Below are 115,343 nucleotides of genomic sequence, written 5' to 3'. Positions count from 1 at the left end.
TGTGGATGCCGGCCGCGCCGGCGTGTTCGGGTCCTGCATAGGAATACGCCCGCGCGGCGGCGGGCGGTTTGACATTGGTCAAGCGCGTAGCGCGAAGGCCTGCGACCGGGTGTCGCAGGGTGAGTCTCTTAAAGACCAATCCAGCTCGGCTCAGGCGGCACGTGGGATTGCCAACAGCCGGGCGTGGGCTCGGCCCCATCGCAGGAGACACGGGCAGGAGGCGGGCGCATGTCATGTGTACTGAGCTCATGACGTGTTGTCACAAAGAAATCGCCATGGCTTCACGGTTGATTGATCGCATGCAGGGCTATTGTCGTCCTGAGCCTCTCGCTGACGTCCCCCACGTCCTGCGTCGACTTCCTTCCCACCATCAGCGCCCGTCCGGGCGCCGCTGGCGTCCGTCTGCCTGAAATACCCGAGAGACCCTCCCATGGCCCGCGCTGTCCAGTCCGCTTCATCTGTTGTGACCTCTCCCGGTTCGCTCGTGCCGATCGGCACCCGGCGTGGCCACTCGCAGCCACTGCAGCTGCCGGAGCTGGTACAGCGTGTGTTGTTCGTCGCGACCGAGATGGCCGACTTCATCAAGGCCGGGGGCCTGGGCGACGTGGCCGCAGCCCTGCCGCGTGCGGTACGCGGCGCCTGTGATTCGCGCGTGCTGCTGCCCGGCTACCCGGAGGTACTGCAGCGCCTGCCACAGCTGCAGCGGGTGGGACAGGTCAGCGCGAGGGCGGGCCTGCCTGCGTGCGGGATCGGCATGGCAGTGCAGGCAGACGGCCTTCCGATCTACGTGCTGCTCTCGCCAGAGCTGTACGAGCGCGAAGGTTCGCCATACGTCGATGGGCAGGGCCAGGAGTGGAAGGACAACGCGGTTCGCTTCGCCACGCTCTCACACGCGGCGGCGGAGATTGCGGCCGGGCGTGCCGGGCTGGACTGGTCGCCGCAGCTGCTGCACCTGAATGATTGGCCTGTGGCCATGGCGGCAGCCTACGTGCGTTGGGACCGGACCACCGTGCCGACCCTGCTGACCATCCACAACCTGGCTTACCAGGGGCTGTTTCCGTATGCGCTTGCACCTGTGCTGGGCGTGCCGGTCGAACACCTGGATGAACTGCACTTCCACGGGCAGATGTCGTTCCTGCAGGGTGGCATCACCAATGCCACGCGGCTGAACACGGTCAGCCTGCGCTACGCGCAGCAGATCACCGCCCCGGATGACGGCTGCGGGCTGCATGACCTGTTGGCGCGCCGGGCGGCCGGCGGACACCTGAGTGGCATCGTCAACGGCATCGACGCCAGTTGGGATCCACGCCGCGACATCCACCTCAAGGCCCATTTCGGCATCGGCGAATGGACCGGGCGCGCCACCAATGCGCACGCGGTGCGCAGTGCATTCGGCCTGGCGCCCTCGGCCGGCCCGCTGTTCGCGGTGGTCTCCCGCCTGGTGCACCAGAAAGGCCTGGACATCACATGCGACGTGGCGCCGCAGATCGTGGCGGCCGGCGGCCAGCTGGTCATCATCGGTGGCGGCGAGCCGCAGGTGGAAGCGCAGGTGCAGGCGCTGGCCCGGCGCTACCCCGGACGGGTGGGCGCATTCATCGGCTTCGAAGAGGCGCTGGCCCGCCAGATGTTTGCCGGCGCCGACTTCCTGCTGATGCCTTCGCGTTTCGAACCCTGTGGGTTGAGCCAGATGTACGCGCAGCGCTTCGGCTGCCTGCCCATCGCACACGCGACCGGCGGGCTGGTCGATACCGTCGAGGATGGCGTGACCGGATTCCTGTTCCACGGCGCCAATGCCGATGGCCTGCGCCGCTGCGTGGAACGGGCGATGCGCACCTTCCGCCTGCCCGGCCTGCTGCAGGCCATGCGCCGCGCCGCCATGCTGCGGCCGGGTGGCTGGGACGCGGCCGGACGCGCGTATCTGGCCCTGTACCAGCAGACCTGCCAGGTGGCCGCATGAGCCACGACAGCCTGCAGCCGGTCGCCCTCGAGGACGACTCCATGGCAACTGCCGGACGGGAGGAGGGCGTGGTGGCTCCGGTCCTGGACGACCTGGTTCATGCACGGCCGGCCGATGCGTTTGCCTGGCTCGGGCCGCACCAACAGCCCGATGGCCAGCGCCAGCTGCGCGTTCTGGTGCCCCACGCGCGTCGCGTGGAGGTGATTGCGGGCCCGGAGCGGCGCTGGGATCTGCAACCGGGCCCCTTGCCCGGCCTGTTCGAAGGTGCAGCAGGTGAAGCGCCCGTGCCGCTGCTCGCCCTGCATTTCGAGCAGGGTGTGGAGCAGGTGCACGATGCCTATTCCTTTGGTCCGTTGCTGGATGAGGCACTGCTGCAGCATTTCCATGCCGGTGATGCTGATGCAGCGCGGCAGTTGGGCGCAGTAGCGATGCAGGTACAGGGTATCGACGGGGTGCGCTTCGCGGTGTGGGCCCCCAACGCACGAAGGGTTGCCGTGGTCGGCGATTTCAACGGGTGGGATGGCCGGCGCCATCCGATGCGGCTGCGCCACACCGCTGGCGTGTGGGAGCTGTTCCTGCCTGGCGTGCAGGCCGGTGCCCGTTACAAGTTCCGCATTGTCGGCGCCGACGGCCGGGTGATGCCCGACAAGTTCGATCCGATGGCGCGCTGGGCCGAGCTGCCACCGGCCACCGCCTCGCGGGTGCCTTCGGCCGCGCCGATGCAGTGGCACGATGATGCATGGTTGGCGGCGCGGCGGCAGGCCGGAACCTGCACGCCGCTGTCCATCTATGAAGTGCATGCGGGCTCCTGGCAGCGCAGCGACGATGGTTCGCCGCTGGACTGGGATGTCTTGGCCGACCGGTTGATTCCGTACGTGGCAGGGCTTGGTTTCACCCACATCGAGCTGCTGCCGGTCAGCGAGCATCCCTTTGGCGGTTCCTGGGGCTATCAGCCACTGGGGATCTACGCGCCGACGGCGCGCCATGGCACGCCACAGGCCTTCGCACGCTTCGTGGACCGCTGTCATCAGGCCGGCATCGGGGTGATCGTGGACTGGGTGAGCGCGCACTTCCCCAACGATGCGCATGGCCTGGCCGGGTTCGATGGCACCGCGCTGTACGAGCATGCCGACCCGCGCGAAGGGGTGCACGCCGACTGGGACACGCTGATCTACAACTATGGCCGCAACGAAGTGGCCGCCTACCTGATCGGCAGTGCATTGGAGTGGGTGGAGCGGTTCCACATCGACGGTCTGCGCGTGGATGCCGTGGCGTCGATGCTGTACCGGGATTACAGCCGTGCCGAGGGCCAGTGGATACCCAACGAGCAGGGCGGGCGCGAGAACCTGCAGGCGGTCGCTTTTCTACGGCGGATGAACCAGACGCTGAGGGAGCGCTTCCCGGACGTGCTGGTGATCGCCGAGGAATCCACCGCATGGCCAGGGGTGACCGCGCCGGTGGAGCAGGGCGGGCTTGGTTTCACCCACAAATGGAACATGGGCTGGATGCACGACACCCTGCAGTACCTCGGGCGCGATCCGGTTCATCGCCAGCATCACCATAGCGAGATCAGCTTCGGCCTGGTCTACGCCTTCTCCGAACGGTTCGTGCTTCCGCTTTCGCATGACGAGGTGGTGCACGGCAAGGGAGCGCTGCTGGCCAAGATGGCGGGCGAGCCGGCGCAGCGGCTGGCCCAGCTCCGCGCGTACTACGGTTTCATGTGGGCGCACCCGGGCAGCAAACTGCTGTTCATGGGCGGCGAGTTCGGTCAGGGACAGGAGTGGTCGCACGATGCGGCACTGGACTGGGCACGGGCGGCCAGCAACGAGGGCCAGGGCCTGTCGCGCCTGGTGGGCGACCTCAATGCCGTGCTGCGCTCCGAACCTGCGCTGCACCGCGACGAACGCGACGAACGCGGTTTCGACTGGAGCGTGGCCGATGACAACCGCAACAGCGTCTACGCCTTCATCCGCCGGGATCCGGCCGGTAGCGGCCGCACCCTTCTGGTGGTGAGCAACTTCACTCCGGTACGTCGCGACGGCTACCGGGTCGGCGTGCCGCAACCGGGGTGTTGGACCGAACGGCTCAACACCGACAGCGGTTACTACGGTGGCGGCAACGCGGGAAACCTCGGCGCAGTGCATACCGAGCCGAGGCCGATGCATGGTCACGCGCAGTCGCTGCGGCTCACACTGCCGCCGCTGTCCACGCTGTACCTGCAGGTTGATGCATGACCGCAGTGGCGCCGCGCCTGGGCGCATGGCCGGTGGCCGGTGAAGGTGTCGAGTTCCGCGTGTGGGCACCTGACGCAGGCACCGTGGCGCTGTGCCTGCAGGGCGTGCTGCGGCCGATGCACCGCGACCCGGACGGCTGCCACTGGCTGCGGACACAGGCGTCGCATGGTGACCGCTACCGGTTCCGCCTGCCGTCCGGCCAGGACGTGCCAGACCCCGCCTCGCGCTGGCAACCGGACGGCGTCGATGGTGACAGCGCGGTGGTGCTTGGCACGGATGGAGCACAGCCCACGTGGCAGGGGCATGCCTGGCAGGACCTGGTGATCTATGAAGTGCACATCGAGGCCAGCGGCGGGTTCGCGGCGTTGACCGCGCAGCTGCCGATGCTGGCGGCCCTGGGCATCACCGCCATTGAACTGATGCCGGTCGCGCAGTTTCCCGGTGGCCGCAACTGGGGCTACGACGGCGTGTTCCCGTATGCGCCGGCCCATGCCTACGGCGGGCCGGCAGCGCTGAGGACCTTCATCGAGGCGGCGCACGATGCAGGGCTGTCGGTGCTGCTGGATGTGGTCTACAACCACTTCGGACCGCAGGGCAACCACCTGCGCGACTACGCGCGCGGGTTCTTCCGTGACGATCGCAGCACGCCGTGGGGCGAGGCCATCGACTTCCGCCAGCCCTGGGTGCGGCGCTTCTTCATCGACAATGCGCTGATGTGGCTGCGCGACTATGGCGTCGACGGACTGCGCCTGGATGCTGTGCACGCCATTGACGATGACCGGTTCCTGCAGCAGCTGGCCGATGAGGTACGCGCTGCGGTGCCGCAGGCGCACCTGGTGCTGGAGAACGAACGCAACCAGGCGCGTTGGCTGCGCGGCGCCTATCAGGGGCAGTGGAACGACGACTTCCACAACGCGCTGCATGTGATGCTGACCGGCGAGCAGGAAGGCTATTACGCGGCCTATGCCGGGCGCGCCGAAGCACTCCTGGCGCGCTGCCTGGCCGAGGGATTCGCCTGGCAGGGCGAACCGGACCTGCGCGGCGATCCCCGCGGCGAACCCAGCGCCGACCTGTCGCCCGCGCGTTTTGTGGTATTCGCGCAGAACCATGACCAGGTGGGCAACCGCGCTTTCGGCGAGCGCCTGTCGATGCTGACCGATCCTGCGCCGCTGCGCGCGGCGCTGGCCCTGACCCTGCTGACGCCGATGATCCCGCTGCTGTTCATGGGCGAACCGTGGCAGGCGCAATCGCCCTTCCTGTTCTTCACCGACTATGCGCCGCCGCTGGACGAGGCGGTGCGTGAAGGGCGTCGCCGTGAGTTCTCCGGTTTCAGTGCCTTTGCCGACGCCGCCGCGCGCGCGCGTATTCCGGACCCGAACGATGCGGCGACCCTGCAGGCGTCGTACACGCCGCCGCCCGGCGATGATCCCTGGTCGCAGCACTGGCTGCGCTGCACGGGTGAGTTCCTCGGCCTGCGCAGGCGCTATCTGCAGCCTGGCCTGCTGCAGGCGCGGTCGCTGGGCGCGCGCGTGCTGGGCCAGGGCGCGGTGCAGGCGGGCTGGCAGTTGCCATCGGGCCAGTGGTGGATCGCGATCAACGTGGGTCCGTCGCCGGTGGCCCACGCGATGCCGGCCGGCGAGTGCGTCGTGGGGCCGGATGCGGCCGCGATGCTGCCGGCAGGCGGCGGTGCGCTTGCGCGCTGGATCGCCGCATGAATACGGATGCGGCGGTGCGGGAGGCGGCTCGCCGTGCGGGCCTGCTGGTCCGCTGGACCGACGTGGCCGGAGCAGAGCGCGAGGTTGCGCCCGACGTGCTGCGCGCCGTGCTGTCGGAGTTCGCGTGCGACGGTGTGCCGGTGGTCCACCCGTTGCTCACCGCCTGCTGTGGTCAGCTCCTGGCCATGCCTGAGGCAACGGGCGCGGCGTGCTGGGTGGACGAGCAGGGCACAGCGTTGCCTGCACGTGCGGATGCGCAAGGGCGCTGGCGGGTTCCGGATCAGCCAGGCTATTGGCAGTGGCGCCAGGGCGGGCAGCAACAGGCGGTTGCGGTGGCACCGCAGCGTGCCTGGTGGCCGCAGGGCCTGCTGCGCGGTTGGGGTCTGTCGGCGCAGGTCTACAGCCTGCGCGCGCCCGATGATGCCGGCATCGGTGACAGCGCCGGCTGTGCGCGGTGGCGCGAGCTGCTGCACCGTCACGGCGGCGATGCACTGGCGTTGAGTCCGCTGCACGCCGGCCTGGCACCGGGCACGGGCTACAGTCCTTACTCGCCCAGCGACCGGCGCTGGCTCGATCCGCTGCAGGTGTCGCTGCCGCAGGTTTTGCCGGAGGCCGCCGGCAGCGTGTTGCGCGAGGACGAAGCACTGGCGATGGCCGTTGAAGCGGCTACCGCAGCACGCCGCATCGACTGGCCGCACTCGGCGACAGTGAAGTGGCGCTGGCTGCGCCAAGTGCGCCAATGGCTGCGGCAGCAGGCGCCGGCACAGTACGAACAGATGCAGACGTGGTGCGATGCGCAGGGCGAACCCCTGCTGCGGTATTGCCAGCACGCCGCCGACCGATTCACTGGAAGCGCCGACGACCATGCGTTTGCGCAGTGGTTGGCGCGGCAAGGCTGGGCGCAGGTGCAGGCGGGACTGCGCAACGACGGCGCGTCGATCGGACTGATCGCGGATCTGGCAGTGGGTTGTGCACCGCAGGGCGTCGAGGCCCGGACCGGCGGCGACCGCCTGCTGCAGGGCCTCGAGCTGGGCGCGCCGCCGGATGCGTTCAATCCGCTGGGCCAGGCCTGGGGTATCACCAGCTGGTCACCCTCTGCGTTGCAGCGCGAGGGGTTTGAACCGTTCATCCGCGTGTTGCGCGCCGTGATGGCGGGTCGCGGTGGATTGCGCATCGACCACATCCTGGGCCTGCAGCGGCTGTGGGTGCTGCCTCGTGGCGCGGGCGCCGGGCAGGGGGTGTATCTGCGCTATCCGTTCGATGATCTGATCAACCTGCTGGTGCTGGAATCGTGGCGCCATCGCTGCGTGCTGATTGGCGAAGACCTGGGCGTGGTTCCTCCGGGTATCCGCCAGCGACTGGCAGCCCGTGGCGTGCTGGGGCTGGAGGTGCTGCCGTTCGCCCGCAACGGTGAGCGCTTCCTGCCGGCGCCACGGTGGCGCCGCGATGCGGTGGCCATGCCCTCCACCCATGATCTGCCGCCGCTGGCCGGCTGGCTGCGTGGGCGCGACCTGCGCTGGCGTGCACGCCTGGGTGAGCTGACCGAGCTTGCCGCGGCGCTGCACGCGCGTGCCAGCGAGGTACAGGCGCTGTCCGCAGTCGCCCGGGGCGAGGGCGCGACGCTGGAAGCGCGTGCGCTGTCACTGGTGGCGCACGCACCTTCACGGCTGGCGCTGCTCCCGCTGGAAGATGCGCTGGGCAGCCGCGCGCAGGTGAACCTGCCGGGTACCGTCAGTGGTCACCCGAACTGGCGCCGACGCTTGCCGCTTGCGTGGGATCCGGACGCGGCCGATGCGCGCATTGCCCGGTTCAGCGCCACGCGACGCAAGGCGGGACGATGACCCGGTTGCGTGCCACCGCACGCCTGCAGCTGCATGCAGGCTTCAACTTCGAGGCCGCTGCGGCGCAGCTGCCGTACTACGCCGCGCTGGGCCTCAGCCACCTTTACCTGTCGCCGATCAGCGCTGCGATGCCAGGGTCCATGCATGGCTACGATGGCCTCGACCCGGCCCGCATCAATCCGGAACTGGGCGGCGAAGAAGCCTTCCAGCGGCTGGCGACAGCGGCGCGTGCGCATGGCATGGGCCTGATCCTGGACATCGTACCCAACCATCTTGCGGCATCCCCGCAGACGCCCTGGTGGAACGATGTGCTGCTGCACGGGTGCAGAAGTCCCCATGCAGGATGGTTCGACATTGACTGGGAGGCGCCGGGCTGCGAGGGCCGGCTCTGGCTGCCAGTGCTGGACCGGCCACTGCACGACGCCGTGCGCGATGGCGTGTTGCGCGTAGCAGTGGACGATGAGCGGCCGACGCTGCGTCATCACGGGCTGGCATTGCCGTTGTCTCCGCGCAGCCATCCGCTGGCACCCGCGCAGTGGCCGGCATGGGCGGAACGCTGCAACCGCAGCGTCGAACGGTTGCACACGCTGCTGCAGCGGCAGCACTACCGGCTGGCTTGGTGGCGCACGGCGGGCGATCAGGTGAACTACCGGCGCTTCTTCGACATCAACGAACTGGCCGCACTGCGGGTGGAGCGCGACGATGTGTTCGCGGCGGTGCATGCGCTGCCGTTGCGGCTGGTGCGTGAGGGGTGGGTTGACGGCCTGCGCATTGACCATGTGGATGGCCTGTCGTCACCCGGGCCGTACCTGCAACACCTGCGTGCGTCGCTCGACGCGGCCTGCGCGGCAGGCGGTCGCGACCCACAGGCAGTGAGCGTGCATGTGGAGAAGATACTGGCGGAGGACGAACAGCTGCCCGATGGCTGGGCCTGCGACGGCACGACGGGCTATGACTTCATGGACCAGGTTGGCGCCTGGCTGCATGATCCGGCTGCTGCACCCGCGCTCTCCCGCACCTGGCAAGCAGCGAGTGGCGACGCGCGCAGCTTTGACGACTTGCAGCAGGATGCCCGCAGCATGCTGCTGCGCACGTCGCTTCACACCGACTTCCAGCGACTGCTGCGCAGCGCGCAGCGGGTCCTGCAGCCCCGGCTGGCCGAAGCCGATATCGGAGCCGCTGCGCTTGCCCGTGCATTGGCCACGCTGCTGCGGCACTACCGTACCTACCGCCCCTATTCGCTGCAGGATGCGGGTGAACGGAAGGCCCTGGTGGACGCTGCCGTGGCAGCACGCGAGGCACTGGACGGTACGGCACACGCGGCACTGGATCTGCTGCTGCGGGCACTTCCCGGCGAGGCGGACGTCGAGCGCGCGCTGCGGGTGAGATTCGGGCAATTGGCCGCGCCGTTGAATGCCAAGTCGGTGGAGGACACAGCCTTCTATCGTTACTTCAGGCTGCTGTCGCGCAACGAAGTCGGAAGTGATCCGCAGCGGCTGGGCATGGAGGGACGCGAGCTGCTGGAACACGCAATGGGACGCCTGCAGCGCCATCCGCGGGCATTGCTTGCGCTGGCGACCCACGATCACAAGCGCGGGGCCGACAGCCGGGCGCGGCTGGCGGTTCTCAGCACCTGCACGGTCGAGTGGCGGGAGGCTGTGCGGCGCTGGAGCCGGATGTCGACCCGCGCGGGCGCGCCGATGCCGTTGCCGGGTGCCGAGGCCTATGCGCTGTGGCAGGCGCTCGTGGCCGCGTGGCCGATGCACGGTAACCCGGGCGCCGACTTCGCATCGAGGATGGTGCAATGGCTGACCAAGGCGTTGCGCGAGGGCAAACGGGTCAGCAGCTGGTCCGATCCCAACGTGGCGGTGGAGGAGGCCGCCGCGCAGTGGCTGCACGCGCTGCTGCATGGAGCGCCATTGCAGCCGGTGCGGGAGGCGCTGGCGACGTTCGTGGCGCGCATTGCGCCGGCCGGCGCCTGCAACGGCCTGGCGCAGCTGTGCCTGCAGCACTGCCTGCCCGGCGTGCCCGACCTCTACCAGGGCGGAGAAGGCTGGGACCTGAGCCTGGTGGACCCGGACAACCGGCGTGCCGTGGACTATCCAGTGCGGCAGGCGTGGCTGCGCGATACGCGCGGTTGGCCCGCCCTGCTGGAGGACTGGCGGGACGGTGGCATCAAGGCATTTCTGCTCAGGCGCTTGCTGGAGTGCCGCCGCAGGCACCCGCAGCTGTTCCTGCACGGCCAACTGCAGGCGCTGTCCGCACCGGCGCGTTCGCCCTGGCTGGCATTCGCGCGCAGGCATCAGGCGCAGGTGCTGCTGGTGATCGTGCGGCGTGGTTCGCCCACCGCCGTGCCCGGGCCCAGCCTGCACGCAGCACACGACGTCGGCACTGGCGTGATGCTGCACGGGCTGCCGACAGGCCGCATGCGCAACCTGCTGGACGGGCGCATCGAACATTTCAAGGCAACCGAGGACGCGGCACGGCTTCTGGCTGGCAGCCCGTTGGCGGTATGGATCAACGAGGAGACGGACAGGAATGGACAGCAGGGAACGACGGCAGCGGATTGAGGCATTGGCCCATCAGATATGGGAAGCGGAAGGGCGGCCGGACGACCAGCAGCAGCGGCATTGGCACATGGCCGAGCGCCTGGTGGAAGCCGAGATTGCCGCTGCGCGCGACGAGGAGGGAACCGATGGCCAGCCGTAAGTGGACGCAGACCTCGCGCGTGCGCGAAGGCCGGCCGTTCCCGCTGGGGGCGACCTGGGACGGCTTGGGTGTGAACTTCGCGCTGTACTCGCGGCACGCCACCCGGGTGGAACTCTGCCTGTTCGACGCGCGCAACCGTGAAGTCGAGCGTATCGCGCTGCCCGAGTACACCAACGAGATCTGGCACGGCTACCTGCCGGACGTGCGGCCCGGGCAGCGTTACGGCTACCGGGTGCACGGCCCGTATGCCCCGGAAGAGGGCCATCGCTTCAATCCCAACAAGCTGCTGCTGGACCCCTACGCCAAGCAGATCGTCGGCGAGCTGAAGTGGGCCCCACACCTGTTCGGCTACACCCTGGGTCACCGCGATGGCGATCTCAGTTTCGACCGCCGCGACAGCGCCGGTTACATGCCACGCTGTGCCGTGATCGATCCGGCTTTCAGCTGGGGCGCAGAGCGTGCACCTGCCACGCCCTGGGACCGGACCGTGATCTACGAAGCCCACGTGCGCGGACTGACCATGCAGCATCCCGACGTCCCGCAGGCCGAGCGCGGTACCTTCTCCGCGTTGCGGCACGATGCGGTGGTCGACCACCTCAGCCATCTGGGGGTGACCGCCATCGAGCTGCTGCCGGTGCATGCCTACGTGGATGACCAGCAGCTGCTCGAGCGCGGGCTGCGCAACTACTGGGGATACAACACCATCGGCTTCTTCGCGCCGCAGGCACGCTATCTGTCGCTGGGCACCGTGGCCGAGTTCAAGCAGATGGTCGCGCGCCTGCACAACGCGGGCATCGAGGTCATCCTGGACGTTGTGTACAACCACACGGCCGAAGGCAACGAGCTGGGCCCTACGCTGTCGTTCAAGGGCATCGACAACGCCAGCTACTACCGTTTGGCCGATGATCGCCGCTATTACATCAACGATACGGGTACCGGCAATACCTTCGACCTGACCAACGCCGGTGCGCTGCGCATGGTCATGGACTCCCTGCGCTACTGGGTGACCGAGATGCGGGTGGATGGGTTCCGCTTCGACCTGGCAACCATCCTCGGCCGCGAACGGCATGGCTTCGACGCCTCGGGCAGCTTCCTCGATGCGGTACGCCAGGACCCGATCCTGAGCCAGGTGAAACTGATTGCCGAGCCATGGGACATCGGCCCGGGCGGCTACCAGCTGGGCCAGTTTCCGCCGGGCTGGGCCGAGTGGAACGACCGCTTCCGCGACACGGTGCGCGCGCTGTGGCGTGGCGATGGCGGGCAGCTGGCGGAGTTTGCCACGCGCTTCACCGGCTCGGCCGACCTGTTCGAACACCACGGCAGGCGACCGTCGGCCAGCATCAATCTGGTGACGGCGCATGATGGATTCACCCTGCACGATCTGGTCAGCTACAACGATCGCCACAACGAGGCCAACGGCGAGGACAACCGTGACGGCCACTCACACAACCTTTCCAGCAACCACGGCGTGGAGGGAGACACCGATGATGCGGCGATCCTTTCGTTGCGTGCGCGGCAGATGCGCAACCTGCTGGCCACGCTGCTGCTGGCGCAGGGGACGCCGATGCTGCTGGCAGGCGATGAGTTCGGCCATTCGCAGCAGGGCAACAACAACGCCTACTGCCAGGACAATCCACTGAGCTGGATCGACTGGGAGCGCGCAGCATTGCCGGCTGCACAGGCGCAGGTGGCGTTCGTGCGGCGGGCGCTGTCGCTGCGCCGGCGCTATGGCCTGCTGCGCCGGAACCGGTTCCTGCGCGGCGAGTACGATGAGGCACTGGGCCTGCGCGATATCGACTGGCGGCATCCCGATGGTCGCGGCATGGAGGAAGCGGACTGGCATGACGCAGGGCTGCGTGCGCTGCTGATCGTGCTGGACGGTCGCAGCCCGGACAGTGGCCTGCGCGAGCCCGGGCGGCATGTCAGCCTGGCCCTGCTGTTGAACGCCGGGGAGCAGCCGCAGCGGTTCTGTGTGTCAGACGACGCCCTGTCGTTCCGGCGCGTACTCCTGCAGACCGACGAAACGCCGTTGGAGCCGGATGAGGAAGGCGCCTGGACGCTGCCGCCGCGCAGCCTGTGCCTGCTGGCGGCAAGCAGCAGCGCGTGATTGCTCTGCTGCGCCACTACGGTGCGCCGGGCATTGCCCGGCGGACCGGTAGCTACCCCATCAGATAGCGCAACACACCCGCCGAGACCACGCCGATCAGCACGGTCGGCAGCATCGACAGCCGCGTGGCGGCCAGCAGGGTGATGGCCAGTGCGGCCAGGTCGGCTGGCTTGTCGGCCACGAAGTCCGGGGCGATCACCGAGATCAGCACGCAGCCCGGCGCGGCTTCCATCACCGTCACTGCGCGTTTGCTCAGTGTGCGGTTGCGCAGCGCGAGGAAGCCGACGATGCGGGTCAGGTAGGTGGCGGCGGCCATCAGCACGATGGCCAGTACCGAGGTCCAGTGGATCAGGCCATCGAAGATCATGCTGCGTCCTCCGCCAGCAGCCAGGCCGCGGCCAGGCCGGCCAGTGCGCCGCTGGCCACGTACCACGCACCTGGCACCAGCAGGTAGGTAGCAGCGGCTACAGCCAGGCTGACCAGCCACGGCCGCGCGGCCTTCATGCCCTGCCACATGCCACGCAGCAGCACCAGGAACACGGCGGCGAAGGCCATGTCGAAACCATAGGCGTGGATGTCGCCCAGCATCGGGCCAACGATCGCGCCCAGCGCGGTGCAGGCCACCCAGACCGTGTACAGGCCTGCCGATACGCCCAGGTAGTAGGCCAGGCTGAAGCCAAGCGCGCGTCGGCGCGCATCGGCCACGCCCATCGCCCAGCTTTCGTCGCACATGAAGAACAGCGCCGGCAGCACCCAGCGGCGCGGCAGGTGCTGCAGCAGCGGGGCCAAGCTGGCGCCCATCAGCAGGTGACGGCTGTTGACCAGCGCGGTGATGGCCACGATCAGTGCAATGTGCGGTGGCGAGGTCCACAGTTCGACGGCGGCGAACTCCGAGCCGCCAGCGAAGTTGAGGCCGGTCATCAGCGGCACTTCCAGTGCGCTCAGGCCTTTCTGGGCTGCCTGCGCGCCGAGCACCAAGGCGAAGGGAATGAAGCCGATCATCACCGGCACGGCGGCGCGCAGGCCGCGCAGGAATTCGGCACGCGGTGCGGTATCGCAGGTGTCAGGCAGGGGGAGGGTGGTACGGGCGTCCATCGAACGGCACAACAAGGTGGGGGTGGCCCATGCTAGCGGTCCAATCGCGAAATCGGGTTGCGTTGATACCACTTGATTCTGGATGATTGATATTTCATGCGGTCAAAAGTGGAAGAGGTGAAATTCCATGCAGTACCAGCTGGACAACCTCGATCGGCGCATCCTCGACGCCCTGCAGCGCGACGGCCGCCTGCAGAACCTGGAGCTGGCACGCCTGGTCGGGCTGTCGCCGTCGGCCTGCCTGCGCCGGGTGCGTCTGCTGGAGGAGGGCGGCTACATCGACCGCTATGTGGCCTTGTTGAACGAGGCCAAGGTGGGCCGTGGCTTCACGGTGTTCGTGCGGGTGTGGCTGCGCGGGCAGGACGAGGACACCACCAATCATTTCATCAACAGCATCAAGTCGTTCCCGGAAGTGCTTGAATGCCATCTGATGGCCGGTGACTGCGATTTCCTGTTGCGGGTGGCGGTGGCCGACCTGGATGCCTACCGGCAGTTCCAGATGCAGCACCTGAACCGGATTGCCGGGGTGCAGAACACCAAGACCGAGATTCCGATGCAGCGGATCAAGCAGACGACCCAGCTGCCGCTTTGAGGGATGGGGTTTGCGGCCGGGTTGCACCCGGCACCCGCGGGTAGTGCCGGCCGCTGGCCGGCAACCTCAGAAGCAACAGCAACAGCAACAGCAACAGCAACAGCAACAGCAACAGCGGGCCTGCTGAGGGATGGCGGGGTGGGTCCGGTTGCGGGGGACGCTGCAAGTACGTCCATGTAGCTCGGTCGCGGCTTGCTCGTGTGCGCTGTCCTGCGCACACGGCAAGACCGGGGTTGGGCGTCCTGCCCAACCCGCCCGAGGCATGCCTCGGGCCCATGCGGCTCACGCCCCCGCAACCGGACCCACCCCGCCTTCGACAGATTTCCACGATCTGCCGGAACGGCATGAGCTGCTCCTGGTGGGTGTCGACCTTGGTCGACACGTTTGGGTCGGTACCGGGTCGGATCCCGTTGCTGCGCAACGGGCTCTGACCCTGTGAGCAAATGAACAGGTCTGTTCGATTCATTGATTCCTGATGCGTGACTGGCTTTACGGAGCCTGGCTCGATGCCAGGCCGTGGGCGGCGGTCATCGCAATGACATGTGGCGCCGGTACGGTTTGAGCCCGCTTGCGGGTCGCGCGCGGGCCGGGGTTCCGGTGGTGGCGCGCGTCCATTGCAGCTGCTGTCGCTGCCGAGGGTCATGTGTTCTACGTCAGGGGGCTGAATGGACACCATGCGGTCAGAATCTGGAAGGTGGCCATCGCCGCATGGCTGCTGCTGTCCTTTGCCGCTGCCGCGCAGGACGCTGTTCATGCCTACGACATCCCTGCGCAGCCGCTGGAACAGGCGGTCGAGCGCTTCAGCGTCATCAGTGGGTGGTCAGTGATGTACCCGGGTGACCTGGCCGCCGGCCGCAGCAGCCATGCGCTGCGCGGCAGCCTGGCGCCGCTGCCTGCCTTGCAGGTGCTGTTGCAGGACTCCGGTATCGAGGCCGAGGTGATCGGCGAGCAGCGCGTGGTGCTGCGCCGGGGCGCGCCCTCGGCCGCTGAATCGGGTGTTGGCGCCGAACTTCCCGAGGCCGAGCGTCGGCGTCGCTACGGTGGCCTGCAGCAGCGGTTGCGTGCGGCGTTCTGTGACGACCCGGAGATCGCGCCCGGCCGCTATGCCGCGACGCTGCGCTTCCGCATCGACGGCGCGGGCCAGGTGAGCGAGCCCGAGCTGCTGTCAGGCAGTGGCAGCGCCCGCCGCGATGCGCGCCTGCTGCAGGCACTGCAGGGCTTGGTGCTGGCGCCCGATGCCGCTGCGCTGCCGCAGCCGGTGACGCTGCAGATCCGTCCTTCCGGCACCGACCACGACTGTGGCCGGCGCGCGCCCCTTCCATGACTTCAAGGATTCGAACATGAGCAACGGTACGGCTGGGGCAATTGACCTGATGGACCACCTTCTGGGTGCCTACGATGAGCTGAAGCGCCGGCTGGTGCGCAAGCTGGGCTCGGAGGAGCTGGCCGGCGACGCGCTGCAGGACACGTGGATGCGCCTGAGCGCGCGGCGTGACCGCCTGGATGCCGTGCAGAACCCCGCGGCCTACCTGCTGCGCATGGCAATGAATACCGTGATCGACCGCCAGCGTGCAGACCACCGCCTGCTGAGCCTGGAGGAGGTGGATACGCTGATGGACATGGCCGACCCTGCACCCGGCCCGGCGCAGGCGGCCGAACTGGACTTCGCGCTGGAAGACATGGTCGGCCTGCTGCAGCGCATGCCCGAGCGCCGTCGCCGCATCCTGCTGGCGATCCGCGTCGATGGCCTGCAGCAGCGCGACGTGGCCGATCGCCTCGGTGTGTCGCTGCGGCTGGTGCAGCGTGAGCTGAAGGCGGCCCAGGACTACCTGGCCGAGCGCAGCGGGCAGGGGCGCCAGGTGCGGTTCTGAACGGCGGCATCCGTCTACACTTTGACGCCGAGCAGAACCCCGCAGCGTGCGGGTCCGGCATGAGCCCCCATGGATCCTGACGATCGCCCGCAACGCCCGCTGGATGCCGTCGAGCGTCAGGCGCACGCGTGGGTGGTGCGGCTGACCTCGGGCGAGGCAACCGCCGCCGACGGGCGCAGGTTCCGTGCGTGGTGCGAGTCGGATCCGCGTCATCGTGAGGCGTTCGGCCGTGCGCGCCGGCAATGGGAGCAGGTACGCCTGGCCGGCGAGCAGCTGCCCGCCGCCGCGCGCCAACCGGTGGCGCCGACGCCGGCCCAGCGCTGGAGCCGGCGCGCCTTCCTGGGCGCGGCGATTGCCGCCCCGGCCAGCCTGGTGGTGGTGGCGGCAATCCGCCCGCCGCTGGGGCTGTGGCCTTCGGTGACGGCGATGACGGCTGATTTCCACACCGGCACCGGTGAACGTCTGCAGATCGCACCCTTGCCACAGCTGAAGATCGAACTGGATACGCAGAGCAGCCTGCGCCGCCGCGCCGACGCGCAGGGCGAAGGCTTCGAGCTGGTGCAGGGCCAGGCCGCGATCGAGACCCTGGCCGGCCTGCGCCTGGCGTTGTTCGCGGGCCCGGGTTGCGTGATTGCCGATGAAGGCGCAGTGCGCCTGGATGTGCGCAACACCCACGGCCAGGTACGGGTGACCTGCCTGCAGGGCAGCGCCCGCATCGAGCATCCGCAGGGCCGGCTGCAGCTGCAGGCGGGTCAGCAGACCCAGTACGACGAGCGCCTCAGTGGCGTGGTGGCCGAAGCCGTGGCTTCTGAAGTGAGCGCCTGGACCGAAGGCATGCTGGTGTTCCGCCGCGCACCGCTGCGCGAGGTGGTGGACGAGATCAACCGTTATCGTCGTGGCAAGGTTCTGTTGGGTGAATCGGCGTTGGCGCGCGCGCCGGTCAGCGGTCGCTTCCGTATTGATGATCCAGACGCGGCACTGGAGCAGCTGCGACTGACGATGTCGCTGGATCTGCGTCGCTTTCCGGGTGGCATTGCCGTCCTTGGATAGATGAAGACGCTGGCCCTGCGCGCCGCGCAGGGCTGTTGCAAGCGAGGAGAGGCCAAGGATGCGCAACGAGACCATCGGTGTGCTGGATCTGCGTCGCAATCTGTCGGCGCTGCTGGAAACCACGCAGCGACGGCCATTGATGGTGCATCGCTATGGCTCACCTTGGGTGTGCGTGGTGTCCGATGCGCAGTGGCAGCAACAGGCGGTGCTGCTGGACTTTGATCCGCAGTCGCACCCGCTGGCGATGCTGCTGCGCCTGCAGCAGCAGTCGCTTCCGCTGTCTGAAGCTGGTGCGTTGCCGCCCGCGGCGGTTGCACGCGCACTGCTGTTGATGGACGTGCATCGCATTGAGGATCTCGCACAGCTGCACGACCAGGTGCTTCACCATCGCCTCTGGCATTGGTTCGTAGCAGGCACCCATGGTGTGATGGACGGCTGGCAGCTGCCGGCGCTGCGCGTTGCGATGGCGTCATGGTTCGATGACGTGGACATGTCCAATGCGCTGGCAACATTCGCCGCGCGCAGCGACGTGGCGATACTGGCACGGCGTTGTGGAGGCGAAGCGCCGCGGCTGGAACGCGAAGCCTGCAGGCAGATGACGCTGCGATGACGTTGTCGATGAAGCGCCACGCAGTGCACAGAGCTGCATGCGCGCTGTCGCTTCACCTGCCTTGCTGACGTCTTCTCCAGAGTACGACGCACCACGCGTCGTGGAGCACGGGCGGCGCCGATGGCAGACAGTCGCAGGATCAGCATGCTGGAGCTGGATCGTCACCTGAGCCAGTCACTGGAGCAGGCACGGCATGCACCATTGAACGTGCAGCGCTATGGGCGCTCGTGGGTCTGGGTGCTGTCCAGCGACGCCTGGGCGGATGCGGCGCGCTGGGCGGCACTGGATGGTAGTGCGCACCCACTGGCGGCGCTGCGAAAAGCCCTCGACCTGCAGCTGCGGCCCTGGCCCGAGGCGGCGATGAGCCCGCTACCGCTTGATGCAGGCGATGCGCGGCTGCTGCAGCGCGCGGCTCTGCTGGTGGTCGTGCGCGGTCTGAACAGTGCCCAGCGCGTGTACGACGACCTGCGCTATCACCAGGCCTATCGGATGTTCATCGGCCTCGATCATGGAACGGCATGGTCGCCGATGCAGTGCGTGCGCCTGCTGCAGGCCTGCGCGCACCCGTTGCTGCGCGGCTGCATCGACGATGCGCTGGCCAGCGTGCCGCAGCACCTGTTCGAGTCTGCATGTGCCCCGGCTGCACGTATTGCGCCTGCACAGGGACACGCGCAGCGGATTTCCAGCGGATGTTTATCGTACTGACACATGCACCGCTGACCATGGCGCAGCGGTCTCTTCCAGGATGACGAGGGCGGAACAATGGCAAGGCAGGTTCGTGGTCGCAGGGCTCGGCAGCAGGGTTTCAGCCTGATCGAAATCATGGTGGTAGTGGTGATCATCGGCATCCTCGCCGCACTGATCGTGCCGCGGTTGATGGACCGTCCCGACCAGGCGCGCGTGGTGGCAGCGCGCCAGGACATCGCTGCATTGATGCAGGCGTTGAAACTGTTCAAGCTGGACAACGGTCGCTATCCCAGTGCCGAGCAGGGCCTGCAGGCGCTGGTGAAGCCACCGCAGGGTGGTGGCGCGATGCCGGTCACGCCCTATCTGGATCGCCTGCCCAATGATCCATGGGGCCATCCGTACCAGTACCAGATTCCCGGAACCCATGGCGACATCGATGTGTTCTCGCTGGGCGCGGACAGCAAGCCCGGTGGCGACGCCGGGAATGCGGACATCGGTTCCTGGCAGCTGTGAGGCAGGCCGATGTCAGCCCGGATGCGTTCTGTTTCGAGTGTCCGCCAATGTGGCATGGCGGTGATCGTCGCCCTGCTGGTGGTGGCACTGGTGGCGGTGATTGCCACCGCACTGCTGACCCGGCAGTCGGCCCAGCTGCGTGCGCTGCGTGGCGACCAGCTGCGCGTACAGGTACGCATGGCGGTGGACGCAACGCTGGAGCGTGCGGCACAGCAGCTGCGTGAGGATGTAAAGGAACAGCTGACCACGGTGCGCAGCGGGCGCTGGGCGCGCCCATTGGAGCTGCAGGCGCCGTTGCCGGTGCAGCTGCAGCTGGTCGATGCGCAGTCGATGTTCAACCTGCGCAACCTTCTTGCGCATGGCAGGCCGGACCCCGAGGCGCGGCGCGCGTTCATCGCGTTGTGTGCCGGGCAGGGGCTGGGCCAGGGCGCCTGCGCATCCGCCGCCGACCACATCCAGGCGCGCCTGCGCGATGGCGACATGCAGGCGCAGGCGCCGCTGCCGCGCGAATCACTGATCGAACAAGCGCTACCTGGTGCCGATCCGGTGGCGTTGCAGGCGCTGGCGCGGCGCACCGTGGTGTTGCCGGCGCAGACCCTGGTCAACGCCAACACCAGCGACCTGCGCGTTCTGCAGGCGGTGACGCCCGTGGTCGAGCCGGCACGGCTGCAGGCGCTGCTCGGTGAGCGCGATGCTGGCCATTGGCTGCTCAATCGCGGCGACATCGCCAACCGACTCCAACTGAGCAACGAACAGATGGCCGTGCTTCCCCTGGGTATCCATAGCGAATGGTTCCTGGCCGTCGGCCAGGTGCAGGCTGACGGCAGTGCGGTCGATTTTCGCGCGCTGTTGTGGCGCGAATACCGCGACGATGGGGTGCGTGTGCAACGGGTGTGGACGAGGATCGGCGCATGAATGTGCAGCTTCGCGTGCGCCTGCCGGCGCTGGAGCACCTGCGCGCCGACAGCGCGGTGGACTGGGCGCAGCTGCACAAGGGCGAGGTGTTGGCGCATGGCCGCGAAACACTGGCGACGCTGGGCCTGCGGCATCCGCAGGCTGCGGTGCGTGCCTGCCTCGATCCGAACGACCTGATCCTGCTGGAACTGCAGTTGCCGCCGTTGTCCGGGCGCCGCCTGCAGTCGGCGCTGCAGGGTGAGGTGGAGGCGATGCTGCTGGATGACCTGCAGGAGGTGGCGCTGGCCCACGGCGCGCAGGCGGCAGACGGCACGGTTCCGGTGGCCTGGCTCGGCCAGCAGGCCATCGCGGAGGCGCAGCAGCTGCTGGGCTCGTGTGGGCTGCAGCTGCAGGCGCTGTATCCGACGCCACTGCTGCTGCCCTGGCAGGACGGCCAGGCCACGCTGCAGGTCAGCGGCGAGCATCTGCTGGTACGCAGCGGGCGCGATCGGGGTTTCGTTCAATGGTATGGCGGACGTGATGCCTGTGTGGTGATGCAGGCGCTGGCCGTGCGCCTGCAACAGGCGGGCGTGCTGGCCGTGCAGTGGATCGATAGTGTGCCGCCGACGTGGCCGGACAGCCTGCCGGCCACCGCCGTCACGCATGAACGGCAGACCTCTGGCCCCTTGCCAGGCTGGTCATTGCCGCTGCCCGGCGCAGGCCGGAAAGCACCGCGACTGGCGATCGGCCTGGCACTGGCAGCAGTGCTGCTGGCTGCACTCGGCCTGCAGCTGCAGGTCTCGCGTTCGCGGATCGAGGGCGAGGCCCTGCAACGGGACATGGCGCGCCAGTTCAGCGCGCGCTTCCCGGAGATCACCGATGTGGTGGACCCGGTGTTGCAGGCAAGGCGAGCACTTGCGGTGCCGCTGCCGGCGCCGCCGTTGCCGGCGCTGCAGCGTCAGGTTGCCAGCACGCTGCAGGCTGTTCCGGAGCTGGCCGGGCAAGTGCGCAGCCTGCATTACCAACCCGGGCAGCTGGACATGGAGCTGGATGCCGATGCCCAGGCATTGGCCGACGATCCGCAGCGGCTTGAGCACTGGCAGCAAGCAGTTCAGGCACAGGGCCTGCAGCTGGCGCGCGAAGCCGGTGGACACCTGCGAGTGAGCGGAGCTGGGCAGTGACGACCCGCACCCTATGGCTGGGCGAGGGGCTGGTGGGCCTGCAGCACCGCTGGCAACGCCTGCCACCGCGCGACCGGCTGATGCTGTGGGTGATGGTGGTGGCGCTGCTGGTGGCGGGCCTGTGGTCGTTGTGGCTGGAGCCACTGCTGAAGCAGCGCACGTATTGGCAGGCCGAGCTGCCGCGGCTGCAGGCGCAGTCCCGCGCACTGGCACCGCTGCTACGCGCCCGTGAGCGCCAGCAGCTGGCGCAGAGCCAGCACGCGACACTGGCCGGGCTGCGCGATGGCATCAAGACCGCCGGCCTTGCCGCCGGCCTGCATATCGAAGCGCGCGACGGGCGTTGGCACCTGCAGGTGCAGGCAGTGCCCGCCGACGCGCTGTGGAACTGGCTGCTGCCCGTGCTGGCCGATCCGGCCATCGAACTGCAGCAGCTGCAACTGACACGCACAGGGGATGCGAACATGCCGGCGGCACGGATTTCCGGAAACATCGTGATGGTGGCCACCGCGGGTGCCCATCCATGAGGGCGCGTTGCCTTGCCTGCAGTACCGCACTGGCCCTGATCGTGTGCATGGCCCACGCACCGGCGCTGGTACTGGCGCAGGACGCCCGTGATGAGCCGGTGCAGTTGAACCTGGTCGACACCGATATCGGTGGCGTACTGCGCATGGCAGCGCGCTTCACCGGGCGCCAGTTCCTGGTCGATCCACGGGTGACCGGCAAGATGACAGTGGTTTCCGATGGTCCGGTCAGCCGTACCCAGGCCTACCAGTTGCTGCTGGGCGCACTGCGCATGCGCGGCTTCGCCGTGGTCGAGAACGGCGGCGTCAGCCGGGTGGTGCCGCAGGCCGATGCCAAGCTGCTCGGTGGCCGCGTTGGCAGCGGCGGTGCGGGGGGTGAGATCGCCACGCGCACCTTCGCGCTGCGCTACGAGAACGCGGCCGCGCTGGTGGCGGTGCTGCGGCCGATGATCAGCCCGGACAATCCGATCACTGCCAATCCGGGCAACAACACGCTGGTGATCACCGACTATGCCGACAACCTGGAGCGCATCGCGCGTGTGATCGCCAGCGTGGATACACCGGCCGGCATGGACACCGATGTGGTGAAGCTGCAGCAGGGCATTGCCGTTGACGTCGCGGCGATGGTCGCGCCGCTGCTGGATGCGCAGGGCGCCGAGCCCACCCAGAAGGTGGTGGTGATGGCCGACCCGCGCAGCAACAGCGTGCTGCTGCGGTCGAGCAGTCCCGGGCGCACCCGCCTGGCTAGGCAGCTGGTGGAGAAGCTGGACCGTGCCCAGGATGAATCCGGCAACCTGCATGTGGTCTACCTGCGCAATGCCCAGGCCAACCAGCTCGCGGGTGTGCTGCGTGGCGTGGTGGCCGGGCAGAGCGATGCACCGGCGATGGGCAGCAACGAAGGCATCACACCACTGCCCGGCGACGCCAGCCGCTCCACCCCCGCGCAGCCGTCGCAGCCGCAGCAGGCCAAGCCCGGAGGCAATGCGCTGGAATCGCAGCGCCTGGACCCGAGCCGCCGTGACCCGATCGATGCAGGAAGCACCGGCTTCAGCCAGAACGGCATCTCGGTACAGGCGGACGTGGCCACCAACACGCTGCTGATCTCCGCCCCCGAGCCGGTGTACCGCAACCTGCGCCGGGTGATCGACCAGCTCGACCAGCGCCGTGCACAGGTGCTGGTGGAAAGCCTGATCGTGGAGGTCAACCAGACCGACGCGGCCGAACTGGGCGTGCAGTGGATGCTGGGCAATGGCCGCACCTTCGGCGGCACCCACTTCGGTGGCACCACCGGTGGCAGCGGGCTGAACACCACCGCACGCACCACCCTGGACGTGCTGCCCAAGGATGGCCTGAAGATCGGTGTGATCGACGGCACCATCAACCTGCCCGGCGTCGGCCAGATCCTCAACATGAAGGCGTTGGCCAACGCGCTGCAGAGCAAGGGCGGTGCCAACATCCTGTCCACGCCGAACCTGATGACGCTGGACAACGAAGCGGCCAGCATCATGGTCGGCCAGACCGTGCCGTTCGTCAGTGGCCGCTACGTGACCGACGGCGGCGGCGGCAGCAACAACCCGTTCCAGACCATCGTGCGCGAGGACGTCGGCCTGAAGCTGCGGGTGCGCCCGCAGATCTCCGAGGGCGGCACGGTGAAGCTGGACATCTACCAGGAAGTCAGCAGCATCGACGCGCAGAGCGCGAACAGCACGGCCGGCATCATCACCAACAAGCGCGCCCTGGATACCAGCGTGCTGCTGGACGATGGCCAGATCATGGTGCTGGGTGGCCTGCTGGAAGACAGCGTCAGCCATGGCCGTGATGCGGTGCCGGGGCTGGGAAAGATCCCGGTCCTGGGCGCCTTGTTCCGCAGCGACACGCGCAAGCGCGCCAAGACCAACCTGATGGTGTTCCTGCGCCCGCACGTGGTGCGTGAGCCGGCCGCCGGCCAGCGCCTGACCCGCGACCGCTACGACTACATGCGCAACGCGCAGGCGGGCGCGCAGCCGGCACAGAGCTGGGCCTTGCCGGCGCTGTCGGCACCGCAGCTGCCACCGCAGGACCTGTCTGTCCTCGGCCAGGGCAATGCACGCGATGACCAGGGCCAGCCGCTGCAGAACAGCAGCCTGGCGGCGCTGTACCCGTCCGGTGACGGCGATGCGCAGCTGGTGCAGTTCGCGCAGGGGCTGGACCCGGCGCGTGCCAGCCAGGGCGTGGCGCAGGTGCGTGCACTGGGCCTGCAGGCCTATGCCGAAGCGACGCCCGGCGAGAGCGGGCAACGCCTGCGCGTGCGATTGCCGCGCGATCCGGCGACGCTGGACCCTGCGCTGCAGCAGCTGCGCGGGCTGGGCTACACGCCGGAACTGGTGATCGGGCCGTGAGCGCTTCCGCGCCGCTGCCGTACGCCTGGGTGCGCAGCCATGGCGTGATGCTGTCCGAAGTTGGCGGCGAGCCCGTGTTGCTGGGCACCGCCGACACCGCAGCGTGGGCTGTGGCCGAGCTGCGCCGCCGGCATGGCCCGCTGCCGTTCCAGGCGCTGGACGCTGCGACGTGGCAACAGCGGTTGGGTGAGCAGTACCGTGACGGCGGCGATGCCGCTGCCGTGGTGGGTGCCGCCGAAAGCGAAGTCGATCTGGACCGGCTGATGCAGGACATGCCGGAGGTCACCGATCTGCTGGATGCACAGGACGATGCGCCGGTGATCCGCATGATCAACGCGCTGCTGGCACAGGCCGCACGCGATGGCGCCAGCGATCTGCACATCGAACCGTTCGAGACCCATTCGGTTGTGCGCTACCGCGTGGACGGCACCCTGCGCGACATGGTGCAGCCACGGCGCGCACTGCATGCGGCGCTGGTATCACGCATCAAGATCATGGCGCACCTGGACATTGCCGAGAAGCGCCTGCCGCAGGACGGGCGCATCGCCATCCGCGTGGGCGGGCGGCCGCTGGATATCCGTGTCTCCACGGTGCCGACCGCTCATGGCGAGCGTGCTGTGCTGCGCCTGCTGGAAAAGGATGCCGGTCGCCTGCAGCTGCAGCGCCTCGGCATGGCCGATGACACGCTGGCCACGTTCACCGGGTTGATCCGTCAGCCGCACGGCATCGTGCTGGTCACCGGGCCGACCGGCAGCGGCAAGACCACGTCGCTGTACGCCGCACTGGGCCAGCTCGACAGCAGCACCAGCAACATCCTCACTGTGGAAGACCCGGTGGAGTACGACTTCGCCGGCATCGGCCAGATCCAGGTCAACGCGCGCATCGGCATGAGCTTTGGCACCGCGCTGCGTGCGATCCTGCGCCAGGATCCGGACACCATCATGATCGGTGAGATCCGCGACCTGGAGACCGCGCAGATTGCGGTGCAGTCGTCGCTGACCGGGCATGGCGTGCTGGCCTCGCTGCACACCAACGATGCGATCTCGGCGGTGACCCGCCTGGCTGACATGGGCGTGGAGCCCTTCCTGCTGGCCTCGTCGCTGCGCGGCGTGCTGGCGCAGCGGTTGGTGCGGCGGCTGTGCACGCAGTGCCGTCGTGCCGAGGTGGACGGCGAGGGTCGCACCGTATGGCGCGCGGTGGGCTGCGCGGCCTGCGCCAACAGCGGCTATCGGGGGCGAACCGGCATCCATGAACTATTCGTGGTCGACGACCGCGTGCGCGCATTGATCCATGAAGGGCAGGGCGAGCCTGCGCTGCGCGAGGCGGCCCGGCGGGCCGGCATGCGGACCCTGCGGCAGGATGGCCAGCGCTGGGTCGACAGCGGGGTAACCACGCTGGAAGAGATCCTGCGCGTCACCGGCGACGATTGAGGCCTGCATGGCACTGTTCGACTACCAGGCTGCCAACGCGCAGGGCCGCATCGAAAAGGGCCAGTTGGATGCCGACAGCCCGCGCGGTGCTCGCCAGCTGCTGCGCGGGCGCGGGCTGACCCCTGTGCAGGTGAGTGCGGCGCGCAGTGCCGGCAGTGGCTGGGGCGCTCGCCGGTTGTCCGCCAGCGAGTTGGCCTGGGCTACGCGCCAGCTGGCCAGCCTGTTGGCGGCCAGCCTGCCGCTGGAAGGCGCATTGAGTGCGGTGATCGAGCAGGCCGAACGCCCGCACGTGGCCCAGGCGCTTACCGCCGTGCGCGCCGACGTGCGTGCCGGCCAGCGCCTGACCGTTGCGCTGGCCGCGCGGCCGCGCGATTTCCCGCCGATCTATCGGGCGCTGGTGGGCGCAGGTGAAGACTCCGGTGACCTGGCGCGGGTGATGGAGCGCCTTGCCGACTACATCGAAGAACGCAACGCGCTGCAGGCCAAGGTACTGACCGCCTTCATCTACCCAGCAGCGATCAGCCTGGTATCGGTGGCGATCGTGATCTTCCTGCTCAGCTACGTGGTGCCGCAGGTGGTGACCGCGTTCGTGCAGGCGCGGCAGACACTACCGATGCTCACGCAGATGATGCTGGGCGCCAGCGCGTTCGTGCGCAGCTGGGGCGTGTGGGTAGGGCTCGGCATCGCTGCGCTGGTGGTGGCCTGGCGGTTGGCCCTGCGCAGGCCCGAGCTGCGCCTGCGCTGGGACGCGATGCTCATGCGGGTGCCGATGGTCGGGCGATTCGTGCTGGGTGTGAACAGTGCGCGCTTCGCCTCGACGCTGGCGATCCTGCTGGATGCCGGCGTGCCGCTGCTGCGTGCACTGGAGGCGGCGCGGCAGACCCTGGGCAATGCGCTGCTGGCGCGCTGTGCCGACGATGTGTCCGCGCGCGTGCGCGAAGGTGCTGCGCTTGGTGCTGCGTTGAAGGTACAGAAGGTGTATCCGCCGATCCTGGTGCATCTGGTGGCAAGTGGCGAGAAGACCGGTTCGCTGGCGCCGCTGCTGGATCGCGCTGCGCAGACCATCTCGCGCGAGATCGAACGTCGCGCGATGGCACTGACTGCTTTGCTGGAGCCGGCCATGATCCTGGTGATGGGCGGCGTGGTGCTGACGATCGTGCTGGCGGTACTGATGCCGATCATGGAAATGAACCAGTTGGTGCAGTGATGCGCAACGCGCATCACAGGTAGAGTCGACTGTTAGTCGACCAGCGCGGAGATCGAGTGCATTCAGATCGTTTCCGCGTGCGAAAAGCAGTCGACTAACAGTCGACTCTACCCAGCCGATCCCATCGGGTCGATCCCATCGGGTCGATCCCATCGGGTCGATCCCATCAGGTCGATCCCATCAGGTCGATTCAATTCAGTCGATTCAATTCAGTCGATTCAATTCAGTCGATTCAATTCAGTCGATTCAATTCAGTCGATCGGGCGGCGTCGCTGGAATGTGGCATGGGCCGATTCTCCACACAATCCTCCACACCTTTTTTCGATCTTCCACAGGTTTCTTAAGCGGCCTGTCATCGGCGCGGACCAGCATGGACACGTCGCCGCAGAGTGGGCTGGGAGGCCCTCGGCGGCAGCAGGCGTGTAGTGACCGTTCCTCCCTTGGCGTTTCCCTTCGCAGTAAACCCTTCAGGAGAAGATCATGATCAAGTACAAGACCCTGGCCGCGCTGGTTGCCACCGCGCTGCTCGCTACCGTTGGCGCCGCCTCCGCGCAGACCGTTACCGGCGGCGGCGCTTCGCTGCCGGCCGACCTCTACAAGGGTTCGTCCGACAGCATCCTGCCAGCGAACTTCACCTACGCCGTGACCGGTTCGGGCACCGGCAAGAAGGCCTTCCTGGAAAACAACTCGCTGCTGTTCTCGACCACCGGCACCGTGCACTTCGCCGGCAGCGATTCGGTGCTGAGCAGCACCGAGCTGAGCACCTACACCACCAACTTCAACCAGCCGACCAACGCCAACCGCTACGGCGCGCTGATCCAGGTGCCGTCGGTGGCCACGTCGGTCACCATTCCGTTCAACAAGGCCGGTTCGGCGGTGGACCTGAGCGTGGCGCAGATCTGCGGCGTGTTCTCGGGTGCGATCAGCGACTGGTCGACCATCGATGCCAACCGCAGCGGCCCGATCCAGGTGGTGTACCGCCCGGAAAGCAGCGGCACCAGCGAAATGTTCAGCCGCTTCCTGACTGCGGCCTGTACGGCTGAGAACGCTGGTACCTCGAACCTGGTGGGTGGCAAGTTCGCCATCAAGTCGACCTTCGCCGACCTGTACAAGCGCGATGCCAACGGCAACCTGCCGGCGTTCCTGGTGGCCGCGCCGGCCACCGGTGGCACCTCGCTGTACAACGCTGTCTACGCTGCTGAAGGCCGTATCGGTTACGTTGGCCCGGACGTGATCCCGAGCGTGACCGACGCGACCAAGGTCGCCAAGGTCAAGGGCTTCTCGCCGGATCAGGTGAGTGTGCAGGCGACCCTGGACACCGTCGCTCCGCCGACCGGTACCGCTGCCGAGGACCCCGCCAACTGGGTGCCGGTGTTCGGCAACCCGTCGGCCGGCTATCCGATCGCCGGCTACACCAACCTGGTGATCGGCCAGTGCTACAAGGATTCGAGCGTCGCCACCAGCCTGCGCGGCTTCCTGGCCCGCCACTATCCGGCGACCTACACCGTCGCGTATGAGAAGTCGATCACCGACCACGGCTTCATCCCGCTGACCAAGGCCTGGCGCGATGCGATCCGCAACCGTTTCGTGCTGGCCAGCAGCACTGCCGGCCTGAACAATCCCAGCACCTGCGCCGGCATCGGTCGTCCGCTGTAATCCGCAGCACGGGTTGAATCCTGCTTGACCCGACGCCGGCCCCTGGGCCGGCGTCGCCATTTCCGCGACGGTGCGGCCGCCGCAGTGTTTCGCTGTCGGCTTCGTGTCACGTGAACCGTCTATCAGTGGCAGGGCATGCGTTGCGCGTGCCTCCCCGATCGTCGCCGCAGCCGCGGCCCACCAGGTTGATGAGGTTCCGATGTCGCACCCGCTCCCGTCCGCTGTTCATCCGGCCGCGCCGATGCGCCGCAATCATCCGATGGCGTGGGCCATCGCGGTCGCCTTGGGCAGCATGGTGGCCCCGGTCAGCCAGGCGCAGCAGGCGTTCAGCCCGGGCTGGTTCGCCGAGCGGGGCGCGGCCCAGGGCAGCGCGGCACAGAGCGGCCGGATGCCCAACGGGGTGCCGATCCAGTTCCAGTTGCCGGCCCAGCAGCAGGATGCAGCACGGCAGAAGCTGCAGCAGTCGATCGACAACCTCGGTACGGCTGCGCAGGCGATTGCCCTGCAGCAGCGCCTGCAGGAACAGGCGCGGCAGGCGCGCCGCGAGGCTGGCTTCATCGTTGCTGATGGCCTGGGTAAGGATGGCCTGAGCGTCGACCAGAACCCGCTGACCCGCGGCTGGCTCAATGCGCGCGACGCGATCCAGTCGCAGGGCAGCGACGGGCGGGTGCAGGTTACGGTCGAGCAGACCGCGGACAAGGCGATCCTGAACTGGGAGACGTTCAATATCGGCGGCAACACCACGCTGAACTTCCTGCAGAACCCTGACTGGGCAGTCCTGAACCGCGTCAATGATCCGCAGGCGCGGCCCAGCCATATCCTGGGCCAGCTGAAGGCCAATGGCACGGTGTTCGTGGCCAACCGCAACGGGGTGGTGTTCGGCAACAACAGCCAGGTCAATGTACGCAATCTGCTGGCGGCTGCAGCACGGATCAGCGATGCGCAGTTCCGTGACAACGGCCTGTACAGCCCCGACGCCAGCAGCAGCGCGCTCAGCGATGCATTTGGCAAGGTGATGGTGGAGCAGGGTGCCCGCATCGCGACCCATGAGCCGACCAGCGCGACGCGCGGCGGTGGCTACGTGCTGCTGGCCGGGCACAGCGTGGAGAATGCTGGCCATATCGAGGCGCGCAAGGGCCAGGTGCAACTCGCTGCCGGTGACAGTTTCGTGATCCGGCGCGGCGTGGGTACGGCGACCAATACCAGCTCCACCACCCGCGGCAATGAAATCGCGCCGCGCTTCGTCGCTGGCAGCACGGCGGGCAGCGTACGCAACACCGGTCTGCTACGCGCCCGCGAGGGTGACGTGACCCTGGCCGGGCGCAACGTCGAGCAGGCCGGTGTGGCCGTGGCCAGCACCACGCTGGCGCAGCGCGGCACCGTGCATCTTCTGGCTTCGACCAGTGATGCCGGCAGCAGCGTCACGCTTGCCGATGGAGCCACCACGGCGGTGCTGGTCGAGGACGATGGCAAGGCCACGGTGCTGGATACGCAGCGCAACAGCCTCATCAAGGAGTCGGCAGAGCAGGACGCGATCCGCGCCGGCGCGCGCTCGGCAACCTTCGACAATCTGTCCCAGCACAATGATCGCCGGGACCAGTCGCGGGTGGAGATCGTCTCTGGTGGCAACATCCATTTCAGTGCGGATTCGCTGACGGTTGCCACGGGCGGCCAGATCATCGCCGACGCGGCAGCCCGCAGCTACGTAGACGACGCGGCACGCGTGGATGTTTCCGGCGCAGTGGGCGTACAGGTGTCGATGGAAAGCAACAATGTCCAGGTCAAGGTGCAGGGCAACGAACTGCGCGATGCCCTGGACAACCGCGACAGCGGCAAGCTGACCAGCAGCGAGGTCTGGGTCGACCGCCGCAGGCTGGTCCACGTTCCGGCCGGTACCGGGGGCTACGCGGGTGAGCGCTGGTACGCGGCGGGTGGCCTGCTGGAAGTGGGCGGCTACCTTGACAATCAGGGGCACTCGATCGGCGAATGGGCCGCGCAGGGAGGCACCGTCCTGCTGGGCGGCAGGGAAGTGATCACGCATGGCGGCTCACGCATCAACCTTGCCGGTGGCAGCCTGGATGTGCAGAGCGGCGTGATCCGGCAGAGCTGGGTGCGCGGCGTCGATGGCCAGGTCTACCGCCTTGATGACGCGCCGGCGGAGATGCTCTTCGATGGCCTGTACAGCGGCCATGAAGTAAAGCAGGAGCGCTGGGGCATCACCGAGACCTTCCGTGATCCGATTGTATTCGCGGCGCAGCGTGTCGATAACGGATACACGGTCGGCCGCGATGCAGGACGCCTGATCATCTCCGCACCGACCGCGGTGCTGGATGGAAAGGTTGAGACGGCTACCTTCCAGGGCGCGCAGCAGAACCGCAGGCCGGATACCGCGCTGGAGGGTTATGCGCAGGCGCAGACGGCGGTCGCGCGCAATGCGCAGCTGTACCTGGGGCGCTACGACGGCCAGGGCCGCAGCGGTGTGTTCGGCTCGGATGTGCGCCTGGATGACAAGGCTCGGACGAAGGCCGCGTGGTCGCTGCTGGCCCCGGTCAACGAAGTGCGGCGTGGCACCGTGTGGCTGGATATCGCAGAGCTGAGTGCCCAGCAGTGGGGACGGATCGACCTGGCGACCGCTGATCGCATCCGCATCGACGGCAGCCTTCGGCTTCAGGCAGGCGGACAGCTCAACCTGACCGGCAGCGAGGTGGAACTGGCAGGCGACATCGGCATCGCCGGCGGCCAGCTGTCGGCGGGCAACCTGCTGGATGTGCAGGGCCGGCCGACGGCGCTGCTGCATGATGGCCGCGCGCGCACCGCCATCGCCGACGGCACGCGGATCGATCTCTCCGGTGAATGGAGCAATGCGTCACTGGCGACGCCGCGCGACGCGAGCGGTGCCTGGACGGATGGCGGCCGCCTGAGCCTGGGCAATAGTCATGACGTGGCTGTGGGCGCCGACTCAACGGTTGACGTCGAGGCCGGTGCTGCGCTGGACCTGCGCGGCAAGGCCCATATCGGCAAAGGCGGCAGCGTCAGCCTGCAGGCGAACAGCAGTACGGTGACGACCGACGGCAGTGGCCGGGTGCAACTGGGCGACGGAAGCCGGTTCAGTGGTCGAGGACAGGGGGGTGGTTCCTTCTCGCTGGGGACCGGTGGCCAGGTGCGGCTGGGCGATGCGGACCTGGCGGGCACATCGCTGCGACTGGACCCCGGCCTGTTCGGCAGTGGCTTCGCGCAGTACGACATCAATGGCCACCAGGGTGTGGAGGTGGCCGATGGCGCGCGGCTGGTCGCTGCCCTGCCAGGCCTGCGCCTGACCCAGGACGCGCGGATGGCGACCGACCGGGCGTCCGCACTGGCAGCGTGGGACGCGCCACTGTACAGCGCTGATCCGTCGAGCGGGCGCGTCAGCCAGCGCGCGGGTGCGAGCATCAGCCTGCGTTCGGAGCGCAACAGCGTGGGCGGTGACCTTCGGGTTGGCAAGGATGCACTGGTGGCGGTCGATCCAGGGCAGACGATCTCGCTGCTCGGTGCAGGCAACATCGATGTTGAAGGCACGCTGCGCGCGAAGGGCGGCCGCATCCTGATCGACGATGTGCGCCCGGAGAACGCGCTGTACGCCGGGCAGCGCACCGAACGCACCTGGCGTTTCGCCGAAGGCGCGCTGCTGGATGCCGATGCAGACGCGATGTCGCTGCCCGATTCCAGCGGCCGCCTGCGCGGGCAGGTGCGCGCAGGTGGGCGCATCGAGATTGGCGGGGCGCTGGACTGGGAGACCACCGCATTCGTCGACAACCGACCACCGGAAGCCTTCGTGGTGGTCGAACGCGGTGCGCGCCTGCAGGCGCGGGGCGCGTCGGCCGAACTGGACATCGATGGCCAGGGCCGCGTGCGCGTGGACAGCGACGGCGGGCAGATCGTGCTGCGTTCGGCCAACGCGCTGTACCTGGACGGCGGGATGGACGCGGCCGCCGGTGGTGCCGGCGCACGCGGGGGCACGCTTGGCCTGGCCTTTGGCGGGAGCATCCATGCACGTGGCGCCAGCGACGAGGTACTGCGAGCGCGTGCGATCAGCCTCAGCCAGCACAGCGCACCGGCGCAGCCACTGCCGGCCACATTGGAATATGGCCACGCCGCGTTGTCGGTCGAGCAGCTGCAGGCCGGCGGTTTCGACAACCTGTCCGTGTTCGGTGACATCCGCGCGGTCGGCGACGTCGACCTGCGCCTGGCCCAGAGCCTGCGCATCCACGGCCAGGGCACTTCGAGCCAGGGCATGGCCGTGGATGCCGGGCTATCGTCTGGGCTGCGACTGAGTGCGCCCTACGTTCGCCTGGCGCAGGCACGCTGGCGCCAGATGCCGGGCGAGAACCTGCAGGGCACCGCCGCGGTCGCTTCGTCCGGGCCGGAAGATCACGCGCTGGCGGTGCAGGCCGAGCTGATCGACATCCGCGACGTCACCTGGCTGCCGGGTTTCAAGCATGTGGCGCTGGAAAGCCGCAGTGACGTGCGCCTGACCAACGGCATTGCCAGCAGTGGCAACACCAGCGCGTTGATGACGGCTGGTTCGATGGACGTGACCGCTGCGCGCCTGTACCCCACCACAGGCGCGATCGGCACGCTGGTGGCCGGCGCGTCGGCGCAGACCGTGCAGACCGCTGATTACTGGACCGATCCGGATGCCGTGCTGCGCATCCACGGCACCGGTGCGGACACGAAGCCGGCGCCGGAATCGGCGCTGGGTACGCTTCGCCTGGTGGCCGCCACGGTGCAGCAGGGCGGCAACGTACAGGCGCCGATGGGCACGCTGCAGCTGGGTGGCCTTATCCAGAACGGAACCGTCGGCAGCCGGGTGGAACTGCTGCCAGGCAGCGTCACCTCGACCAGTGGCGCCGGCTTGTCGCTGCCCTATGGTGGCACCGTCGATGGTGTCGACTGGCGGGTCGGTACGCGCAGCCTGGGTTCGCTGACGCCGGCCGGCATCTCCTCGATGGGGGTGACCCTGAAGGCGAATGAGATCGAGGTGGCGCCGGGGGCCCTGCTGGACATGTCCGGCGGTGGTGAGTTGACCGGTGCCGCCTTTGTGTCAGGACGCGGTGGCTCTGTCGACGTGCTGCGAACGGCGTTGGCCGACGCCAATCCGCGCTATGGATTCAGTGCGTCGGGCAACCCGGTGTATGCGATCGTGCCGGGACGCGCCGGGACATTTGCCCCCAGCGGCGAGGAAGGATTCGCCGCACCGGCCGTGGGCCAGCAGATCACCGTGCCGGCGGGCGTGCCCGGCCTGGCAGCAGGCACCTACACGCTGATGCCGGCAAGCTATGCGCTGCAGCCCGGTGCATTCCGGGTTGAGCTGGGCGCCACCGGCACCTCGGGCATCGCGCAACCCATCGCGACCGGTACCGGCACCTGGCGTGTGTCCGGGCAGCAGCGCACGGCGCTGGGCACGGCAATCTCGCCGTTGCTCACCGACATCCTGCTGACCCCCGCCGCAGTAGTACGCCGGCACTCGGGCTACAACGAAACCTCCTACAACAGCTTCGCGCAATCGGTGGCCGACCGCCGCGGCGAGTCGCGTGGCTGGCAGACCATCGATGCGCTCGGGTTGACCCTTGCGTTGGGCGAAGGCGCAGGTCGTGCAGACACGCCTGCCATCCGCTTCGCCGGCACCGCGCGGTTCGGCGCCGCCACCGACAACGGGCGAGGCGGCACGCTGACAGCCACGTTGGCCAGCCCGGCGGTCGGTTCACTGGAGATCGTCGACGGCGGTGCGCAATCGCAGGCGCGTGATCGCGGTGCCACCTTCAGCGACGACGCGCTCAATGCCTTCCTGCCGGCGCGGATGATGATCGGCGGGCAGTTCAACCAGGAGGCCTCGCAGGTGGCGGTGACCGGCCAGGCGCGCAGCGTGGCGATCCGTTCCGGCGTCACCTTGAACGCACCGGAAGTGCTGGTGGCAGCGGCCTCCGGTGGCAGCGGCGTGCTGGTCGAGGCCGGTGCGACCCTCGATACACTGTCGTTCGCATCCGCCAACGCGAATGCCAGCGCGACCGTGCCTTACCAGGTCTCCGGCGGCCTGCTGGCGGTGTCCAACCAGCGCCTGAACCTGATCACCGGCACCACCGGGGTGGAGGCCGGTCCAGTGGCGATCGACATCGGGGGGTGCCAGACGGCGTGCGACGGCCAGACCCGGCTGGTTTCCGATGGCAGCATCGCGGTAGCGACCGATGGCGCGCTGCAGATGCGCGACTCGGCCAGCTATGGCACCCGTCAGCTCGGCCTGAGCATGGCGGCGCTGAACCTCGGCAGTGCCGAAGCGATCGCCCTGGCCGCTGCGGCAGGGGCGCTGCCCAGTGGCATGACCATGAACCAGTCCGTGCTGCAGCAACGGCTGCGCGGCAATGATGCCACCGGCGCGCCGGCGCTGGACACGCTCAGCCTGGTCGCGCGGGACTCTGTCAACGTGTTCGGCAGCGTCGACCTGGACGCGCGCGACAGTGCCACCGGCCGCAGTGGCCTGCAGACGCTCGTGCTTGGTGCGCAGGCCATCCGCGGCTACGGTGCTGCGACTGACCGGGCGCGCATCCTGGTGGACACGCTGGTCTGGGACGGCTCATTGGCGGCGAGCCAAGCGCCGGGCAGTGACGCGTCGGTGCCGCCGGCCGATCCGATGGTGGACCGGCTCGGCGCCGGGCAGCTGGACATCTTTACCCGCCAGCTGCAGCTGGGGCGGGCGCCATTAAGCCGTCCCAGTTCTGAAGTACCTGCGAACCGGCAGGTGCTCGGATTCAGTGCGCTGAACCTGAGTGCTTCGGAGCAGCTGTCGTTCTCCGCGCAGGGCACGCTGGACGTGTTCCAGCAGCGCGGCGACTATCTGGCCGACAAGGGCTGGCAGTACAGCGGTGGCAGCCTGGGTATCGATACACCGCTGTTGACGGCCGATCCCGCCGCGCGGCTGCGCGTGCGCACCGGCGGCGACTTCCGCCTGCAGGGGGGCACCGGCAAGGCGGGTGGCGATGCACTGGGCAGTGAGCTGAGCATCGACGCCAACCGGATCACGCTGGACAGCACGATCGCGCTGGCGTCCGGACGGCTGTCGGCGAACGCACGCCAGGGCATCACGCTTGGCAGCCGGGCCGCGTTGGATCTGGCCGGACGCAAGGCCTCGCTGTACGACGTGGACAAGTTCAGCTGGGGCGGCGATGTCCTGCTGTCCAGCGACACGGGTGACATCCGCGCCGATGCGGCCTCCCGCATCGATGTTTCCGCCCGCAACAACCGCGGCGGACGCCTGACGGTCACCGCAATGGCCGGCCGAGCCGATCTGGCCGGTGTTCTGCAGGGTGCCGCCACTGGTCGCTACGATGCCGGTGGCACGCTGGTGCCCTACGACGGTGGCGAACTGGTGGTGCGGGCACGCCAGCTGCAGGACTTCGCCGGCCTCAACCAGCGATTGACCGCCGGCGGCGTCGTCGGCGGTCGCAGCTTCCAGATCGGTGAGGGCGATCTGCGGATCGGCGACGAAGTGAAGGCGCGCCGGGTCGATATCAGCGTCGATGCGGGCAGCCTGACCGTGGCCGGCCGCATCGATGCCAGCGGCGAGCAGGTCGGCAGCATCCGCCTGTACGCCCGCGATCAGTTGCAGGTGGACGGCACGCTGGACGCGCACGGTACCGGCCTGCGCGTGGACAGCCATGGCAAGATCATCGACAGTCCAAACCGGGCCACCATCACGCTGGGCAGCGCCGAAGGTGCCGTCGGCCTGGGCAGCGCGGCGCAGCTGGACCTGCGTGCGGGCAGCGATGTTACCGTCGGTGGACGTCCTGGCCAGAACGATGGCACCCCGCGCGGCACGCTGAAGATCGATGTGCCGCGGCTGGGCAGCAACGACGCGGCGATTGCCGCGGCCACCGGCCTGCGCATCGATGGCGCGGCCGACATCCAGCTCAATGGTGTTCGCCGCTACGACGATGCGCCCCTGGCAGCCACCGCTGACGTGCGCGGCAACCGCGCGCAGCTGGTCACCCAGCAGTGGCTGGACCAGGTGGTCGATCCGCACAGCGTGGCCTGGATCGATGCTGCGCTGGACAACGCGGATCTGCAGCAGCGCACGCGGGCGCTGGGCGATGTCCGCCTTCGTCCCGGCGTGCAGGTGCTGGCGCGGCGCAGCGACGCCAACCCGGACGGCGACCTGACCATTGCCGGCGACATCGATCTGTCCGGCTACCGCTACGGGCCCGAAGCCAACCGCGCCGATCCATCGCGGCGTGGCTTCGGCGAATCGGCCTCGCTGGTGCTGCGGGCCGAAGGCAACATCAACGTCTACGGCAGCATCAACGATGGGTTCGCACCGCCGCCGTCCACGCCGGATGAGGGTGGCTGGCAGCTGTATGAGGGTCGCAATGGCAGCGCGGGGCAAACCCCCTTTGGCGGCGGCCTGGTGGTGCCGGTGGACGGAGTGAAGCTGCTGCCCGGCACCGAGTTCCAGGCCGGCACCCGCCTGAACTATGACGTGCCGGTCGAATCGGTAACGCTTCCGGTCGGTACCGTGCTGCCCGCGCCGATGGTGATCTCGCAGAACCTGCGCCTGCCAGCGGGCACGGTGCTGGGTGCGGCGGTGACCACCGACTCCGGGCAGACGCTGGCGGCGGGCACCGTGCTGCAGCAGCCGCTGGTGCTGGCGGCCGGTGCGCGCCTGGGGGCCGGCTTCCGCCTGCGCAGTGCCGTACAGATGGCGGCACAGGAATGGCCCGCCGGCGCGACGCTGCCGGTTGCGTTGCGCTTGGCACGGGAAGTCGAGCTCAAGGTGGGCGCGTACATCCCATCGTTGACCAAGGTGGAGTTGCCCGGCAACGGGCCGGTGAATCTGCGGCCGGCCGATGCCGGCGGCAACCAGGGGCACAACTGGGCGCTGGCGCCGATGCTGGCCGAGGGCACCACCTCCTGGGACCTGACCGTTGTTGCCGGTGCCGATACCGGGGCAGCCGACCCACGCAGCCGGCGCTGGGGCAGTGAAGGCAGCGTGGTGCTGGCCGACACCCACCAGGGCTCGATCGGTACGGTCAAGACCGAAATCATCTGGGTGGGTGATCGTGCGTTGACTGAGCGGGCATCGCTGGACTGGATCGGCGACACCTCCTATGCAGGCCGTCCGATTGCGGAGTTGGCCGACATGTTCGGCTTCACCGAAGACGAGTTCTGCGCGATGTCGGCCGACTACTGCGGCCCGGCCCCCCGCCAGGTGGCCGCGCAGGGCTCGCTGGATTACTGGGGCGACGAGTCCTACGTAGGCACCCCTGCGAAGGACTTCGCCGCGATGTTTGGCATGACCGAAGACGAGTTCTGCAGCACGGCGCCCACCTACTGCGCCGGCGGCGGCACGCAGACCGAAGTGACCACTTACGGCAAGCGCGCAGGCACGCCGGCGTGGAGCGTGCTGCGCACCGGCAAGGGGGACCTCGAACTGCTCGCTGCCGGTGATGTCGTGATGAAGTCCGGCTTCGGTGTGTACACGGCGGGCGCTCCCACCACGCTGGGCGAGGGCCGCGACGCTGCCTTCAATTCGCCCCGTGCAGCAGCCCCCAGGAACACCGCACTGCTGGGTCCGAACCTGGTGCCGGGCAGCTATGATGCCGCGTTGGCCGGCTACCAGGCCTGGTATCCCGATCATGGCGGCAACCTGCGCGTCGAAGCCGGGCGAGATATCGTCGGTGACGTCTGGACCGGGCGCGCAGAGTCGGGCACCAGCGAGCGCGACTGGGCGCTGTACTCCAGTGCCGCGGTCGGCAATTGGCTGTGGCGGCAGGGAACCGGCAGCACCACCGGTGTGGAGCCGGTGCCGACCAGCTGGTGGGTGAACTTTGGCGCCTACACCAACGTGTCCGCTGCTGCTGGCGCCTCTCCGCGGATGGTCGGCTTCACCGGCTTCGGTACATTGGGCGGCGGCAACTTGACGCTGGAGGCCGGGCGTGACGCCGGCGTGCGCGATGCGATAGGTGACGCGCTGGACTCGACGATCGCACCGCGCTCGGGTGCGATCATCGCGGCGGTGGGATCGACCGGCCGGGTCAGCGATGGCCAGCTGCACCTGACCGGCGGCGGCGACCTGCAACTGCGTATCGGTGGCGCACTGAATCCGAATCTGCGGGCGACGTTCTCCAGCCTCAATGCCTCCAGGGCGGGACAGAATCTCGATCTCAACGGTACCTTCAGCAATCTGCGTGGCAGCCTGCAGCTGGATGCGGGACGCATCGGTGCAATGGGCGTCACCCTGGAAAGCTACGCGACGCTGGGCCAGCTGCGTGCGGCCGATCTGTTCGCCGCCGACGCCGCTCGCCCGATGGGCGGGCCGGTGCTGGTGCTGGGCGATGCGGTCGCGCAGCTGCAGGCGCGGGGCGATGTGGTGCTCGGCGGCGTCGCCGATGCCGGCCGGGTTCCGCTGGCCAACTACAGCGCGGTGCTGCTGGATGATGGCGCGCGCGCTGCAGGCAGTACGTGGTTCTCCCTGTGGACCGCCAACACGGCCGTGGATCTGTTCAGTGCCGGTGGTGACCTCGCGCCAGGCCTCGCCGGGCCGGAAAACGTGACGGGCAGCAATCTGTGGCGCGAGCAGGTCCAGCTTGTTGTGCGTGGCGGTGATGATCTGCTGAATTACTGGCTCTATCCTTCGCGCTTCAGCGCGATTGCTGCGCAGGGTGACATCAAGCTGGACCGGATCAGCACCACGCCGGGGACGCAGGATGTGATCCTGCTGGCACCCTCGGCGACAGGACGGCTGGACGTCCTGGCCGGTGGCGGCATCTTCGCCCAGCCTGGCGCGACCCAGATCGCGCGCTCGGCCAGTGACGCGCGCCTGCCGGGACCCTTCGACCCGGCATTCATGGCCGAGCAGGGTGATTCCGCAGGCAATGTGACCCGCACGCGGCACAACCTTTCGGTCGACGGCAACATTGCATCGCCGGACGCGTCGCTTCCGCTGTTTGCGTTCGGTCCGAATACTCCGCTGTCCTCCGTGTCTGCGGCCCTGGCGCCGAGCCGTTTCTACGCGGTGCAGGGGGACATTATCGGCCTGGCCACCGGCGCCCGGCGCACGCTGAATCCCAACGCGGGGCAGCGCACGCAGTTGAACTGGTTCGAAGCCGCCGGCGCCGTGCAACTGCGGGCAGGCCGGGACATCCTCGGGGTGTCGATGACCGCGTTGAACACCGCGCCCACCGACATCACGGTGGCGGCGGCAGGCCGCGACATCGTGCATCTGAACGCGACCATCGCTGGCCCCGGCAACACCGAGATCAGTGCCGGCCGCCAGCTGCGCCAGGAGGATGCGGGCAGCATCGTCAGCCTCGGTGGCATCGTGCAGGGCGACACCCGTCCCGGCGCCAGCATCGCGCTGACGGCCGGCAACCAGCAGATCGACTTCGCGGCCCTGCGTGCCCGTTATCTGGACCCAGTCAACCTTGCCGATCCCGCGCAATCGCTTGCATCGCAGCCGGGCAAGGCAGTCAAGGTCTACAACCAGGAGCTGAAGCAGTGGCTGCAGCAGCGCTTCGGCGTGGCTGCCGACGGCGACGGGGCGCTGGCCGCGTTCGATGCGCTGCCGCAGGAACAGCAGCGCATCTTCCTGCGCCAGGTCTATTACGCCGAGCTGCGCGAAGGTGGAAGGGAATATACCGATGTAGAAGGGCCCCGCTTCGGCTCCTACCTGCGTGGGCGCGAAGCCATCGCCACGCTGATGCCGGACAGGAATGCGGCCGGTGCGACGATCGACCGTACCGGCGACATCGTGATGTACGGTGGCTCCGGCGTGCGTACCGAGGCGGGCGGCAACATCGAGCTGATGGCACCGGGTGGGCAGATCGTGATCGGTGTGCAGGGCGTGGTGCCACCTGCCAGCGCCGGCCTTGTCACCCAGGGGCAGGGCGATATCCGCCTGTTCAGCCAGGACAGCGTGCTGCTGGGCCTGTCGCGGGTGATGACCACGTTCGGCGGCGACATCCTGGCGTGGTCGGAGCAGGGTGACATCAATGCCGGTCGCGGTTCGCAGACGACGCTGCTGTACACGCCACCGCGTCGCGTCTATGACGGCTGGGGCAATGTGATCCTGTCGCCGCAGGCTCCCGCCAGTGGCGCCGGCATCGCGACCTTGAACCCCATCGCCGAAGTACGACCGGGCGACGTCGACCTGATCGCACCGCTTGGCACCATCGACGCGGGCGAGGCCGGTATCCGCGTCTCGGGCAACATCAACCTGGCGGCGCTGCAGGTGCTCAATGCCGCCAACATCCAGGTACAGGGCGAGAGCAAGGGCCTGCCGGTGCTGGCATCGGTGAACGTCAATGCGCTGGCCTCGGCCAGTGCGGCAGCCAACAGCGCCAGCCAGGCGGCACAGGATGTGATGCGCAAGAGCCAGGACGAGGCACGGCGCAACCAGCCGTCGGTGATCAGCGTGCAGATCCTCGGCTTCGGCAGTGGCACCAGCGCCATCAATCCGCCGGCGCGTGGCAACACTGCCAACAGCGGCTATGACGCCAACAGTGCCTTCCAGTTCCCGCAGGCAAGTCGCGACGAGGGCACGCAGCGCCGGTAGGTGCCGTCCTTGGTCGGCACACGTTGCTGCCCACCAAGGTCGGCAGTAGATCCACGCCATGCGTGGATGCGACCGGGCCGAAAGAACGAACAGCATCGGGCCAGCCGCCACGGAACGGCAGCGGCCCCAGCCAGGACGGCACCGAAGGCAGGGAGCGGCCATCAGCGGTGAGGACCACCGACACGGCGCCGCCGGGTGCAGGAGAGCACCCGGCGGCAGGCTCGGCAGTAGATCCACGCAATGCGTGGATGGCTGGGCCAGCCTCAGTGCCGACCAACGGTCGGCACCCACAAGGGCAGGCCGGGCAGTAGAAGCCGCTCGGCAGTAGATCCACGCAATGCGTGGATGGCTGGGCCAGCTTCAGTGCCGACCAAGGTCGGCACCCACCAGAGCGGGCTTGGCAGTAGATCCACGCCATGCGTGGATGCTTTGCCTGGAAGAAATCCTAAAGCTCCAGCACGCGCCGGTAACTCAACGGCCCACGCCCATCGCGCAGGCCCAACCGCAGTTCCAGCCCGGTGGCCGGCAGCACCTCGCCTTTGCTCGGTAGCAGCGCCCACCCGGCGCCCGGCTGCCAGGCGCGTACCTCGAATCGCTGCACATCCTGCGCCACCGCGATCCCCCTTGACCGATCCGGTGCGGGCAAGGGGTAGCGATCCGTCGCAGCGCCACTGGCCCGCCACAGCGTGCTTCCCTGTCGCCACCAGCGAACACGTTGCCAGCGCAACCCGTCGCTGCCCAAGCTGCGGGTGATCTCCAGCGCGAAGCTTCCATCCGGATGCCGTTCGCTCACCAGTGAAGGGGGTAGCAGGCGCTGAGGCTGATCCGCCGGGCGCACTGCGCCGTTCATCAGCGCGTCGTCGGCACGCATCTCGATGTCGCGCTGGAACTGCTGCAGCACGCGCAGCGCCGTCGTGGTCTCGGCATCGGCCCGGCGCAGGCGTTGGTCGCTGCTGGCCACGCTGTCGAGCGCACGCCAGCAGATCAGTGCCAGCACGCCCATGATGGTGATCGCGATCATCACCTCGATCAGGGTGAAACCTGCTGCGGAATGCTTCATTGCGCCGCCGTCCACGGCAGCTGCATCCGCGCCAGCGATTGCCGCGGCGCATCTTCGGCCACCACGCTGAGTTCCAGTTGTGGCTGTCCGTCACTCCCTGTGCCGATATGCTGCAGCACCAGGAAACTGCTGCGCCCCTGCACGCAGCGCTGCCGTGCATCCTGCGGCGGCTGCCCGGCCAGGCGCAGCTCCTGCCAGCGGTCCTGCGCACACATCAGTGCCAGCCGACGGTCGCGCAGGCGCGATTGATCATCGGTCGCCACCGCCACCGAACGCATCACCGCCGCCAGCGCAATCGAAACGATCGCCAATGCGATCAGCACTTCGATCAGGGTGAACCCGCGCATGTTCCGCTTCACTGCACGACCTGCAACTGTCCGCTGCCATCATCACGAAGACGCAGCTGGCGACCCTGCAACGACAGCCTCAGCTCCCACGCCACGCCGATCCACTCCGGGCTCAGTTCAATCGGCGTGGTCGGTTGCACCGCGATACCCGCCGGTTGCCATTGCTGCGGACGCAGAAGGTCATCGCGCTGCACGTCAACCCAGCGGGTGCCCTCGCGGCGGCTGAAGCGGTAGCCGGCGGCGTCGGCCTGCCAGCGCAGGGGGCGGCCATCGATGCGCGCCTCGTCGCGCGCCACCTGCAGGCGCTGCGCCAGCCGTTCAGCTTCCTGTCGCAGCTGCCGGCCCGGGTCGAGCAGGCTGCCCAGGCCCAGGCCGATGCCCGCCGTGCAGATGCCGATGATCACCAGCACCACCATCAGTTCCAGCAGGGTGAAACCACGCGGCACGTGCTGCATCGACGTTGCCTCCTGTCCAGGTCGATGCCTGCCAGCGTAGGCCTGCATGATGAAACAAAAGCGTCAGCGGCAGCTGCTAGCGTGGGCAGACACGAACGTGGCGATGGTGCGGAACATGGATGGCAGGTGCTGGGATCGCAATCGCATACTGACCCTGCTGGCGGCGACGCTGCTGCTGGCGGTGGTGGCCTATTGGGGCGTGACCCTGTCTGCGGTGACACCGACGGCGGCGGCCAGCGAAACGCACGCAGAGGCCCCTGCACGCCCCCTGTTCGATGCAGTGGCCAGCCTGCCGCTGGTGCGGTTGCTGTCCCCCGGTGCGGTGCAGACCGAGGTGGTCGTGCTGGGCGTGATGGCCGGCGACCACGCGCCACTGGCGCTGCTTTCGGTGGATGGCCGTCCTGCCGAAGCCTACGTGCCGGGCCAGCGGTTGGGGCCCTGCACGGTTCTCGCCAGCATCAGCGCCAACGCGGTGGAGCTGAACCAGGCGGGGCAGTTGCGCAGCCTGCCGGTGCCTGAGCTGCCGCCGGTGCCGAGCGATGGCATCGTGCTCGCGGCACCGTAGTGCCGAGCCTACGCTCGGCTGCGTCTGGAAGAACAGTCGAGCCTGGCTCGACTCTACAGAATCCTGCCGAGCGATAGCTCGACCCTTCAAATCCTGCCAAGCGTGGGCTCGGCCCTACGGCCGCGCAGGCTCATCGCGCCGGACGCTGCGGTACCACCGAACGACCAAAGGCATCGCCCATGCGCTGTCGCGTGCCTTCCAGGTTGTACTGCATCAGCTGGTTGCCCGGCTGCCGCATCAGCCGTTCGGCCTCCGGCAGTGCCGGTGACTTCGCCGCTTTCGATGCCGGCGCCAACTTGCGTTGCAGGCAGTCCCAGGCCGGAATGCGCTCGCCATTGACCTGTACTTCGATGCAGGGCGCGGCGTCTTCCTGCTTCTTCGCCTCGTCGGCGCGCACCGGGGCCAGCACCAGCAGCAACGCAAGGATGAGGGCAGCGCGCAGTTCCACCATCAGTGATTCACGCATCTCGAATCTTCCGCAGCAATCGACGTTCTGCAATGAAGACGTGTGGAGATGGCAGGGTCCGCCTGCGTGCGTTGCGGTGCCGTCAAAAGATGACAGTGCTGTCACAAAACTGTTGGCGGTTTTGACGCGACGTACACGTCCTGTTGGTAGACCCACGCGCCGCTCCATGGCCCTTTCCTTCGATACGACGCGATGCCTTCGATGACTCCTGTTCCGTGCCGAGCCGTCCGCCTCCCGCTGCGCCTGCATCCGCTGGTGCTGGCCCTGGCGGCGCTGCCGCTGCCGCTGTTCGCGCAGGAGGCGGCGCCCGCGCCCAGCGTGAACATCAATGAGTACATCGTGCGCGGCAACACCGTGCTCGATCCGCGCCAGATCGAACGCGCGGTCGAGCCCTTCCTCGGACCGGGAAAGACCCTGGCCGATGTCGAGAAGGCACGCGATGCGGTCAATGCGCTGTACCAGCAGGCGGGCTACCAGTCGGTCTACGTGGAGCTGCCCGAGCAGCAGGTCAGCGGCGGCGTGGTGCTGCTGAAGGTACAGCAGACACCGATTGGCCAGCTGCGGGTCGTGGGAACGAAGCACGAATCGCCCGAGCGCATCCGCGAACGCGTGCCGGCACTGGCGGAAGGCAAGGTGCCGGACTTCGACCAGGCGCAGAAGGAACTGACCGCGCTGAACGAAGGTGGCCGCCGCCAGGTGATGCCGCTGGTGCGCGAGGGCCAGGTGCCGGGCACGATGGATGTGGACCTGCAGGTCGAAGAGAAGTCGCCGTGGCGTGCCAGCGCGTCACTCAACAACGACCACAGCGCAGACACCGAGAAGCTGCGCCTGAGTGCGTCGCTGGCCTACGACAATCTGTGGAAGCGGGGGCACAGCGCCAACATCGGCGTGTACCTGGCGCCGGAAGATGCAAAGCAGGCCAAGGTGTTCTCGGCCTCGTACACGATGCCGTTCGAAGGCACGCCGTGGAGCCTGGAAGCCTCCGGCTACAAGTCCGACAGCCGCGTGCTGAACGCGGGCGGACAGGTCGGTACCGGCACCGGAACCAATGTGATCGGCAACGGCCATTCGATCGGTCTCAAGCTCAACTATCGACTGGCCGGCAGCAGCCAGTGGTGGCGCCAGCTCAGCCTCGGCGTGGACTTCAAGGACACCGAGGAAGACACGCAGATGGGCAAGGAGAGTCTGAAGACGCCGCTGAAGTACGCGCCGATCACCCTGGGGTTTGTCGGTGTGCGCCAGGGCGAGAAGGATCAGTTGAGTATCAACACGCAGCTGGTGGCCGGTACCCGTCGTCTGTTCGGCTATGGCAGTGATGCCATCGGGTTCGGGCAGAAGCGCTACTGGGCAGACCCCAGTTTCGTCGCGTTCAAGGCGGACGTCGCCAACACGCACACGTTCAGCAGCGACTGGCAGTGGTATGCACGCGGCTCGTTGCAGGTGACCGATGCGCCGCTGGTGTCGGCCGAGCAGTTCGCCGCCGGTGGCATGTACACCGTGCGCGGCTATCTGTCGGCCGAGGCGATCGGCGATTACGGCGGCCTGGCCAGCCTGGAATGGCGCACGCCTGCGTGGTCGCTGTGGAGCGGCACCGACCTGCGTGTCTACAGCTTTGCCGACGCGGCCTACCTGCGCCTGCGCCAGCCGCTGCCCGAACAGCGCGACAAGTACAACCTGGCCTCGGTCGGTCTGGGCGCGCAGCTGCGCCTGGGTGAACACCTGCAACTGCGTCTGGACTACGCCTGGCCGTATGCCGATGGCCCGGTCACGCGCAAGGACGACCCACGCCTGCATTTCAACATCAGCACCAGTTACTGACCCTTCCCTTGAACATGCGTTCTCCGGAGACCCTTCGCATGGACCGTTTGCTTTCCCGAGTGTTGTTGCTGCTGGCCGCGCTGGTTGCGCTGCCGGCCGCTGCGGCCGATGCCAATTGGTGGCAGGCCGAATGGAAGTACCGCAAGCCGATCACCATCGACGCCGGCCCGCAGGGCGCGGGCCTGGCCGGTGACCCGGGCCGCACGCCGCTGCTGCTGCGCCTGCATACCGGCAACTTCGGCTTCGACGGCACCCAGGATGCGGGTAACGACCTGCGCTTTGTCTCGGGTGATGGCCGCACCGTGCTGGCCCACCAGATCGAACAGTTCGATCCCAAGCTGGGTCTGGCGCTGGTCTGGGTGGACGTGCCGGCGGTCAGCGCTGCGGCACCGCAGATGATCTGGATGTACTACGGCAATGAAAAGGCCCCCGCCAGCGGCAACGGCCAGCAGGTGTTCGATCCGGACTATACGCTGGTCTACCACTTCGCCGAGGCCAATGCGCCGGCACGCGACACCACCGCTTATGGCAACAATGCCGGTGCCGTGGTGCCGCCATCGGAAGGCTCGGTGATCGGCCGCGGCGTTCAGTTGGGTGCAGCCCCGCTGCCGCTGCCGGCCAGCGCATCGCTTGCGCAGGAGGCGGGCGCGCCGCTCACTGTTTCGGCCTGGATCAAGCCAGGCAGCAACAACGCTGCACAGGCGATCTACGCGCGTCGCGACGGTGCGTCCGAACTGGTGCTGGGCATCGAAAACCGGGTGCCGTTCGTGCAGCTCAATGGCCAGCGCAGCACGCCGGCGCAGCCGGTTCCGGAAGGGCAGTGGGCGCATGTCGCGCTGACCGCAGAGAAGGGCGCACTGCAGTTGTACCTCAATGGTCGCGTGGTCGCCCAGCTGAGCGGCGAGCTGCCGGCGCTGACCACCGCCCCGGTGGTGGGCGCCGATGCGCCGGGCGCGGTGCAGCCGCTCGCCAATTTCGAAGGCGCGCTGGATGAGCTGCGTATCTCGCGCGTGGCACGACCGGTCGCGCTGCTGCTGGCCGATGCCACCGCGCAGGGCGCCGACTCGCGCCTGATCAGCTACGGCGCCGACGAGCAGTCCGCCGGGCAGAGCCACTTCGCCTTCATTCTCAAGGCGATGCCGTTCGACGCCTGGGTGGTGGTCGCCATCCTGGGCCTGATGATGCTGCTGTCGTGGGCGATCATGATCGCCAAGGGGCGGCACTTCGGCCGTACCAGCAAGGCCAATGCAGTGTTCACCGAAAGCTTCGGCAAGCTGTCCGGTGTGCCGCTGCGCACCCTGTCCGACATGGACCGCCAGGGCAAGGCACCCACCGCGATGCACGACGGTTCGCTGTGGCGCATCTACCAGGTGGCCATCGATGAAATGCAGCAGCGCCACCAGCGCGACGGCAATAGTGGTTATCTCAGTGGCGCCACCATTGCGGCGATCCGCGCCTCGATGGATGCGGTGATGGTGCGCGAGCAGGAAGCGATGGCGCGGCGCATGAACTGGCTGTCGACCACCATCGAAGGTGCGCCGTACGTGGGCCTGTTCGGTACCGTGATCGGCATCATGCTGGTGTTCGTGGTGGCGGCGATGGCTGGCGCGGTGGACATCAACTCGGTGGCGCCGGGCATGGCCGCGGCGCTGCTGTGTACCGCTGCCGGCCTCGGCGTCGCGATCCCGGCGCTGTTCGGCTACAACTACCTGGGCGCGCGTGCCGAAGCGATCGGCGCGGACATGGCGGTGTTCATCGACGAGTTCGCCGCACGCCTGGCCGAAGAGCAGGACGGGCGCGGCCCGGCCGCGGTCCAGGGCTGAGGGGCGCACCATGGGCCAGAAGGCGAAGTTCGGCATCAAGAAGCGCGAGAAGGGCATCAACGTGACGCCCTTCGTCGACGTGCTGCTGGTGGTGCTGGTGATCTTCATCCTGACCAGCAACGCCTCCATCCCCGGCATCGAGGTCAACCTGCCGAAGGCCAGCAACAGCGTCGCGCTGGAGAAGCCGAAGACCAAGGCGATCACCATCGACCCCAGTGGACAGGTGTTCCTGGATGCCTACCCGGTGACGATGGCCGAACTGGAAGACCGCCTGCGCACCGAGCGCGCGACCACGCCGGATTTCCCGGTGATCGTGCGCGGTGATGCGCAGGTGCAGTACGCCCGCGTGGTCGAGGTACTGGACCTGCTGCGGCGGCTGGAGCTGGCCCAGGTCGGCCTGGTCACCGGCAAGGCGCAGGGCTGAGGCATGACGGCCCATCAACCCCCTCGGCCGGAGCCCGGCATGCGCGGCCGCCAGTTGCTGGTGACCGTCGCGCTGGTGCTGGCCGCGTTGCTGGTGCTCGGCATCGCCGTGTGGTGGATGCTGTTCAGGGACACTGCCAGTACCCGTCGGCCGGTGGTGCAGCCGCCGATGCTGGCGCTGCCGCCGCCCCCTCCGCCGCCGCCGCCGCCACCGGAAAAGCCGCCGGAACCCGAAACGCCGCCGGAAGAGACCATTCCCGAGCCGGAGCCGCTGGATCAGCCGACGCCGGCCGAAGAGCCGACCCCGACTCCGGACAATGCCGACCCGGTAACGATGAATGCCGATGCGCAGGCCGGTGGTGACAACTTCGGTATCCAGTCCGGCAGTGGCGGCGGTTCGTCCGGCGTTGGCCGTGGTGGCGCCGGCAACGCTACCTACGGCCGCTACCTGGGCTACCTGATGCAGCAGGCGATCTCGCGCGATGACAAGGTCAAGCGCCTGGCGTTCCAGCTGCAGGTGAATGTGTGGCTGGCCAACGATGGCCGCCTGGAAAAGGTCGAGCTGGTGCGCGGCAGTGGCAACGAGGAGGCCGACGCGGCCGTGCTCGATGCGCTGCGACGCATCGGCAAGGTCGACCAGGCACCGCCGCCGTCGCTCGATTTCCCCGCCCGCGTGCTGATCCAGGGCCGCCGGCCCGGGGCCTGATTCCCGACCTCCGTGATTTCCCTTCTTTCGATGAGAACCGTGATGAACGACCACGTCCGCGCACGAACCGACTCCCGCCGCCTGCGGCCGGCCCGACGGGCGCTGCTGTGCTGCGCCGTGCTGCTCAGCCTGGCCGCCCCGGCCGGTGCGATGGCCGCCGAAACCACCATGGTCAAGCTGATCAAGGGCCTGATCGCCAGCGGTGCGCTGAAGCCCGAAGACGGCCAGGCATTGCTGGTGCAGGCCGAGGCCGAAGCAGCGGCCGCCCAGCGCGGTACAGTCGCCGCGCCCTCGGCCGCCAGTGGTGGCGTGGCCCTGGAGGCCGGTGACGTGCGCGTGCCCTACGTGCCGCAGAGCGTGCGCGACGGCATCCGTGATGAGGTGCGCCAGGACGTGATGGCGCAGGCGAAATCGGAAGGCTGGGCGGCACCCAACGAAGTGGCCGAGTGGACCAAGCGCATCAAGGTCACCGGTGACATGCGTGTGCGCAGCGAGTCGCGCTTCTTCTCCGAACGCAACAGCGACATCGTGAGCAACTGGTCGTCGATCAACTCCGGCAACGGCTTCGACACCAACACCAACACCAACCTGCAGCTGCCGCCGCTGCTGAACACCCGCCAGGACCGCCGCAACCTGTGGCGCATCCGCGCCCGCCTGGGCATCGAGGCGACCATCGGTCAGCACACCACGGCCGGCGTGCGCCTGGCCAGCGGGAGCAGCAATGGCCCGGTGTCGACCACCGAGCAGCTGGGTGGCGGCCTGAGCAAGAAGGACGTGTGGCTGGACCAGGCCTGGCTGGCCTACAGCCCGGCGGACTGGGTGACGGTGCGCGGTGGCCGCTTCGGCAATCCGTTCTGGACCAGTGACACGCTGTTCTCCAACGACCTCAACTTCGATGGCCTGGCCGCCAACCTGAAGTACGACTTCAACGGCGGGGATCTCGATCTGTTCGGCAACCTCGCGGTGGTGCCGCTGGAATACACCTCCGACAGCTCGCCCAGCCAGAGCCGGGTCAAGACCCCGAATGAGAACAAGTGGCTGTCCGGTGCGCAGGTAGGTGTGAACTGGCGCTTCAATGACGAGAATACGTTGCGCGCTGCATTGGGCTACTACGACTTCAAGAACATCAGCGGCCGCCTGTCCTCACCGTGCGCCCTGTACGCGGGTGCGGTGGGCTGTGACACCGACTGGTCGCGCCCGGCGTTCATGCAGAAGGGCAACACCCTGATGCTGATCCGCGACATCGCGCGCAATCCGCTGGACCCGGCCAACACGCCGACCCCGCAGTATGTCGGCCTGGCCTCGGCCTTCCGCCTGGCTACCTTGAACCTGCGTTGGGACACGCAGCTGGCACAGGGCGTCGGTCTGCGCCTGGACGGCGATTACATCCGCAACCTGGCCTACGACAAGCGGGCCATGTTCAGCCGCGCCCAGAACGGCATCGTCAACAACTACGGCGCCGGCGGTACCGCCAGCATCGACACCTTCCGCAGCGGCGACACCGCCTGGATGGTGCAGGCCACCTTCGGAGCCACCGAGCTGAAGGAGAAGGGTCAGTGGCAGGCGCTGCTGGGCTACAAGCACATCGAGGCCGATGCGCTGCCGGACGCCTACAACGATCCGAACTTCCACCTGGGCGGTACCAACGCCCGCGGCTACTACGTGGGCGGTGCCTACGCGCTGGACGCGCGCAGCTGGATCAGCGGCAAGTGGATGGCGGCCAAGGAAGTGTCCGGTGCGCCGCTGTCGATCGACGTATTCCAGCTGGAGTTCAACACCGGCTTCTGAGTGGCGGCGTGATGCGGATCACGTAGTGCGTGGCGGGGGCGCAGCGATGCGCCCGTCTAAGGAAAGGAGACCACGCGTTGTTCAAAAGGAGGAGTGGATGAGCCGTCGCAAGCTGTTCGAGAGTCCCGAACCGTCCAGCCAGATGCTGGGTGTTGGGCCGGCCTATGTTTCCGTCGAGGGCCTGCGCCAGCACCTGGCCGAGTTCCTGCTGTATGCAGGCCGGCCGGTGGTGATCATGCGCGGGCGCAGCGAGGTGGGCTATTTCCTGCCGGCGCGCTGCTGGCGCCAGCGTGACGATGATCCGCTGGCCGCCGCTGCCGCCGACCAGCTGCTGGATGCGGCCGGTTTCCAGGCCGAAGACATCCAGCAGGTGGAGCAGGAATTCAACGCGATGCGCCAGCGCACCGTGCTGCATTCACGGCGCTGAGCTTTCGCCTCTACAGTAGATCCACGCCATGCGTGGATGGGGTTACGCTGCAGCCCCACGCTCACTGGTGATGCGCGCACCCTCGCGCATCACCAGGGTCACCGGGGTCTTTTCCACCACCTCCAGCAACCGCTGCCACTGCGCATCGCTCAGCTCGGCGCTGGCATGCAGCACGCGGTGCACATGGAAGCGACCATCCGCGTCACGTTCCGAACGCAGCTCGGCATGGAACTCGCCCAGTTCCCAGCCCTTGCGCTGCGCGTACATGCGCAGGGTGATGGCGGTGCACGCCGCCAGCGAGGCCAGGTACAGGTCGAACGGTGCGAAGCCCTTGCCCTGGCCGCCCAGTGAGGCGGGCTCGTCCGCATCCACAGCGAATGTGCCATTGCTGATGTGGTGCAGGTAGTTGTCGGCGGTTGAAACAATGCGTGCGTAGGCCATCACGTTCTCCATCTGTCTGTGGCGTCGAGCCATGCTCGACTGCTCCAAAAGGCGGCGCTAGCCGGGACCGGCGCCGCCATCCAATCACTCGGTACGATCGTACGAGAACTGGATGCCTGCCGTACCACCGGTTTCAATGAAGAGGTTCATGAAGGCCGGCACCGTTTCCGAACGGGCCCAGTCGCGCTGCAGCTCGCAGAACAGCTGCGGCACGCTGATCAGCTGGCCACCACCCTGTTCGATGCGGCGCAGCGCCGCATCGTGCGCGACCAGCGAGGTGCCGCCGACGGCGTCGACCACCACATACACCTCATAGCCTTCCTTCAACGCATCCAGGGCCGGGAAAGTCAGGCACGCCTCGGTCCACAGCGCGGTCATGATCAGCTTGCGGCGGCCGGTGGCTTCCACCGCCTTGCGGAACTCGACGTCCTCCCAGGAGTTGATGGTGGTGCGGTCGTAGGTGGGGTAGTCACCCAGTACCTTGCGCAGCTGCGGAATCGGCGGCTTGTTCAGGCCGGTCTTGACGTTCACCGTCGAATGCACGATCGGCAAACCATAGGCGACGGCGGCTTTCGCGGTGCCGACGATGTTGTTGACCAGCAGCTGGCGGTCCATCGAGGCGATGGAGTTCACCTGCACCGGCTGGTAGTCGATGATGATGAAGGCGGAATTCTGCGGGGTCAGCAGATGATCGCTGACCGGGTCGCGGATCGGTTCACTGGACATGGTGGGTCTCCTGTTCAGGGGGGGAGCCGGCGACTGGCCGGCACGAAGGCCACTCAGCTGCGCTGCGAATCCAGCTGTTCGTGGTTCTTCTGCACGTCCTGCGCCTTCAGGTAGCTTTCGATCAGCAGCTGGTAGTTCGGGAAGATCTTCGTGTAGACCTCGGCCCACTGCTGGGCATCGTCGCGGTTCCAGGTGCGCTGGATCTCCGAGGCCACCGCGGCGGTGTCCATCGGCACCACGCCTGCCTGCACCACGCGGGCCAGGGTGATCTCCTCGGCCATCTTCGAGTAGGTGCCGGACGCGTCGATGACTGCGAACACCTGGTAGCCATCGGCAACGGCGGCGATCGACGGGAAGGCCATGCACACGCTGGTGATGGTGCCGGCAATGATCAGCTGCTTGCGGCCGGTGGCCTTCACCGCGGCAACGAATTCCGGGTTGTCCCAGGCGTTGATCTCACCCTTGCGTGCCACGTACTGGGCATGCGGGGCCGCGTCGTGGATCTCCGGGATCAGCGGGCCGTTCGGGCCCTGCGGAACAGAGGCGGTGGTGATCACTGGCATCTTTGCCAGCGTGGCCATCTTCGCCAGCGCGGTGGCGTGGGCGCGCACGCTGGTGAACGGCATGTCACCGATGGTCTGGAACAGGCCGCTCTGATGGTCGATCAGCAGCATCGCAGCGTTGTCCGGATCGATCACCGGGCGGGCACCGTTGAAGTTGGCGGGGGTACTCATGGTCAGTCTCCTGGAGAAGGTGGGCGATGGCCCGGAAGGTGCGGCGGGCCAATGCCCGCCGCATTGAAACGATCAGTGCGCGATCTGGCCGAAGCGGCCGCTGTTGAAGTCGTTGACCGCCTGCGCGATCTCGGCTTGGCTGTTCATCACGAACGGGCCATAGCCCACCACCGGCTCGTCGATCGGTTCACCGCTGAGCAGCAGCACGGTGGCGTCGCTGTCGGCGTCGACGAACACGTCCTCGCCGCTGCGGTCGAAGGTGACCAGCTGTGCCTCGCCGACTGGCTGGCCGCCGTTGATCCGCACCGTGCCCTTCAGCGCCACCAGCGCCAGCGTGCGGCCATCGGCCACCGGCAGTTCGGCGTGGTGGCCCTGCCGCAGGCGGATGTCCCAGACATCCATCGGCGTGTGGGTGCGGGCCGGGCCGGCATGACCGTCGAAGCGGCCGGCGATGACACGCACCCGGCCGGCGCCTTCAGGCAGTTCAACCGAGGGGATCTGTGCGTCGAGCAGGGTCTGGTAGCCCGGTGCACCCATCTTGTCCTGCGCCGGCAGGTTCACCCACAGCTGCACCATGTCCAGCGTGCCGCCGCGCTTGCTGAACTCCGGTGTGTGGAACTCCTCGTGGAGGATGCCGGAGGCCGCGGTCATCCACTGCACGTCACCCGGGCCGATGGTGCCGCCGGCGCCGGTTGAATCGCGGTGGGCGACCTCGCCCTCATAGACGATGGTGACGGTCTCGAAACCGCGATGCGGATGCTGGCCGACCCCGCGCGGGGTATCGCTGGGGGCGAAGGTATAAGGGCCGGCGTAGTCCAGCAGCAGGAACGGGCTCAGGTGCTGGCCGTGGGTGTTGTAGGAAAACATCGAGCGGGCGGGGAATCCGTCGCCCACCCAGTGCGGGCGCGGGGCGCTGTAGGTACCGGTGACACGCTTCATGGCGATCTCCTGGCCGGGGCTGCCGGCCGCTGTTCTTCGTTGCAGGAGACGATATCGCCGCGACAATTGGGCCGGTAGACGCCAATATTTGCCGTCATAGTCCTATCTGGTGAACAATGGGTGCGCGCCTTGCGCCACAGGAGATCGCCCCGTGTTCATCGCTGATATCCGCCGTTGCGACCTCAACGACCTGTTCTACTTCGCCATGGTGGTCGAGCACGGCGGCTTCTCGCAGGCCGGTCGGGCGCTGGCCATGCCGAAGTCGAAACTGAGCCGGCGCATCGCGCTGCTGGAGGAACGGTTGGGCGTGCGCCTGATCCAGCGCTCGACCCGGCGTTTCTCGGTCACCGAGGTCGGCCAGGACTACTACCGCCACTGCAAGGCGATGCTGGTCGAAGCCGAAGCAGCCGAAGAAGCGATTGCGATGTCGCGCGCCGAGCCGCGCGGCACGATCCGCCTGGCGTGCCCGATCGCGATCCTGCACGCGCGCATCGGCCCGATGCTGGCCGACTTCCTGGCCCAGCACCCGCAGGTGACGGTGCAGCTGGACGCCACCAACCGGCGCGTCGACGTGGTGGGCGAGGGTGTGGACGTGGCGATTCGGGTGCGGCCGCCGCCACTGGAGGACAGCGACCTGGTGGTACGCGTGCTGGCGCGTCGCGTCTGGTGTACCAGTGCCAGTCCGGCGCTGCTGCAGCGGCTGGGCACGCCGCAGGTGCCGGCCGACCTGGCGATGATGCCGACCGTCGATCTGGCATCGCCCAGCCAGCAGCATGTATGGGAATACACCGGGCCGGGCGACGTGCTGGCCAGCGTGCATCATCGCCCGCGGCTGGTCAGCGATGACATGATTGCGTTGCGCACCGCTGCGGTGGCCGGGGTGGGGTTGCTGATGCTGCCGCGGATGATGATCAGTGACGAACTGGCCAGTGGCGCGCTGGTGCCGGTGCTGCCGGAGTGGGTGCCCAAGCACGGCATCGTGCACGCGGTGTTCCCGTCGCGACGCGGCCTGTTGCCGGCGGTGCGTGCACTGATCGATTACCTCGCCGAACGCTTCGAGGCGCTGGAGGAACCCTAGCTCTTCCATCCACGCATGGCGTGGATCTACTGGATCCGCCACCGCCTGGTAGATCCACGCCATGCGTGGATGATCCTGGTGCCGCGCGACGGGCCTTCGCTTGCCGCCTGCGGCCGTGCAGCCCACAATCCACGTCCGGACCGTCGCCATCACGCCCATCATTCCCCGGTCCGGCCTTGGCACCTATGTCTCCCAATGCCCTGGCGCTGGTCGAGCTGCTGATCCGCGAGCGCCGTGCGTTGTCTCGCTTCATCGCGCGCTATCTCGACCCGGCCAGTACCGAGGACACCCTGCAGAACCTGTACCTGAAGGCCAGCAGCGTGCCCGGCGATCCGCCCATCCTGGAGCCGCGTGGCTATCTGTACCGGATGGCCTACCACCACGCGCTCAACCGCAGCCAGTCCGACGCCCGCGAGCGGCATGCGATGGCCGAGTACGCCCTCGACATGGCCGAGGCCAGTCGCGATGGCGAGGCGCAGGCGCTGGACCAGGCGCAGCTGCGCGAGATCACCCAGACCATCCTCGCGCTGCCGGCCCAGGTGCGCGAGTGCTTCGTGCTCAACCGCTACCTGGGCCTGAGCGAGCGCGAAATCGCCACCCGGCTGGGTATTTCCAAGAGCCTGGTCGGCAAGCACGTGCTTCGCGCGGCGCTGTTGATCCAGCAGCACCAGCAGGGACTGCATCGATGAGCGGCGATTGCCGTGGGCAGATCGCGCCCGCCGTTGTCACAACAGGAAGGCGCACCCGTTCGTGGTGCGGCAGGCTACAACCATGACCACGTCCGAACCCTCGCCGCGTCAGGCCAGGCAGGCGTTGCGCTGGGTGATCCAGTGCAGTGCAGGCCCGCTGCCGGAACGCCAGCAACGAGCCCTGCAGCGCTGGCTGCAGGCCGATCCGCGCCATGCGCTGGCCTGGCGCCAGCAGCAGGCCTTCTGGCAAGGGTTGGATGCCGCCGGGCCCGACGTGCTGGCCGCGCTGCCCGGGCTGACCGCAGATCGGCAGGGGCTGCGCCCGATCGCACCGCGCCGCCGCCTGCCGTGGCTGCTGGCCAGTGCAGCCGCAGTGGTGCTGATGGTTGCCGCTGCGCCACACGCGCTGTTGCTGGCACGCAGTGACCTGCGCAGCAGCGATGCACCGCGCGTGGTGCAGCTGGAGGACGGCAGCACCGCCGTACTCGATGCGGGCACCGCATTGGCGGTTGCGTTCGATGGCCAGCAGCGGCACCTGCGCCTGCTGCGCGGCCAGGCCTGGTTCCAGGTGGCCCATGAGGCGCGACCGTTCCAGGTCGAGGCGGCGGGCGGCCTGGTCCGTGACATCGGTACCGCCTTCAGCGTGTCGATGCTGGATACCACGGTCACCACCCAGGTCAGCGAGGGTGTGGTCGACGTGCGTCCGGGCGATGGCAGCGTACAGCGCCTGCATGCGGGGCAGTCACGCGTGTTCCGTGACGGTCGCTGGCTGCAGCCAATGCAGCTGGAAGATGCCGAGACCATGGCGCCGTGGCGGCGTGGCGAGGTAGTGATCGACGATCAGCCCGCCGCGCAGGCCATCGCCGATCTGGCGCGCTACCGCTGTGCCCCGGTCTGGGTACTGGGCGGGCAGGGTGCAAGCGTACGGGTCAGTGGCCTGTTCCACCTGCAGCAACCGGAGACGGCCATCGACGCGGTGGCCGCGCAGGCAGGACTGCGCGTGCAGCGCTTGCCCGGCGGCGCGCTGGTGCTGTGGTGAGGCCCGCGCAGCACCCGGATGAACGGGTCGCATGAAAAAAACATGAAAGAACCGTGGGCAACTGCAGTGCCCCGCTGTCTATAGAGGTATAGCCAGAGCGAAACACCGTTTCTCCTCAAGCCAGACATGCCACCGGCACCGGATGTGCCCGTGGTTCCGCCACGCTTGAGGAGTTCCCGTCCATGCCGTCCACGGCATCCGCCTGTCATCGTCGCGCCACCGCTCTGGCCCTGGCTGTTTCCACCGCATTGCTGCCGCTGGCCTGGGTGCCGGCCGTGCAGGCGCAGCCGGCGATCGTCGCGCCGGTGCGGCAGTACACCATTCCGGAGCAGCCGCTGGCTGACGCCGTACGCGCCTTTGGCCGCCAGGCCGATGTGCAGGTGGTGTTCCGCAGCGACCTGGTGGAAGGCCGCCGCTCCAGCGCAGTGAAGGGTGAGTACAGCCAGATGCAGGCGCTGCAGCAGCTGTTGCGCGGCAGCGGCGTGCGTGCACAGCGCGGCATGGACGGTACCTGGAGCCTGCGGGCCGCAGCGGAGGCGGGTGAGGGCGAAGGGGTGCGGGTGACCGAAACACTGGACGTGGCCGGTCGCCTTCAGTCGGAAGGGGGTGAGGCCCGCGATCGGCGTGGCTACGACGATGTGTTCGCGCTGGACCTGACCACGGCGTATTCGGGGCGCGACCGGGTGGAGCGTTACCGAGGCTCCAATCCGGCCGATGTGGTCAAGGATCTGGTCGGCGTGTTCAGTGGCGATGCGCGCAACAGCGGCGCGCTGGACGTCAACATCCGTGGCATCCAGGGGCCCGGGCGGGTGCCGGTCAGCATCGACGGCGGCGAACAGGCGCTCACGGTCTGGCGTGGCTACAACGGCGTCAGCAATCGCAACTACATCGATCCCAACCTGATTGGTGGCATCCAGGTCATCAAGGGGCCAGGGCTGGTGCGCGATGTGCACAGCGGGATCGGTGGCGCGCTGGTGATCAAGACCATCGACGTCGATGACGTCGTCGCTGCCGGCGAGCGCTTCGGCGGGGAGCTGAAGATCGAAGGCAGCAGCAATGCGGTGGCACCGCGCCTGCCGCGGCTGCACACCGGCGAGGACTACCGCACCGTGCCGGGTTTCCCGCAGGGCTCGCCGAACTCACCCTACGACGACCGCACCCTGGTGGTGCCGGTGAAGTCGCGCAGTGGCAACAATCCCTTCGATGGCGAGGACCAGGCCTGGCGCCTGGCGCTGGGCGTGCGTGGCGACAACGTCGACCTGATGGCCGCCTACGCCTGGCGCAAGCGCGGCAACTACTTCTCCGGGACCCAGGGCAGCGCCTACTACGAACAGGACCAGCGCGAGCAGTTCGAGTACCAGGGCATCGACTACATCACCACGCTGGCGCGCTACTTCAAGCCCGGCGATGAAGTGCCCAATACCTCCAGCGAACAGGAGTCCTGGCTGGTCAAAGGCAGCTGGCAGATCAACGATGACCAGCAGTTGAAGGCGACCTGGCGGCGCACGCTGTCGCACTACGGCGAGATCATGCCGTCTCGCATCCTGTCGGCCCCCGACTACGGCCGCATCCAGTGGCCGCTCAGCCGGGTCGATTCGGATGCGTGGAACCTGGAATACCGTTTCCAGCCCGCCGGCAGTCGTTGGCTGGACCTGTACGCCAACCTGTGGCGCACGGAAACGGAAAGCGATACCTACAGCGCTGGCGGCTTCCCGAACTTCGCAGTGGGTAATCCGGCATGGAATCCGGACGCCAGCCCGATCCTGCGCAATACCGCGCTGGCCAACGCGCGCAATGACCGCACCGGCCTGATCCTGAGCAACCGCTTCGCGCTGCATTCGACCTTGGACCTGACCGTGGGCGGCAACTGGCAGTACGAGAAGCTGGGGTCCCGCGATCCGTACTTCGGCACCACCGATGGCTGGCGCATGTTCCCGCGTGCCGGGCGCCGCCAGGAGGGTGAAGGCTACCTGACCCTGGAGTGGCGGCCGGTCGAATTCCTCACCCTCAATGCAGGCGTGCGCTACAGCCGCTACTGGGCCTTCGACGATTTCCTCGAGGCGCACCCCGAGCTGCTCACCAAGGGCGTAGGTGGCAAGGAAGCGCAGTACACCGTGAACGAATTGCCGCCCCGTCCCGCCAATCTGCAGGCCCGCATCGACGCGTTGGAAGCACGCCGCGCAGTATGGGAAAAGCGCGGCATGGGCTGGTTCATCGACGACAGCATCCGTGCGTTGCTGGCACCGTACGAGACGCCGCGTCCGGTCCGGTACACGCGGCCCTGGCTGCCCGATGCCGATGGCAACTACACCCGCGCCGGCAATCCCTGCCTCAATGGCGAAGTGGCGGCCATTCCCGGCGTGCAGCCGGTGTTCGCCGGCAGCGACCAGGTCTGCAACATCGGCAACAGCGTACAGTCGCAGCCGGTCGATGGACGCAACAGCCGCCGCCGCGACCATGCCTGGCTGCCGACCTTCTCGGCCACTGCACACCTGTCCCCGGCCGCCCGTGCCTACGTGCGTTACAGCGAAGCGGTGCGCTTCCCGAGCATGTTCGAAAGCACCATCGCCTTCTCCGGCAGCCTCAATCCGCTGCATGCGCTCAAGCCCGAGCACGCCTACAACTACGAGGTGGGCTACGTGCACAACCTGTCGGCCCTGTTCGGCAACACCGCCGATGCCGACGTCAAGCTGGCGTACTACGTGCACAAGACCCGTGACGTGATCGAACGCGATGGCAACTTCCTGTTCGACAACATCGACAAGCAGACCATCCGTGGTATCGAACTGCAGGCCCGCTTCGACAATCGGCGCTTCTTCACCGATCTGGGCATCACCCGCACGCTGGAAAACGAGGTGTGTGACGAGAGCACGGCGGTGCTCCTGGACGCGAACCGCGGCCTGGTTCCGAACTGCGTGCAGGATGGTTTCGTCGGTGGCTACCTGCTGACCCAGGCCATCCCCAAGCTGTCGATCAACGGGTCGCTGGGCACCCGCCTGTTCGATGAGCGCCTGGAGCTGGGCAGCCGCATCGTGCACTACCAGCGGCACGAGAACCCTGACCTGCAGGCCTACCGTGATCGCCTGCTGAGCGGGGGCAGCGGCCTGCTCTGGCAGAACGTGCCGTTCACCTGGGGAAACATCACCACTGTCGATGCCTATGCGCGCTGGCGCTTCAACGAGCATGCCAACGTCGAACTGGTCGGCAGCAACCTCGGCAACCGCTACTACGTCGATCCAGCCACGCGGTCCACGCTGCCAGCCCCGGGTCGCACCCTGAAGCTCGGCGTCACCGCGCGCTTCTGATCTCCCACCTTCAAGCGTTGTACCCGTAGTTCCCTCAACCAAGGAGCAATACCATGAAAATGATCTCCCGTTCGGTGCTCGCCGTTGCCGCCTCGCTGGCTCTGGTCGGTGCCGCGCATGCTGCCGATATCGTCGGTGCCGCCAGTGCCAGGACCGATGCCGAGCTGTACGTGGCGGTTGGCGAATCGCAGGTCAATGGCGGCCCGCACCGCGCTGGCAAGGCCGGCATCGGTGTCGGTACCGTGTCCCAGGCCAAGCCGGTGGACTTCCAGGGCCTGAGCGCCTACTCGGCACCCACCACCGTCAATGGCGTGACGGTACGTACCCTGGCCATGCCGATCACCGGCGCACCGGGCAGCCACGCCGGGATGGGCCACTTCAACTTCGTCAAGGTCGGCAGTGGCGATGTCTGGTTCGGCGAATGGTCCAAGGATGGCGCTGCCGGTGGCTTCAACAACCGCCAGGTCTACTTCGTTGGCGACCGCGCCGGCACCACGCTGCCCGCCGGCGTGGCGTCCTACACCGTGGCCGGCCTGAACAAGTTCAACGGCAGCAACCTGCTGAGCGGCACCTTCGACGCCGACTTCGGCGCCGGCACCCTGGATGGTGCGCTGTCCGGCAATGGCCTGACCCTGGCCATCGTTGCCAACATCAACAGTGCCGATGCATCGTTCGCCGGTTCGGCCAACGTCAATGGCAGCGTCAATGGCGCCACCCAGGGCCAGTTCTTCGGCGCCAACGCCGCCACCCTGGCCGGCATCGCCACCTTCGCCGGCAACAGCCAGTACGACACCGCCTTCGGCGGCAGCAAGAACTGATTGCCACGCCCCTGACGGGGCAGGGCAGGGACAAGCCGCGATCCGCCAGTCCCTGCTTCGGCCCGCTGCATGCACCGCCACGGATCGACCATGCGCCATCCCATCTTCCTTGTGATCCTGTTGCTGGCGGCTGCCGATGTGCGCGCCCAGCAGGATGATCTTCGTCGTGTGCTGGAGCAGGGCAGCGAGCTGCGCCACCAGCAGCAGGACCAGCAGCGCCTGCAGCAGGCCGAGTCGGCGCGACCGACCATCACCATCGACGGCCAGACCCTGCGCGTGGAGCGCACGGTCGACGATCTGGGCCAGGCGCTGTACCTGTCGCTGCAGCATCAGCAATGGGGCGCAGCGCAGCGCTTCCTGGACGAATACATCGAACTGCCCGGCCACGACCCGTTGCTGCGCCACTACGCGCAGGGCGGCCTGGCGCGGGTGGCCGGCAATCACCACCGCGCGGCCAACGAGTACGAAGCACTGCTGGCGGCGCAGCCGGATTTCCTGCCGGCCCGCCTTGAGCTTGCACGTGTCCATGCCGAGGACCAGCGCGACCGCGATGCGGAGGCGTTGTTCACGGCCATCGCCGGTGACATCAATGCCGACGACCCCACTACCGGAGGTGTACGCGGACGGGTGGACGCCTACCTGGCCGCACTGCAGGCGCGCAGGCGTTGGAAAGGAGCGCTGGCAGCCGGCCCGGCATGGAGCAACAACGTCAACCGCAGCTCGGCCAGCCGCACCTGTCTGTTCGGAGTGGGCGACACCTGCATCATCCAGCGCAATCTTCCCGATGCCCAGCGCGCCATGGGCCTGGACTACGACGGCAACCTGGAGCGTCGCTGGGCATTGGCCGGTCATCACGGCGTCTATGTGCGCGCGCTTGCGTTCGGCCAGGCATGGCGCGGGCACAGCGCCTACAACGAGCTCAATGCGAGCGTGCAGGCGGGCTATAGCTGGCGCAGCGCACGGCATACCCTGCAGATCGCGCCGAGCTATGACTACCAGGGCCTGGGCAACCGGGCTCTGCAGGGCGGCAGCGGGCTGCATGGCGAGTGGCAATATGCACTGGACGCGCGCAGCCTGCTCAGGCTGGAGGCCGACTGGAAGCGCCAGCGCTATCGCCAGCGCGGCCTGGCCAGCAATTACGACGGTGAGCTGGCCGCGGTGTATGCCACCTGGTTCCGTGCGCTCAACCCGCGCTGGACCCTCTTTGCCGGGCTGGACCTGAGTGACAGCCGCGCCGCCAATCCGGCCAACGGCTACCGCCAGCGTGGACTGCGCCTGGGGGCGGCGCGCCAGTGGACGGGCACCACCGCCACCGTGTTCGTGTCGTTGCGCGAGCGCGACTACGATGCGTGGAGCCCGCTGCTGGAGGCGCGGCGTGAGGACAGCGAACAGAACCTGATTGCTGTCGTGCGCAGCGAGCGCTTGGCGGTGGCCGGGCTGGTGCCCAGCCTGAGCCTGCGCTACGCGCGCATCGACAGCAACGTCGGCTGGCTGTACAGCCACGACCGCAGCCTGCTCAGCCTGAAATGGGAACGGGCCTTCTGAACGCGCCGCTGCGCTGCCACGGTGAACGCGCCGTGGCCGCGATCTTCATTCATCATCACGCGCTCTTGTAGCCCGTTTCGCGCATCCTTCGGGTGTTGCGGCAGAGCTGGGCCGCGTGTATCGAGGAGCGCCGGTCGTGCTGGAAGCGGGCAACAAACCAGAGGGCCTGAAAGGGCTGCGTGTACTGGTGGCGGAGGATGAATTCGCCATCGCGATGTTTCTGGTCGACTATCTGGAGCTGAAAGGCGCACAGGTGGTGGGGCCTGCCGGTGACCTGCAGGCGCTGGGGCGGCTGGTCGATATCCATCCCATCGATGTGGCACTGCTGGATATCAACCTGGGCGGTGAGCAGGTCTATCCGCTGGCCGATCGACTGGCCGAGGCGGGTATCCCTTTCCTGCTGACCTCCGGTTACGACGACAACCTGCCCAGCCGCTTTGCCAGCGCGCCGCGCTGTACCAAGCCTTATCACATCGAAGCGCTGGTGCAGCAGCTGGCCGCGCTGGTGGCGGCGCCGCAGGTCTCTGCGGGCATTGCCTGATTGCGCGGCATGTCGCGCCGTCCTGAAGACATCCACGCCGCCAAGCTGCGTGGCCAGATGCCACCTGCACCGCAGCTGCATGTGCGCCACGATGGCATGGCCGCGCGCATCGCCCGCCACGACTGGTCATCCACGCCGTTGGGTGCCTGCGAGCAGTGGCCGCCCCACCTGCGCGCCACCGTCGACCTGATGCTGGCCCATGGTTTCCCGATGATCGTGCTGTGGGGTGAGCAGCTGGTGCAGCTCTACAACGATGGCTATGCCGAGATTCTGGCCGACAAGCATCCCGGCGGGCTCGGCCAGCCGACCCGCGAGTGCTGGCCCGAGGTCTGGCATATCAATGGGCCCATCTACCAGCGCGTCTGGCAGGGCGAAACCATCACCTACGAGGACAAACTCTATCCCCTGGCACGCCGCGGGCGGTTGGAGGATGTCTGGTTCACCATTACCTACAGCCCGATCCTTGGCGAGGAAGGGCGCATCAACGGCGTGCTCGTGACCATGTTCGAGACCACAGCGGCGCATGTGGCCCAATCGGCACGCGAGCGCGAAGAGCAGAAGCGGCGGGAGGCGGACCGGCGCCTGGCATTGGCCTTCAAGGTGCTGCCGGTGGGCGTCTGCATTGTCGACACCGAAGGGCGCCTGCAGCTGTCCAACGACCAGATGCGTGCCTACCTGCCCAGCGGCAAGGTGCCCTCCACGGATGAGGTGAACCTGCATCGCTGGCTTGGCTGGCATGCGGACGGCAGCGCCATCGGGCCGGAGGATTTCGCCATCGCCCGTGCGATGCGCGGCGAGACCGTGGTGCCTGGGCTGGAGTTCCAGTATCTGCATGACGATGGGCGCGCGCGCTGGACCCGGGTTGCGGCCGCGCCCCTGCGCGATGGCGACGGTGAGGTCAGCGGCGTATTTGCCATCGCCGTGGACATCGACGATCTCAAGCGTGCCACCGAGCGCCAGTCTGTATTGCTGGCCGAACTGCAGCACCGGGTGCGCAACATCATGTCCACCATCCATGCCATTGCCTGGCGGACCCGCGAGTCGGTCAGCAGCGTGGATGAATACGCTGAACGGTTGTGCGGGCGACTGATGTCGCTGGCGCGCACGCAGAGCCTGCTGACCCGCGGCGCCAATGCCGGGGTCTGTCTGCGTGGCATGCTCGATGAGGAGATCGCGGCGCAGACGCCGGCAGCGGCGGCCTACCGCCTGCAGGGCGAGGATGTGCTGCTGCCGCCGAAGGCGGCCGAAGTACTGTCCCTGGCGATCCACGAGCTGGCGAGCAATGCCCTGCGGCATGGCGCACTGACCCATGAGGATGGCCGGATCGAGGTGACCTGGGATCTGCAGGTTCAGGCCGGCCAGCCATGGCTGGGTCTGCACTGGTGTGAGCGCCATGCCGAAGTGGAGGACTGGGAGCAGCCCCGGCAGCGTGGCCTTGGCCGGGCGCTGATCGAGCAGCGCGTGCCCTACGAACTCGCCGGCAGCGGCGAGCTGCGCTTTGGCCCGCAGGGCCTGGATGCCTGGATCCGCTTTCCGCTGCGCGAGCGAGACAGCCTGCTGCAGACCGACGCTCCCGGCGCGGCGGCGGGCGGTTCCGGCAGGTAAAAGTCCATTTATCCCCAATTGGGCCAAATTGGGCATAATGGCCTCAACTGTCCCCGTCTGGAGCCGTGCCATGACCCTGCCGCTGGATCTGCCTGGCCTCGAAAAGGCCCCCGCGTCGTCGGTGAAGACCCGTGGCTGGCCGAGCCTGATGCGCACCGTGCGCGAGAAGCAGGCGCTGGTCATCACCAACCACAACCACCCCGAAGCGGTGATCGTGGACATCCGCACCTACCAGGAACTGCTGGCCAAGGCCGCTGGCGGCGATGCCGGCGAGCGCAGCGAAGAACTGCTGCGCCTGCGCGGTGAGTTTGACCAGACCCTGGCCAGCCTGCAGCGCGGGGAGGGGCTGGGCAAGGTGCTGGGCCAGCCGATCCGCCGCGGTCGCAAGGTCACCCTCGGCCGTCCGCTCTGACCGATGGGGCGGATCCTGGTGCTTGCCGGCGTCAATGGCGCCGGCAAGAGTTCGCTGCTGGGTACCTGGCTGGAAGCCGAAGGGCTGGGCTGGTTCAACCCAGATTCGTTCACCCGGCGCCTGGTGGAGGCCGGCTGGCCGCTGCCCGATGCCAATGCGGAGGCCTGGCAGGAAGGCACCCGCCGCCTGCGCCAGGCCATGGCTGATGGCACGGACTTCGCCTTCGAGACCACGCTGGGCGGCAACACCATTCCAGGCCTGCTGCGCGAGGCCTGTGAGCAGCATCATGTGGCGGTATGGTTCTGCGGCCTGTCCAGCGTCGAGCTGCACATCGCCCGCGTCGCTGCGCGGGTAGCGGCCGGTGGCCACGATATTCCGGTGGAGAAGATCCACGCCCGCTTCGATTCGGCGCGCGAGAACCTGCTGGACCTGCTGCCACACCTGGCCGAGCTGCATGTCTACGACAACAGCGCTCCCGCCGACGCCGACGGCTGCGTCGAGCCGCTGCCGGTGCTGGCGATGGCGCATGGCCAGCTGCAGTACCCGGTCTCAGTGGCCGAGCTGCTGCATACGCCGGATTGGGCCAAGCCCATCGTGATGCGTGCGATGGAGTTGAATACCTCGAATTAGATCCACGCCATACGTGGATACCCTTCACACATCGCGCGAAACCGCGCCGTGCACGACTGCCACCGGAGCTGCGGTTAGACTGACCGCACACTCAAGGAGGATGACATGCACGGACCTGCGACGTTCCGCTTCAGTTCCATCTGCCTGGTGCTTGCCGCGCTCGCGCTGTCCTGCATGCCGACGATGGCCGCGTCGCCTGCAGCCAAGCGACCATCGCCGCCCAGCCTGGTGCAGGCCTTCCACGCCGCCGAAGCCAACCTGCGGCTGATTCCCGGCGGCGACATTGAATCCGGCTTCCGCCCGGTTTGGACCGCTGTTGCCGATCTCGATGGTGATGGCCGTGCCGAGGTCGTGTATTTCTACACGTCCGACTATTCCGGCGGCAGCTTCGCCCAAAGCAACGTTGTTGCGGTGATGACGGCGCTGACGGCAAACGATCCGCGCGGCCGGGAGAACCCGAACAGCCTGTCGCCGGTGGAAGCAGAGGACTATGCCGCCATCCGCAGGTATGGCTATGCTGACGACGCGGCTGAACAGATTCCAGGCGCCATCCGTGCCATCCGCATCCAGGGTGATCGCATCGTTGTCGATTTCACTGTCAGTGCCGGCGCGACGGTCTGCGAATGGAAGAGCCCGAACCGCCACGTCTGTCCGCCGGACGGAAACTACACATGGACGCTGCGTTGGACGCCGGGGAAGCTGACTCACATCAGGAAATAGCGCCAGGGAGTGCCGGGCGTATTCGCCCGGCGCCACTGGCCCCGTAGGTCCACGCCAAGCGGGGACCGCGTTCTGCGGCCGGCCTCAGGCCGGCTTCACCTGCTCAGGCTCCGCAGCCTCCGGCAGTGGTGGCAAGGTCGGGTCCACCGTTACCGGTACATCGCTCTTCAACAACGCAGCGGCTTCCCTGTCGCTGCCCACTGCCGGCGGTGAGCCACGCAGCGGCAGGCCGGCGGTCTCCTTCACGAACAGCATGGTCACCAGCCCGATCACCGCCGCGCCCATCAGGTAATAGGCCGGCACCAGCGGGTCGCCGGTACGTTCCACCAGCCACGCGGTCACCAGTGGCGTGGTGCCACCGAACAGCGACACCGACACGTTGAATGCGATCGACAGCGCGCTGTAGCGCACCGGCGTATAGAACAGCGCCGGCAGCGTGGACGGCATCGAACTGGTGAAGCACACCAGTGCCAGGCCCAGCAGCATCAGGCCAAGGAAGATCAGCCCGTCGTTGCCGCTGCCGACCAGCAGCAGGCACGGAATCGCCAGCACCAGCAGCGCGATGCAGGCACCAATGATCATCGGTCGGCGGCCCAGCCTGTCACTGAACAACCCGCCGACGATGTTCAGCGGCATCATCACCAGCATCACGATGATGATCAGCAGCAGGCCCTTGCTCTCGGCATAGCCCATGGTGACGCTGAGGTAGCTGGGCATGTAGGTCAGCAGCATGTAGTCGGTGACGTTGAACACCAGCACCAGGCCCATGCACACCAGCAGTTGGCGACCATGCACCTGGAACAGTGCGCCCAGCCCCGGCCGGTCGTGCTCGCGCTTCTCGGCTTCTTCGGCGAACGCGCGGAACGCCGGGGTTTCCTCCAGCTTCATGCGCATGTACAGGCCGAGCAGGCCCAACGGGCCGGCCACCAGGAATGGAATGCGCCAGCCCCAGTCCAGCATCTGCTCGCTGCTCAGCAGCATGTGCAGCGCAGTGACGGTACCGGCGCCTGCGATGTAGCCGCCCAGCGTGCCGAACTCCAGCCAGCTGCCCATCAACCCACGGTTGCGGTCGGTGGAATACTCGGCGATGAAGGTGGCCGCACCGCCGTACTCGCCACCGGTGGAGAAGCCCTGCACCACGCGCGCCAGCAGCAACAGCACCGGCGCCCAGATGCCGATGCGCTCGTAGGACGGAATCAGGCCGATCGCAAACGTGCCCAGCGCCATCAGGATCATGGTGAACGCCAGCACTTTCTGGCGCCCATAACGGTCGCCGAGCGGGCCGAACACAAGGCCGCCGAGCGGACGCACCAGGAACGCCACGGTAAAGGTGGCGAAGGCGGCGATCACCTGTGCGGTGGGGTTGCTGGACGGGAAGAACACCTGGCCGATGGTGACGGCCAGATAGCCGTAGACACCGAAGTCGAACCACTCCATGGCATTGCCCAGTGCGGCGGCACCGACGGCGCGCTTGAGCATGGGCGTGTCGACGACGGTGATCTCATCGACCTTCAGGTGACGGCGGCGCTTGAACCAGCCGAAATGGGCATGTGCATCGGGGGTGTCCTGCATGGGGGCTCCCTGGGAGGTTTGAAAAGGAGAAAACGGCGGCATGCGTGGATGCACGCGCACGGCGTGGCACCGCCGTTTCGGCGGAAGCACGGCAACGGGATCACGACGGCCGCGCGGTCAGCGGCCGGGAATCACAGCGATGCGGGGGATGCAGGCGAAGTGCCTGCGGGCGTCATCCGCCAGGATCCAGCGCGAGGCGATGGATGGGCGGAGCAGGAACATGCGTGGCAAGCGAAGCGCCGGTCGGCAGTGCTTTCCACGTAACAGGTGCGCCCGTCACGTAGTGGGTCGTGTCGATCATCGGTCCATCATAACGGCACGCGCGTGAGCGTGCAGCGAAGCGCAGTTGTCTGCACGCTGTGTTCCATCATGCCTGTTCATCTGCAAAGCAATGATGACGTGCATTGAACGGAATCTGGTCGTGCTGCTCACATGCCGCCCTCTACGTTGTGGGCGAACGCAACAGAGAAGGAGCATCGCATGACCCGTCGCATTCCCGAAGGTACGCTTGTGGTTGTCGCCGATGGCGGTTCGGCCCGTGTATTCACCAATGTCGGCAGCGATCACCAGCTGGCCTTGAAGCAGGAAGGCGAACTGCGCCTGCAGGACATCAGCGAGCAGGGTGTATCCGGGCAGGGGCCTGCGGGTGCAGTGCCGAAGGACATGTCGGTATCCCAGCTCAACGAGGCGACGTTCGCCAAGCAGGTGGCGGAACAGCTCAACGAGGATGCGTTGAAGAACCGCTATGCACACCTGGTGTTGATCGCTGATCCGACCACGCTGGGACGCATCCGTCCGCTGCTGCACAAGGAAACCCAGGCCCGCCTGCTGGGCGACATCGCCAAGGACCTGACCAACGCGCCGTTGGCGGATATCCAGAAGGCGCTGGCGGCGTAGCGCGGATGCCATTCATGCGCGATCACCTGTCGGCGGAGCCCGACCGCTTGGATGTGGAGGCGCAGGTCGGCTGGCTGCTTCTCGAGTTTGGCGCGCCCTGGTGTGGCCACTGCCAGGCCGCGCAGCCCGCGTTGCAGGCCTTTGTCGAAGCGAACGATCTGCCGCACTGGAAGATCGAGGATGGCAAGGGCAGGCCCCTGGGCCGAGCGTTCAAAGTGAAGCTGTGGCCGACGGTGGTGCTGCTGCACGATGGAGACGACGTCGCGCGGGTAGTGAGGCCGCTGGACAGCGCGGACCTCATGTCATTGCAGGGCGCGCTTCCCGATTGAGGAGTGAACCGGGCGCAGCACGCGGGGCAGTCGCACTGCAGCATGCGGCGTGACAGGCCCGGTGCTAGCATCCGGCTATCACCTGAATCGATCCAAATGCCGATGCCCACGCTGGACCGTCGTCTCCTGATCGCTGTCGCCGCCACGGCGATGCTCGCTTCCGGCCTGGCTTCGGCCGCGCCTGCCAGAACCGCCGCCGACAAGGCCTATGCATCGGTGGACCCTTTCATCGGCACCGGTGGGGAAGGTCACACCTATCCGGGTGCGACGGTACCGTTCGGCATGGTCCAGCTCAGCCCGGATACCCGTATCCAGCCGCGCGAGAAGGCCTACGGTTGGGCGGCCGGCTACCGCTACGACGACAGCAGCATCGTCGGCTTCTCGCACACCCATTTTTCCGGCACTGGCCATTCCGATCTGGGCGACATCCTGCTGATGCCGTTCACCGGCAGTCCCGGCCTGGAGCGTGGCGATCCCGAGAAGCCGCGCAGCGGCTATGCCTCCCGCTTCCGCCATGATGACGAGAAAGCGGAGCCGGGCTACTACGCGGTCACGTTGGACGATTACAAGGTGCGTGCCGAGCTGACCACCAGTACCCGCGTGGGCGTGCATCGCTATGCGTTCCCCAAGGGCATCGACGCCAAGGTGCTGCTGGACATGCGCACCAGCATGTACGACTACCCGGGCAAAGTGCTGTGGTCGCGGGTGCGGGTGCGTGCCGACGGCACGGTGACCGGCTTCCGCGAGACGCGCGGCTGGGCGCCGGGCCGCCAGCTGTATTTCGCGATGCGCTTCTCGCGCCCGCTGGCCGGGCATGAGCTGCACAACACCGAGCAGGACATCGTCTACAAGGGCTTCCCGCCGCCGGGCGAGAAGGATCCGTCCCAGCGCGCACAGATCGAGGGCCGTCAGCTGGTCGGTACCTTCGCATTCGGCAAGCTGGACGCACCGCTGGTGGTCAAGGTTGCCATCTCGCCGGTCAGCGAGGCCGGCGCCATTGCCAACCTCGACGCGGAAGTGGCCGACTTCGATTTCGACCGCGTGCGTGCGCAGGCGAAACAGGAATGGACGCAGGCGCTGTCGGTGCTCGACATCGATGCACCCGAGCACGCTCGCCGCAGCGCCTATACCGCGCTGTACCACACACTGTTGGGGCCGACGCTGTTCATGGATGCCGATGGCCAGTATCGCGGTTCGGACAATGCCGTGCACAAGGCCGATGGTTTCACGAATTATTCGACTTTCTCGCTGTGGGATACCTACCGTGCGTTGCACCCGTTGCTGACCCTGGTGCAGCCGGAGAAGCGCAACAGCGACTTCGTCAATTCGATGCTGGCCCACCATGAGCACAGCCCCTACGGCATGCTGCCGGTGTGGTCGTTCCATGGCCTGGAAGACTGGTGCATGATCGGCTACCACGCCGTGCCGGTGATCGCCGACGCCTACGTGAAGGGCATTCGTGGCTTCGACGCCGACAAGGCATTGAAGGCGATGGTCGAGACCGCCAATTACGGCCCCTATGACGGTATCGCACAGTACCGCGAGCTGGGCTACGTACCGATCGACGAGGAAGGTGAAGCGGCCAGCAAGACGCTGGAATACGCCTTCGATGACTGGACCATCGCACGCATGGCGCAGGCGATGGGCAAGGGCGATATCGCGGCGACCTTCGACAAGCGCGGGGCCAACTGGCGCAATGCGTTCGACAAGGACACCGGCTTCATGCGCGCACGCAAGCGCGACGGCAGTTTCCGCACCCCGTTCGACCCCAGCGCCAGCGGCTACGGCACCGACTACACCGAGGGCAACGCCTGGCAGTATTCGTGGTACGTGCCGCAGGACGTCGCCGGCCTGGCAGCAGCGCACGGTGGCAGCGACAAGCTGCTCGCGCGCCTGGACGAGGTGTTCAACGCCAAGGTGGATCCGTCCATCTTCGAGCACATGGAAGACATCACCGGGCTGATCGGCTGGTATGCACATGGCAACGAACCCAGCCACCATGTGGCCTACCTGTACTCGTACGCTGGCCAGCCGTGGCGCACCCAGGCGCGCCTGAAGCAGATCATGGACACCCAGTACGCCGACCGTCCGGATGGCCTGGCCGGCAACGATGACGTCGGCCAGATGTCGGCGTGGTATGTGTTCACCGCGCTGGGCTTCTACCCGGTGGCACCGGGCTCGGGCGAGTACATCCTCGGCCGCCCGTTCCTGCCGAAGACCGCGATGCGCCTGCCCAACGGCAAGACGTTCACCATCGTGGCCGATGGCCTGGATGACAGGCACACCTATGTGGGCAGCGTGAGCCTCAACGGCAAGCCGCTGCAGCGCACCTTCCTGCGCCACGACGAGATCCTGGCCGGTGGCGAGCTGCGCTTCAGCATGCAGGCGGAGCCGAACAAGGACTGGCCGGGGCAGGGCGCGCAGGCACCGTACTCGATGAGCCGGTGATGCGGGGCGGCGCCGCATTGCCGCCGTCATTGCCCCGCGCCTGGTAGTGCCAACCTTGGTTGGCACGTGACACGTCAGCGGAAACGGAACCGCAACCCCACCCGCGCGCCACCGATCGGGGCGGTATCAATCATCAGGGTCGCACCATGCCGCTGCGCGATCTCGGCCACGATCGCCAGACCCAGCCCGCAGCCATCGCCTTCGCTGCTGGCCCGGTAGAAGCGTTCCGTGACGCGCGTGCGTTCGGCTTCGGCAATGCCGGCGCCGTCATCGTCAACCCATGCCTGCACGCCTTCGGCCTCCTGCCGAACGCCGAGGGTGATCACACCGGGCACGGCACCGTAGCGCAGCGCGTTGTCCAGCAGGTTGCCCAATGCTTCGCGCAGCAGCTGCGGATCGCCCTGTACCTGCACGCCGTCGTCTGGCCCCTCGTAGCCCAGGTCAACGCCCGCCGCCAACGCACGGTCGGCGTAGCGCTCCACCACCCCGCGTGCCAACGCAGCCAGGTCCACCGGTTGCAGTGGCAGTGCACTGCCATGCGGATCTTCCGAGCGGCTGAGCATCAGCAGCTGGTTGACCAGATGCTGCAAGCGGGCCAGCCCGGCCAGCGTGCCGGACAGCGCCAGCTGCTGGGCCTGCGGGTCGTGCTGGCGCAATGAACTCTCCAGTTCCACCTGCATCGCCGCCAAGGGCGTGCGCAGCTGGTGCGCGGCATTGCTGACAAAGCGCCGCTGCGCATCCTGCATCGAGTCCAGACGCTGCAGCAGCGCGTTGTAGGCCTCTACCGCCGGCCACAGTTCGCGCGGTGCCTCCTGCGCGGGGTCCAACGGTGCCAACGGATCCGGCCGCGGGCTGGCCAGCTTCCGCGCAACCAGGTTGGCATGGCGAGCGGCAGCGCCTGTACCGGACCAGGCCAGCCACGCCGCCAGTGCCAGGATCGCGGCCTGGAAGGGAACGCTGGTCAGCAGCAGCTTGCGCTCCAGCCGGTGGCGTTTGCGAAGCGTCTCAGCCACGCGCAGCCGGATGTCATGGCCCGGTCCGGCGCTGACCACCACCTCGACCATGCGCACGGCCTGACCACGCAGCTGCGCATCATAGTAGACCGCGTCGTCACTGTTGGCGGACGTCGCCGGGCGGGGCAGGGCTTCGGGCAGGTCGCCATACAGACGCCCACCCTCGGCATCGACTACCTCGCCATGCACTTCGTCGGCGGTGTCCCAGCTGAACATGCGCGAGACCGCCGGGGTGATCTCGATCGAAGCGCGACCATCCTGCACCGTCACCAGTTCGGACAACGACATCGCCGAATCCAGCAGCCAGCGGTCGTAGACCTGGCCGGCATAGAACCGGGCCAGCGCAAATGAACCCACTGCGCTGCACAGCAGCAGTACCAGCAGCGGCAGCCAAAGGCGCCTGAGCAGCAGGCCACGCAGGCTGTGCACGCGCTCAGTCACCCGCGGCCTCCAGCCGGTATCCAAGCCCACGCAGCATGCGGATGCCGACGCCGGCGCGCGCCTGTTCCAGTTTGCGGCGCAGGCGGCTGACATGCACCTCGATCACCGACAGGTTGGCCTCGTGGTCCCAGCTGTACAGCGCATCGAACAAGCGCTGCTTGGTGACGGTGCGACCGGGATGCTGCATCAGTGCCTCGACCAGCGACAGCTCGCGCGCGGTCAACTCGATGCGCTGGCCTTCAACCTGCACTTCATTGCGGATGCTGTCGAAGCACAACCGGCCCAATCGCTTCTGCGCCGGTGCATCGCTGCGGCGGCGCGACAGTGCACGCAGGCGGGCTTCCAGCTCACCGAGTGCGAACGGCTTGGCCAGGTAATCGTCGCCACCGCGGTCGAGGCCGAGGATGCGGTCCTCCACACCATCGCGTGCGGTCAGGATCAGCACCGGCAGGGTGGCGCCGTCGTTGCGCAGGCGCGAGAGCAGGTCCAGGCCATCGACGTCGGGCAATGAAAGGTCCAGCACCATCACGTCATACGGTGCGCTGGCCAATGCCGCCGGCGCGTGCAGTCCACGCGAGAGGTGGTCGCACAGATGACCGGCACCCTGCAGGGCGCGGATCAGTCCATCGGCCAGAGCGGCGTCGTCTTCGATCAGCAGGATTCGCATTGCAAGCTTCGTGCAAGGTTGGGGCAAGTTTGGCGCAAGTGCATCACCTTACCGTGACGTGCATGAATTTCTCCTCTCGTCTTGCGGCCGTACTGGCCACGCTTCTGTGCGCGCCTGCGGCTTCGGCGCTGTCCCTGCAGGAAGCGCAGCGCGCAATGGAAGCACACAACCCTGACCTGCGCGCAGCGGCACTGGAGCTGCGCGGTGTGCAGGGCGATGCGCAGACGGCGGCAATGCGCCCGGCCACCGAGCTGTCGATCGGCACCAGCAAGATCAGCCCCAAGCACGGCATTGGCCCCGGACGCTGGCAGGACAAGCGGGTGGACAGCACCGTGGGCCTGGGCTGGACCTGGGAGCGCGGCGGCAAGCGCGCACTGCGCATCCGCCAGGCCGACGCGCTGCTGGAAGTGGCCGGGCTGGAGATGCTGGATGCGCGGCGTCGCCAGCAGGTGGCGCTGCATGAAACCTATTTCGGCCTGAAGGGCGCCCAGGAGCGGGCGCGGATTGCTGATGCCAACCGGCAGAGTTCGGCCGAGCAGATGGCGGCGGCGGACAAGCAGGTCGCGACAGGGGCGATGGCACCGGTGGATCGCGCGCGGCTAGCGGTGGACGATCTCGCCGTAGCCGACGCGGCGCGCGAGGCGGCCCTGGATCTGCGCGATGCACGGCATGCGCTGGGGCTGCTGCTCGGCCGCGACGACAGCCATGATCTCAGCGCCGATGATCCGTGGCCAGACCCCGCGGGCAGGGTGGATACGGGTGCGTTCGACCCGCAGCAGCGTGCCGATCTGCGCGCGGCACGTTCGCGCCTGGCCGCGGCCGACGCCGGTGTGGCGCTGGCGCGCAGCGAGCGCCAGCGCGACATCCAGCTGGGTGTGGAGGCCGAGCGCGAGCCGACCGACATCAGCGGTGTCACCTGGGGTGTGTCATTGACCATTCCGCTCGGCGGCCCGTCACGTGCACGCGGCGCGATCCAGCGTGCCGAGGCCGACCGTGACAGCGCCGCGCTGGAGCTGCAGGTACTGCAGCGCGAAGCACGCGCCGAGCTGGACCAGCTGCAGGCCAGCGCGCAGTCCGCCGCACAGCGCCGCAGCGACTATGAGGGACTGCAGTCCGACGCCGCACGCAAGGCGGTGCAGGGCATCGAACTGGCGTACCGGCGCGGCGCCGCCAGCCTGACCGATCTGCTGGATGCGCGCCGCAGTTGGCGCGACTTCGAGGCCGCGCTGATCGATGCGCGCGCCGACCATGCCATTGCCCTGGCGCGCTGGGAAGCGGCCACATCCGTTGCTGAAGGAGAGTCCCGATGAAGTCCCCCGTCGCCCATCGCCCGCGGGCGCGACACGCCGTGCTGCCGGCCTTGCTGGCGCTGGCCCTGCTGGGCGGCTGCGGCCGTGAGCCGGCGTCCTACACCGAGGATGCGCCGCAGATCAGTGCCGGCCAGATCCAGTTTCCTGCCGGCAGCCGCCAGCTGGACGTGCTGCGCAGCGAGGCGGTGACCGCCGGCGCCAGCGCCAGCCTGCAGCTGCCGGGCCGGGTGGTCTGGGACGAGACCCGTTCCAGTGCACTGCGCACGCCGTTGCCGGGGCAGGTGGCGCGCATCGAGGCGCAGCCGGGCCAGAAAGTGAAGGCCGGCCAAGTGATTGCCTGGATCACCTCGCCCGAGTTCGGCCAGGCCCAGGCGGAGGGCGTGCGTGGCCGCGCCGAGCTGCAGCAGGCGCGCAAGGAGCTGGAGCGCACCCGCGAGCTGCATGCGGCGGGTGTGGCGTCGGGCCGCGAACTGGACGAGGCCGAGGCCAACTTCGCCGGCAGCCAGGCCGATCATGCGCGTGCAACCGCCTTCGCCAAGGCATATGGCAACGGCCAGCGCGTCGACCAGCGCCTGCCGCTGCGCGCGCCCATTGATGGCGTGCTGGTGGAGCGGCGGATGAGCCCGGGCATGTCGGTCAGCCCGGACAGCGAACAGCCATTGGCGGTGATTGGCGATCCGGACCGCCTGTGGTTGCTGCTGGATGTTCCCGAGAGCCTGGCCGGACGCATGAAGGCGGGCATGCAGGTGAGCGTACCTGGTGCCGATGGCCAACTGCTGCAGGCGACCCTGCAGCACGTGGATGACTTCGTCGACAGCGAACGGCGCGTGGTGCAGGCGCGCGCCGAGCTGGACAACCGCGCACGCAGCTTCAAGGCGGGGCAGTACGTGCGCGCCCAGGTGGCGTTGCCGGCCGAGGGCGGTGTCTCGCTGCCCGATGCGGCCGTGCTGCTGATCGACGGCAAGCAGGTGGTGTTCGTGGAGGAGGACAAGGGACGCTACGTGCGCCATGCCGTGCATGCCGAGGAACTGGGCGATGGCCGGCTGTGGGTGCGTGACGGTCTGGCGGTTGGCAGCAGGGTGGTGGTCGAGGGCGGCCTGCTGTTGCAGCAGCTGGTCGACAGCGCGCCAGCCGCCGCCAGCACCGGCACGGGGCACGCCGCGCCATGATCGATCGCCTCATTGCCTATTGCCTGCGCCAGCCCTTGATGGTGATGCTGGCGCTGCTGTTGTTCATCGGCGCTGGCATTGCCGCGTTCCGCGTGCTGCCGGTGGAGGCCTTTCCGGATGTGTCCGATACCCAGGTGACAGTGGTATCGCTGCACCCCGGGCGCGCGGCCGAAGAGGTGGAGCGCGAGGTGACGATGCCGCTGGAAGTGGCGCTGTCCGGCATTCCGCATTCGGTGCGGGTGTTCTCGCATACGCAGTTCGGCCTGTCGATGATCATCCTGACCTTCGACGACAAGGCCGATGACTACTTCGCGCGCCAGCAGGTGCTGGAGCGCCTGCAGGGGGTGGAGCTGCCGGAAGGGGTGACACCGGAACTGGAGGCGATGAGTTCGGCGGTGGGTGAGATCTACCGCTATGTGCTGAAAGGCCCGCACATGACGCCGACCCAGCTGCGCACCGTGCAGGAATGGACGATGGAGCGCAGCCTGCGCACCGTGCCGGGCGTGGCCGATGTGATCAGCTTCGGCGGCTTCGCGCGCACGTTCCAGGTCAAGCCGGACCTGGACAAGCTGCGTGACCGCGGCATCAGCCTGGGTGAGTTCGCCGAGGCGCTGGAAAAGGGCAGCTCCAATGCCGGCGGCGGCTACGTGGAACGCGGGCAGCAGCAGTTCCTGATCCGCGGCGTCGGTCTGATGCGCTCGCCCGCCGACATCGGCAATGTGGTCGTGGAGCAGCGCGGGGGCACGCCGATCCTGGTGCGCGACCTGGCCGGCATCGCCGACGCCGGCCTGCCCCGGCAGGGCCTGGTCGGCCAGGACGGCAATGACGATGCGGTGTTCGGCATGGTGCTGATGCGCAAGGGCGAGAATCCGTCCGACGTGCTCGACGCCCTGCATGCGCGTATCGCCGAGATCGAGGCCAATCAGCTGCCGCACGGGGTCAGCATCGAGCCGTTCTACGACCGCTCGTGGCTGGTCTCGACCACGCTGAAAACCGTCTTCAGCAACCTGCTGGAAGGCGCGGTGCTGGTGTTCCTGGTGCTGTGGCTGTTCCTGTACAACGCCCGCGCCGCACTGATCGTGGCGGCGATGATGCCGCTTGCGCTGCTGTCGACCTTCCTCGGCCTGCACCTGTGGGGCGTGCCGGCCAACCTGCTGTCGTTGGGTGCGATGGACTTCGGCATCATCATCGACGGCGCGGTGATCGTCACCGAGCACATCGTTTCGCGATTGTCGAAGCTGCCCCCTGCGGCCGACCGGAAGACACGGTTCTCGACCATTCTTTCAGCCGCATCGGAAGTGGGGCGGCCGACGTTTTTCTCGATGTTGATCATCATCGCCGCACACATCCCGATCTTCACCCTGCAGCGCCAGGAAGGCCGCATGTTCGCGCCGATGGCGTACTCGGTGACCTCGGCCCTGATCGGTGCGTTGATCCTGGCGCTGACCGTGGTGCCACTGTTCTGCTACTGGTGGTTGCGGCGCGACCGCATGCGCGACGGCAATCCGCTGATGGACCGCCTGACCGGCTGGTACCGGCCGATCCTGGAGCGCGCTCTGGCTCGCCCGCGTGCGGTGGTACTTACCGCGGTTGCGCTGCTGGTCGGCACGCTCGCGCTGGGCACGCGGCTGGGTTCGGAGTTCCTGCCCGAGCTGGACGAGGGCTCGATCTGGCTGACCGCCACGCTTGACCCCAGCACCAGCCTGGCCGAGGCGCAGCAGCAGTCGCGGCGCATCCGTGAGCTGGTCGGCACCTTCCCGCAGGTATCGACGGTGGTGGCCAAACTGGGGCGCCCGGAAGACGGCTCCGATGCCAAGGGCGCGAACCAGATCGAGGCGCTGGTGGCGTTGAAGCCGGAGAAGGAATGGCCGAAGGGCGTGGACAAGCGGCAGCTGGTCAGCGACCTGCAGCGCACGCTGGAGCAGCGTATTCCAGGGCCGGAGTTCTCGATCTCGCAGCCGGTGCGCGACAACATCCTGGAGAGCATCTCGCAGATCAAGGGCCAGGTGGTGATCAAGGTCAGCGGCTCGGATCTGGATGTACTCAACCAGCAGGCGCAGGCGATCCTGGGCCAGGTGCGTAGCGTGGAGGGCGTAGAGAGCGCCTTCATCGACCGTGACGGCTCACTGCCGCAGCTGCAGATCGAAATCGACCGCGACCGTGCTGCGCGCTATGGCTTGAACGTGCGCGACATCGACGAGGTGATCGAGACCGCACTGGGCGGGCGCCAGGTCGGCGAACTGTGGGAAGGTGACCGCAGGTTCCCGATCACGTTGCGCCTGGACGACGCCGACCGCGACCTGCAGCGGCTGCGCACGGTGCCGGTCGGCATCGGCGATGGGCACACGGTGACACTGTCCGACGTGGCCGACTTCCGCATGGCCAGCGGCGCGATCAACATCTCGCGCGAGAACGCACAGCGGGTCAAGGCGGTGAGCATCTTCATCGCCGGCCGCGACATGGGCAGCGTGGTGGCCGACATGCGCAAGCGCGTGGACGCCAGCGTGCAGTTGCCGGAAGGCTACCGGCTGGAATGGTCCGGGGAGTTCGAGAACCAGCAACGTGCGATGAAACGGCTGGGCTGGGTGATCCCGCTGTCGGTGCTGATCATCTTCGTGTTGCTGTTCGATGCCTTCAAGGACATCAGCAGCGCCGCGCTGATCCTGGCCAACGTGCCACTTGCGATGATCGGCGGCATTCTCGCCCTGTGGTTGACTGGGATTCCACTGTCGGTGTCGGCGGCGATCGGCTTCATCGCGTTGTTCGGGCAGGCGGTCTTGAACGGGGTGGTGATGCTCAGCCGCTTCGCCCAGCTGCGCGAGCAGGGCATGGACCTGCTGCAGTCGGTGGTGCAGGGCTCGCTGCAGCGCCTGCGCACGGTGCTGATGACCGCACTGCTGGCGATGTTCGGCCTGCTGCCGATGGCGACCTCGCATGCCATTGGCGCCGAGACCCAGAAGCCGCTGGCGGTGGTGGTGATCGGTGGCCTGCTGTCGGCGATGCTGCTGACCCTGCTGGTACTGCCCACGCTGTACTACTGGGTGCATCACCGCCGCGAGGCCCGCACGGGCTGACGGCGATATCCGGCTCTCCGCCCGGTAGAGGCCAACCTTGGTTGGCAGACGGCGAAGCGCCCACCAAGGTGGGCGACTACCGGTGTGCGATGGCCGCGAACTACACCATCCCGCCATTGGCGCGCAGCACCTGGCCGTTGATCCATCCGCCATCGGCACCGGCCAGGAAGGCAACCGCACCGGCGATGTCCTCCGGCGTACCCAGCCGCTCCAAGGGGTTCATCTTCGCCAGCCGCTCGATCAGTTCCGGCGACTTGCCGTCCAGGAACAGGTCGGTGGCGGTCGGGCCGGGCGCCACTGCATTCACGGTGATGTTGCGCCCGCGCAGCTCCTTGCTGAGGATCGCGCCCATCGTCTCCACCGCCGCCTTGCTGGCGGCATACACGCTGTAGTTCTCCAGCTTGATGCCAACCACGCTGGTGGACAGGGTGATCAGGCGGCCACCGTCGCGCACCCGTCGCGCGCTCTCGCGCAGCACGTTGAAGGCGCCTTTCAGGTTGATCCCGATCACCCTCTCGAACAGGGCGTCGTCGGTATCGGCCAATGGTGCCAGCTGCAACACGCCGGCACTGTTCACCACTACGTCTATACCGCCGAAGCGCGCCTCGATGGCATCGAACAGCTGCCGCACCGCCTGCGGATCGGCGACATCGGCCTGCAGCGCGATGGCCTGCGCGCCGGCCGCGCTGAGTTCGGCCGCCAAGGCTTCGGCGTCGTCGCGGCGGCCCGCATAGTTGATCGCGACCGCGTGGCCTTCAGCGGCCAGGCGGCGGGAGATGGCGGCGCCGATGCCACGGGAGCCGCCGGTGACCAGGGCGACAGAGCGGGCGGGGGAGAGGGTCATGGTGGCTTCCACTGGGGCGCGCCGAAGTGGCACAGGGCCATCTTCGCGAGATTGTCCTTTCGAATAATCCTGCATAATCCGTCAACATCATCCGGACAGCCGAACAATGGATCGTTTCACGGCCATGCGCGCCTTCGTCCGTATCGTCGAGCGCCGCAGCTTCACCCGGGCCTCCGAGGACCTGGGCCTGCCGCGGGCCACGGTGACCGACGCGATCAAGGCGCTGGAACAGCGGCTGGGCGTGCGCCTGCTGCACCGGACCACCCGGCTGGTGGTGCCGACGCCGGAAGGCGAGGCCTTCTATGGCCGTTGCCTGCGCCTGATCGCCGACATGGACGATGCCGAGGCAGCGTTCCGTGATGCCCCGCCACGTGGCCCGTTGCGCATTGAAGTGCATGGCACGCTGGGCCGGCACCTGCTGTTTCCGCACCTGCCGGAGTTCCTGCAGCGCTACCCGGAGATCGAGCTGGACGTCAGTGAAGGCGACCGCTATGTCGACCTGCTGCGCGAAGGCGTGGATGCGGCGTTGCGGGTGGGGACGCTGGCCGACAGCGATCTGGCGGCGCGCCGGTTGACGATGCTGCGCGAGGTCACGGTGGCCGCTCCGGGTTATGTGCAGGCGCACGGCCTGCCCGATACCATTGAATCGCTGGAGCAAGGCCATCAGATGGTCGGCTACCGATCCACCGCCACTGGCCAGCTGATCCCCCTGGAGTTCCAACAGGCGGGACAGCTGCGCTACGTGCCGCTGCAGGCGCGGGTGCGTGTTTCCGGCGCGGATGCATTCCTTGGGGCCGCGTTGGCGGGCCTGGGCATCATCCAGGCGCCGCGCTACCGGATGGACCCGTATATCGCGCGCGGGCAGCTGGTTGAGCTGTTGCCCGAGACGCCGCCGACGCCAAGCCCGTTGAGCCTGGTCTACCCGCGCAACCGCACGCCGTCGCCACGCTTGCGGGTGTTCATCGACTGGGTGGCCGGGGTGTTCGAGCAGACCGGGGTTGCCGGCCAGCGGCCGGCACTACCGACCAGGGGCGCGCGCGCTGGGTAGTGCCGGCCGCTGGCCGGCAACTGCAATGCGCTTGATGTACCAGGGGTGCCGGCCAGCGGCCGGCACTACCGGGCGGCAGCGCCCGGCAGCACCAGCTCGAACACGGTGCCGGTGTCATCCGACACAACACTCACACTACCGCCATGGGCCTGTGCAATCGCGCGGGTGATCGCCAGCCCCAGTCCGGCACCTTCGTGGCGGCCGCGCTCGCCGCGGTAGAAGCGATCGAACAGGCGCGGCAGCGCTTCGGCGGCAATCGGCGTGCCAAGGTTGTGCACGCTGACCCTGCACACGCCATCAGCCTCGAGCAGCCGCACCCGTACTTCGCTGCCCACGGCTGCGTGCTTCAACGCGTTGGACAGCAGGTTGGCGATCGCACGGTGCAGCATCAGGCGGTTGCCTTCCACGCTCGCCACACCGTCGCGGCGCAGGGTCAACTTCCGGTCCTCGGCCAGCAGGTCGTAGAACTCGAGCAGCGAATCCACCACCCCATCCAGCGCCACCGGCTCGCGTGAGGGAAGCGCGCCCGGCGCCTCGGCCTGCGCCAGGTACAGCAGGTCGCCCACGGTCTGCGCCAGCTGCTGCAGTTCTTCGGCACACGACGCCAGCGTCTCGCGGTAGGCCTCGTTGCTGCGCGGGTGCGCCAGCACCACCTGCACCTGGGTCAGCATGTTGGTGATCGGGGTGCGCAACTCGTGGGCGAGATCACCGGAGAACTCGGTCAGCCGCGCGAAGTCCTGCTGCAGGCGTGCCAGCATGCCGTTGAGGGTCTCCGCCAACTGCTCCAGTTCGGCCGGTGCACTGCGCGCGCTCAGGCGGCGCTGCAGGCGACCGGCGGTGATCTGCCTGGCCTCATCGGCCAGCGTGCGCAGCGGCCGTAGCGTACGCCGCACCACATAACCGCCGAGCAGGCTGCTGGCCACCGCGGCGCCGATGATCGCGATCGCCAGCAGGTGGCGAAAGCGCTGCAGGAAATCGGCATGGCGGTCGTCATCGATGGCCAGCAGGGTGACCAGCGGGCTGCCGTCGGCCAGGGTCTGGCGCAGGTGCAGGGCATGCATGCAGCGGCCATCGGCGAGGATCCAGTCGTGCCGCCGTGGCGCGGCGTCGATCGGCTGGCCGCGTGCATGCTCGCGCAGCAGCGCCGGTGCGGTCGAGAACAGCACCGCGCCACGCCCATCAACAACGTGGAAGGCGATTTCCGGATGATGGCCCAGCGCCTCTGCCAAGCGCTTCGCGCGTGTGGACGCAGGTCCGTTATCGGCGAGGTCACGGATCAACGCGACCTTGTTTTCCAGTTCGACGAAGTCCTGGGCGACCAGGTCGTGGCGGGCACTGACATAGATCGCCACGCCCAACGCGGCCAGCACCAGCGTGGCCACGATGGCGAACAGCAGCGTCAGCCGCACCGCGATGGAACGGCGCAGGCTCATCCGCTGTGCACTGCACCGTCGTCCGGCGCCTCCAGCACATAGCCCATGCCGCGCACGGTGACGATCAGCTTGGCATCGAAGTCATCGTCGATCTTCGCGCGCAGGCGGCGGATCGCCACGTCGATCACGTTGGTGTCGCTGTCGAAATTCATGTCCCACACCTGCGAAGCGATCAACGAGCGCGGCAGCACTTCGCCACGTCGGCGCGCCAGCAGCTCCAGCAGGGTGTATTCCTTCTGGCTGAGGGTGATGCGCTGGCCGCCGCGTTCAACCCGGCGGCGCAGGGTGTCCACCACCAGGTCGGCGATGACGATGCGCTCGGCCTGCGGCTGCGCCTGGCCGCGACGCAGCAGGGTGCGTACCCGCGCCAGCAGCTCGGCGAAGGCGAATGGCTTGGCCAGGTAGTCGTCGGCGCCCAGCTCAAGGCCCTGCACGCGGTCGGCGATGCTGCTGCGCGCGGTCAGGAACAGTACCGGCACCTGCCAGCCGGCCTCGCGCAGCCGCGACAGCACGTTCCAGCCATCCAGGCCGGGCAGCATCACGTCGAGGATGACCAGCTGGTACTCGCCGCTGCCGGCCAGGTGCAGCCCGTCGACGCCGTTGCAGGCGAGATCGACCACGTAGCCGGCCTCGATCAGCCCCTGGCGCAGGTAGTTGCCGGTCTTGGGTTCGTCTTCGACGATCAGCAGTTTCATGATGCGCCCATCATCGCAGCTTGGGCCCGTACCGGAACGGATTGATCATGCCAGTGGGTCCAGCGTGCCAAGCACCGCGACGCAGGCCAGCACCAGCAGCGCCAGCAGCGATTCGCAGGCCAGGCTTTGGCGGAGCGAGCGCAGCGGCCTGGGTTGCCAGCCGCCACGGATGGAGACCGCCAGCGCCGGCACCAGCCGCCAGCGATGCAGCGCGGCCAGGCCCAGCATGCCACCGACCAGGGCGAGTTTGAGCAGCAGCCAGCGTCCGTGCGCGGCGCCGGTCAGGGTCTGTATGGAACCGCCGAGATCGACATAGGTATAGGTGCCGGTCATCGCCAACAGGGCGACGATGATCGTGCCAGGCACGGCGAAGCAGTGCGCGGCCTGCCACAGTTCGCGGGTACGTTCGCGCAGGCGCAGGCCCTGTGGACGCAGCGCCAGCTGCAGGATGGCGGCGATCGCGCCGACCCAGGCGCCGGCGGCGAGCAGATGCACGATGCCGGCCGTCAGCCGCAAGGTGCCGCCGAATCCATCACCGGCGGCGGCATGCCCGTTCCAGGACAGGCTGGCCAGGGCGGTGGCGGACAACGCGAGCAGCGCCAGGCGGCGCAGGCCCCGCAGCGGCGTAACGGATGCCAGCAGGGGCAGCATCGCCAGCACTGCCACGGTGCGCAGCAGGCCGGCCTTACCCACCGGCGTGCCGGTGAGGAACCAGTGCGCCGTTGCTGGGTCGATGTCGGCTGCCGGGATGCCAAGCACGCCGGACAACCGGTTTACTGCATCGATGACGACCAGGATGAGCGCAACCACGGCGAGCGTCAGCGAGATGCTGCGCGGCAGTCCGGGGCGGACGAACAGCAGCCGCCGGAACAGCAGCATCAGCACCAGGTACAGCGCCAGCCGCAGCGCATACGGCGAGAGCTCGGCCATGGCGGCGGCCTTACTTCACGGTGAAGCGGTAGTTGCCGGTCATCGGATGACTGTCCTGGCCGACCGCGCGCCATTGCAGTGCGTAGCTGCCTGCGGGCAGCGGCTTGGCGAAACGCGCGCGCAGCGTGTGGCCATCTTCGGAAATGTCCTGTGCGGTGGTGGGCATGGCCATCTTCATGCGGCCATGGTCCATGCTCAGTTCGATGCGGGTGGCACGCGGCATCACCTTCTCACTGAACTGCAGCGTGATCTCGGTCGCCGGGGCAATGGTGGCGTCGGCGGCCGGCGTCGAACGCACCAGGCTGGGATGGGCCAGGGCCAGCGGCGCAACCGCGAGGCCGGACAGGAGAAGCGCCAGGGAGGCGGAGCGGCGAAGGGAACGGGTCATGCGCGGGACACCTGTGGAAGACGTGGCCCTCAGGGTGGAGGGCGGCGCCTTTCGCCGCCCTGACCCGAACATTACCGATCTGTAATGTTCCGTCCACGCACCGGTGGTGCCGGCCGCTGGCCGGCATCACAGTGCTGCCAACGGCCCCTGCATGCGATGGAAACTGCCATCGGTGGCGGTGAACCAGGCCAGCGAACGCCCGCCGACGAAGTCGTCGACATGCACGACCGTTGCGCCATCGGCTTCCTGCCACGAAATGGCATAGACCCCTTCGCCGATCTGCTGCCACTCGCAGGCGGCTTCGCCCTGCGCACCGGCATAGGCGCCGGAAACGATGGCGTACTGCACGTGGCGGCCATCGGCGCTGTAGACATTGTCGGCGGCCAGGCCGTCATAGCTGACGCGGAAGCGGCGGCCGGCGAACAACGGCAAGGCGGGGGCCGTGTTCATCGGATCGCCACCGGGTTGATGTTGACCTGGGTCGAGCCGACGTAAAGCGGCTGGCCGAGCACGAACAGGAATTCCCAGGCCTTGTCGCGCACCAGCGCACGGCTGTCGATCAGCTCCAGGTTGTAGATGCCGCGCTTGGCCAGCATGTACTGGTTGATCGGGAACTCCTCGGTACCGTTCGGGTTCGGGTAGACCTCCGAGGCCCAGGTGTCGCCACCGAAGGCGACGATGCCCTGGTCGGCCAGCCACTTCGCGGCCTCCATGCCGATACCCGGCTCCACTTCCAGGAACTGTGTGTTGTCCTTGCCGATCAGTTCCAGCCAACCGGTGTTGAACAGCACCACGTCGCCCTTGCGCAGGCTCAGTCCCTGCTTCTTCAGCACGGCCTGGATGTCGGCCACGGTGAACTCGGTGCCGCCGGGCACGATCGCCTTGCCGTAGTACGCGGTATGTCCAGCACGACGCCGCGGGTGACCATCGGCGGTACCTTCTCGACGCCGAGCTTGCGCACACCGTCCACGGTGACGAAGTCAGCGGCCTTGTTGCCGTTGTAGTAGACGTTGTCGATGCCGATATGGCCGATGCCGTTGAGCTGGGTGCCAACGCCGGTCCAGGCGTTCACCAGTTCATCGTTGAAGGTGAACTTGTTGGGGCCCAGCGACTTGCCAGCCTGCTGGCCGACCTGCACGTTGTACAGGCGGAAGCTGCGGTGGCGGAACGCGGGCAGGTTCTTGTCCACCGGCACCGCCAGCGGATAGGTCTTGCCGGTCCTGACCAGCGAGACCGCGTGCTTGACCACGTCAGCGGTGAGCAGGTTGGCCGCGCCGATCTCGTCGTTGGCGCCGTAGGCAGAGGGATACCACTCCTCGGCGGTGGCCTGGAAGGACAGCGGCAGGGTGGCCAGCGCAAGCGCGGCCAGGGTCTTCATCTTCATGGCAAAGCTCCGGTAACTGTCAGGCCGTCGCGGTGGCGCCGGCATGGGCCGGGAAGTGCGGCAGCACGTACTCGGCGATTTCGTGGAAGGTTTCGGCCAACGGCCGTTCGTTGCGGCGGAACTGCAGGCCGATGTGGTCGACACCGGCCGCCTGCAGGGCGTGCAGCTCGGCCAGCAGGGCGTTGCGGCCGCCACGCAGGCCGAAGCGCCAGCGCTGCAGGGGGGCATCGGCATCGGCCACCAGGTCCAGGTGGATGAAGCTGGCATACGGCTTGTTGCCGGCCACGGCGCGCCACGCCGCCACGCGTTGCGCATGGTCCTGCGGCGCGCCCGGGTAGGCCAGACAACCGTCCATGTGCTGGCCGATCCATGCTGGTTGCTGCTGGGCCAGGCCGGCCACGAACAACGGCAGGGCCGGGCCATCGGCGGGCAGCACGTCCAGGCCCTGCGGCAGGTGCGCGGCGGCGCCTTCGCGCAGCAATGCGATCTGCTCGCGGAAACGGCTGCCACGGCTGTCGAAGTCGCGACCGAACAGCGGGTACTCCACCGGGCGGTCGCCACTGGCCACGCCCAGCAACAGGCGGTCGCCGCTCAGCCGCTGCACGCTGCGCGCCGACTTCAGGGTCAGCAACGGCTCACGGATCGGCAGCACCACCGCACCGGTGCCCAGCAGGATGTCATTGGTGATGCCGGCCAGGTAGCCGAGGTAACTGAATACCTCGAACACCTGCGCCGCATCGCCGAAGGCCGGGTCGTACACCGGCACGTCGCGTACCCACAGCACACGGAAGCCGAGGCGGTCGGCCAACCGTGCCAGTTCCGCATGGCGCTGCAGGTCCGGTTCACCGGGCAGGCGTCGTGCGGCGCGTCGTGCCTGTTCGCCCAGCGGCGTCCAGTCATTGTCCAGCGGTGCTTCGATGCCGATGCTGAAACCACCGGCCTGCAGCCGCGCCAACGCACTGCCCATGGCCAGGCTCCTCAGTCCCAGGCCGGGGCCAGGCCCGGCGGATCGACTTCGCGGCCGTTGCGGTCAAGTGCAGCGATCGCGGCCATGTCATCGGCATCCAGGTGCAGGTCCTGGGCGAGCAGGTTGCTGGCCAGATTCTCGCGCTTGGTCGAGGACGGGATGACCGAGTAACCCAGTTGCAGTGCCCACGCCAGCGCGACCTGGGCCACGGTGGCCTGGTGCTTGTCGGCGATGGCGGCCAGCACCGGATCCTTCAGCACCTTGCCGTAGGCCAGGGTCATGTAGGAGGTCACGGTGATGCCCTGGTCCTGCAGGAAGGCGGTCAGTGCCGGGTTCTGCAGGTAGGGGCTCAGTTCGATCTGGTTGGTGGCGATCTCGCCGGCACCGACCACCTCGATGGCCTGCCGTGTCAGCTCGATGTTGAAGTTGGACACACCGATCTGGCGGGTCAGGCCCAGCGTCTTGGCTTCGGCCAGCGCGGTCATGTACTCGCGCAGTTCAACGCCGTTGCCCGGCGCCGGCCAGTGGATCAGCAGCAGGTCGACGTAGTCGGTGCGCAGCTTCGCCAGGCTGTCGCGCAGGCTCGGGATCAGCTTGTCGGCGGCGTAGTTGTCCACCCAGATCTTGGTGGTCAGGAACAGCTGGTCGCGCGGGACGCCGAATTCGGCGATGGCCTGGCCGACTTCGGCTTCGTTGCCGTAGATCTGCGCGGTATCGACCGCACGGTAGCCAACGTCGAGGGCGTTGCGCACCGAGTCGATGACGGTCTGGCCGGTCAGGCGGAAGGTGCCGACGCCAAAGGAAGGAACGCTCATGATGGACTCCAGGGACTTCGTTGAGAGCCGGTGGGCTCGGGACAGGGCGAAGTGTGGGCGCTTTACATTTGTTGATTAAGCCGTGTATACGGGAAACGCTTTTGCGCCGAGGTAAAAAATGAAAACCACCCTGGATGAGCTGAAGGCCTTCGTGGCCGTGGTCGACAGCGGTTCGATCACGGCGGCGGCCGAGGCGCTGGAACTGACCATCTCTGCCACCAGCCGCACCCTGGCGCGGCTGGAGGACAAGCTGCAGACCACGCTGCTGCGACGGACCACGCGGCGGCTGGAACTGACCGAGGAAGGCGCGGCGTTCCTGGAGTACGCGCGCACGATCCTGGCCACGGTGGACGAGGCCGAGGAACAGATGGCCGCGCGGCGGCTGCAGCCGGTCGGGCGCCTGCGCGTGGACGCCGCCACGCCGTTCATGCTGCACGTGATCGTGCCGCTGCTTGAGGGGTTCCGTGAGCGCTACCCGCAGGTGGAGCTGGAGCTGAATTCCAATGAAGGCATCACCGACCTGATCGAGAAGCGCACCGACATAGCATTCCGCATTGGCGTGCTGCGCGACTCGACCCTGCATGCGCGGCCGATCGGCCACAGCCGCATCCGGGTGGTGGCCAGCCCCGAATACCTGCGCCGCCAGGGAACGCCCACGCGCGTGGAGCAGCTGCGTGAGCACGACCTGCTGGGCTTCACGCAGCCCAGTTCGTTGAACGAATGGCCGCTGCAGGATGCCGATGGCGGGCCTTTCGTGATCGAGCCGGCCATCGCTTCATCCAGTGGCGAGACACTGCGGCAGATGGCGGTAGCCGGGCTGGGCATCGCCTGCCTGTCTGATTTCCTGACCCGCCAGGACCGGCGTGATGGCCGCCTGGTGCAGCTGTTCGCCAGGCAGACGCAGGAAGTGCGGCAGCCGATCAACGCGGTGTACTACCGCAACACCGCGCTGGCCGCCCGCATCACCTGTTTCGTGGACCACGTGACGCAGACGCTCGGCCAGCGTCCGTTTGACGAATAGAGATCGGTAGAGCCGGCCGCTGGCCGGCTTTTCCCCTCCTGCCGGATCACAGCAGCTGCCGGCCAGCGGCCGGTACTACCAACTGTGTATCACCTGTTGCGTGGCCCATGCATGGATGGGTAGAGCCGGCCGCTGGCCGGCTGCCGGGTCCTTGGGGCTGCCGGCCAGCGGCCGGCACTACCGGCGGTTGTGCAGCGCCCGCCGGTTGCGGATGTGCGCCGCCGCCAGTAGCACGCCACCGCTGGCTGTCGCCACGCCATGCCAGAGCAGCGATTCCTTCAGCGGCAGATACAGCGAGGCCGACAGCAGCAGGATGGCGCCGGCGCAGGCCAGCCGCAGGGGCGGCCAGCGCCCGTGCCGGTGCACCCCGGCCGAGGTACTCGCCAAGGCCAGCGACGAGGCCAGCAGAGCGAACAGCCATTCCCAGCGCGACATCATCAACAGCAATGTCATCGCGCCATGGCCGGGATGCTGGAACGAGCGCAGCGCCATCATCGCGGCCGGCACGAAGGCCAGCAGCAGGGGCAGGGCGATGCAATGGGCGGCGCAGGCCATGGACAGCCAAGCACCGGCAAGATCGAAGCGGGGGTGCCAGCGTGCCGAAGTTGGCGGCTGGGCCAGGGCCCTTGCGGGCGTCGTGGGGATGTGGTCCATAATGTTACATAGTAACAATTGGAGCCTCCCCCATGAAGCGTTCTGCTGCTCTTTTCCTGCTGCTGGCTGCCAGTGCCGCGCAGGCCCATGACATCCGCCAGCACGCACCGCACGTGCACGGCCAGGCGACCGTCGATGTTGCGCTTGACCAGCAGACGCTGGAATTCGCCCTGCAGGCCCCCGGCATCGGCATCCTCGATTACGAGCGACCGCCGGCCAATGCAGCCGAGCAGGCCGCGCTGGCACGGGCTACGACAGTGCTGAAGGGCGGCAGCTGGGTCACCTTGCCCACCGCCGCAGGCTGCCGCCTTTCAGGCAACGATGCCAAGGCCGAGGGATTCGACGCGACGGCCGCCGCGCCGCCGCCGGGACAGCACCGTCACGCAGGTTTCAGCGCAACGCTGCAGTACCACTGTGCCAAACCTGCCGCGCTGCGCGCCATCGTCGTGCGCCTGCCCGTACTGTTCCCGGGTCTGCACGAAGTCATCGTCAACAGCGCAACCGCCAACGGCCAGAATCGCAGCGTGCTGACGCCCGACAGCCTGCGCGTGGTGCTGGCACCGTGAGCGCGGCACCGGTGATCTCGCTGGAAGACGTGCAGTTCGGCTACGGCATGCAGCGGGTGCTGGACATCCCGCGATTATGGGTCGAGCAGGGCAGCAGCGTATTGCTGCGGGGAATCAGCGGTGGCGGCAAAAGCACCCTGCTGGGCCTGCTGGCAGGCGTGCTGCTGCCTGGCAAGGGCCGTGTCGAGGTGGCCGGCCAGGCGCTGCAGGACATGGGAGGCGCGGCGCGGGATCGCTTCCGCGCCGACCAGCTGGGCGTGATCTTCCAGCAGTTCAACCTGCTGCCGTTCCTCAGCGTGCGCGACAACATTGCGCTGGGCCTGCGCTTTTCGCGCCTGCGCAGCGCGCGCATCAGTGGGCCGTTGGATGCCGAGATCGCCCGCCTGCTGCAGGCCCTGCAGCTCAACCCTGAGCTTATGCAGCGGCGCGCAGGTACGCTCAGTGTTGGCCAGCAACAACGCGTGGCGGCAGCACGTGCCCTGATCGGTCGTCCGGCATTGCTGCTGGCCGATGAGCCCACCTCGGCGCTTGACCGTGAAGCGGCAACCGCGTTCCTGAAGCTGATGTCCGCGCAGTGCCAGGCGGCCGGCACCACGGTGCTGGTGGTCAGCCATGACGACAGCCTGCAGCCGTTGTTCGACCGCACGATTGCCCTGTCTCAGATCAACCAGGCAGGTGCCGGCCATGCTTGAGCTTGCCTGGGCCAGCCTGCGCAGCCGTGCGTTGAGCGTGGGCCTGACCGTGCTGGTCATCACCCTCAGCGTGGTGCTGTTGCTGGGCGTCGAGCGCGTGCGCACGCAGGCACACGAAGGCTTCGCCAGCACGGTGTCGGGCACCGACCTGATCGTCGGTGCGCGTTCGGGACCGGTGAACCTGCTGCTGTATTCGGTGTTCCATATCGGCGACCCGACCAACAACGTGTCCTGGCAGTCCTACCAGGAGCTGTCCGCATTGCCGCAGGTGAAGTGGTCGGTGCCGTTGTCGCTGGGCGATTCCTGGCGCGGCTACCGGGTAGTGGGTACCACTGGCGGCTACTTTGAACACTATCGTTATGGTTCCGGCCACGCGCTGGCCTTTGCACAGGGGCGGCCCTTCGATGATCTGTATGACGTGGTGATCGGCGCGGAGGTGGCGCGCGCGCAGAAGGTCGGCCTCGGTGACCAGATCGTGCTGGCACACGGCACCGGCGCGGTCACGCTGGCCACGCATGCCGACAAGCCATTCCGTGTTGCCGGCATCCTGCAGCGCACCGGCACGCCGGTGGATTCGTCGCTGCTGGTTTCGCTGCCGGCGATCGAAGCGATCCATGTCGACTGGCGATCCGGCGTGCAGCTGCGCAGCCAGCGCGTCAGCGCCGAGCAGGCGCGCCACCTGGACCTGACTCCGACCAGCATCACCGCCTTCATGCTCGGACTGAATTCGCGCATCGCCACGTTCTCGGTACAGCGCAGGATCAACGAGTATCCGGACGAGGCGATGCTGGCGATCCTGCCCGGCGTGACCCTGCAGCAGCTGTGGCAGTCACTGGGCACCGCCGAGCGGGCGTTGCAGCTGATCAGTGCAATGGTGGTGCTGCTGGGCATGGTCTCGCTGGTGGCGCTGCTGGTCTCGACCCTGCAGGAGCGGCGGCGTGAGATGGCCATCCTGCGTGCCACCGGCGCGCGACCGGGTTACATCGCTGGCCTGCTGGTGGTGGAGGCGGTGGCGACCAGTGCGGTGGCCTGCGTGCTGGCCCTGTCGCTGCTGGTGGTCGCCAGCATTGCCGGGCGCGGCTGGGTACTGGCCACCTTCGGCCTGTCGATCACCCATGTCTGGCCGGATGGCCGCGAGCTGGCGTGGGTGGCAGGCGTGCTGGCGATCAGTGCGGCGGCTGGGCTGGTCCCGGCGTTGCTCGCTTACCGGAGCACCTTGGCCGATGGCCTTTCACCGGGAGGCTGAGCATGCGCTGGATGCTGTCGCTGCCGATGGTACTGGCCCTGGTTGCCTGCGAGCGGCCGGTGGATACCGGTGTGCAGGCCCTGCCACCCGCGCCGGTTGTCGACCGCGCTGACGCTGCGGATGCGGCAGAGCAGGAGCTGGACTGGCTGCAGATGATGCCCAAGGACGAGCTGGCCGCGCTGGAACGCGGCGAGGGCCCGGAAGTCGAACACAACGGCAACCGGCGCATGCCGCAGTTCGGCACCTTCCGCACCGTGGACACGGTACTGCAGCGGCCGGTGCGCCTGCCGGGCTACGTGGTACCACTGGCCAACGCGCAGGACGGGCGGCTGACCGAATTCCTGTTCGTGCCGTACTACGGCGCCTGCATCCACGTGCCACCACCGCCGCCGAACCAGATCGTGCACGTGGTGCTGCCGCGGCCGATCGACATGCCTGACATGTATTCGCCGTTCTTCCTGGCCGGCACCTTGCATGCCGAACGCTTGGACGACGATCTGGCCGGTTCGGCCTACACCATGCGTGACGCACAGCTGAGGCCGTATGAACCGTAGTCACCTGTTGCTGGCGTTGGGATGCCTGTGGTTGGCGGGCTGCACGGCGCCTGGCGGCGATGCGGTGGGGGTCACGCCGCAGGACAAACCGGCGCCCTCCGCCACGGCCGAAGCCCCCATCGACCGTTGGGATGCGTTGCGGCCCGACGAGGTCACCTATCAGCGCCCGCCGCCGCAGATCGGCCTGTCACGCGGTGGCATGGATGATGTGGGCAGGCTGATCGACGACACCGGCTCAGGCACGCCGCCGGGGCAGGAGATCGACCATTCCAGCCCGGATCGCGCCAAGCAGTTCGGCTCTTCGCGCGTGGTCGATGCTGTCGATGGTCGCACGGTGGATCTGGATGGCTACGTGGTACCGCTCGGCACCAACGATGCAGGATTGGTGGATGAACTGCTGTTCGTGCCGTTCTACGGCGCGTGCATCCACGTGCCGCCACCACCACCGAACCAGATCATCCACGTGACCCTGGCGACACCGATCGCGCTGGGCGATCTGTGGGATCCGTACCGGCTTGCCGGCCGCCTGCGGGTGAAGCGTTTCGACGCGGACATCGCCAGCGCGTCCTACGATGCCGCGGCAGCCACGCTGACGGTAATCCGCAACTGATGCGCAGGCGATGGATCATGGCTGCCGGGGTGCTGCTGGGCGGGGTGGTGCTGCTGCTGTGGTGGCAGCGGCAGCGCGCACCCGTCGCGCCGCCTGCGGTCGCGTTTCCGGCGCCGACGTCCAATGCCAGCCAGCGTATCGAACAGCGCCTGGGTGACGACCACGCGTTCCGCAACGACGTGCTGTTCCTGCTCGCAGCAACAGTGCGCGACCGTTGCCAGCCGGCGCAGGCGGGAGTGCTGGCGCGCATGGCCAATCGTGCGTCGCTGCCGGTGCTGGCGGCGGTGAGTGCGGTGACCCAGCAGGATCCTTCGCTGGACCGGCCGATCTACCAGTACATCCAGCATAGCGCCGATGCGACGCAGTGCGGCCAGCCGCTGCAGATGCCGTTGGCCGATGGGCGCCGCGTGGCCGTGGACATCGAACAGTACGCGCGCACGTTCCCGGACAGCTACTTCGACCCGCAACGCAGCAGCGAACCGCGGGATTTCGGCGGACTGTCGTTGCAGCAGCGCGCCGGCAACGCCTGCAACAGCGTGGTGTATTCGGTGCTGCCGCTGGGTGGCACCGACTGGCGATGCAGCAGCCTGCGCGCGAATGCCCGTGCGCGCGTGCGCGGCCTGTGCGAGGACGAACTGCGGCGCCAGCATGGTGACATTGGTGGCGAGCTGGACGCCGCCGTGGGGCAGGGCATGCAGAGCGCGGTGGTGTCGGCGATTGCCGCGCTGCCGGAGGACTGCCGGTAATCGTTCACCAGTAGAGCGAGGCCATGCCTGGCTGGCGGCCCCGTCGAGCATGCCCGCCTCTACAAAAACTGAATCGGCTGGCTCCGACGACCATAACTGCACAGGACATCCTGTATAGTTATGGTCGTAATCCACCCCGCCAGGTTCTCCCATGGCTTTGTCCCAGCCCTTGGCCGGTGCTCCGGCCCTGTCGCGTGCCCGCCGCTGGGCACTGTTGTTTACCGTCGCCGCTGGCCTGCTGCTGGTTACGCTCGACAACTCCGTGCTCTACACCGCACTGCCGACGCTGACCGAGGAACTCTCGGCCAGTGCCGGACAGGCGCTGTGGATCATCAACGCCTATCCGCTGGTGATGGCCGGCCTGCTGCTGGGTGCGGGCACGCTGGGCGACCGCATCGGCCATCGCCGCATGTTCCTGATCGGCCTGGTGGTGTTCGGCGTCGCCTCGCTGGCAGCGGCGTTCGCCGACACCGCAGCGCAGCTGATTGCCGCACGTGCCTTCCTGGCGGTCGGTGCCGCAGCGATGATGCCGGCCACGTTGGCGCTGATCGGCCTGAGCTTCCACGAAGAGCGCGAACGCAACATCGCCATCGCGATCTGGGGTTCGGTGGCCATCGTCGGCGCGGCGCTCGGACCGATCATTGGCGGCTGGCTGCTGCAGCACTTCTGGTGGGGCTCGGTGTTCCTGATCAACGTGCCGGTGGTGGTGGTCGCGTTCGTGGCCACGCTGCTGTTGGCGCCGGAAGGCCAGCGCGACACCTCGCGGCCATGGGACCTTGTGTCCTCGGTGCTGGCATTGGCGGCGCTGTCCGGCCTGGTGCTGGCGATCAAGTCGCTGATCGCTACGCCGCCGTCGTATGCGCTGGGCGCGGGCGCGCTGCTGCTGGCCGTCATCAGCGGTGCGGCGTTCGCGCGCCGCCAGCAGCAGCTGCCGTACCCGCTGCTGGACTTTGTGATCTTCCGCAATCCTGCGTTCCTGGCCGGCACGCTGTCGGCGGTGTTCACCCTGTTCGCGATGGCTGGCCTGCAGCTGGTCACCACCCAGCGCTTCCAGCTGGTGGCAGGCTTCACGCCGCTGCAGGCGGGCCTGCTGGTCTCGGTGGCGGCAATGGGCAGCCTTCCGAGCGCGCTGCTGGGCGGCAGCATCCTGCACCGGGTGGGCCTGCGCCCGCTGATCTGTGGTGGCCTGGCCGCAGGTGCGCTGGGCGTCGGCGTGGTGGCGTTCGGCTTTCCGCACGGCCTTGGCTGGGTGGTGGCTGGTATGGCCATCACCGGCTTCGGCATGGGTTCGGCCATCTCGGTGGCATCCACCGCCATCCTCAACAATGTGCCGGCACACCGCGCAGGCATGGCCTCGTCGGTCGAAGAGGTGTCCTACGAATTCGGCGGCCTGCTGGCGGTGGCGATGCTGGGCAGCCTGAGCGCCGCGATGTACAGCGCGTTCCTGCCGGTCTCGGCCGATATGCCGGTGCTCGCCCGCGGGGGGTTCACCCAGGCGCTGCATGTCGCGCGCGAGAGCGGGCAGGGTGAGTGGTTCGCACTGGCTGCGGCCGCATATGACCGTGGCTACCAGATCGTGCTGCTGGTGATCACCGTAGTGCTGGCGCTGGGCGCGACGATCCTGGCGCGCCTGCTGCGCGGCCGCGTTGGCAGCCGCGAAGGTGCGGCCGATCGCGTAAAATGAAGCGATGAGAACCAGCAAGCGCGACCGCATCCTCGACGCCGCCGTCAACGTGATCAATCGTGACGGCGTGCGTGCGGTGACCTTCGAGTCGGTGGCGGCCGAGGCCAAGCTGACCCGCGGCGGCCTGCTGTACCACTTCCCGTCGCGCGAGGCACTGCTGCGCGGCATCGACGAGCACCTGGTGCAGGCCTGGGAAACGTCGATGGAAACGCTGCTGGGCAAGCGCGCGGATGAAGCGACGGCACTGGAGCGTTACCAGACCTTCGTGCGTGTCTCGGCGCAGAGTGCCACCCGTGCCGAACTGATGTTCATGCTGGAATCGGCGGACCCGGACGCCGATGAGCGTCCGTGGGGACCGGCGGTACGGCGCTGGGCACCATCCGCGCCGGAGGCCGGGAATGTCGATCCGACGACGCTCGACAATTTCGTGGCGCGCCTGGCCGCCGATGGCCTGTGGATCTACGAGGCGATGTACGAAGGCCAGCTGGACGAAGGCGTGCGCGCCCGTGTTGCCGAGCGCATCGCCGGGTTGTTGGCGAAGTCTGACGGAACGTCCAGTTGAGCGGCCAGCCGGCGCGCAGACATCGCCCGTGGTAGAGCCGACCGCTGGTCGGCTGCCCTTCGGTCAGGCCACGAAAATGCTGCTTCGGTAGAGTCGACTGTCAGTCGACTGCTCTTCAATCAGACAGCGAAAACCCGCGCTTCGCGCGCTAGTCGACTGACAGTCGACTCTACTCCTCGCGCGTCTGCCCAGCCTGCGCGGCGCCCGCGGCCAGCCACGCCCTCGGCGATACCCCCAGCCGCTTGCGGAACGCCTTCGACAGCGAGGCGGTATCGGCAAACCCCACCTCGATCGCCACCTGCTTGACTGCCACGCCTGCCCGCAGCTGCGCGCAGGCCAGGCTCAGCCGCCAGTCCAGCAGATAAGCGGCCGGCGTCGCCTGCATCACCTCCTTGAACACCGCCGCGAACGCGCTGCGCGACATGCCGGCAGTCGCAGCCATGCGCGGCAGCGTCCATTCGTCCTGCGGCGCCTGGTGCATCGCCACCAGCGTACGGGCCAGCCGCGCATCGGACAGCCCGCGCATCAGCCCATGGCTGACGCCCGCCGCTTCCGGGTGGTCCACCACCCAGCGCAGGATCTGGATCAGCGCCACCTCGAACAGGCGGTTGGTCAGTAGCCGGGAACCGCAGCGCTGGCGATCGGCCTCGGCGAACAGCAGGTGCAGGGTGTCATCCAGTTCGCCGATCGCCGCCAGCGGCACCACCATCACCGGTGGCAGCGACTGCACGATCGGATTGCGCGCGCCGCCATCGAAGTCCAGCGTGGCGCAGGTGAAATCCGGGCCATCCAGCGGTGCGTTGAAGAACACATGGTGCAGCGGCTGCGGATACAGCAGCAGGCTGGGTGTGTCGATCTTCAACCGGGGCAGCGCGATATCGCCTCCGGGATGACGGACCTCCATTTCACCCTGGCGCAGGATGTGCAGGAAGGCACGACCGGGCTGCGGTTCGAAGACGTGGCGCCCGCACAGCGGACCGCTGTGGAACAGCGCGGCCTGCACCCGGAAGCGTTCCAGCAGGGAGGAGAGGCGGTCGGGCGCGGAAGCGTCGGCGGACACGTTCATGGATGAATGGACAACATATGTGGTTTATTGCGCCTGATTCGTCCATGGAGTCTACCTAGGATGAGCGGGTCGTCCAATCCCGGGCGCTTTCCCAAGGAGATCCACCATGTCCCGTGTCCCCCTGATCGATGCCGCCAATACCACCGCCGACCGTCAGGCCCTGCTGGGCCAGGTCCACGCCGCCTTCGGCGCCACCCCGGCCATGTTCCGTGCCGTGGCCAATTCGCCGGCCGCGCTGCAGAGCATGTGGGGTTCGTTCGGCGCGCTGGGCGGCGGTCGCCTGTCGCCGCTGCTGGGCGAGCAGATCGCCGTGGCCATTGCCAACCGCAATGCCTGCGAGTACTGCCTGGCCGCGCACACCGCGCTGGGCCGCAAGGCCGGCGCCAGCGGCGAGCAGATGGCCGCTGCGCAGATCGGCCAGTCCAACGACCCGGCTACCGCCGCTGCACTGGACTTCGCGCTGAAGGTAGTCGAGCAACGAGCGCAGATTGCCGATGGCGATGTGCAGGCGTTGCGTGCGGCTGGCTTCGATGATGAGCAGATCGTTGAGATCCTCGCCCACGTCGCGCTCAACCTGTTCACCAACTACGTCAACGTAGCGTTCGACGTCCCGGTGGACTTCCCGAAGGTCGCGCTGCGCTGAGATCTGGCCTGGCCCGGGTGGCAGTGGTCGCCCGGGCCGGTCTGAATGGAGCCGACCGGGTAGACGGGTAGAGTCGACTGTCAGTCGACTATCGCGCGCAGCGCGGGGTTTTCGGGGGGTCTGAACGAAGAGCAGTCGACTGACAGTCGACTCTACAACGCAGCGTTCGACGTGCCGGTGGACTTCCCGAAGGTGGCGCTGCGCTGAGATCTGGCCTGGCCCGGGTGGCAGTGGTCGCCCGGGCCGGTCTGATTGGAGCCGACCGGGTAGAGTCGACTGTCAGTCGACTATCGCGCGCAGCGCGGGGTTTCCGGGGGGTCTGAACGAAGAGCAGTCGACTCTACAACGCAGCGTTACTTGCCGGTGGACTTCCCGAAGGTCGCGCTGCGCTGAGATTCGGTTCGGCCCGGGTGGCAGCGGGCCGCCCGGGCCGGTCTGAATGGAGCCGACCGGGTAGAGTCGACTGTCAGTCGACTATCGCGCGCAGCGCGGGGTTTTCGGGGGTCTGAACGAGGAGCAGTCGACTGACAGTTGACTCTACAACGCAGCGTTTGACGTGCCGGTGGACTTCCCGAAGGTCGCGCTGCGCTGAGACCTGGCCTGGCCCGGGTGGCAGTGGTCGCCCGGGCCGGTCTGAATGGAGCCGACCGGGTAGAGTCGACTGTCAGTCGACTATCGCGCGCAGCGCGGGGTTTTCGGGGGGGCTGAACGAAGAGCAGTCGACTGACAGTCGACTCTACCCAGTCGACGACTACCCAGTCGACGCTAAATGTCGTCTGCCTGCAGCCGCTCGGGATGGGTATACACATTGAACCCGCTTTCCCGTGCGAACCCGACCAGGCACAGGCCGGCACTGCGGGCCAGGTCGATCGCCAGCGCGGTCGGCGCCGAAACCGCCGCCAGCACGCTGGCTCCCGCACGCGCTGCCTTGCTGACCATTTCGTAGCTGGCGCGGCTGGAAATCACCAGCAACCCACCGTCGATGGCGTGCTCGTTGTGATGCAGGGCGCCGATCAGCTTGTCCAGTGCATTGTGGCGACCCACGTCCTCGCGTACCCAACCGATGCGCCCACTGGCGTCGGCCCAGGCCGCGGCGTGGATCGAACCGCTTGCCGCATTCATCGGCTGGTGCTGCGCCAAGGTCGCCACCGCCCGCTGCAGGGCGGTGGCGGAATAGCTGCGGCGTTCGCGGATCTGCGGCAGCGGTCGCAGCACTTCCTCCAGCTGGCGCGTGCCGCACAGGCCGCAGCCACCACGGCCGGGCAGCAGGCGCCCATTGGCGGGGTCCAGGCCGGCACCGGGTGCCTCCTCGGCCACGGTCATCTGCAGTTCGATGCCTTCCAGCTGTGGGCGGATGTCGATCGACAGCAGCTGCGAGGGCGTAGCAATCAGTCCCTCGCTGAGCGAGAACCCAAGCGCAAAGTCCTCCAGGTCGCAGGGCGTGGCCATCATCACCGCGAAGGCGGCGTCGTTGTAACGCAGCGCCACCGGCACTTCCTCGGCCACCACGTCGACCAGGGGCTGTCGCCCCTCGCTGCGCCAGCGCTGCAACGGGCGCTGGGCCGTGCCGGCAGGCGGGGTGTGCGGTGGGGTCGAATCAGGCATGCAGCGCGTCCGGACAAGGGAGATACGCAGGTGGTGGACCACCCACGCCATCGAGAATAGCGCAGTGGCCATGCGCTGACGCAGGTGTAACCGTTGTCATGGCAGGCTGCGCTGAAAACAGCGCGCACCCACTGGCGAAGCCGTGCAGGCCGTGTTTGACTGTGGGGCTGGCTGTGCGTCCGAAAGCGCCGCCGGACCGCGTTGTGCCCATTGTTGCCGCGTTCCTCCCGTCAGGTTCCCGAACATGTCCGAGCAGAAGCCGCCGCGTTACAAGCCCTACAACCAGCCCGCCGGTGGTTGGGGTGCCGCCGGAGCCACCGCCAAGGTGTTGCTGCAGCAGAGTGTGATCGGCAAGGGGTCGAAGGCGTTGCTGGCGATGAACCAGCCCGGTGGCTTCAAGTGCCCCAGCTGCGCGTTCCCCGATGCCGACGAACGCAAGAAGCTGGAGTTCTGCGAGAACGGCGCGAAGGCACTGGCCTGGGAAGCCACCCAGTTCCGTGCCGGTCGTGAGCTGTTCGCCCGGCATACCGTTACCGAGCTGATGGCGCAGACCGACTACTGGCTGGAGATGCAGGGCCGGTTGACCGAGCCGATGCGCTACGACGCGGCCACCGATCACTACGTGCCGTGCAGCTGGGACGATGCCTTCGCACTGATCGGCCGCCACCTGCAGGCGCTGGACAGCCCGCACCAGGCCGAGTTCTATACCTCCGGACGCACGCCCAACGAAGCGGCGTTCCTGTATTCGATCTTCGTGCGCGAGTTCGGCACCAATAATTTTCCGGACTGCTCGAACATGTGCCACGAGCCGACCAGCCGCGGCCTGCCGCCGGCCATCGGGGTGGGCAAGGGCACCATCGTGCTGCAGGATTTCGAGCACGCCGAGGCGATCTTCGTGATCGGCCAGAACACCGGCACCAATTCACCGCGGATGATGAGCAACCTGGTCGAGGCGCGCAAACGCGGCATTCCGATCGTGGCGGTCAACCCGATGCCCGAGCGCGCGCTGATCCGCTTCGCCGAGCCGCAGGACATGGTGCAGATGGCCACGTTCGGTTCGACCGAGATCACCAGCGAGTTCGTGCACATCCGCATCGGCGGCGACCTGGCCCTGATCAAGGGCATGATGAAGGTGATGTTCGAGCGCGAGGCGCAGGGTGAGCGTGTGCTCGACCATGCCTTCCTCGCCGAACACACGGTGGGCCTGGAGCCGCTGCGCGAAGACGTGATGGCGCAGGACTGGGACCAGATCGTGCAGGTTTCCGGCATTTCGCAGGCGCAGATCCGTCGCTGTGCGGAGATCTACATCCGCTCCAATGCCACCGTGATCTGCTACGGCATGGGGCTGACCCAGCACCAGTACGGCTCGCGCCTGCTGCAGCAGGTCGCCAACCTGCTGTTGCTGCGTGGCAACTTCGGCAAGCCCGGTGCTGGCATCGGGCCGATCCGGGGCCATTCCAATGTGCAGGGCGACCGCACCGTCGGCATCGACGAGAAGCCCAAGCCGGCCTATCTCGACCGCGTGCAGCAGGTGTTCGGCTTCGACCCGCCGCGTGAGCATGGCCACCATGTGGTCGAATCCATCGAGGCGATGCTGGACGGCAGCGCCAGGGTGTTCATCGGCCTGGGTGGCAACTTCATTCATGCCGTGCCCGATACGCCGCGCGCGTACGAGGCAATGCGTGGGCTGGACCTGACCGTGGGGATCGCCACCAAGCTCAACCGTGGGCACCTGGTTCATGGCCGCGATGCGCTGATCCTGCCGGTGGTGGCGCGCTCGGAGCGCATCGTCACGCCGGCCGGCGAGCAGTTCGTCACCATCGAAGACGCGATGTCCAATGTGACCGCCTCGCGCGGCGTGCTCGAACCGGTCAGCGCCGATGTGTTGCCCGAGGTCGAAATCGTCTGCCGCATGGCGCTGGCCACACTGCCCGACAGCAGGGTTGACTGGGCCGGCTGCATGCACGACTACGCACCCATCCGCGAGCTGATTGCTGCGGTGTATCCGGAGATCTACACCGGCTTCAACGAGCGCATCCGGCAGCCACACGGTTTCCATCTGGACATTCCGCCGCGCCGCCGGGTGTGGCCCACGCCGAATGGCAAGGCCAACATCCTGGTAATGCCCGGCCTGGACGTGGACGACCCCGTACATGACCCGGACATGCTGCGGTTGGCCACGGTGCGCTCGCACGATCAGTACAACACCACCATCTACAGCTACAACGACCGCTACCGCGGCGTGTACAACGATCGCATGGTGCTGTTCATGAACATCGAGGACCGGCTGGCGCGCGGGCTGGACAAGGAGGCGCGGGTCAGCCTGGAGACGATCAGCGGTGATGGCGTGCAGCGGCGCATCGAGGGCCTGACCGTACTGGACTACCCGATGCCGCGCGGCGCGCTGGCCGGCTACTACCCCGAACTGAACCCGTTGTTGCCGCTGGACTACTACGACCGCCTCAGCGGCACGCCGGCGGCCAAGTCGATCCCGGTGCGGATGCGGGCGATGGCGGCGGTCGCCTAGCAGTGGATGAATCCAGTCCTATGGGCCTTCGGCATGTGGGTTGGGTTCATCCAGAGCAAAGGAACAACGGAAATAGTTGGCCGTATCCCGCCAAGCGCCAACGATCGGTTCCTGGATCTGCGCCAGCAGTTCACGGGCCTTGACGGGATCATTGGCCTGGCAGGCGAAGTACGCGAATGATTGCAGGTTCCATGGTGAGGGATAACGTGACAGCACGTCTTCGAAGCCGCGTTTCATGGTCGGCCAGTTCACTTTCGACGCGGTGAACAAACGGTCCTCGTACTCTCGCTGCGAGGCGACCCAGTAGATACGGGCGTACAGCATGTATTGGTCCTGCGGTGGGGCCGCAGCCATGACCCTGCGTGCATAGGCTTCCAGGCCAGCCGGATCGCCTCCCCACTTCGGAGCGAAATAGCGCACGGCAGCAAAGTAGAGCGGGAAGTAGCCCGGATAGCGCGCGATGCCTTCGTCATGCAATGCGAAGAAGCGGTCTGCATCCCAACTCTGTTCGATCGCCCGGTGTTCCATCGACTCGTACCAGTACGGGTCCGTGCTGGCGATGTCCTTGTATTTCAGCAGGTAGTCAACGGCCTGCTGCTGCAGCGCCTTGAACGGTGCCCAGTCCTCTTCCTTCACCGTATTTGCATAGCCGGGGCCGCGGATGCTCCAGCCTTGGCGGCTGAGCATCTCAGCCATGGCCAGGCGCGCCGACGGCGACCTGGGGTAGCGCGAGATCCACGCCTGCACGAGCTTCTCGCGACCCTGCCAGTAGGCCGGGTCACGGTTGCTCATGCTGAAGGCATAGCCGATGCCTACGTAGTACGCCGAAAGCTTCCAGACACCACTGCTGAAGTAGCGATCCGTATCCCGGTAACGACTGGCGAGTTGCTCCAGTCTGGCGAAATCCTGCTTCTCCAGCAGTTGCTGTGCCTGCCGGGAGACTTCAGCGCGTTCGCTTGCTTCATCTTCGCTTGGTTCTTCGGCGTGGGTGATGGTCGCGCACGACAACAGCAGCACCACAAGCAGTGTTCGCATGAATCCATTCATGAGGGAAACTCCGTGTCGGGGACAGGGGCAGCGGCGTGGCAATGCAGGGTGGCACGATTGCCATCTCGCCATAGCAAGGGGCGTCGCGCAAGTCGACCGCGTGGTTGTCAAGCTGTCAGGGTCGTTGCCAGCCCACTGAGGGCGCCTGCATCGGCTATCATCGGCGGGTGAACCTGCCTGGCCTGCTGCTGCGTTGGATGCTGCTTGTCGCCCTGGTGCTGAATGCACCGGCGCTGGCGCTTGCCTCGTCTTCGTACGGCGGATCGGCCAATCAGGATCACTGCGCTGCACCGCACGCGGCCGCGATGGCGGCAGCCGGCTGCTGCGATGATACGGCCCCGGCGGCCTGCCAGAGTGGTGAGTGCGAATGCCCACCCGCCTGTCTTGGCATGCTGGCGACATTGAGCGGAACGCCGGCCTCGCCCTGGCGCGAAGCGCCTGTTCCGGCCAATGCCCAGCAACGCGCACCGCCGCCGAGACTCGACCCGCTGCGGCCCCCCATCGCGTGATTTCCTGCAGGCCCTACGCGCCTGCCGTAGCTGCTCGACTTCTTCTCGACTCTGCCCGCGCCTTCGATGCGCGGGCGGCGGGCTACGTTGCCCGCCTCTGCAAAGGAATCACTCAATGAACGGTACTCTCTCCCTCGGCCTGCTGCTGGGCACCGTGCTGGCCACGACCGCCTGCGCTCGTGCCGCCGAAGAATCCTCCGCGGCACCGGTCGCCAGCGAAGCACCGGCACCGGCCCAGACCAGCCCGGCCAAGATCGATCCAGCCTTGCCGGTCGCCATCGTGCACAAGACCGCCAGCTGCGGTTGCTGCGGCATCTGGGTCGACCACCTGAAGGCCGCCGGCTTCCAGGTCGATGTGCGCGACACCGATGACATGAACCCGATCAAGGTCCGCTTGGGCGTGCCGGTCGGCAAGGCCTCCTGCCATACCGCCGAGATCGGCGGTTACGTGGTCGAGGGTCACATCCCGGCCGAGGACATCAAGCGCCTGCTGGCCGAACGCCCGGCCGCGCGCGGGCTGGTGCTGCCCGGCATGCCGGCCGGTTCGCCGGGCATGGAAATGCCGGACGGCTACGTGCAGCCGTACACCGTCGAGCTGGTGCGCACCGACGGCAGCACCGAGCCGTTTGCCCAGCACGGGCAAGGTGGCTGACAGCCAGTGGTGGTGCCGGTCGGTCTGACCGGCACCTTTCCTCGCGGCCGACTTGCTCTTTACAGAGTCGAGCCGTGCTCGACTGCTCTGCGGCTCCGTCGAGCAAGCTCGACGCTTCGGAATCAGCGGGTCCCGGCCGTTTCCCTGGCCAACTGCGCGTCGAACTTCTTCTCGGCCGCATCCGCGTAGGCGTTGCAGGTCAGTGCCTCGGCGCTGGCCTTGCTGCCGACGGCGTAGTTCCAGTTGCTGGCGCCCGGATGCGGGGTGAGCAGCAGATCGCAGGGCAGCGCCCGTACCGTTGCGAAGCTGCGCTTGTAGTCCTCGATCAAGCGCGGATAACGGGGATTGCCCTTCAGCTGGTAACCCGGTGCACTCAGGCTGTCGGCGTAGGCGATGCGCACCGGCTTCCCATCGCGGGTGTCGGTCCAGGTCCAGGCGGTGCTGCCCGGGGTGTGCCCCGGCATGAAGTGCGCGGTGAATGCGATGCCGCCCACCGTGACCACTTCGCCGTCCATGATGATGCGGTCGGCGCTGGCCGGCGGATAGGTGATGCCGTCGCCAAAGTGCAGGTCGTTGCTGCCGCCGCGCGCCAGCAGCACCGCCGTTTCTGCATTGGCCGCCACATGCGCGCCGGTGCGACGCTTGAGCTCGGCGACCGGGCCGGCGTGGTCGGCATGCGCATGGCTGAGCAGGATCAATCGCAGGTCCTGCGGGGCCACGCCGCGCAGCTTCATGTTGTCCAGCAGGTGACCGGCCATCTGTGGCATGCCGCCATCCAGCAGTACTGCGCCCTCGGCGGTCTGCACCAGCAGCGCGGTCAGGTCCTCGGTGCCGATCTGCCAGGTGTGGTCGGCAACCTGCAGCGGCGCCATCGGCTGCAGCCAGGACGCATCCACGGTATAGGCCCGCAGTTGTGGCAGCGGTGCCTCGGCGGCGCTGGCGTGGACGGCCGGAAGAGCGACGGCCAGGGCGAAGGCGAGCAGGGTAAAACGCATGATCCACGTCCGCTTGAAGGAGGCCCAGAAACTAGCATGGGCCTCCTTCATCGCGTCTCGCATAGATTTCATGGCTCCCATAAGGACGCCATGGATCAGTACCGGTACTGCCATCCCAGCGTCAGCACCCGGCCGCGGCCGGAGAAATAGCTCGGGTTCGACGGCGTGGTCTGCGAGTAGTAGCTGATGTACTGCCTGTCCGCCAGGTTCTGCACGCCCAGCGTGAAGGCATGCTTGTCCAGCGTATAGCGCGCGACCAGATCCACGGTGGTGTAACCCTTGAACTCGGCCACCCGCGCGCCACGCAGGTCGAAGTCGCGGTCGAAGGCGTGACTGGCCTGCAGGCGGGTGCTCAGCTGCGGCGTCCAGCTCTGTTCCCAGAACGCAGTCAGCCGGTTCGGCGCGATGTTCACACCAGCCAGGTCGCTGTCGAGGCGACCGTCAACGTCGGCGTCGTAGCGGCCGTTGGCGCGTGCATAGCCCAGTCCGAGGCGGCTGTTGCCCAACCGCAGGCGAAGGTTGCTTTCAAAGCCTTCCACGCGGGTGGCCTGGCGCTGCACCGCATAGGCATCGATGCCCGGATCGTAGATCAGCACCGAGCCCAGCTCGGATTCGGAGGTGTAGTAGGCAATGTCACCGCTGAAGCGGCCATCGTCGTACTCCAGGCCGATCTCGCGGTTGTCCGACACCACCGGTGACAGGTCGACGAGGCTGTCCACGCGTTGTCCGTCGCGGTTGATCGCGCGCAGCACGCGGCCGACGTCGGCCACGGTGTAGCCTTCCGAGTACGAGGCATAGGCGTTGAGGCGATCGTTGATGTACCAGACCGCGCCGAAGTTGGGCAGGGTCTCGCTCATGGTCGGCTTGCCACCGGCCACCTTGCGTGCGCCGTAACGGGGCAGGGTGGTGTAGTCGCCTACTTCCAGCTCGCCCTTTTCGTAGCGCAGGCCGCCGGACAGCATCAGGTGATCGGTCGGCCACCAGTGCAGCTGCAGCAGCGGTGACAGGCTCTGGTAGGTGGTCTGCGGCACCCAGTTCATGCCACTGGCCAGCAGCACCTGGTGGGTGCGGTCGCGCAGGCCGTCCAGGCCCAGGGTCACGTCCAGCGTGGTGTCGGCGATGCGGCTCCAGCTCTGGGTCAGCTTGAAGCCGCGCTTGTCCGATTCGTTCTGGGTCTGGTCCCAGGCGGCATTGGCGCCGGTGTTGCCCCATGGATCCCATTGGCTGGCACCGTAGCGGCCTTCGAAATCGACCGCGAAGGCCTGCGCCTGGAAACGGCCGCCGAGCAGGTCGGCGGCGCTGTAGTCCACCGTCAGCGAACGCGAGCGGTTCATCGGCGGATCGAGCGGCGTATCGCCGGGAACCGAAATGGTCGGGCGACCGGTCCGGTAGTCACCGTTGATGGGCAGGTAGTTGTCCAGCCCGCGCAGTTCGTAGCGGTTGGCCATGACCTGCAGGCGGTGGCCGTCGGCAATGTTCCAGCCCAGCTTGGCAAATACGTTCGATGAGGTCGAGTCCATCAGCTCGCCCTGCGCGTTGGTGCCGATCGATCGGCCCTCGCCGTCGTGATACAGGCCCTGCTTCTCATAGGCCAGGCCAGCGACCAGGTCGAACTGCTCGCCGCGCACGCCCACCAGTGCCGAGCCGCGCTGGCCATTGTCGTCGTGGCGGCTGGGCACGGCAGCGCTGTAGCTGACATTGGTGTCGAGCAGGAACGCGCCCGGCTCATTGGGCGCACTGCGGGTGATGATGTTGACGATGCCGCCGGTACCGCCGATGCCCTGCAGCGCGTTGGCACCGTGGATGACCTCGATGCGTTCGATCATCGCCGGGTCGATGGTGTGCGAATCACGCGAGCCATCGCGCAGCGGCGTGGACTGCGGCACGCCGTCGACCATGTACAGGATGCCGCGGCCGCGCATGGTTTCGCCGTAGTTGGACATCTTCTCGCGCGCCGGGGCAAACGCCGGGATCTGCGACGACAGCACCCGCGACACATCCGAGCTCAATGCCAGCTGCTGGGCGATGTCCTCGCGGGTCAGCACCGTGATGGTATTGGGCATGGCGGTCTCGCCCTGCGGCATGCGCGCGGTCGAGGCCGAGACCGTGACGCGGGCCAGCGACGTCGTCGAGGCGGATGACGGCGCCGATGATGCGGCCCGGGCCGGGATGCGCGGCTTCGCCGGCGCTGGCGCGGCACTCACCACGAACACCCCTGGCGAACGTTCCTGCATCGCCAGGCCTTGGCCTGCCAGCAGCCGCTGCAGGGCCTCACGCGGGGTGTAGCGGCCATCAACAGCCGGGGCGCTGCGGCCGCTCACGCTGTCGGCGGCGAACAGCAGCTGGATGCCACTCTGCCGCGCCAGCGCAGTGAGCGAGGCCTGCAACGGGCCGGCCGGCAGGTGCAGCTCGACGGGCGCGGATGCAGCGGTCTGCGCAGTGGCGGGCAGGGCCGCACAGAGGCAGGCAGCGAGCAGGGTAGGGGCCAGCCGGCGCAGGGCGGCAGGCGGAACAGGGCGGGTCATGCGGGGGTCCTTCGGAAGGGTTCAAGCACTTGCCGGATGGGACGACGCGCAACCCACCCTCGGTGTGGCATTCAATCGCGGGCGCGCAGATGCAGGCTGCCATCGGAAGCGGTGTGCACCTGTACCGGCAGGATCTCGGGCAGCAGCGCGAGTACGGTTTCGGCGCGGTCGGCATCGAAGACGCCTGACACCTGCAGCGGCCCCAGTACCGGGTCGTCCAGCACGATGGGACGGTCGTGATAGCGCTGCAGGATGCGCAGCACCTCGGCCAACGGCATGCGGTCGAACTGCAACCGCCCACGGGTCCAGTCGGCTCGATCCGGGTCCACCGCTTCCGGCGGAGACAACGATCCTGGCTGGGCCAGCACACGCTGCCCCGGCTTCAGGCGCTGCTCGGCGCCCCCGCCGTCCACACGCACGCCCACCTCGCCGCGCCACAGGGTTACCTCGCTGAGGCTACCCTGCCGGTCAACGTCGAACACCGTGCCGTAGTTGCGCACATGCACCGCCCCGGCCTCGACCTCGAACGGGCGCCAGGTCGAGTGCCGCACCTGGAAACGGGCCTGGCCCTGCACCAGCACCACCTGCCGCGAGCGGATGTGCCTGCGAACCTGCAGATGGGTACCGGCGTCGAGCAGCAGATGGCTGCCATCGGGCAGGCGGATGCCGCGGCGTTCGCCCACCGCGCTCCGATAGTCGTGCACCTGCCATGCCGGGTCGGCAATGAACACGCCCGTGGCCGTGATCAGCAGCAGCGGCAGGACGATCTTCGCCGCACGTCCACCGCGACGACGCTGCAGCGCATCCGCGCTGGGCATGGGGAAGCGTTCCTTCAGGGCATCGCGATGCTGGTCCAGCACCTGGTCGGTGGTTGCGGGTTGGACCGGCGGTTGCGGTGTGGACGGCGGCGGTTGTGGGCTCATCGCAGGCCAGCCGACCGTTGGCAATCGACCATGGCCAGGCGCAGGTGGCGCTCCACCGCCTTCTGGCCGATACCCATGCGGCGGGCAACCTCAGCCTGTGGCAGTTCGTGGATCTTGTGCAGGATGAAGACCTGCTGGCGGCGGCAGGGCATGCGTTCGATGGTGGCGCCCAATCGTTGCAGTGCCTGTTGTCCCTGCGCCTGCTGCTCAGGCCCGGGGCGCGGGCAGGCGTCATCGGGCAGCTCGGCACGCGCCTCCACCCAGTGCCGGCGCAGATCCTCGGCGCGGCAGCGATCCACCGCCGTATCGTGCGCGATCCGCCGCAGCAGCGCGATGGGTTGCCGTGCATCGTAGGCGGCCGGGCGTTCCAGCAGGCGCACGCAGACATCGTGCACCACCTCACGAGCCAAACCCGGCGAGCGGAAACGGCGGCGCAGGTACTCCACCAGTTCCTCGTAATGGCGCACCAGCGAGGACACCAGCGGCAGCGCGGGAGGGGGTAGGGAAGGCAGCTGGGACATCCGGACCGGAAGCAAGGGCAAGGGGCGCGCGCGGGGGAGGGCATCCCTGCGCGATGACGCAATACTAATGGGAACCGTTCGCGTTTGTCATGTGGGGCGCGGGTCGGGGATTGTTCGTCGGAACTGGAAAGTGAAACCACGATCATCGTCTGGAGCGCAGAATCGGCCGCGGCTAGCCTGCAAGCAGGCTCAAGGAGATGGACCATGCACGTGCTTCTGGTGATGGTGGGTGGGGTGTTGTTGTTGGGGGTATTCCTGCTCTTCGGGCGGCTGTGGAGCGTAGGCCAGTCACAGTTGCCCACGGCCCTGCTCGCGTTCATCGCCACCTGGCTGCTGGTGACGCTGGCCAACATGTGGGTGGGCGTGAGCAAGGCGGACTACGCCGTGCGGGAAGAACTGCCGATCCTGCTGCTGGTGTTCGCGGTGCCGGCCCTGCTGGCTGGACTGCTGTACTGGCGACTGGCGCGCTGAAGGACGGCCATGAGCACACGACTGAGACCGCCTGCCCTGCGCCAGCGCGATGGCCACCACGCCCGCGTGACCTACGAAGAGCTGTTCTTTGATCTGGTCTACGTCTTTGCGGTTACCCAGCTCAGCCACCATCTGCTGCATCACCTGGACCTGATCGGGGTGATGCAGACGCTGGTGCTGTGGTTCGCGGTCTGGCTGGGCTGGCAGTACGCCTGCTGGGTCAGCAACTGGTTCGATCCCGAGGCGCCACGCATCCGCAGCCTGCTGTTCGTCACCATGTTGCTGGCGCTGTTGATGTCCTCGTCCATTCCCGAGGCCTTCGCTGAACGCGCCTGGGTCTTCGCGGGGGCGTACGCCACCATGCAGGTCGGGCGCACGGCGTTCGTGCTGCTGGAGGTCGGTCGCAGCCATCCGTTGGCGCCCAATTTCCGACGCATGCTGGCGTGGGTGAGCGTGTCGGCCTGCTTCTGGCTGGCGGGCGCCGCCGCCGAGGGCAATCTGCGCCTGGCGTTGTGGGCGGTGGCGGTGGCCTGCGAATACATCTCGCCGATGTTCGGTTTCGCGTTTCCGGGCCTGGGCCGGTCGCACACCCGCGAGTGGACCATCGAAGGCGGGCACCTGGCCGAGCGTTGCCAGCTGTTCGTCATCGTCGCACTCGGCGAGACGCTGCTGGCTACCGGTGGCGTGCTCAGCGAGGTCGAGCAGTGGAGTGCTGCGGTGGTGTCTGCGGTGCTCGCCACCTTCGCCGGCACCATCGCCATGTGGTGGCTGTATTTCGGCATCTCCAGCCGCGACGCCACCGCGGCGATCACCCATTCCGAGGACCCCGGGCGGATGGGCGCCAATTTCCACTACGTGCATGCGCTGCTGATCGCCGGCATCATCGCCACCGCGGTGGGCAACGACCTGGTGATGGATCACCCGGAAGCGGCGGTGACGCCGGTATATGCAACGGTGCTGGTCGCCGGGCCGTTGATCTACCTGCTTGGCAGCGCCCTCTACAAGCGCGTTGTGTACGGGCGCCCCCCGTATTCGCATCTGTTCGGTGCCGTGGCGCTGGTCGTGTTGGGCGTGGTCCTGCCGCACACCCATCTGCTGGCCGCCGGTTGGCTGACCAGTGCGGTGCTGCTGGCCGTGGGCTTGATGGATACGCGGTTGAAGCGTCGCCTGCAGCGGGCGTGATCCGTTGCGTCAGCAAAGCGCTCCAGCTGCCATCGAACGCAAGCGCTGAGCAGTCGATTGACACTCGACTTCAGCACCGCTGCACAAGAAATGCTGGCAGGCTAGGCCAGCGCGGCGGCCATCGCTGCAAGCTTGCCCACCGTGTTCATGTTGCGGGCAGTGCCTTGCCGGGCATAGGACATCCGCAGGCGCGAGTCGGCCATGCCGGCGCCGTAGTGGATGAAGATCTCGCGCGTGCCGAGTGCGAGCTGTTCGTCGCGCCGGCCGGTCACGCCGTCCAGCGGGTCGGCGGGCAGGCTGCCGTCGAGGAACAGGGCGACCACACGGTTGCCGGCCGCCTGCGCAAACGGATTGCGTGCCACCACGCCGGCAATCTCGTTGGCCGAGCGCACCAGCACGCCCACCGGCTTGCCGGCATAGGCCTGGAGCCGCTGGCCGAGGGTCTGGCGCACGCCTGTTTCGTCGAGCGAGCTGCGCAACACCACGTTGCCGCTGGCGATGTACGTGCGGACATCGGCGAAGCCTGCGTCCTCACACATCGCCACCAGTTCGCGCATCGGCAGCTTGCCGGTGCCGCCGACGTTGACCGCGCGCAGCAAGGCGACGTGGACGTTCATGGCGTCCCCGCCTGCAGGCGGTCGTACATGCGTACCAGGTCAACCAGGGTGCGCGCGCCCATCTTGCGCATCACCTGCGCGCGGCGCACCTTCACCGTGATCTCGCTGACCCCGAGGTCGCTGGCAATCTGCTTGTTGAGCCGGCCGCGTACCACGCCATCGACCACCTCGCGCTCGCCGGCATTGAGGGTGTCCCAGCGTAGCTGCAGCGCGCCGAGTGCCTCGCCGTCGCGGCGGCGCTGGCGGTCGATCTCGATGCCCTTGTGGATGGCATCGAGCAGCTCCTGGTCACGGAAGGGCTTGGTCAGGAATTCGATGGCGCCATCCTTGATTGCGTTGACGCCCATGGCGATGTCGCCGTGGCCGGTGATGAACACCACCGGCAGCTGCAGGCCGTGGCTGCCCATCGTGCGATGGAATTCGAGGCCGCTCTGGCCGGGCATGCGCACGTCCAGCACCAGGCACGCCGGCGCGTCCTCCAGGTCGTGTTCGAGGAAGGCCTGGGTGGAGGCGAAGGCGCGCACCTGCAGGCCCATCGAGGCCAGCAGGTCTTCCAGTGCGGCACGCACCGACGGATCGTCGTCGACCACGTAGACGATGGGCGCTGGATCGATGGCTGGGGCAGCGGGCTTACGCATGTTGAACGTCCGAGGCGATGGGCAGGTCGAACACGAAGCAGGCACCGCCGCCTGCTGGTCGTTCGGCGCGGATCTGGCCGTCATTGGCTTCGATCATCGAACGGCTCAGGCTGAGGCCCAGTCCCAGCCCATGTGACTTGGTGGTCCAGAACGCATCGAATACACGCTCGGGATGATCGGCGGGCAGGCCCACGCCCCGGTCGCGCACGCTGAGACTGACCTGCTGGCCGTCACGCCGGGTCAGTAGTGACAGGCGACGGTCGGCTGCGGGTATGGCTTCCATTGCATCCACTGCATTGAGGATCAGGTTGCCGATCACCTGCTGCACCTGCACGCGGTCGGCGTGTACCGGCGGCAGGTCGGCGTCCAGCAGCAGCGCCACGGCCACGCCATGCTGGTCCAGCTCGCTGCGCGACAGCGCCAGCATTTCCTCCACCGCCTGGTTCAGGTCGAAGGCGCGTCGTTCCGGTGCCGCGCCCTGGGTCAGGCCGCGGATGCGGGCGATCACGTCACCGGCGCGGTGCGCGTCTGCCAGGATGCGGGCTACGGTCTGCCGGGCCTTGTCCACGTTCGGTGGGTCCTGTGCCAGCCAGCGCTGGCAGGCTTCGGCGCTGCTGGCGATGGCGGCCAGTGGCTGGTTGACTTCATGGGCGATGGAGGTGGTGAGCTCGCCCACGGTGGAGGCGCGTGCCACCCGCAGCAGGCGGCCCTGCGCTTCCTGCACGGCGGCCTTGGCCGCTTCCATGTTCAGAGCGAGATAGGTGGTGATGCCGATCACCAGCATGCCGATCACCGAGTTGACCAGGCCGATGCGGTAGGTACCGAAGCGGGTCAGGAAGAAGCTCAACCCGGTCAGCGCGATGCAGGCGATGGCCAGGGTGATGAGCCCGCGCGCACTCAGCACGCGCGACGCCGCGAGGATGACCGCTGCGTAGAAGCAGGCCGCAGCGACGGCGTAATCGGTGACGGTATCGATCAGGAAGATCGCCGCCATCACGACGATCAGGGCCAGCAGCACCAGCGGGCGGCGGGGCGACAGCGATGGCATCGGGGATGCTCCCGGGCGTGGGCGGAAAGGATAGCAAAGCCGGCATTGGTGGATGCCGACCTGGGTCGGCGTGCTCTTGTGTGGTGGGTGCCGACCGTTGGTCGGCACAAACCAGAGCGATGCCTGGTAGTGCCGGCCGCTGGCCGGCAACTGCACGGTGCTTCGGAGATCACGAGGTTGCCGGCCAGCGGCCGGCACTACCGCAGGGATGGACACGGTCTCTGAAGGTTCTGTGCCGACCAACGGTCGGCACCCACCAAAGCGATGCACGGTGCTTCGGAGATCACGAGGTTGCCGGCCAGCGGCCGGCACTACTCCTCCAGGCTGGCGTTCCAGAAGCCCTGCAGCACACCGGGCGTGGTCGCCAGGGTGGCCAGCACGGCATCGAGCTCACCGGCATCCACCGTGGTGGCATACAGCACCGCTTCGATCTCCACGTCGCGCTCGCCGAACGGGCGCTGGTCCACCGCGCGCACCGGGTACTGTGCCTGCTCAAGCAGCAGCAACAGCTGGTCCAGCACCTCGGCCTGCTGCTCGCGCTGGCAGACCACGTTGATCGCATAGGTCGCCTCGCTGAACGCTTCCGGCAGTGGCTGCCGCTGGATGCGGTTCACCACCGGCCGCAGCAGGGTGTTGGCGGCCAGCACGAAGACGGCGGCTAGGACCGCTTCCGGCAGCAGCTTGATACCTGCACATGCTCCCACCGCTGCCGATCCCCACAGGGTGGCGGCGGTGTTCAGGCCGGACACCTGCGCGCCGTCCTTCATGATCGCGCCGGCGCCGAGGAAGCCGACGCCGGAGATCACATAGGCCACCACATGCAGCGGCGAGGGTGGTCCGCCATACAGGTCATGGAAGCGCACGGCCAGGTCGACGAACACCGCCGCGCCCACCGCCACCAGCGTATTGGTACGCAGGCCGGCGGTGCGTTGGCGCAGCTGCCGTTCCAGGCCGATGGCCGTGCCCAGCACGAACGCCACCGACAGGCTGATCAGCGAACTCAGGGTTGCGCCGGCGTTGAACGCCGGCAGGTTCGGATTGATGTCCATTGTGATTCTCCCTGGACAAGGCGGCGGGCGCTTACTGCCAGCCGTAACGACGGATGTAGAACCGCTTCAGCGCAGTGGTCAGCACCGCATAGCCGAACAGGATCGCCACCAGGAACGGCCAGTAGCCGGCCGGCAGCGCCTGCAGCTTGAAGTAGCCGGCCAGCGGGCTCATCGGCAGGGCCACGCCAATGGCCATGATCAGGCCGGTCATCAGCAGCAGTGGAGGCGCGGCGATGCTCTGCAGGAACGGCAGCTTCGGCGTACGGATCATGTGCACGATCAGGGTCTGGGTGAGCAGGCCGACCACGAACCAGCCGGACTGGAACAGGCCCTGGTCGGCCGGCGTGCGCGCATCGAACACGTACCACATCAGCGCGAAACAGGTCAGGTCGAAGATCGAGCTGATCGGCCCGAAGAACACCATGAAGCGGCCGATGTCCGCCGGGTTCCACTTCAGTGGCTTGCGCACCAGCTCCTCGTCCACGTTGTCGAACGGGATGGCGATCTGCGAGATGTCGTACAGCAGATTCTGCACCAGCAGCTGCAGCGGCAGCATCGGCAGGAACGGCAGGAAGGCCGAGGCCACCAGCACCGAGAACACATTGCCGAAGTTGGAACTGGCGGTCATGCGGATGTATTTCAGCATGTTGTTGAACGTGCGCCGGCCCTGGATGACGCCTTCTTCCAGCACCATCAGGTTCTTTTCCAGCAGGATGATGTCGGCCGCCTCCTTGGCGATGTCCACCGCGCTGTCCACGCTGATGCCGATGTCGGCTGCGCGCAGCGCCGGTGCATCGTTGATGCCGTCGCCGAGGAAGCCGACCACCTTGCCCTGCGCGCGCAGCTCGCGTACCAGCCGCTCCTTGTGCAGCGGCGTCAGCCGGGCAAACACGCGATGGTGGTGCAGCGCCCGCGACAGCGCGCCGTCGTCCATGCGCTCGATCTGCGGGCCGGTCAGGATGGTGTCCGCGTCCAGCCCCACCTGTGCGCAGACACGGGCGGTCACCAGTTCGTTGTCGCCAGTGAAGACCTTGACCTCGACACCGTGTGCGGTCAGCGCCTGCAGCGCCTGCGCAGCCGATTCCTTCGGCGGGTCCAGGAAGGCCACGTAGCCGACCAGGGTCAGCCCGCATTCGTCGGCCTGCGAATAGGTGGTCTGGCTGGCAGCGGTCTCCTTCATCGCCACCGCCACCACGCGCAGGCCCTGCTCGTTCAGTTCCTCGGTGGTCTGCCGCACGCGGGCCAGGCGGTGCTCGTCCAGCGGCATGTCCTGGCCGTTCTCCCGCACGGTGCTGCACACCGCCAGCATCTCTTCCACCGCGCCCTTGCAGATCAGCTCATGGTGGTCCTCGCGCTCGGACACCACCACCGACATGCGGCGGCGCTCGAAGTCGAACGGGATCTCATCCACCTTGTGGTAGTCCTGCGAAAGCCGCAGCGAGCTCTGCAGCTCCACGTGTTCCAGCACCGCGCGGTCCAGCAGGTTGATCAGCCCGGTCTGGAAGTGGCTGTTGAGATAGGCGAACTTCAGCACGTCTTCCGAATCGTGGCCGAACACATCGGTGTGACGCTCCAGCGCGATCCTGTCCTGGGTGAGCGTGCCGGTCTTGTCGGTGCACAGCACTTCCATGGCGC

97 protein-coding genes (1 of these 97 running past the window's edge) are annotated in these 115,343 nt (G+C 67.6%); 61 read left to right on the top strand and 36 right to left on the bottom strand.

Translation table 11 applies throughout. The annotated features are described in order from the left end of the window. The first annotated feature begins 568 nt into the window (after positions 1-568). From glgA to glgX, 7 genes are read left to right on the top strand one after another with little or no spacing between them, the layout of a single operon-like run. On the top strand, positions 569-1,957 hold the full coding sequence (gene glgA / locus Q9Q79_RS11560; RefSeq protein WP_229297726.1) for a glycogen synthase GlgA: 1,389 nt from the start codon (positions 569-571) through the stop codon (positions 1,955-1,957). Further along, entirely contained in the window at positions 1,954-4,191 is a 2,238-nt protein-coding gene (locus Q9Q79_RS11555) for a 1,4-alpha-glucan branching enzyme (RefSeq protein ID WP_201862435.1), read from the top strand. The genes glgA and Q9Q79_RS11555 overlap by 4 nt, the downstream gene beginning before the upstream one ends. After that, complete coding sequence (gene treZ / locus Q9Q79_RS11550; protein ID WP_201862436.1) at positions 4,188-5,906, top strand: malto-oligosyltrehalose trehalohydrolase; 1,719 nt, start codon at positions 4,188-4,190, stop codon at positions 5,904-5,906. Before Q9Q79_RS11555 ends, treZ begins: the two co-directional genes overlap by 4 nt. Beyond that, positions 5,903-7,747, top strand: a complete 1,845-nt coding sequence (locus Q9Q79_RS11545) for a 4-alpha-glucanotransferase (RefSeq protein ID WP_201862438.1) — start codon at positions 5,903-5,905, stop codon at positions 7,745-7,747. The genes treZ and Q9Q79_RS11545 overlap by 4 nt, the downstream gene beginning before the upstream one ends. Next, on the top strand, positions 7,744-10,317 hold the full coding sequence (gene treY, locus Q9Q79_RS11540; RefSeq protein WP_099473560.1) for a malto-oligosyltrehalose synthase: 2,574 nt from the start codon (positions 7,744-7,746) through the stop codon (positions 10,315-10,317). The genes Q9Q79_RS11545 and treY overlap by 4 nt, the downstream gene beginning before the upstream one ends. Further along, positions 10,286-10,456, top strand: a complete 171-nt coding sequence (locus Q9Q79_RS11535) for a DUF2934 domain-containing protein (RefSeq protein WP_005413658.1) — start codon at positions 10,286-10,288, stop codon at positions 10,454-10,456. The genes treY and Q9Q79_RS11535 overlap by 32 nt, the downstream gene beginning before the upstream one ends. Then, positions 10,443-12,563: a glycogen debranching protein GlgX gene (gene glgX, locus Q9Q79_RS11530; protein WP_099473558.1), complete on the top strand. Its 2,121-nt coding sequence runs from the start codon at positions 10,443-10,445 to the stop codon at positions 12,561-12,563. The genes Q9Q79_RS11535 and glgX overlap by 14 nt, the downstream gene beginning before the upstream one ends. A gap of 52 nt (positions 12,564-12,615) precedes the next feature. Here glgX and Q9Q79_RS11525 read toward each other — a convergent pair whose 3' ends face one another. Together Q9Q79_RS11525 and Q9Q79_RS11520 are read right to left on the bottom strand one after the other, a co-directional pair. Then, a complete protein-coding gene (locus Q9Q79_RS11525; protein ID WP_012480455.1) occupies positions 12,616-12,930 on the bottom strand; it encodes an AzlD family protein in 315 nt (104 codons plus the stop codon). Next, a complete protein-coding gene (locus tag Q9Q79_RS11520; protein WP_012480454.1) occupies positions 12,927-13,658 on the bottom strand; it encodes an AzlC family ABC transporter permease in 732 nt (243 codons plus the stop codon). Before Q9Q79_RS11520 ends, Q9Q79_RS11525 begins: the two co-directional genes overlap by 4 nt. Positions 13,659-13,785: 127 nt before the next feature. Between Q9Q79_RS11520 and Q9Q79_RS11515 the strand changes: the two genes are divergently transcribed. The 15 genes from Q9Q79_RS11515 (at position 13,786) to Q9Q79_RS11445 (ending at position 40,831) form a co-directional block, all read left to right on the top strand. Continuing rightward, positions 13,786-14,250, top strand: coding sequence for an Lrp/AsnC family transcriptional regulator (locus Q9Q79_RS11515; RefSeq protein WP_005413654.1), 465 nt, complete (start codon positions 13,786-13,788; stop codon positions 14,248-14,250). A 643-nt stretch (positions 14,251-14,893) separates the two neighbouring features. Continuing rightward, a complete protein-coding gene (locus tag Q9Q79_RS11510) occupies positions 14,894-15,574 on the top strand; it encodes a TonB C-terminal domain-containing protein (RefSeq protein ID WP_062606536.1) in 681 nt (226 codons plus the stop codon). 16 nt (positions 15,575-15,590) lie between these two features. After that, the gene (locus Q9Q79_RS11505) at positions 15,591-16,121 is read left to right on the top strand and encodes a sigma-70 family RNA polymerase sigma factor (protein WP_062606577.1); all 531 of its coding nucleotides are present in this window, start codon (positions 15,591-15,593) and stop codon (positions 16,119-16,121) included. Positions 16,122-16,190: 69 nt separating this feature from the next. Continuing rightward, a complete protein-coding gene (locus Q9Q79_RS11500) occupies positions 16,191-17,171 on the top strand; it encodes a DUF4880 domain-containing protein (protein ID WP_005409893.1) in 981 nt (326 codons plus the stop codon). 58 nt (positions 17,172-17,229) lie between these two features. Further along, a complete protein-coding gene (locus tag Q9Q79_RS11495; protein ID WP_005409892.1) occupies positions 17,230-17,781 on the top strand; it encodes a hypothetical protein in 552 nt (183 codons plus the stop codon). A gap of 144 nt (positions 17,782-17,925) precedes the next feature. Next, positions 17,926-18,486 (top strand): hypothetical protein, encoded by a 561-nt coding sequence (locus tag Q9Q79_RS11490; protein ID WP_005409891.1) that lies wholly within the window; start codon positions 17,926-17,928, stop codon positions 18,484-18,486. Between the two features lie 57 nt (positions 18,487-18,543). Then, complete coding sequence (gene gspG, locus Q9Q79_RS11485) at positions 18,544-18,981, top strand: type II secretion system major pseudopilin GspG (RefSeq protein WP_005409890.1); 438 nt, start codon at positions 18,544-18,546, stop codon at positions 18,979-18,981. A gap of 9 nt (positions 18,982-18,990) precedes the next feature. Further along, positions 18,991-19,896, top strand: a complete 906-nt coding sequence (gspK, locus tag Q9Q79_RS11480) for a type II secretion system minor pseudopilin GspK (RefSeq protein WP_005409889.1) — start codon at positions 18,991-18,993, stop codon at positions 19,894-19,896. Beyond that, complete coding sequence (gene gspL / locus Q9Q79_RS11475; protein WP_012480449.1) at positions 19,893-21,056, top strand: type II secretion system protein GspL; 1,164 nt, start codon at positions 19,893-19,895, stop codon at positions 21,054-21,056. Before gspK ends, gspL begins: the two co-directional genes overlap by 4 nt. After that, the gene (gspM, locus tag Q9Q79_RS11470; RefSeq protein ID WP_033835066.1) at positions 21,053-21,580 is read left to right on the top strand and encodes a type II secretion system protein GspM; all 528 of its coding nucleotides are present in this window, start codon (positions 21,053-21,055) and stop codon (positions 21,578-21,580) included. Before gspL ends, gspM begins: the two co-directional genes overlap by 4 nt. Next, positions 21,577-23,955: a type II secretion system secretin GspD gene (gene gspD, locus Q9Q79_RS11465; protein ID WP_201862542.1), complete on the top strand. Its 2,379-nt coding sequence runs from the start codon at positions 21,577-21,579 to the stop codon at positions 23,953-23,955. The genes gspM and gspD overlap by 4 nt, the downstream gene beginning before the upstream one ends. Beyond that, positions 23,952-25,385: a type II secretion system ATPase GspE gene (gspE, locus tag Q9Q79_RS11460; RefSeq protein WP_012480446.1), complete on the top strand. Its 1,434-nt coding sequence runs from the start codon at positions 23,952-23,954 to the stop codon at positions 25,383-25,385. The genes gspD and gspE overlap by 4 nt, the downstream gene beginning before the upstream one ends. Positions 25,386-25,392: 7 nt before the next feature. Then, positions 25,393-26,592 (top strand): type II secretion system inner membrane protein GspF, encoded by a 1,200-nt coding sequence (gene gspF / locus Q9Q79_RS11455; RefSeq protein ID WP_043033313.1) that lies wholly within the window; start codon positions 25,393-25,395, stop codon positions 26,590-26,592. 480 nt (positions 26,593-27,072) lie between these two features. Further along, entirely contained in the window at positions 27,073-28,248 is a 1,176-nt protein-coding gene (locus Q9Q79_RS11450; protein WP_201862547.1) for a substrate-binding domain-containing protein, read from the top strand. A 199-nt stretch (positions 28,249-28,447) separates the two neighbouring features. Beyond that, positions 28,448-40,831, top strand: coding sequence for a filamentous haemagglutinin family protein (locus Q9Q79_RS11445; protein ID WP_201862549.1), 12,384 nt, complete (start codon positions 28,448-28,450; stop codon positions 40,829-40,831). Positions 40,832-41,276: 445 nt separating this feature from the next. Here Q9Q79_RS11445 and Q9Q79_RS11440 read toward each other — a convergent pair whose 3' ends face one another. The 3 genes from Q9Q79_RS11440 to gspH are packed head-to-tail and all read right to left on the bottom strand — an operon-like array spanning position 41,277 to position 42,693. Continuing rightward, the gene (locus Q9Q79_RS11440) at positions 41,277-41,891 is read right to left on the bottom strand and encodes a prepilin-type N-terminal cleavage/methylation domain-containing protein (protein ID WP_049396080.1); all 615 of its coding nucleotides are present in this window, start codon (positions 41,889-41,891) and stop codon (positions 41,277-41,279) included. Next, positions 41,888-42,238 (bottom strand): type II secretion system minor pseudopilin GspI, encoded by a 351-nt coding sequence (gene gspI / locus Q9Q79_RS11435; RefSeq protein WP_171974439.1) that lies wholly within the window; start codon positions 42,236-42,238, stop codon positions 41,888-41,890. The genes Q9Q79_RS11440 and gspI overlap by 4 nt, the downstream gene beginning before the upstream one ends. An 8-nt stretch (positions 42,239-42,246) precedes the next feature. Continuing rightward, the gene (gene gspH, locus Q9Q79_RS11430) at positions 42,247-42,693 is read right to left on the bottom strand and encodes a type II secretion system minor pseudopilin GspH (protein WP_049396082.1); all 447 of its coding nucleotides are present in this window, start codon (positions 42,691-42,693) and stop codon (positions 42,247-42,249) included. A gap of 103 nt (positions 42,694-42,796) precedes the next feature. Between gspH and Q9Q79_RS11425 the strand changes: the two genes are divergently transcribed. Continuing rightward, positions 42,797-43,258, top strand: a complete 462-nt coding sequence (locus tag Q9Q79_RS11425) for a general secretion pathway protein (protein WP_201862551.1) — start codon at positions 42,797-42,799, stop codon at positions 43,256-43,258. A 130-nt stretch (positions 43,259-43,388) separates the two neighbouring features. Here the strand turns inward: Q9Q79_RS11425 and Q9Q79_RS11420 are convergent, their stop codons facing one another. Next, on the bottom strand, positions 43,389-43,724 hold the full coding sequence (locus Q9Q79_RS11420) for a hypothetical protein (RefSeq protein ID WP_024956499.1): 336 nt from the start codon (positions 43,722-43,724) through the stop codon (positions 43,389-43,391). A 201-nt stretch (positions 43,725-43,925) separates the two neighbouring features. Here Q9Q79_RS11420 and Q9Q79_RS11415 point away from each other — a divergent pair, with 201 nt between their 5' ends. The 6 genes from Q9Q79_RS11415 to Q9Q79_RS11390 all read left to right on the top strand — a co-directional run bounded on the left by Q9Q79_RS11415 (position 43,926) and on the right by Q9Q79_RS11390 (position 50,709). Beyond that, positions 43,926-45,542 carry a ShlB/FhaC/HecB family hemolysin secretion/activation protein gene (locus tag Q9Q79_RS11415; RefSeq protein ID WP_044570317.1) on the top strand — a complete coding sequence of 539 codons (1,617 nt, stop codon included), beginning with the start codon at positions 43,926-43,928 and terminating at the stop codon, positions 45,540-45,542. Between the two features lie 38 nt (positions 45,543-45,580). Next, positions 45,581-47,365: a MotA/TolQ/ExbB proton channel family protein gene (locus Q9Q79_RS11410; RefSeq protein ID WP_012480435.1), complete on the top strand. Its 1,785-nt coding sequence runs from the start codon at positions 45,581-45,583 to the stop codon at positions 47,363-47,365. Between the two features lie 10 nt (positions 47,366-47,375). Next, the gene (locus tag Q9Q79_RS11405) at positions 47,376-47,789 is read left to right on the top strand and encodes a biopolymer transporter ExbD (RefSeq protein ID WP_005409874.1); all 414 of its coding nucleotides are present in this window, start codon (positions 47,376-47,378) and stop codon (positions 47,787-47,789) included. A gap of 39 nt (positions 47,790-47,828) precedes the next feature. Beyond that, positions 47,829-48,494 (top strand): cell envelope integrity protein TolA, encoded by a 666-nt coding sequence (locus Q9Q79_RS11400; RefSeq protein WP_005409873.1) that lies wholly within the window; start codon positions 47,829-47,831, stop codon positions 48,492-48,494. A 42-nt stretch (positions 48,495-48,536) separates the two neighbouring features. Beyond that, on the top strand, positions 48,537-50,282 hold the full coding sequence (locus Q9Q79_RS11395) for a putative porin (protein WP_201862553.1): 1,746 nt from the start codon (positions 48,537-48,539) through the stop codon (positions 50,280-50,282). A 97-nt stretch (positions 50,283-50,379) separates the two neighbouring features. Then, on the top strand, positions 50,380-50,709 hold the full coding sequence (locus tag Q9Q79_RS11390) for a hypothetical protein (protein ID WP_005409871.1): 330 nt from the start codon (positions 50,380-50,382) through the stop codon (positions 50,707-50,709). 42 nt (positions 50,710-50,751) lie between these two features. On the opposite strand, the gene Q9Q79_RS11385 is transcribed toward Q9Q79_RS11390, so the two are convergent. From Q9Q79_RS11385 to Q9Q79_RS11370, 4 genes are all read right to left on the bottom strand, one after another. Then, on the bottom strand, positions 50,752-51,150 hold the full coding sequence (locus Q9Q79_RS11385; protein WP_005413631.1) for an OsmC family protein: 399 nt from the start codon (positions 51,148-51,150) through the stop codon (positions 50,752-50,754). Between the two features lie 84 nt (positions 51,151-51,234). Beyond that, a complete protein-coding gene (locus Q9Q79_RS11380) occupies positions 51,235-51,876 on the bottom strand; it encodes a hydrolase (RefSeq protein WP_065183962.1) in 642 nt (213 codons plus the stop codon). Positions 51,877-51,929: 53 nt separating this feature from the next. Then, positions 51,930-52,610, bottom strand: a complete 681-nt coding sequence (locus tag Q9Q79_RS11375; RefSeq protein WP_005409868.1) for a hydrolase — start codon at positions 52,608-52,610, stop codon at positions 51,930-51,932. Positions 52,611-52,682: 72 nt separating this feature from the next. Then, positions 52,683-53,549 (bottom strand): pirin family protein, encoded by an 867-nt coding sequence (locus tag Q9Q79_RS11370; protein WP_201863954.1) that lies wholly within the window; start codon positions 53,547-53,549, stop codon positions 52,683-52,685. Positions 53,550-53,700: 151 nt separating this feature from the next. On the opposite strand from Q9Q79_RS11370, the gene Q9Q79_RS11365 reads away from it, so the two are divergent. The 11 genes from Q9Q79_RS11365 (at position 53,701) to Q9Q79_RS11315 (ending at position 65,931) form a co-directional block, all read left to right on the top strand. Continuing rightward, positions 53,701-54,627 carry a LysR family transcriptional regulator gene (locus tag Q9Q79_RS11365; protein WP_024956507.1) on the top strand — a complete coding sequence of 309 codons (927 nt, stop codon included), beginning with the start codon at positions 53,701-53,703 and terminating at the stop codon, positions 54,625-54,627. A 185-nt stretch (positions 54,628-54,812) separates the two neighbouring features. Continuing rightward, the gene (locus Q9Q79_RS11360; RefSeq protein ID WP_201863955.1) at positions 54,813-55,316 is read left to right on the top strand and encodes an RNA polymerase sigma factor; all 504 of its coding nucleotides are present in this window, start codon (positions 54,813-54,815) and stop codon (positions 55,314-55,316) included. A gap of 82 nt (positions 55,317-55,398) precedes the next feature. Further along, complete coding sequence (locus Q9Q79_RS11355) at positions 55,399-56,355, top strand: FecR domain-containing protein (RefSeq protein WP_138969950.1); 957 nt, start codon at positions 55,399-55,401, stop codon at positions 56,353-56,355. 182 nt (positions 56,356-56,537) lie between these two features. After that, positions 56,538-59,660, top strand: coding sequence for a TonB-dependent receptor (locus tag Q9Q79_RS11350; protein ID WP_201863957.1), 3,123 nt, complete (start codon positions 56,538-56,540; stop codon positions 59,658-59,660). Positions 59,661-59,713: 53 nt separating this feature from the next. After that, positions 59,714-60,478: a Slam-dependent surface lipoprotein gene (locus Q9Q79_RS11345; RefSeq protein WP_012480426.1), complete on the top strand. Its 765-nt coding sequence runs from the start codon at positions 59,714-59,716 to the stop codon at positions 60,476-60,478. 90 nt (positions 60,479-60,568) lie between these two features. Further along, positions 60,569-62,023 carry a surface lipoprotein assembly modifier gene (locus Q9Q79_RS11340; RefSeq protein ID WP_044570304.1) on the top strand — a complete coding sequence of 485 codons (1,455 nt, stop codon included), beginning with the start codon at positions 60,569-60,571 and terminating at the stop codon, positions 62,021-62,023. A gap of 136 nt (positions 62,024-62,159) precedes the next feature. Further along, positions 62,160-62,564: a response regulator gene (locus Q9Q79_RS11335; protein ID WP_012480424.1), complete on the top strand. Its 405-nt coding sequence runs from the start codon at positions 62,160-62,162 to the stop codon at positions 62,562-62,564. A 9-nt stretch (positions 62,565-62,573) separates the two neighbouring features. Continuing rightward, the gene (locus Q9Q79_RS11330) at positions 62,574-64,169 is read left to right on the top strand and encodes a PAS domain-containing protein (RefSeq protein ID WP_049442097.1); all 1,596 of its coding nucleotides are present in this window, start codon (positions 62,574-62,576) and stop codon (positions 64,167-64,169) included. Positions 64,170-64,239: 70 nt separating this feature from the next. Then, positions 64,240-64,581 (top strand): type II toxin-antitoxin system prevent-host-death family antitoxin, encoded by a 342-nt coding sequence (locus Q9Q79_RS11325; protein ID WP_005413623.1) that lies wholly within the window; start codon positions 64,240-64,242, stop codon positions 64,579-64,581. A 3-nt stretch (positions 64,582-64,584) separates the two neighbouring features. After that, complete coding sequence (locus tag Q9Q79_RS11320; RefSeq protein WP_005409857.1) at positions 64,585-65,211, top strand: hypothetical protein; 627 nt, start codon at positions 64,585-64,587, stop codon at positions 65,209-65,211. Positions 65,212-65,316: 105 nt separating this feature from the next. After that, on the top strand, positions 65,317-65,931 hold the full coding sequence (locus Q9Q79_RS11315; RefSeq protein ID WP_005409856.1) for a hypothetical protein: 615 nt from the start codon (positions 65,317-65,319) through the stop codon (positions 65,929-65,931). Positions 65,932-66,015: 84 nt separating this feature from the next. On the opposite strand, the gene proP is transcribed toward Q9Q79_RS11315, so the two are convergent. Further along, the gene (gene proP / locus Q9Q79_RS11310; RefSeq protein ID WP_044570299.1) at positions 66,016-67,503 is read right to left on the bottom strand and encodes a glycine betaine/L-proline transporter ProP; all 1,488 of its coding nucleotides are present in this window, start codon (positions 67,501-67,503) and stop codon (positions 66,016-66,018) included. A gap of 480 nt (positions 67,504-67,983) precedes the next feature. Between proP and Q9Q79_RS11305 the strand changes: the two genes are divergently transcribed. The 3 genes from Q9Q79_RS11305 (at position 67,984) to Q9Q79_RS11295 (ending at position 71,177) form a co-directional block, all read left to right on the top strand. Continuing rightward, positions 67,984-68,400 (top strand): host attachment family protein, encoded by a 417-nt coding sequence (locus Q9Q79_RS11305; RefSeq protein WP_005409854.1) that lies wholly within the window; start codon positions 67,984-67,986, stop codon positions 68,398-68,400. Between the two features lie 5 nt (positions 68,401-68,405). Beyond that, complete coding sequence (locus tag Q9Q79_RS11300) at positions 68,406-68,729, top strand: thioredoxin family protein (protein ID WP_201863959.1); 324 nt, start codon at positions 68,406-68,408, stop codon at positions 68,727-68,729. A gap of 96 nt (positions 68,730-68,825) precedes the next feature. After that, the gene (locus Q9Q79_RS11295) at positions 68,826-71,177 is read left to right on the top strand and encodes a GH92 family glycosyl hydrolase (RefSeq protein ID WP_099527435.1); all 2,352 of its coding nucleotides are present in this window, start codon (positions 68,826-68,828) and stop codon (positions 71,175-71,177) included. A 74-nt stretch (positions 71,178-71,251) separates the two neighbouring features. On the opposite strand, the gene Q9Q79_RS11290 is transcribed toward Q9Q79_RS11295, so the two are convergent. Together Q9Q79_RS11290 and Q9Q79_RS11285 are read right to left on the bottom strand one after the other, a co-directional pair. Beyond that, entirely contained in the window at positions 71,252-72,631 is a 1,380-nt protein-coding gene (locus Q9Q79_RS11290) for a sensor histidine kinase (protein WP_201863961.1), read from the bottom strand. After that, positions 72,624-73,298 carry a response regulator gene (locus Q9Q79_RS11285; protein ID WP_005409850.1) on the bottom strand — a complete coding sequence of 225 codons (675 nt, stop codon included), beginning with the start codon at positions 73,296-73,298 and terminating at the stop codon, positions 72,624-72,626. The genes Q9Q79_RS11290 and Q9Q79_RS11285 overlap by 8 nt, the downstream gene beginning before the upstream one ends. Positions 73,299-73,360: 62 nt before the next feature. On the opposite strand from Q9Q79_RS11285, the gene Q9Q79_RS11280 reads away from it, so the two are divergent. Genes Q9Q79_RS11280 through Q9Q79_RS11270 form a run of 3 tightly spaced genes read left to right on the top strand, consistent with a single transcriptional unit; the run spans position 73,361 to position 78,851 of the window. Continuing rightward, entirely contained in the window at positions 73,361-74,608 is a 1,248-nt protein-coding gene (locus tag Q9Q79_RS11280) for a TolC family protein (protein ID WP_076740058.1), read from the top strand. Next, positions 74,605-75,777 carry an efflux RND transporter periplasmic adaptor subunit gene (locus tag Q9Q79_RS11275; protein ID WP_076740057.1) on the top strand — a complete coding sequence of 391 codons (1,173 nt, stop codon included), beginning with the start codon at positions 74,605-74,607 and terminating at the stop codon, positions 75,775-75,777. The genes Q9Q79_RS11280 and Q9Q79_RS11275 overlap by 4 nt, the downstream gene beginning before the upstream one ends. Then, entirely contained in the window at positions 75,774-78,851 is a 3,078-nt protein-coding gene (locus Q9Q79_RS11270; protein WP_099527437.1) for a CusA/CzcA family heavy metal efflux RND transporter, read from the top strand. The genes Q9Q79_RS11275 and Q9Q79_RS11270 overlap by 4 nt, the downstream gene beginning before the upstream one ends. Before the next feature lie 100 nt (positions 78,852-78,951). Here the strand turns inward: Q9Q79_RS11270 and Q9Q79_RS11265 are convergent, their stop codons facing one another. Continuing rightward, the gene (locus tag Q9Q79_RS11265; protein ID WP_062607191.1) at positions 78,952-79,695 is read right to left on the bottom strand and encodes an SDR family oxidoreductase; all 744 of its coding nucleotides are present in this window, start codon (positions 79,693-79,695) and stop codon (positions 78,952-78,954) included. A gap of 106 nt (positions 79,696-79,801) precedes the next feature. Between Q9Q79_RS11265 and Q9Q79_RS11260 the strand changes: the two genes are divergently transcribed. Further along, on the top strand, positions 79,802-80,743 hold the full coding sequence (locus Q9Q79_RS11260) for a LysR family transcriptional regulator (protein ID WP_012480414.1): 942 nt from the start codon (positions 79,802-79,804) through the stop codon (positions 80,741-80,743). Positions 80,744-80,808: 65 nt separating this feature from the next. Here Q9Q79_RS11260 and Q9Q79_RS11255 read toward each other — a convergent pair whose 3' ends face one another. The 9 genes from Q9Q79_RS11255 to dkgB all read right to left on the bottom strand — a co-directional run bounded on the left by Q9Q79_RS11255 (position 80,809) and on the right by dkgB (position 87,355). Then, positions 80,809-82,176: a heavy metal sensor histidine kinase gene (locus Q9Q79_RS11255; protein WP_012480413.1), complete on the bottom strand. Its 1,368-nt coding sequence runs from the start codon at positions 82,174-82,176 to the stop codon at positions 80,809-80,811. Continuing rightward, positions 82,173-82,871 (bottom strand): heavy metal response regulator transcription factor, encoded by a 699-nt coding sequence (locus Q9Q79_RS11250; protein ID WP_012480412.1) that lies wholly within the window; start codon positions 82,869-82,871, stop codon positions 82,173-82,175. The genes Q9Q79_RS11255 and Q9Q79_RS11250 overlap by 4 nt, the downstream gene beginning before the upstream one ends. Before the next feature lie 45 nt (positions 82,872-82,916). Continuing rightward, entirely contained in the window at positions 82,917-83,801 is an 885-nt protein-coding gene (copD, locus tag Q9Q79_RS11245) for a copper homeostasis membrane protein CopD (RefSeq protein WP_201863962.1), read from the bottom strand. Positions 83,802-83,811: 10 nt separating this feature from the next. Continuing rightward, positions 83,812-84,189, bottom strand: coding sequence for a copper homeostasis periplasmic binding protein CopC (gene copC, locus Q9Q79_RS11240; protein WP_005409841.1), 378 nt, complete (start codon positions 84,187-84,189; stop codon positions 83,812-83,814). A gap of 126 nt (positions 84,190-84,315) precedes the next feature. Continuing rightward, positions 84,316-84,639, bottom strand: coding sequence for a hypothetical protein (locus tag Q9Q79_RS11235; RefSeq protein ID WP_005409840.1), 324 nt, complete (start codon positions 84,637-84,639; stop codon positions 84,316-84,318). After that, positions 84,636-85,040, bottom strand: coding sequence for a cyclase family protein (locus Q9Q79_RS11230; RefSeq protein ID WP_242875250.1), 405 nt, complete (start codon positions 85,038-85,040; stop codon positions 84,636-84,638). Before Q9Q79_RS11230 ends, Q9Q79_RS11235 begins: the two co-directional genes overlap by 4 nt. Next, positions 85,016-85,573: a hypothetical protein gene (locus Q9Q79_RS11225; RefSeq protein WP_236672519.1), complete on the bottom strand. Its 558-nt coding sequence runs from the start codon at positions 85,571-85,573 to the stop codon at positions 85,016-85,018. Before Q9Q79_RS11225 ends, Q9Q79_RS11230 begins: the two co-directional genes overlap by 25 nt. A 19-nt stretch (positions 85,574-85,592) precedes the next feature. Further along, positions 85,593-86,540, bottom strand: coding sequence for a TIGR03571 family LLM class oxidoreductase (locus Q9Q79_RS11220; RefSeq protein WP_201863964.1), 948 nt, complete (start codon positions 86,538-86,540; stop codon positions 85,593-85,595). 11 nt (positions 86,541-86,551) lie between these two features. Continuing rightward, positions 86,552-87,355, bottom strand: coding sequence for a 2,5-didehydrogluconate reductase DkgB (dkgB, locus tag Q9Q79_RS11215; RefSeq protein WP_201862576.1), 804 nt, complete (start codon positions 87,353-87,355; stop codon positions 86,552-86,554). A 118-nt stretch (positions 87,356-87,473) separates the two neighbouring features. Here dkgB and Q9Q79_RS11210 point away from each other — a divergent pair, with 118 nt between their 5' ends. After that, positions 87,474-88,376 carry a LysR family transcriptional regulator gene (locus tag Q9Q79_RS11210; RefSeq protein ID WP_201863966.1) on the top strand — a complete coding sequence of 301 codons (903 nt, stop codon included), beginning with the start codon at positions 87,474-87,476 and terminating at the stop codon, positions 88,374-88,376. A gap of 177 nt (positions 88,377-88,553) precedes the next feature. Here Q9Q79_RS11210 and Q9Q79_RS11205 read toward each other — a convergent pair whose 3' ends face one another. Next, positions 88,554-89,030 (bottom strand): MerC domain-containing protein, encoded by a 477-nt coding sequence (locus Q9Q79_RS11205; protein WP_201861980.1) that lies wholly within the window; start codon positions 89,028-89,030, stop codon positions 88,554-88,556. Positions 89,031-89,062: 32 nt separating this feature from the next. On the opposite strand from Q9Q79_RS11205, the gene Q9Q79_RS11200 reads away from it, so the two are divergent. From Q9Q79_RS11200 to Q9Q79_RS11165, 8 genes are all read left to right on the top strand, one after another. Then, a complete protein-coding gene (locus Q9Q79_RS11200) occupies positions 89,063-89,596 on the top strand; it encodes a DUF2796 domain-containing protein (protein WP_201861981.1) in 534 nt (177 codons plus the stop codon). Beyond that, positions 89,593-90,288 (top strand): ATP-binding cassette domain-containing protein, encoded by a 696-nt coding sequence (locus Q9Q79_RS11195; RefSeq protein ID WP_012480404.1) that lies wholly within the window; start codon positions 89,593-89,595, stop codon positions 90,286-90,288. The genes Q9Q79_RS11200 and Q9Q79_RS11195 overlap by 4 nt, the downstream gene beginning before the upstream one ends. Then, on the top strand, positions 90,281-91,534 hold the full coding sequence (locus tag Q9Q79_RS11190) for an FtsX-like permease family protein (protein WP_201861985.1): 1,254 nt from the start codon (positions 90,281-90,283) through the stop codon (positions 91,532-91,534). Before Q9Q79_RS11195 ends, Q9Q79_RS11190 begins: the two co-directional genes overlap by 8 nt. A 2-nt stretch (positions 91,535-91,536) precedes the next feature. After that, complete coding sequence (locus Q9Q79_RS11185; protein WP_044570292.1) at positions 91,537-92,088, top strand: DUF3299 domain-containing protein; 552 nt, start codon at positions 91,537-91,539, stop codon at positions 92,086-92,088. Continuing rightward, positions 92,078-92,698 carry a DUF3299 domain-containing protein gene (locus Q9Q79_RS11180; protein ID WP_065183953.1) on the top strand — a complete coding sequence of 207 codons (621 nt, stop codon included), beginning with the start codon at positions 92,078-92,080 and terminating at the stop codon, positions 92,696-92,698. Before Q9Q79_RS11185 ends, Q9Q79_RS11180 begins: the two co-directional genes overlap by 11 nt. After that, positions 92,698-93,444: a hypothetical protein gene (locus Q9Q79_RS11175; RefSeq protein ID WP_065183952.1), complete on the top strand. Its 747-nt coding sequence runs from the start codon at positions 92,698-92,700 to the stop codon at positions 93,442-93,444. The genes Q9Q79_RS11180 and Q9Q79_RS11175 overlap by 1 nt, the downstream gene beginning before the upstream one ends. A gap of 151 nt (positions 93,445-93,595) precedes the next feature. Then, positions 93,596-95,128, top strand: coding sequence for an MFS transporter (locus Q9Q79_RS11170; RefSeq protein WP_049396104.1), 1,533 nt, complete (start codon positions 93,596-93,598; stop codon positions 95,126-95,128). Between the two features lie 4 nt (positions 95,129-95,132). After that, complete coding sequence (locus Q9Q79_RS11165; RefSeq protein WP_005409827.1) at positions 95,133-95,690, top strand: TetR/AcrR family transcriptional regulator; 558 nt, start codon at positions 95,133-95,135, stop codon at positions 95,688-95,690. A 169-nt stretch (positions 95,691-95,859) separates the two neighbouring features. On the opposite strand, the gene Q9Q79_RS11160 is transcribed toward Q9Q79_RS11165, so the two are convergent. Beyond that, positions 95,860-96,756 carry an AraC family transcriptional regulator gene (locus Q9Q79_RS11160; RefSeq protein WP_201861987.1) on the bottom strand — a complete coding sequence of 299 codons (897 nt, stop codon included), beginning with the start codon at positions 96,754-96,756 and terminating at the stop codon, positions 95,860-95,862. Positions 96,757-96,862: 106 nt separating this feature from the next. Between Q9Q79_RS11160 and Q9Q79_RS11155 the strand changes: the two genes are divergently transcribed. Next, entirely contained in the window at positions 96,863-97,399 is a 537-nt protein-coding gene (locus tag Q9Q79_RS11155; RefSeq protein WP_133050488.1) for a peroxidase-related enzyme, read from the top strand. 765 nt (positions 97,400-98,164) lie between these two features. On the opposite strand, the gene fdhD is transcribed toward Q9Q79_RS11155, so the two are convergent. Next, positions 98,165-99,004 (bottom strand): formate dehydrogenase accessory sulfurtransferase FdhD, encoded by an 840-nt coding sequence (gene fdhD, locus Q9Q79_RS11150; RefSeq protein ID WP_111198326.1) that lies wholly within the window; start codon positions 99,002-99,004, stop codon positions 98,165-98,167. Positions 99,005-99,248: 244 nt separating this feature from the next. On the opposite strand from fdhD, the gene Q9Q79_RS11145 reads away from it, so the two are divergent. Continuing rightward, a complete protein-coding gene (locus Q9Q79_RS11145) occupies positions 99,249-101,531 on the top strand; it encodes an FdhF/YdeP family oxidoreductase (protein WP_201861989.1) in 2,283 nt (760 codons plus the stop codon). Between the two features lie 18 nt (positions 101,532-101,549). Here the strand turns inward: Q9Q79_RS11145 and Q9Q79_RS11140 are convergent, their stop codons facing one another. Next, positions 101,550-102,551 (bottom strand): DUF4034 domain-containing protein, encoded by a 1,002-nt coding sequence (locus Q9Q79_RS11140; RefSeq protein WP_286242980.1) that lies wholly within the window; start codon positions 102,549-102,551, stop codon positions 101,550-101,552. Positions 102,552-103,202: 651 nt separating this feature from the next. Between Q9Q79_RS11140 and Q9Q79_RS11135 the strand changes: the two genes are divergently transcribed. After that, a complete protein-coding gene (locus tag Q9Q79_RS11135) occupies positions 103,203-103,739 on the top strand; it encodes a DUF411 domain-containing protein (protein ID WP_012480391.1) in 537 nt (178 codons plus the stop codon). Between the two features lie 122 nt (positions 103,740-103,861). Here the strand turns inward: Q9Q79_RS11135 and blaL1 are convergent, their stop codons facing one another. The 4 genes from blaL1 to Q9Q79_RS11115 form a co-directional block, all read right to left on the bottom strand. Continuing rightward, positions 103,862-104,734 (bottom strand): L1 family subclass B3 metallo-beta-lactamase, encoded by an 873-nt coding sequence (gene blaL1, locus Q9Q79_RS11130; protein ID WP_012480390.1) that lies wholly within the window; start codon positions 104,732-104,734, stop codon positions 103,862-103,864. 95 nt (positions 104,735-104,829) lie between these two features. Then, on the bottom strand, positions 104,830-107,259 hold the full coding sequence (locus Q9Q79_RS11125) for a TonB-dependent receptor (RefSeq protein WP_201861991.1): 2,430 nt from the start codon (positions 107,257-107,259) through the stop codon (positions 104,830-104,832). A 71-nt stretch (positions 107,260-107,330) separates the two neighbouring features. Next, a complete protein-coding gene (locus Q9Q79_RS11120; RefSeq protein ID WP_049395957.1) occupies positions 107,331-108,182 on the bottom strand; it encodes a FecR domain-containing protein in 852 nt (283 codons plus the stop codon). Next, a complete protein-coding gene (locus Q9Q79_RS11115; protein WP_012480387.1) occupies positions 108,179-108,703 on the bottom strand; it encodes an RNA polymerase sigma factor in 525 nt (174 codons plus the stop codon). The genes Q9Q79_RS11120 and Q9Q79_RS11115 overlap by 4 nt, the downstream gene beginning before the upstream one ends. A gap of 204 nt (positions 108,704-108,907) precedes the next feature. Here Q9Q79_RS11115 and Q9Q79_RS11110 point away from each other — a divergent pair, with 204 nt between their 5' ends. After that, positions 108,908-109,174, top strand: a complete 267-nt coding sequence (locus tag Q9Q79_RS11110) for a hypothetical protein (RefSeq protein ID WP_005409816.1) — start codon at positions 108,908-108,910, stop codon at positions 109,172-109,174. Between the two features lie 9 nt (positions 109,175-109,183). After that, positions 109,184-110,356, top strand: a complete 1,173-nt coding sequence (locus tag Q9Q79_RS11105; RefSeq protein WP_201861992.1) for a low temperature requirement protein A — start codon at positions 109,184-109,186, stop codon at positions 110,354-110,356. A 101-nt stretch (positions 110,357-110,457) separates the two neighbouring features. Here the strand turns inward: Q9Q79_RS11105 and Q9Q79_RS11100 are convergent, their stop codons facing one another. From Q9Q79_RS11100 to mgtA, 5 genes are all read right to left on the bottom strand, one after another. Then, the gene (locus Q9Q79_RS11100) at positions 110,458-110,973 is read right to left on the bottom strand and encodes a DUF1697 domain-containing protein (protein ID WP_201861993.1); all 516 of its coding nucleotides are present in this window, start codon (positions 110,971-110,973) and stop codon (positions 110,458-110,460) included. Continuing rightward, positions 110,970-111,611, bottom strand: a complete 642-nt coding sequence (locus Q9Q79_RS11095) for a response regulator (protein ID WP_201861995.1) — start codon at positions 111,609-111,611, stop codon at positions 110,970-110,972. The genes Q9Q79_RS11100 and Q9Q79_RS11095 overlap by 4 nt, the downstream gene beginning before the upstream one ends. Then, positions 111,604-112,659: an ATP-binding protein gene (locus Q9Q79_RS11090; RefSeq protein ID WP_201861997.1), complete on the bottom strand. Its 1,056-nt coding sequence runs from the start codon at positions 112,657-112,659 to the stop codon at positions 111,604-111,606. The genes Q9Q79_RS11095 and Q9Q79_RS11090 overlap by 8 nt, the downstream gene beginning before the upstream one ends. 311 nt (positions 112,660-112,970) lie before the next feature. Then, on the bottom strand, positions 112,971-113,708 hold the full coding sequence (locus Q9Q79_RS11085) for an MgtC/SapB family protein (protein WP_049448085.1): 738 nt from the start codon (positions 113,706-113,708) through the stop codon (positions 112,971-112,973). Positions 113,709-113,739: 31 nt separating this feature from the next. Beyond that, a protein-coding gene (gene mgtA, locus Q9Q79_RS11080; protein WP_201862002.1) for a magnesium-translocating P-type ATPase crosses the window boundary here: on the bottom strand, positions 113,740-115,343 show its 3' portion. Its footprint extends 1,156 nt past the window's final position; only the last 1,604 of its 2,760 coding nucleotides appear in the window; its start codon lies beyond the right edge, outside the window — the gene reads right to left on this strand; it ends in the stop codon at positions 113,740-113,742.

Origin of the sequence: Stenotrophomonas sp. a6, from assembly GCF_030913325.1 — a bacterium.
GTDB classification, from domain to species: domain Bacteria; phylum Pseudomonadota; class Gammaproteobacteria; order Xanthomonadales; family Xanthomonadaceae; genus Stenotrophomonas; species Stenotrophomonas maltophilia.
Note: the sequence above shows the minus strand (reverse complement) of the source record. Positions and strands in the feature narration are given on the sequence as shown.

Coding starts and splice junctions, on each gene's coding strand:
- Q9Q79_RS11390 (WP_005409871.1), top strand. CDS start 50,380: ATGAGCCGTCGCAAGCTGTTCGAGAGTCCCGAACCGTCCAGCCAGATG.
- Q9Q79_RS11395 (WP_201862553.1), top strand. CDS start 48,537: ATGAACGACCACGTCCGCGCACGAACCGACTCCCGCCGCCTGCGGCCG.
- Q9Q79_RS11265 (WP_062607191.1), bottom strand. CDS start 79,695: ATGACCCTCTCCCCCGCCCGCTCTGTCGCCCTGGTCACCGGCGGCTCC.
- Q9Q79_RS11355 (WP_138969950.1), top strand. CDS start 55,399: ATGACCACGTCCGAACCCTCGCCGCGTCAGGCCAGGCAGGCGTTGCGC.
- Q9Q79_RS11110 (WP_005409816.1), top strand. CDS start 108,908: ATGCACGTGCTTCTGGTGATGGTGGGTGGGGTGTTGTTGTTGGGGGTA.
- Q9Q79_RS11350 (WP_201863957.1), top strand. CDS start 56,538: ATGCCGTCCACGGCATCCGCCTGTCATCGTCGCGCCACCGCTCTGGCC.
- Q9Q79_RS11135 (WP_012480391.1), top strand. CDS start 103,203: ATGAACGGTACTCTCTCCCTCGGCCTGCTGCTGGGCACCGTGCTGGCC.
- Q9Q79_RS11225 (WP_236672519.1), bottom strand. CDS start 85,573: ATGAAGATGAAGACCCTGGCCGCGCTTGCGCTGGCCACCCTGCCGCTG.
- Q9Q79_RS11340 (WP_044570304.1), top strand. CDS start 60,569: ATGCGCCATCCCATCTTCCTTGTGATCCTGTTGCTGGCGGCTGCCGAT.
- Q9Q79_RS11120 (WP_049395957.1), bottom strand. CDS start 108,182: ATGAGCCCACAACCGCCGCCGTCCACACCGCAACCGCCGGTCCAACCC.
- Q9Q79_RS11100 (WP_201861993.1), bottom strand. CDS start 110,973: ATGAACGTCCACGTCGCCTTGCTGCGCGCGGTCAACGTCGGCGGCACC.
- Q9Q79_RS11260 (WP_012480414.1), top strand. CDS start 79,802: ATGGATCGTTTCACGGCCATGCGCGCCTTCGTCCGTATCGTCGAGCGC.
- Q9Q79_RS11315 (WP_005409856.1), top strand. CDS start 65,317: ATGCACGGACCTGCGACGTTCCGCTTCAGTTCCATCTGCCTGGTGCTT.
- Q9Q79_RS11155 (WP_133050488.1), top strand. CDS start 96,863: ATGTCCCGTGTCCCCCTGATCGATGCCGCCAATACCACCGCCGACCGT.
- Q9Q79_RS11090 (WP_201861997.1), bottom strand. CDS start 112,659: ATGCCATCGCTGTCGCCCCGCCGCCCGCTGGTGCTGCTGGCCCTGATC.
- Q9Q79_RS11285 (WP_005409850.1), bottom strand. CDS start 73,298: ATGCGAATCCTGCTGATCGAAGACGACGCCGCTCTGGCCGATGGACTG.
- Q9Q79_RS11175 (WP_065183952.1), top strand. CDS start 92,698: ATGCGCAGGCGATGGATCATGGCTGCCGGGGTGCTGCTGGGCGGGGTG.
- Q9Q79_RS11400 (WP_005409873.1), top strand. CDS start 47,829: ATGCGCGGCCGCCAGTTGCTGGTGACCGTCGCGCTGGTGCTGGCCGCG.
- Q9Q79_RS11105 (WP_201861992.1), top strand. CDS start 109,184: ATGAGCACACGACTGAGACCGCCTGCCCTGCGCCAGCGCGATGGCCAC.
- Q9Q79_RS11495 (WP_005409892.1), top strand. CDS start 17,230: ATGCGCAACGAGACCATCGGTGTGCTGGATCTGCGTCGCAATCTGTCG.
- Q9Q79_RS11270 (WP_099527437.1), top strand. CDS start 75,774: ATGATCGATCGCCTCATTGCCTATTGCCTGCGCCAGCCCTTGATGGTG.
- Q9Q79_RS11210 (WP_201863966.1), top strand. CDS start 87,474: ATGAAAACCACCCTGGATGAGCTGAAGGCCTTCGTGGCCGTGGTCGAC.
- gspK (WP_005409889.1), top strand. CDS start 18,991: ATGTCAGCCCGGATGCGTTCTGTTTCGAGTGTCCGCCAATGTGGCATG.
- blaL1 (WP_012480390.1), bottom strand. CDS start 104,734: ATGCGTTTTACCCTGCTCGCCTTCGCCCTGGCCGTCGCTCTTCCGGCC.
- Q9Q79_RS11375 (WP_005409868.1), bottom strand. CDS start 52,610: ATGAGTACCCCCGCCAACTTCAACGGTGCCCGCCCGGTGATCGATCCG.
- Q9Q79_RS11180 (WP_065183953.1), top strand. CDS start 92,078: ATGAACCGTAGTCACCTGTTGCTGGCGTTGGGATGCCTGTGGTTGGCG.
- gspH (WP_049396082.1), bottom strand. CDS start 42,693: ATGCAGCACGTGCCGCGTGGTTTCACCCTGCTGGAACTGATGGTGGTG.
- Q9Q79_RS11425 (WP_201862551.1), top strand. CDS start 42,797: ATGGTGCGGAACATGGATGGCAGGTGCTGGGATCGCAATCGCATACTG.
- Q9Q79_RS11305 (WP_005409854.1), top strand. CDS start 67,984: ATGACCCGTCGCATTCCCGAAGGTACGCTTGTGGTTGTCGCCGATGGC.
- Q9Q79_RS11125 (WP_201861991.1), bottom strand. CDS start 107,259: ATGACCCGCCCTGTTCCGCCTGCCGCCCTGCGCCGGCTGGCCCCTACC.
- Q9Q79_RS11320 (WP_005409857.1), top strand. CDS start 64,585: ATGGGGCGGATCCTGGTGCTTGCCGGCGTCAATGGCGCCGGCAAGAGT.
- Q9Q79_RS11280 (WP_076740058.1), top strand. CDS start 73,361: ATGAATTTCTCCTCTCGTCTTGCGGCCGTACTGGCCACGCTTCTGTGC.
- Q9Q79_RS11410 (WP_012480435.1), top strand. CDS start 45,581: ATGGACCGTTTGCTTTCCCGAGTGTTGTTGCTGCTGGCCGCGCTGGTT.
- Q9Q79_RS11490 (WP_005409891.1), top strand. CDS start 17,926: ATGCTGGAGCTGGATCGTCACCTGAGCCAGTCACTGGAGCAGGCACGG.
- Q9Q79_RS11200 (WP_201861981.1), top strand. CDS start 89,063: ATGAAGCGTTCTGCTGCTCTTTTCCTGCTGCTGGCTGCCAGTGCCGCG.
- Q9Q79_RS11345 (WP_012480426.1), top strand. CDS start 59,714: ATGAAAATGATCTCCCGTTCGGTGCTCGCCGTTGCCGCCTCGCTGGCT.
- treZ (WP_201862436.1), top strand. CDS start 4,188: ATGACCGCAGTGGCGCCGCGCCTGGGCGCATGGCCGGTGGCCGGTGAA.
- Q9Q79_RS11255 (WP_012480413.1), bottom strand. CDS start 82,176: ATGAGCCTGCGCCGTTCCATCGCGGTGCGGCTGACGCTGCTGTTCGCC.
- Q9Q79_RS11295 (WP_099527435.1), top strand. CDS start 68,826: ATGCCGATGCCCACGCTGGACCGTCGTCTCCTGATCGCTGTCGCCGCC.
- Q9Q79_RS11300 (WP_201863959.1), top strand. CDS start 68,406: ATGCCATTCATGCGCGATCACCTGTCGGCGGAGCCCGACCGCTTGGAT.
- Q9Q79_RS11440 (WP_049396080.1), bottom strand. CDS start 41,891: ATGAAGCATTCCGCAGCAGGTTTCACCCTGATCGAGGTGATGATCGCG.
- Q9Q79_RS11095 (WP_201861995.1), bottom strand. CDS start 111,611: ATGCGTAAGCCCGCTGCCCCAGCCATCGATCCAGCGCCCATCGTCTAC.
- Q9Q79_RS11160 (WP_201861987.1), bottom strand. CDS start 96,756: ATGAACGTGTCCGCCGACGCTTCCGCGCCCGACCGCCTCTCCTCCCTG.
- glgA (WP_229297726.1), top strand. CDS start 569: ATGGCCGACTTCATCAAGGCCGGGGGCCTGGGCGACGTGGCCGCAGCC.
- dkgB (WP_201862576.1), bottom strand. CDS start 87,355: ATGAGCGTTCCTTCCTTTGGCGTCGGCACCTTCCGCCTGACCGGCCAG.
- Q9Q79_RS11085 (WP_049448085.1), bottom strand. CDS start 113,708: ATGGACATCAATCCGAACCTGCCGGCGTTCAACGCCGGCGCAACCCTG.
- Q9Q79_RS11145 (WP_201861989.1), top strand. CDS start 99,249: ATGTCCGAGCAGAAGCCGCCGCGTTACAAGCCCTACAACCAGCCCGCC.
- Q9Q79_RS11235 (WP_005409840.1), bottom strand. CDS start 84,639: ATGAACACGGCCCCCGCCTTGCCGTTGTTCGCCGGCCGCCGCTTCCGC.
- gspI (WP_171974439.1), bottom strand. CDS start 42,238: ATGCGCGGGTTCACCCTGATCGAAGTGCTGATCGCATTGGCGATCGTT.
- Q9Q79_RS11500 (WP_005409893.1), top strand. CDS start 16,191: ATGGATCCTGACGATCGCCCGCAACGCCCGCTGGATGCCGTCGAGCGT.
- Q9Q79_RS11420 (WP_024956499.1), bottom strand. CDS start 43,724: ATGCGTGAATCACTGATGGTGGAACTGCGCGCTGCCCTCATCCTTGCG.
- Q9Q79_RS11535 (WP_005413658.1), top strand. CDS start 10,286: ATGGACAGCAGGGAACGACGGCAGCGGATTGAGGCATTGGCCCATCAG.
- Q9Q79_RS11555 (WP_201862435.1), top strand. CDS start 1,954: ATGAGCCACGACAGCCTGCAGCCGGTCGCCCTCGAGGACGACTCCATG.
- Q9Q79_RS11545 (WP_201862438.1), top strand. CDS start 5,903: ATGAATACGGATGCGGCGGTGCGGGAGGCGGCTCGCCGTGCGGGCCTG.
- Q9Q79_RS11370 (WP_201863954.1), bottom strand. CDS start 53,549: ATGAAGCGTGTCACCGGTACCTACAGCGCCCCGCGCCCGCACTGGGTG.
- Q9Q79_RS11505 (WP_062606577.1), top strand. CDS start 15,591: ATGAGCAACGGTACGGCTGGGGCAATTGACCTGATGGACCACCTTCTG.
- Q9Q79_RS11380 (WP_065183962.1), bottom strand. CDS start 51,876: ATGTCCAGTGAACCGATCCGCGACCCGGTCAGCGATCATCTGCTGACC.
- copD (WP_201863962.1), bottom strand. CDS start 83,801: ATGGCCGAGCTCTCGCCGTATGCGCTGCGGCTGGCGCTGTACCTGGTG.
- Q9Q79_RS11220 (WP_201863964.1), bottom strand. CDS start 86,540: ATGGGCAGTGCGTTGGCGCGGCTGCAGGCCGGTGGTTTCAGCATCGGC.
- gspF (WP_043033313.1), top strand. CDS start 25,393: ATGGCACTGTTCGACTACCAGGCTGCCAACGCGCAGGGCCGCATCGAA.
- Q9Q79_RS11185 (WP_044570292.1), top strand. CDS start 91,537: ATGCGCTGGATGCTGTCGCTGCCGATGGTACTGGCCCTGGTTGCCTGC.
- Q9Q79_RS11450 (WP_201862547.1), top strand. CDS start 27,073: ATGATCAAGTACAAGACCCTGGCCGCGCTGGTTGCCACCGCGCTGCTC.
- Q9Q79_RS11275 (WP_076740057.1), top strand. CDS start 74,605: ATGAAGTCCCCCGTCGCCCATCGCCCGCGGGCGCGACACGCCGTGCTG.
- Q9Q79_RS11405 (WP_005409874.1), top strand. CDS start 47,376: ATGGGCCAGAAGGCGAAGTTCGGCATCAAGAAGCGCGAGAAGGGCATC.
- Q9Q79_RS11165 (WP_005409827.1), top strand. CDS start 95,133: ATGAGAACCAGCAAGCGCGACCGCATCCTCGACGCCGCCGTCAACGTG.
- Q9Q79_RS11205 (WP_201861980.1), bottom strand. CDS start 89,030: ATGGACCACATCCCCACGACGCCCGCAAGGGCCCTGGCCCAGCCGCCA.
- copC (WP_005409841.1), bottom strand. CDS start 84,189: ATGACCCGTTCCCTTCGCCGCTCCGCCTCCCTGGCGCTTCTCCTGTCC.
- Q9Q79_RS11520 (WP_012480454.1), bottom strand. CDS start 13,658: ATGGACGCCCGTACCACCCTCCCCCTGCCTGACACCTGCGATACCGCA.
- proP (WP_044570299.1), bottom strand. CDS start 67,503: ATGCAGGACACCCCCGATGCACATGCCCATTTCGGCTGGTTCAAGCGC.
- gspL (WP_012480449.1), top strand. CDS start 19,893: ATGAATGTGCAGCTTCGCGTGCGCCTGCCGGCGCTGGAGCACCTGCGC.
- Q9Q79_RS11525 (WP_012480455.1), bottom strand. CDS start 12,930: ATGATCTTCGATGGCCTGATCCACTGGACCTCGGTACTGGCCATCGTG.
- Q9Q79_RS11190 (WP_201861985.1), top strand. CDS start 90,281: ATGCTTGAGCTTGCCTGGGCCAGCCTGCGCAGCCGTGCGTTGAGCGTG.
- Q9Q79_RS11170 (WP_049396104.1), top strand. CDS start 93,596: ATGGCTTTGTCCCAGCCCTTGGCCGGTGCTCCGGCCCTGTCGCGTGCC.
- Q9Q79_RS11115 (WP_012480387.1), bottom strand. CDS start 108,703: ATGTCCCAGCTGCCTTCCCTACCCCCTCCCGCGCTGCCGCTGGTGTCC.
- Q9Q79_RS11360 (WP_201863955.1), top strand. CDS start 54,813: ATGTCTCCCAATGCCCTGGCGCTGGTCGAGCTGCTGATCCGCGAGCGC.
- Q9Q79_RS11330 (WP_049442097.1), top strand. CDS start 62,574: ATGTCGCGCCGTCCTGAAGACATCCACGCCGCCAAGCTGCGTGGCCAG.
- gspD (WP_201862542.1), top strand. CDS start 21,577: ATGAGGGCGCGTTGCCTTGCCTGCAGTACCGCACTGGCCCTGATCGTG.
- fdhD (WP_111198326.1), bottom strand. CDS start 99,004: ATGCCTGATTCGACCCCACCGCACACCCCGCCTGCCGGCACGGCCCAG.
- Q9Q79_RS11385 (WP_005413631.1), bottom strand. CDS start 51,150: ATGGCCTACGCACGCATTGTTTCAACCGCCGACAACTACCTGCACCAC.
- glgX (WP_099473558.1), top strand. CDS start 10,443: ATGGCCAGCCGTAAGTGGACGCAGACCTCGCGCGTGCGCGAAGGCCGG.
- treY (WP_099473560.1), top strand. CDS start 7,744: ATGACCCGGTTGCGTGCCACCGCACGCCTGCAGCTGCATGCAGGCTTC.
- Q9Q79_RS11325 (WP_005413623.1), top strand. CDS start 64,240: ATGACCCTGCCGCTGGATCTGCCTGGCCTCGAAAAGGCCCCCGCGTCG.
- Q9Q79_RS11415 (WP_044570317.1), top strand. CDS start 43,926: ATGACTCCTGTTCCGTGCCGAGCCGTCCGCCTCCCGCTGCGCCTGCAT.
- gspG (WP_005409890.1), top strand. CDS start 18,544: ATGGCAAGGCAGGTTCGTGGTCGCAGGGCTCGGCAGCAGGGTTTCAGC.
- Q9Q79_RS11445 (WP_201862549.1), top strand. CDS start 28,448: ATGTCGCACCCGCTCCCGTCCGCTGTTCATCCGGCCGCGCCGATGCGC.
- Q9Q79_RS11515 (WP_005413654.1), top strand. CDS start 13,786: ATGCAGTACCAGCTGGACAACCTCGATCGGCGCATCCTCGACGCCCTG.
- Q9Q79_RS11250 (WP_012480412.1), bottom strand. CDS start 82,871: ATGAAACTGCTGATCGTCGAAGACGAACCCAAGACCGGCAACTACCTG.